The sequence below is a fragment of the Blautia sp. OF03-13 genome (assembly GCF_003460685.1).
Taxonomy (GTDB): domain Bacteria; phylum Bacillota; class Clostridia; order Lachnospirales; family Lachnospiraceae; genus Fusicatenibacter; species Fusicatenibacter saccharivorans.
Window position 1 is genome coordinate 1 of the sequence record NZ_QTVR01000001.1, and the last position, 115,343, is coordinate 115,343.

Sequence of the window (115,343 nt, forward strand, 5' to 3'; positions counted from 1 at the left end):
TCAAAAGTATATAAAAGAGCAAGCAGAAGAATCGAGACGAGAAGATTCGAGTAGTACCGCTTTATAGCGGGCCAGCAAAAGTGCTTGCGATACCGCCCTTTGGGGCGAGTAGTAACAATAGCCCTTTGGAGGGCTAATAATAAACCACCAGTTGAACTGGTGGTTGCTAACTAGAAAAAAAGAAAGAACATGAACGTGTAAAGGTGAGGGAATGTATCTGAAATAATTTAAGCTGGAAAACACAATTGTATTTTGATAGGACCTGTTTGAAACAGGTTATTTTGTGTACGCTTAAATTAGATACTCAGACGATTCGTTATGTTCCGACACCAGTGCCATGCACGCTGTGTCTGTTTAGGATGCGGGTCTGTTTTGCGTACGCAAAGCGGGCTCGCTTTTTAAATACTCTAGGCAGAATTTTTTATACGTGAGAAAAAGAAAAACAGGCAGAAGGGAGTTTTTATGGCACAGATCAATGTCAGTAATCTAACTTTTGGGTATGAAGGAAGTTATGATACAATCTTTGAAAATGTATCGTTTTCAATCGACACCAGCTGGAAGCTTGGTTTTGTGGGAAGAAACGGAAAGGGAAAGACAACGTTTCTTCAGTTACTCCTGGGAAAATACGAATACCAGGGAGCGATCACCCGCTCGGTTGTCTTCGATTATTTTCCGTATCCGGTGAAACAAAAAGATCTGGAACGGACAGCAGCGGAGCTGATGGAAGACTGGAAAGCGGGAGTAGAGAGCTGGAGAGTTCTTTGTGAATTGGAAAAACTGGATATGGACGCAGAACTTTTGTACAGACCATTTGGTACGTTAAGCTTTGGGGAGCGGACCAGGGTTATGCTTGCAGTCCTTTTTTCCGGTGAAAATGATTTTCTGCTGATCGATGAACCCACCAACCATTTGGATCAGGACGCCAGAGAGATTATCAAAAAATATCTGGCGTCAAAAAAAGGATTTATTCTGGTATCCCACGACAGGGATCTGCTGGATGCCTGCATCGATCATGTGCTGGTTTTAAACCGGGCCTCGATCGAAGTACAGAGCGGCAATTTTTCCAGCTGGTGGGAAAACAAGGAAAAAGCAGATCATTTTGCCAGAATGGAACATGAAAAACGTGTAAAAGAAATTGGAAAACTAAAGGCAGCCGCCGACTGTTCTTCGCGCTGGGCAGAAAAAAATGAAAATACCAAGATTGGATATGATCCAGCCAAAGAACATGACAGATCGATATCGACACGATCGTATATCGGAGCAAAGACGAAGAAAATGCAGTCGCGCGTCAAAGCGTACGAGGAGAGAATGGACCGGGAGATCGAGAAAAAGGAAGGGCTGTTAAAAGATATCGAAACGGTAAAAGATTTAAAGATTATGCCGCTTTCCCATTACAAAGAACGGCTGATCGAATGCAGGGATTTTTCCTTAAAATACCGGGATGGAAAAGAGAATGTGATCACCGGATTGAATTTTGAACTGAAACAAGGAGACCGTGTTTTTCTGAAAGGAAAAAATGGCTGTGGAAAATCCAGCCTGATCAAGTATATTCTGACGCAGAACCTGCAAAATTCTTCCAATGGCGGAATCGAAAAGCGGAAAATTACGATGTCCGGATGCGAAAATCTTTCCGGCGAAAATATAATGGCAACGGGTACCTGTTCGATTGCCTCAAATCTCGTTATTTCCTATATCAACCAGGATACCTCGCATCTGTCCGGAACGCTGAAAGAATTTGCCAAAAAGCAGGAAATTGATGAGCCAATGCTCCTTTCCATGTTGCGCAGCCTGGATCTGGACAGAGAACAGTTTGTAAAAAACATGGAGGAATTTTCCGAGGGACAGAAGAAAAAAGTATTGATTGCTGCCAGCCTTTTAACACCTGCGCATCTCTATCTGTGGGATGAACCGCTGAATTATATTGATGTATTTTCACGGATGCAGATTGAGAAACTGATTGCGCAGTTCCAGCCAACGATGCTGATCGTGGAGCATGATGCAAGGTTTGCCAAAAAGCTGGCAACGAAAGTGGTAGAGCTTTGACCAGAAGAATAAACGGAAAGGTTATGACTGAAAAAAAAACGAGACTTCTTATGGAGGTCTCGTTTTGCTATGATTAAAAATAGTAAAAAAAGGAGGAATTCACATTATGACAAAAAGAAAAATAATGCTGATTACGGTTTGCTTTGCTATTTTTGCTATATCGCTTCTGCTATCCAGACAGTTTTTTAAAAGCGCTGGAAAAAGGAATATGGATGTTCCGGCAGCGGGATCTGAACAGATAGAGGATTCAAAGGATACAGAAGAAAAAAGAAACACAGAAGAAATGACAGAGCTGGAAGAAACAGAAAGAACAGCAGCATCAGAAGGGGCAGCAGAACCGGAAAAAGTATATAGTAACGGCTATTCCGGCGGAGGAGAAACGCTGGCGCTGATCCTGGGAAAAAAGCCGGAACTGTTTACTGCAGCGCTCATGTGCAGCTCCAAATGGGATGGAGCATATGAACCGGTGACAGAGGCAAAAACACCGGTCTATTTTGTGATTGGCGAAAGTGATGAATATTATGGATCAGAACCGTTTAAAGAAGCGTATCAGATTTTATATGAGCTGTATGCAGAGCAGGGTTTAGCAAAATCCGAAATAGACAATTTGCTGGTACTGGATATAAAAGAGAAAAATTACTTTGCAGGAACGAAAGTGACTTATCAGCACGGAGGCGGTTATCTGTTCTGTCGGGATGAAAAAATTATGGGATGGCTGTTTGGACATTAAGAGTCATGGAAAAATATATTGCAAAATTCCAAAGAAGTCTATAGTATGATAGTAGAGCGCGTTTGAAAAATCATTTCCGCATTCTGTGCGTTCCATTTTGCGGTATGTTTCACTCTTTTGCCGGCATGATGGCAGCAAAAAGATAAAATAAAAAAGGAGTCGACATGGAAAGAAAAAATCGTGGCATCTTAAAAAACAAGTTATTTTTGTATCTGACAGAATTTTTTCCGGAATGTCTGTGATGGCGGTAGAACTTGGTGCGAGCAGGCTGCTTGCCCCGTATTTTAGTTCTTCACAGATTGTATGGACGATCATCATCGGAACCATCATGATTGCTATGGCACTGGGAAATATCTATGGAGGCAGAACGGCGGACAAGTCGCCCAATCCGGACAAGCTCTATGGACGTATCATCGTAGCTGCTTTATGGATTGCGTTAATTCCCGTGGTCGGAAAATATATCATTGTTGGCATTTCTGCGGTTCTGATTTTTTCCGTAAATAACAATTTTCTGATCCTGGCTGCGTTTGTGGCCTGTATGGTAATTTTTGTGTTCCCGTTATTTTTACTGGGTACGGTAACTCCGTCGCTGGTCAAATATTCGGTGAGCAATCTGGATGATAACGGAAAAACGGTGGGAACACTGGGAGCATTCAATACGATCGGCAGCATTATTGGTACCTTTGTGCCGACGTTTGTTACGATCCCTGCGGTTGGAACATCGATCACTTTTCTGATCTTTGCGGGAATTTTACTTGCGTTATCCATCGTGTATTTTGTGATGGAAAAAGCAGGGAAAAAGAAAGTGATTGCATCGGTACTTATTTTCGCGTTCTGCTGTGGAACAGGTTATTCCGATTCCTTCGCATTCTGGGAAAACAACCTGACATATGAGGGAGAGTCTGTATACAACTATCTTCAGGTGTACGAAAATGATGAGAGAGTAGCATTGTCTACCAATGTTCTGTTTGGCGTACAGTCTGTCTATATGAAGCAGGATGAACTGACCGGAATGTACTATGATTATGCGATGGCGGCGCCGTTTATGCTCAAAGACAAGCCGACAGATCAGATGGATGTGCTGATCCTTGGCATGGGTACGGGAACCTACGCCACACAGTGTAAGAAATATTTTGGGAACATGAACATTGAGGGTGTAGAGATTGATGAAAAGATCACGGATCTCTCGCGGAAATATTTTTCACTTTCCGAGGATATTCCGGTGACTACTTACGATGGAAGAGCGTTTTTAAATGCATCGCAGAAAACGTATGATGTGATTATGGTCGATGCATATCAGGATATCACAATTCCATTCCAGATGTCCTCCAAAGAGTTCTTTGAACTGGTCAAATCACATCTGAAGGACGATGGCGTTATGGTGGTAAACATGAATATGCGTGGAATGAAGGAAGGAAACATCAATCAGTACCTTTCGGATACGATTGGAAGTGTCTTTGATACAGCGGTTACAGTGGATGTGGCAGGATCGTCCAACCGGGAACTCTTTGCGTCGGACAATCCGGACATCGTAAAGAATCTGACGAAACATACGGGGGAACTTACAAACGTAAACCTGAAAAATATGATGCAGGAAGTTACGTCAAATCTTACAGAATATCAGAAAGGAAATTATATCCTCACAGATGACCAGGCGCCGGTGGAGCTGCTTGGCATGCAGGTGATCGATGAGCTGATCAAGGATGAAGTCCAATACTATAAAGATATCTATAAAGAGCAGGGAATCAAAGGACTGATCGAGTCTCTCTGAGCTCTGGAAAAAACATAAATCATGGGAATGAGAAAGAGGAACAGATACACCATCACAGTTTTTTAAAAAAGTTGTACGAAATAACATGGTTATGTTAGCAAATGATATACAGAAAAAATGGTTATAAAGGAGAACTAAAAATATGAAGTTAAAATCTATTTTTGACCAGACAGATTTTGTACATGCAAGCGGTACAAAAGAAGAATTGCAGGTTGCAAACTATTTAAAGGAGCAGTGTGAAGCATTAGGAGTCCCGGCAAAACTGGAAGGTTTCCGCGTTGCGATGGGCGAAATCGAAGAGGCACATTTGTATGCAGACGGGATGGAAATTTCATGCAAAGCTCTCACATGCTGCGGAAGCGGAAGTGTCGAAGGCGAACTCTACTATATGCCGGGAACCGATCCGGTTTCCGTTGCCGGTGCAAAAGATAAAATTGTGCTGATGGATACGCAGGGAATCGGATTTTTTGCGTACCAGGATTTGATGAAAGCAGGCGCGAAAGCGATTCTGTTCCAATATGGAAACAGCTATTACCCACATACAGACATTGATCAGAGAGATCTTCGGGAAGCCGTTGTCGGAGAGGAAAAGAAAGTGCTCTGCGCTATGATTCACTCCGCACAGGCAGTAGAACTTGTGAAAAATAAAGTAAAACAGATCCGTTTGGAAATCCGGCAGAAGGAATACGATGGAGAATCCCATAATGTGATTGCAGAATTGCCGGGAAAAAGAGAAGAATGGATCGTTTTAAGCGCGCATTATGATACGACATCGCTTTCGCATGGTGCATATGACAACATGAGCGGATGCGCAGGGCTTCTTGGAATCATGGAGCAGATGAAAGGGAAAGAGCTGAATTATGGTCTTCGGTTTGTATTCTGCGGAAGCGAAGAAAGAGGACTTTTAGGATCGAAGGCGTATGTCAGAGATCATGAGAAAGAGTTGAGACAGATCGTACTGAACATCAATCTGGACATGATCGGAACGTATATGGGAAAATTTATTGCCTGCGTATCGGCAGAAGAAAAGCTTACCCATTACATCAGCTATATGGCTGCAGAAGTTGGCTTTCCAATCGCAGCAGAAAACGGCGTCTATTCCAGTGATTCCACACCATTTGCCGATCATGGGGTTCCGGCTGTTTCGTTTGCGCGTATTGCCAACGGAAATGTCGCCCCGATTCACTGCCGCTACGATGTCAAAGATGTGATGTCGATGGAGCAGCTGCAAAAAGATATTGATTTCCTGACAGTATTTACCGGAAGATTCGCAAACGCAGCGGTCTGCCCGGTGGCAAGAGAAATACCGGAAACGATTCGGAAACAACTGGATGAATATCTGTTTCGCAAGAGAAAAGAAGCCTGATATACTTCGATCACGGATATGAGCAGCGAGACGAATTGCAAATAGGAAAAAGAACGACAGTGGCAGGAGAGAGAAACCATGAAAAAAATAGAACTGGTAGAAATCAGGCAGGTAAACGATGCCCTTGCAGAAATGGTTGCGCTGTTTCGAGTAGAACTGCGTTCCTATAAAGGAATTGCATCAAAACCGAACGTGGAAGACGGACGGGAAGAAATGAAGGAATACCTTTTAGCAGGATTTCCAGTGTTTGCCGCTACGGTGCATGGCGAATACGCAGGTTATGTTGTCTGTCGTATTGAGAGCGAGGTGGTGTGGGTGGAATCCATCTTTGTCAGAGAAGAGTACCGCCGGCAGGGAGTCGCTGCCGCACTGCATGGCAAGGCAGAAGAAATTGCAGCTTCTTATGGAAACGATACGGTTTACAACTATGTCCATCCCAATAACCACAGGATGATTGAATTTTTGAGAAAGCGTGGTTACACCGTTCTGAATCTAATTGAGATCCGTAAACCGTATCAGGATGAAAAACTGACGCAGACGATTACGGTTGGGGAACATGAATTTGATTATTGAGGGAGTCATTTTCATCCCACAATTCCAGAAAAGCCCGAAGTTCAGACGGAAGGCGCCCCTTGCGCCAGGCAAGCAGGATTTCGGTTGTAAGGTCTGCATCTGTGATGGTGCAGGCCTTTAATTTATGGGTAAGATTCAGCATGGAGGCCGGCAGAAGAGCGATGCCAAGGCCTTTTTCTGCCATTGTCATTGCCGTGCGGGCGTCCTCGCAGGTGAGATAGATATCGCAGAACAGACCTGCCTGCTCGAAAGCGGAGAGCATGTATTTCCGGTAGCGGTTCGACAGAATCAGCGGCTGCTCGGCAAGTTCTGTAAGCGAAAGGGTTTCACGCCCGGCAAAAAGCGGGTGAGAAGGGAGTGCCATGGCGGTGATGCTCTCTTTTAAAAGGGTCTTCGTCTCGCAGCCATTTAAAACGATTGGCGTGCGGAGCGTGGTGAGATCCACCATGTGATTTTCGAGCTGGTCTTTTAAAGCAAAGGTAGAACCCTCGTGGACATCGAAATGGATGTGCGGGTATTTCCAGGAAAATCGCAGGAGATAGTCGGCGAGCAGTGAAACGGTGGATGGCGTCATGCCGATGTGGAGTGTCGCAGACTGACTGGATTTTACGACTTCGCGCCTGGTGAGATCCGCAAACATCAGAAGCGTTCCTGCCTGTTCATACAGTGTTTTTCCTGCCTCGGTCAGAGTGATTTTCTTTGTGCCGCGGATGAGAAGAGGCACCTGAAGCTCTTCCTCCAGCATTTTGATCTGATAACTTAACGGCGGCTGTGTCATATGCAGCACCCGTGCCGCCCCGCTGATGGTTCCCGCGTCCACGATGGCGCGGAAGTATTCGAGTTGTCGAAGTTCCATAAAAATCCTCCTGAAAAAACTATATAAAAATTATTCAATTTCAATATAAAAACAATAATTTACATATAGAATACGCCATGCTATACTGAAAAGCAAGTGAAAAAGAAGGGAATGAGGGAACAAATGAAACGAATTGATTTCGAACATGGAACCGTAACCGGAAACATCCTCGGGGCAGCGCTCCCGATGCTGGTTGCTCAGATTTTGAGTCTGCTGTACAATATTGTAGACCGCGTCTACATCGCGCGGATCCCGGAGGTAGGAACGGCGGCACTCGGTGCAGTCGGTCTGTGCTTTCCGCTGATCGTTATCATCACAGCATTCAGCAACTTGTTTGGAAGCGGCGGCGCTCCGCTGTTTTCGATTGAGCGTGGAAAGAATGATCAAAAAAAGGCGGAACGTATTATGAATACGTCGTATTCCATGGTATGTGTCTGTGCTGTCATACTGATGGTGATCGGCTTTTTGTTTGCCCGTCCACTGCTGTCACTGTTCGGTGCATCGGCAGATGCGATGGTATACGCGTATCCTTATATGATGATTTATCTGATCGGAACTTTGCCGTCGATGGTGGCAACCGGCATGAACCCGTTCATCAACGCGCAGGGCTACTCGACCGTTGGTATGCTTTCCGTCACGATCGGAGCGGTCGCAAATCTGCTGCTTGACCCGCTGTTTATCTTTGTGTTTGGCTTTGGTGTGCAGGGGGCTGCGATTGCAACTGTGATTTCCCAGACACTTTCCGCAGTGTTCGTTCTGTATTTCTTGACCCGGAAATCGGAACTGAAAGTGCGCTTTGTGCGGAAAGATGAAATTTCTGAGTGTGCAGGCTATGCGAAAAATATTGTCAGCCTCGGTACCGCGGGATTTATCATGCAGCTGACCAACAGCCTTGTCACGATCTGCTGCAACAACGTACTCTCCGTGACCGGCGGTGATATTTACATCTCTGTTATGACGATCGTATCGAGCGTGCGTCAGCTCGTCGAGACACCGATCTATGCAATGAATGAGGGAACTTCTCCGATTTTGAGCTATAATTACGGTGCACGCCGTCCGGCCCGCGTGCGCAAGGCGATGTGTGTCATGAGTGCGATGATCCTCGGCTATACCGCAGTGATGTGGAGCGTGATTGTTCTGGCGCCGCATGCGCTGATCGGTATTTTCAGTTCGGATGCGGTACTGACAGCAGATGCGGTTCCGGCTCTGAAGCAGTACTTTGCAGCATTCATTTTCATGGATCTGCAGTACATTGGACAGACCGTATTCAAATCTCTGAATAAAAAGAAACAGGCGATCTTTTTCTCTCTGCTCCGAAAAGTCTTCATTGTTGTACCGCTCACCTATCTGATGCCGTACGTACTCCACATGGGAACGGACGGTGTCTTCCTTGCCGAACCGGTATCAAACGTAATCGGCGGAAGTCTCTGCTTTATCACCATGCTGATTCTGGTTCTGCCGGAATTGAAGCGAATGGAGCAGCAGAAGTAATAGTTTTGAAAAGTTTTTGAAAAAAGTACAGGAAGATATTTACCGAAACCGTTTCGGCAGATATCTTTCTGTTTTTGTTGCGATACATACGATCAAAAGGGTTAGATTCCCCTTTTTCGCTGCGCTGCATTCGAAGAGAGCTGCCGGTGGCAGTTTCTGCAGGTGAAAAAATTATAAAGTATAGCTAAAAACTATTTTGTTGTATCGAAGATAAGTATTTGATCTTTCCGGAAATTCACGCTACACTGGAAACAGAAAAAACAAAAGAATAGGAGAGGGTTTTTATGGAAGAAAACAAAATGGGAACGATCCCGGTCAGCCGTCTGGTGATTTCCATGGCGCTGCCGCTGATGCTGTCACTTCTGATTAATTCGCTTTACAACTTCGTAGATTCCGTGTTCGTTGCGCGGGTTTCTGAGGATGCACTGACGGCAATTTCCCTGGCGGCTCCGATGCAGCTCATTGTATCATCGCTCGGTCTTGGAAATGCGGTCGGCCTGAACGCCGTCATTTCCCGGGCACTTGGAGAAAAGAATCAGAAAAAGGTAAAAGATGCAGCGAGCGCCGCGCTTTTTCTTGCATTCTGCTCGTGGATTTTAAACAGTATTTTATGTATCGCATTTGCCCGGATCTATTTTGAAAGTCAGTCCGGCGGCAATGAAGCCATCGCAGCGTATGGCATCCAATACTTAAGTATCTGTATGATCGCGTCTCTCGGCCAGATGGGACAGTGGGTCTTTGACCGGTTTGTCATGGCAAGCGGAAAAGCGCACCTTTTTATTTTTACACTTTCCGCCGCATCGCTGACAAATCTGATTCTCGATCCGATCTTTATTTTCGGCTGGTTCGGCCTTCCGCGGATGGAGACGGCCGGAGCTGCGCTGGCAACCGTCATCGGCCAGTTTGTGGGCTGTCTTGCCGGAATGATGATTAATAAAAAGTGGAACCCGGAAATCCCGTTTGCTTTTACGCTGAAACCGGACTGGGTGAGTGTGCGTGAGATCATAAAAGTCGGTTTTCCGTCCACGCTGGTACAGATTCTGACCTCGGTTGTCAACATGGCGATGAATGCGATTATTATTACCTTTTCTTCGACGGCAGTTGCTGCTTTTGGTGTGTGCACAAAGATTCAGAATATTACAACCGTCGGTGTTCACGGTATCACAAACGGTCTGATTCCGATTGTAGCGTACAATTACGGCGCAAAGCAAAAAGAAAGAATCCGTCAGTCGATCCGGTACGGCATTCTTTACGGCGGCGGACTGTTTCTTATCTTTTTTGCCGTGCTGGAATTCTGTCCTGGCGTTGTACTGAAACTTTTTGATGCCTCGGACAATCTGATGCGCATCGGAGTTCCGGCGCTCCGCATTCTGGCAGTGGCCTATCTGCTTTCGATTCCAGGCCTGATCTATCAGGCGGCGTTGCAGGGACTTTCCCTTGGAAAAGAAAGTATGTACATATCCATGACACGCCAGGCGATTCTGCCGCTGATGTTTGCATTTCTTCTCAAAGGATTTGGAAACCTGAATCTGATATGGGGCGCCTTTGTCCTGGCTGAGCTCTGCGGCATCCCGCTTGCAGCAGCTCTCTGGAAACGGAAAGGGGAAAAGCAGATTTAGTTTTAAGTATAGAAAAGAAAAACAAAAAGGCTGTTCTTTGCGAAAGGCAGCCTTTTTTGCATACCATAAGATAAGAATACACAGGGGCTTATGGATGAAAGAGCAGGAAAATCTGACAGGAAAAGGAATTACAGCCGCCGTGCTGGATACAGGGATTTTTCCCCATATGGATTTTGACGGCCGGATTGTAGCCTTCCGGGATCTTGTGTACGGGCGGGAGACGCCTTACGATGACAATGGACACGGAACGCATGTCTGTGGTATCCTTGGCGGAAGTGGAAGAGCGTCCGGCGGAAAATACCAGGGTGCGGCACCGGGATGCCGGTTTGTCGTAGTGAAGATTCTGGACCGAAGGGGAAATGGAAGAAAGCAGGATATCCTCGCGGCGATTGACTGGGTGTGCAAAGAGCGAATAAGACTTAATATCCGCATTTTAAATATTTCAGTGGGAACAACAGAGCAGGAAAAAACGGTGGATGATCTGCTAGTACAGGCGGTGGAGCGCGCCTGGGATGACGGGATCACTGTTGTGACAGCGGCCGGAAATCTGGGGCCCGCTCCGGGCAGTATTACGGCGCCGGGGAGCAGCAGAAAAGTGATCACCGTGGGAGCGGGCGATCTGCTGGAGCCAAGAAGAGGAATCTCCGGATGCGGCCCGACACGGGACTGCGTCTGCAAACCGGATCTTGTCGCGCCTGGAAAACGTCTCATTTCCTGCGCGCCTGGAAGAAGCAGGAAGGAATATGTGGTGAAGAGCGGCACCTCGATGGCGGCACCGCGGGTGTCCGGAGCCGTGGCTTTGGCACTTGAACGGGTTCCGGATCTTACAAATGTCCAGGCGAAAATGCTGCTTTGCGAATCGGCGAGAGACCTTGGCCTTCCGCGCAACCGTCAGGGGCATGGGATGCTTCAAACAGACCGTTTTCTGTCTCTTCTGTGAGACACTGTGCGGCAGCATAAAAAAAGAAAAATGAAGGAAAACACCTCTCATCCTGCAAAAATTGTGTGAATTTATGGGAAAATGCCAAAAAATCAGGCGAATTTTGACTTGACAAGCTATAGGATACTTTATACAATAAACGGGAATAGAAAAAGGAGGCCTACTATGGAAAAAATTCAGATGACCACTCCTCTGGTAGAGATGGATGGAGATGAGATGACCAGAATTCTCTGGAAAATGATCAAAGATGAGCTGCTTCTCCCGTTTATTGACCTGAAAACGGAATATTACGATCTGGGACTGGAACACAGAAACGAGACGAACGATCAGGTAACCGTAGATTCCGCAAACGCTACCAAGAAATACGGTGTAGCAGTCAAATGTGCCACCATTACGCCGAATGCAGCGCGTATGACCGAGTACAATCTGAAAGAAATGTGGAAGAGCCCGAACGGAACGATCCGTGCCATGCTCGACGGAACCGTTTTCCGTACCCCGATTGTCGTAAAAGGCATCGAGCCGTGCGTGCGCAACTGGAAAAAACCGATCACGATTGCCCGTCATGCATACGGAGATGTCTATAAAAATGCAGAAATGCGCATTCCGGGACCGGGAAAAGCAGAGCTGGTTTATACGGCTGAGGACGGCACCGAGACAAGAGAGCTGATCCACAACTTCACCGGCGCCGGTGTCATTCAGGGCATGCACAATCTGGATAACTCCATAGAAAGCTTTGCGAGAAGCTGTTTCGAGTACGCACTGTCCACGAAACAGGATCTGTGGTTTGCAAGCAAGGATACGATTTCCAAGAAGTATGATCACCGCTTCAAGGATATCTTCCAGGAGATCTTCGATGCAGAGTACAAAGAGAAATTTGCAGAAGCAGGCATTACCTACTTCTACACTCTGATCGACGACGCCGTTGCCCGCATCATGAAAGCAGAGGGCGGCTTTATCTGGGCCTGCAAGAACTACGACGGCGATGTCATGAGCGACATGGTATCCTCCGCCTTCGGTTCCCTTGCGATGATGACTTCTGTTCTCGTATCCCCGCACGGATATTACGAGTACGAGGCTGCGCACGGAACCGTACAGCGCCACTATTACCGTCACTTAAAAGGTGAGGAGACATCCACCAACTCCGTGGCCACCATTTTTGCATGGACCGGCGCACTCAGAAAACGCGGGGAAATGGATGGAAACGCAGAACTTTCCGCATTTGCAGACCGTCTGGAAAAAGCAACGATCGCAACGATCGAGAGCGGAAAAATGACAAAAGACCTTGCGCTGATCACCACCATGGAAAATCCGACCGTATTAAACAGCCGTGATTTCATCCTGGCCATCCGCGAGGAGCTGGAGAAATAATTAAACGAAGCAAAAAAGAAAGCCGATCCGGCATTCCCGCAAAAAGGGATGCGCCGGACCGGCTTTTTCTGTTTTGAATTTTCCGGGGAAAACCAGGCCTATTCGGCAAGCTCTTCCCATTTTTCATACAGCTCTTCGAGTTCCGCGGCAATCTCTGCTTTCTCTTTGCTTAATTTCACACACTCTGCCACATTCGTTGCGACTTCCGGTTTCGACATTTCCTCATCAATTTCCGAATCGCGTGTCTCAAGCTCTTCAATTCGTTTCTCCGTCTTTTTCAGCTCGTTTTCTTTCTTGCGGAGACGTGCCTGTTCTTCTTTCTGCGCTTTCCAGTCCAGCTTTGTGGAGGAGGCTTCGGAAGGAGCCGCTGTTTCTTCCGGAGCGGCGGCATCGGCAGCAGGAGCATAGATGCGGGTCAGCTCTTCTTTTTTCTCCAGATAGTAATCGTAATTTCCGATATAGTTGACGAGTGTTTGTCCCGTCAGCTCCAGAATCCGGGTTGCAGTCTGATTGATAAAGTAACGGTCGTGGGAAACGTACAGTACCGTTCCAGTGTAATCCTTCAGCGCGTTTTCCAGAATCTCCTTTGATACGATATCGAGGTGGTTGGTCGGCTCGTCGAGGATCAGGAAGTTGGCGTTCGAGAGCATCAGCTTGGCAAGAGAAATTCGTCCGCGCTCACCGCCGCTCAAGGTATGAATCGGTTGGAAGACATCGTCGTTTGTAAACAGGAAGGCGGCCAGCACATTTCGGATTTCGGTGTTTGTCAGATACGGATACGCGTCGGAAATCTCCTGGAAAATGGTCTTTTCCATGTGGAGCACCTGATGCTCCTGATCGTAGTAACCGATCTGTACACGGCTTCCAAGTGTAAAAGAGCCGGCATCCGGGCGGATGACTTCGTTTAAGATCTTTAAGATCGTCGTTTTTCCCGTTCCGTTGTTTCCGATGATTGCGACGCGCTCCCCGCGCTTGATTTCGAAATTCAGATCCTGGAAAAGCGTCTGTCCCGGGAAGGCTTTGGAGAGGTGCTCGACGGTCAGCACATCGTTTCCGCTTGTGATGCGCGGTTCCAGACGGATCCGCATATCGGAGCGTACTTCGGTCGGCTTTTCCAGCACATCCATTTTGTCCAGCATTTTTTCACGGCTCTCGGCGCGTTTGATGGATTTCTCGCGGTTGAAAGATTTCAGCTTTGCAATGACTTCTTCCTGATGGTGGATTTCCTGCTGCTGGTTGACCCAGGCATGGTAAGCGGCTTCACGGAGCATTGCTTTTTTTTGACTGTAGGCGGTATAGTTTCCCTCAAAAGTTGTTACTTTTTTATTGTCCACTTCAACGACTTTTGTGACAACGCGGTCGAGAAAGTAACGGTCATGGGAGACGATCAGGACGGCTCCGCTGTAATTTAAAAGATACGTTTCGAGCCAGGAGATCGAGTCCATATCGAGGTGGTTGGTCGGCTCGTCGAGCAGAATGATGTCCGGTTTGGTGAGCAGCAGTTTACCAAGTGCCACGCGGGTCTTCTGACCGCCGGAGAGGGAGTCCACCTGTTTTTCAAAATCGCTCTCGGAAAAGCCAAGACCTTTTAAAACACCGACGACTTCACTGCGGTACGCGTATCCGTTTTCCAGTTCAAAGGTATGGGAGAGGCGGGTGTAGGTGGAAAGAAGTTCATCCAGCTCTGCACCGGATTTTGTATTCATATCACTTTCCATCTGACGGAGGCGTTCCTCCATATCGATCAGATTCTGTTTCGCGGTCAGCACTTCCTGGTAAATGGAAAGGTGTCCGGTCAGATCCTGATGCTGGGCGAGATAGCCCATCGTCTTTCCTTTGGAGAGGATGACCTCTCCCTCATCGGCCCTCATTTCGCCGATGATGATTTTTAACAGCGTCGATTTTCCGGCACCGTTGATGCCGACCAGTGCGGTTTTTTCGCGTTCTTCTATATGAAAAGATGCATTTTTGATAATTTCCGTTGTCCCGAATGCTTTCGAGATATTCTGACATGCAAGAATCATGTGGTTCCTCCAGATAACATATTTCTGTATTTTGACATAATACACCATCCTTATTATAGAGAGTAATACACAAAATTTCAAGAAATCTTTGACAATTTTCTATCAACCATATATAATATGAATATATGCAGGTGTAAATAAGGAGGAATTTATCTTGGAAGAAAAAGGAATTTCGCGGGCAGTTATCAAAAGACTTCCTAGATATTATCGTTACCTGGGCGAATTGCTGGAGGACGGAGTAGAACGGATCTCTTCCGGTGAGCTGAGCGAGCGGATGAAAGTGACAGCTTCCCAGATTCGCCAGGATTTAAATAATTTCGGCGGCTTCGGCCAGCAGGGGTATGGTTATAACGTGCGGTATCTGTACAGCGAGATTGGAAAAATTTTAGGTCTGGACAGAGTCCACAATATGATTTTTGTCGGAGCCGGAAATCTGGGACAGGCGCTTGCTAATTATGCGGCCTTTGAAAGAAGCGGATTCAAAACGGTCGGTATTTTTGACGTCAACCCGGTATTAAAAGGAATCTCCGTGCGCGGAATTGAAATCCGCATGGCGGACGAGCTTCCGGAATTTATCAAGGAACACCATGTAGAGATTGCGGCTTTGACACTGCCAAAAGCAAAAGCGGTAGAGATGGCAGAGATTCTCGTGGACAACGGTGTAAAAGCAATCTGGAATTTTGCACATACCGATCTAAACTTAAAACTTCCGAAAGATGTGATCGTCGAGAACGTCCATCTTTCCGAAAGTCTGATGCGTCTCTCCTACAATCTGACCAGATATGAGGCGGAGCATCCAAAGAACAATTAAGAAACCAAAACAAAAGCAGGAGAGTCTTCGGGAAACCGGAGACTTTTTCTGTTCACTTTCCGGATAAGGCAGGAAAAGGAGGAAAAGCGATGAAACGGATTCTTACAGCAGCACAGATGAAGCAGGCAGACCGCAATACGATCGAAACCATGGGGGTACCGTCCCTGGTACTGATGGAGCGCGCAGCGCTGTCCTGCGTGGAGGAGCTTCAAAATGGAACATGGGATACAGGAAAAGTCCTTGCTGTGTGCGGTCCCGGAAATAATGGAGGGGACGGTGCGGCAATTGCACGGATTTTAAAGACGAAAGGGGTGGATGCGGAACTGTTCTGTCTTGGAAATCCGGAAAAATACAGTGAAGGCATGAGAGCACAGAAGAAAATTGCGGAAAATTATGGGGTCCGTGAGGTTAAGAATCCGGATTTCCGGGAATATACTGTTATCATAGATGCCATCTTTGGAATTGGCGTATCCCGTCCGCTGGCAGGGGAGTACCGGAGGGCAGTGGAAGCAATCTGCGCAAGCGGTGTTCCTGTTCTTGCCGTGGACATCCCTTCGGGGATCCACACGGATACCGGAGAGGTCCTTGATGCGGCGGTGAAAGCCAGAGCCACGGTGACATTTGCCTGTGCAAAGCCAGGGCTTCTCTTTGATCCCGGAAAACGATATGCCGGAGAGGTCCTGGTCCGTGATATCGGAATCGGCTTTGATGCAGGAGAAGAGGAGACGCCCTGGTACGGTTCAGTGGAAAAAGAAGATCTGGACCGGTTTCTTACCCGCACGCCGATGGGAAATAAGGGAACCTTCGGAAAGGTGCTGGTACTTGCCGGTTCCGGTGCCATGTGCGGAGCCGCTGTTTTGTGTGCCAGGGCAGTCCTTGCATCCGGTGCCGGCATGGTAAAGGTTGTGACAGAGGAAAGAAACCGTACGCCGCTTTTCTGTGCCCTGCCGGAAGCAATGGCGGATTTCTGGAAGGAGGATGAGCCGCTTCCGGAAGAAGCCCTGCTGCAGGATCTCGCCTGGGCGGACGCTGTTGTTGCGGGACCGGGACTTTCCAAAAGCCGGACGGCAAAAGAACTGCTCGTTTTTACGGTGCAGCACACAGAAGTTCCTCTTGTTCTGGATGCAGATGCGCTGAACCTGATTGCAGAAGATGCAGAGATTCTTTCGGGCTGCCGGGCAGAAAAAATTTTAACGCCTCATGTAGGAGAGCTTGCACGGCTGCTGCACATGACCATTGCAGAATGCCAGCGTGACCCGGCAGGAAGCGCCGGAAGGGCAGCCGAAAAATACCAGGCCTGCTGTGTACGAAAGGATTCCGTAACCGTGACAGCAGAGGAAGGGCGTGAGCAGTATTACATAAACACAAGCGGAAGCAGTGCGCTTGCGACGGCGGGAAGCGGCGATGTGCTCGCGGGAATCACAGGCGCCTTTGCAGCAAAACGTCAGTGTGAAAAAAACGAGAAAAAAATCAGCCTTGCCAAAACAGCGGCACTGGCGGCATATGCGCATGGAAAGGCGGGAGAGGCTGCGGAAGAAAAAAGCAGTGCTTCCTATGTAACAGCATCCGAGATTATCAGAGGATTGCAGTCAATCTGAGCAAAGCAGATCAGAATCACGGGTTCCCAAAAGGACTCCGGGCGGACTTTTTTGAAGCGCCGGATGAAATTTGTGAATACCTCCGGAAAAACAGGCAATATTAAATACATGGAAACGATTTTAAAAGGCGTAAAACGCCGGATCGTTATCGTATGGGAAAGCAAAACGGAAAGAATCGGAGAGTGAGCACAAGTGGTAATCAAGCGTGGCGATGTATATTATGCCGACCTGCGGCCCGTTGTGGGAAGTGAGCAGGGCGGTGTCCGTCCGGTGCTGATCATTCAGAATGACATCGGCAACCGGCACAGTCCGACGGTGATCTGTGCGGCGATTACATCGAGGATGAATAAGGCGAAGCTGCCGACGCACATTGAGATCGAAGCGTCCGCCTATGGGATTGTACGGGATTCTGTTATTTTACTGGAACAGCTTCGGACGATCGATAAGAGAAGGCTGAAAGATAAAATCTGTCATCTGACGCCGGAACAGCTGGCCCTTGTGAACGAAGCACTGAAAATCAGCCTAGATCTGCCTACATAAGGGGTATTTTTGGCGCGGTTCACGGTTGACGAATGAGAAAGATCGTGCTATATTCTATATTATATGGGCTTCTGCCGTTTTTCGGGGAAACCTTTTTACAGAAAAGTAATACTTTAAATAAAGGAGACAAAAGAGGTATGTCAGGACATTCAAAATTTGCCAATATTAAGCATAAGAAAGAAAAAAACGACGCAAAAAAAGGTAAAATCTTTACCATCATCGGCCGTGAGATCGTAATCGCTGTCAAAGAGGGCGGACCGGATCCGGCAAACAACAGCAAGCTGCGTGACGTTATCGCAAAAGCAAAAGCAAACAACATGCCGAACGATACCATCGACCGCGGTATTAAAAAAGCTGCCGGAGATGCAAACGCAGACAACTACGAGCGTATCACCTACGAAGGTTATGGCCCGAATGGTATCGCGATCATCGTAGAGACTCTGACCGACAACAAGAACCGTACCGCAGCAAACGTAAGAAGCGCTTTCACCAAAGGAAACGGAAGCGTTGGAACACCGGGATGCGTATCCTACATGTTCGACAAAAAAGGCCAGATCATCATCGACAAAGAAGAGTGCGAAATGGATGCTGACGATCTGATGATGCTTGCTCTGGATGCAGGCGCAGAAGACTTCGCAGACGAAGAGGACAGCTACGAAATCATCACCGATCCGGATGACTTCTCCGCAGTACGTGAGGCTCTGGAGAAAGACGGTATCGCCATGGCAGAGGCAGACGTTACCATGATCCCACAGACCTACGTAGAGCTGACCGATCCGCAGGCATTAAAAGACCTGAACCGTACCCTGGATCTGCTGGATGACGACGACGACGTACAGTACGTATATACCAACCTGGACGAGTAATTTCACTGGAAATTACATAGAATCATAAGAATCTGCGCATACTGATGAAGCTATTTTGGAATAGCAGAAAAGAGGAAATCCGTATGGCAGAATCACAGAAAAACCAGACAGAAAAAGAAAATATTGTAGAACTGAAGACCAACATTTATCTGCTGTCCATCATCGGCGAGGTGGAGGGGCATGAATCACTCGGCGAGCGCACGAAAGCGACGCGCTATGAGCACATTCTCCCTGCTCTTGCCCGTGCCGAGGAGGACAAAAGTATTGATGGTCTTCTGATTCTCCTGAATACCGTAGGCGGAGATGTGGAGGCCGGTCTTGCAATTGCAGAGATGATTGCGTCCATGCGAAAGCCTGCGGTATCGCTCGTTTTAGGGGGTGGTCATTCGATCGGTGTCCCGCTCGCCGTTGCAGCAGACTATTCGCTGATCGTGCCGAGTGCCACCATGGTCATTCACCCGGTGCGTACAAACGGCATGTTCATCGGTGTTGCACAGACGTACCGTAATATGGAAAAGACGCAGGATCGGATCACAGGTTTTGTATCGGCCCATTCTAAAATCACCAAGGAACGGCTCGAGGAGCTGATGCTCGATACGAAAATGCTGGTCAAGGATGTCGGAACAATGCTGGACGGCCCGCAGGCAGTGGAAGAAGGCCTGATCGACGAGGTCGGCGGCATTGCCCGCGCGCTCGAAAAGCTGAATGAGCTGATGAAAAAGGCAGCAGGGACAGAAAATTGACTTCACGGCGCGGCTTGTGTTTCAGGGGATTTTGTGTTAGAATGAGTTCGCTGTGAAAATTCGAACGGAAGTTTTGTCCGGACTTTCACAAAAGAGAAAAATAAGGGAACAGGATAAAAAAATGACAGTAATAGAAGCTTTATTTCTGGGCCTGATCCAGGGAATCACGGAATTCCTGCCGATCAGCAGCTCCGCACATCTGATTATCTTCCGTCACTTTATGAAGATCGAAGATACGCAGACGGTGTTTTTCAATGTGCTTTTGCACTTTGGCTCCATGATTGCAATTCTGCTCACATTTTCGAAGGAATGGAAACGTCTCTTCCTCGCGCTGTGCGGAATCATAATCGATCTGTTTCATAATTTAAAGGAACACTTTTCCAGTCAGCATCAGGAGAGAAAGCAGTACCGGAAGGTACTCGGCAGCAACTACCGTATGCTTGCTTTCCTGCTGATTCTGACCACCATCCCGACTGCTGTAATCGGCGGCATGATTCAGAGCCTTGTCACACTGACCTCCTCGAATCTGCTGGCACCTGGCGTTGGTCTGTATCTGACGGCGATTCTGCTTGTGGTGGCAGATATGCTTCCGGAGGGAGAAAAAACGCAGAAAAATTTGAAGCCGAAAGATGCACTGATTGCCGGATTCTTCCAAGGCTTTTCCACGATTCCGGGTCTTTCCCGTCTTGGTTCGACTATTTCTGCGTGTGTGATCGGCGGCATGACCCGTTCGTACGCTGTGAAATACTCTCTGATTGTGAGTGTTCCGGCGATTATCGGGGCAACGATCGTTGAAATTGCGACCATGGGAAAAAATAAAATTGTTTTTCATCCGGTATATCTGGTCGGCGTTTTCATGGCGGCACTTGCCGGTTACTTTACGATCCGCATTCTGATGCGTGTGGTGAAAAAACGGAAACTGAAATATTTTGCTTTGTACTGTCTTCTTGTCGGGACATTCTCCATTGCAGGATATTTTCTGCTGTAATACGAGAAAGGGGAGAAGTTCTGCATGGCAAATACAACAAAGGGAAGCGGGAAGACAAAGAAAAAAACTTCTGATTCCGGAACAGCAAAAAAGAAACAGACCCAAACAACGGCCAGAAAAACAACGGCGAAAAAGAGCAGTACCGCAAAACGTACCTCCGGCACAAGGAAAAACACAGTCCGTGAGCCGATGGACGAGGGAGTGCGCGCAGAAATTATTCTGCTTTCCGTGCTTGCTGTTTCGATTCTGCTGATGCTCAGTAATTTCGGTATGGGCGGCGTGATCGGACAGGCTGTCTGCGACTTCTTTTTCGGCCTTTTCGGCGTGACAGAGTGGGCAGCACCGGTTCTGATCTTCTTTGGAACAGCATTTTACATAGCAAACAGACAGAACTTTTTAATTGTGCGGAAAACTGGGGGAGCGATCAGCTGTTTCGTCTTTTTCTGCGCTTTTATGCAGCTTCTGGCGTCCGGCTATACGAGAGATACGACATTTCTGGATTACTATTTTGACAGCGCCTACGATCATCTCGGCGGAGGAATCTTAGGAGGGTCTGTCGTGAAAATTCTCGGCATGGGATTCGGCCAGATCGGCGCGTGGGTGATTATTGTGATCGCCATCGTGATTTCCGTGATCGTGATGACGCAGAAGCCGATTCTCGCGCCGATCCATGAAAAGACGAATGACCACCGCCGGATGGCGGAGGAGCGCCGCCAGGAGCGTCTGGCGCGCCAAGCTGCGATGGAGGAAGAGGAAGGAAAAGAGCTGATTCTTGAGCCAGTGGAGGAACCGAAAAAAGCCGGGAAGAAAAAGAAATCCCGCCTTCTTTCTCATGTGGAATCGAGGCTGATTTAAACGAAAACGACGATACCCATCAGATGGAGATGCCGGAGCTTTCGATTCACCGTGGTTCTGTGCCGGCTGAAGAGTCGGAAAAGACAGGACCGGAGATGACACGGCAAGCTGCAGAAGAGGCGAAAAAAGAGAAAACGTCTGCGGATCATACGAGAAATCCGCGGTCTTCCTGTGAAGAGATCGAGGCGGATATAGACGGCATTCGTCAGGAAATCGGGAAAAAAGCAGAGGAAAAGCGGCCGGAGTACAAAACACCGCCGATGAATCTTCTGAAAAAAGGGATGCGCGGTGCCATGGGCGATTCCGATGCGCATTTGCGGGAAGTAGCGCGGAAACTGGAGGAGACGCTGGACAGCTTCGGTGTCAAAGTTACAGTCAATAACGTAAGCTGCGGACCGACCGTCACACGGTATGAGCTGATGCCGGAACAGGGCGTGAAAGTAAGCCGGATTGTCGGATTGACCGACGATATCAAGCTGAGTCTTGCAGCAGCAGATGTCCGCATTGAGGCACCGATCCCGGGAAAATCCGCAGTCGGAATCGAGGTTCCAAATAAGACGAACACGGCCGTGATGCTGCGTGATCTTCTTGAAACACCGGAGTTTAAGAACTTTTCTTCGAATCTGGCCTTTGCTGTCGGAAAAGACATCGCCGGTCAGCCGGTCATCGCAGATATCGCGAAAATGCCTCATCTTCTGATCGCCGGTGCGACCGGTTCCGGTAAATCGGTCTGCATCAACACACTGATTATGAGTATTATTTATAAGGCAAAACCGGAAGACGTCAAACTGATCATGATCGACCCGAGGTCGTTGAGCTTTCTGTTTATAACGGCATTCCGCACCTTTTTATTCCTGTTGTCACAGACCCGAAAAAGGCTTCCGGAGCTCTGAACTGGGCGGTTGCGGAGATGACAGACCGTTATAACAAATTTGCGGAATTCAACGTGCGCGATATGAAAGGCTACAATGCAAAAGTTGCCGAGCTGCCGCCGGATGAAAACGGCAAAAAACCGGAAAAACTGCCGCAGATCGTCATTATCGTGGATGAGCTTGCCGACCTGATGATGGTTGCGCCGGGAGAAGTGGAGGATGCGATCTGCCGTCTGGCACAGCTTGCCCGTGCGGCCGGCATCCATCTGATTATTGCAACACAGAGACCTTCCGTCAATGTCATCACTGGTCTTATCAAGGCAAATATGCCGTCCCGTATTGCATTCTCGGTTTCTTCCAGCGTAGATTCCCGTACGATCCTCGACATGGGAGGTGCGGAAAAACTGCTTGGAAAAGGCGATATGCTCTACAAGCCGCAGGATTACCAGAAACCGGCCCGTCTGCAGGGATCCTTTGTTTCGGATAAAGAGGTCAGTGATGTCGTTGCCTACTTAAAAGATCACTACGGCGAGAACGCTTATGATCCGGATATCGAAAAACGGATTCACACCGTAAGCCTGGATGGCGGTTCTGCCGCAGGCGGCGGAGATAACCGCGATAATTACTTCGTGGAAGCCGGAAAATTTATCATCGAAAAAGATAAGGCATCGATCGGCATGCTCCAGAGAGTGCTGAAAATCGGTTTCAACCGCGCGGCCAGAATCATGGACCAGCTCGCGGATGCCGGTGTCGTAGGACCGGAGGAAGGAACCAAGCCGAGAAAAGTTCTGATGTCCATGGAACAGTTCGAAAATTATCTGGAGGAACACGGATGATGGGAAAAGATGTTGTCCGTTGTTTACAAATAACCGGAAACGTGATAAAGTATTAACATAAAATGCGCGAAAATCCAAGTCGTGCTTTTGTTAAAATATTTCTAACAAGATTAGGAGGATATTATGTACAAGATTCAAGAAGCGGAAATGCTCGCGAATAATATCTACCGTATGGTAGTAGAAGCACCGCGAGTAGCACAGCACTGCCTCCCTGGACAGTTTGTTATTGTCAAGGCAGATGAAGAAGGAGAAAGAATTCCTCTGACCATTTGTGATTACGATAGAGAAGCAGGAACTATCACCATCGTATTCATGCCGATCGGAGAATCTACCAAAAAAATGAAAGATCTCAAAGCGGGAGATGCTTTCATGGATTTCGTAGGACCTCTGGGGCAGCCGTCCGAGTTCTGCAGCGAAGATATCGAAGAACTGAAGAAAAAACGGATCGTATTCGTAGCCGGCGGTGTTGGAACTGCACCGGTTTACCCGCAGTTAAAATGGCTGCATGAGCATGGAATCACTGCTGACGCCATTGTCGGAGCAAAGACAAAAGATCTCGTTATTCTCGAGAAAGAAATGTCTGCTGTCAGCAATCTGTACATAACCACAGACGATGGTTCTTACGTAAGAAAAGGTATGGGTACCGATGTACTCCGCGACCTTGTACAGAACCAGGGCAAACAGTATGATGTCTGTGTTGCCATCGGACCGATGATCATGATGAAATTCGTATGTCTTCTGACAAAAGAACTGAACATCCCGACCGTTGTAAGCATGAACCCGATCATGGTAGACGGAACCGGTATGTGCGGTGCCTGTCGTCTAATGGTAGGCAATGAAGTAAAATTTGCCTGCGTAGACGGACCGGAGTTTGACGGTCATCTGGTAGACTTCGACCTGGCTATGAAACGTCAGCAGATGTATAAGACAGAAGAGGGAAGAGCTCTCTTAAGATACCAGGAAGGCGCAACCCATCACGGTGGATGCGGCCAGTGCGGAGGTGACAAATAATGGCAAAGGGATTAAACAGAGTACCGGTACGTGAGCAGGAGCCGAAGGTACGTGCCACAAATTTTGACGAGGTATGTCTTGGATACAACAAAGACGAAGCAGTAGAAGAAGCACAGCGCTGCCTGGGCTGTAAAAATGCAAAATGTATCACAGGATGCCCGGTTAATATCAACATTCCGGCATTCATTGCACAGGTAAAAGAGGGAAACTTCGAGGAAGCATACAAAATTATCGGTGAGTCCAGTGCACTCCCGGCAGTCTGCGGCCGTGTATGTCCGCAGGAGAGCCAGTGCGAGGGCAAATGTGTCCGCGGAATCAAAGGCGACGCTGTTTCCATCGGCAAACTGGAGCGTTTCGTTGCTGACTGGGCAAAAGAAAACGGTATCAAACCGGTTCCGGCAGCAGAGAAAAACGGCCACAAGATCGCGGTTATCGGTTCCGGCCCTGCAGGTCTTACCTGCGCAGGAGACCTTGCAAAACTTGGCTACGATGTAACCATCTTCGAGGCACTTCACAAAGCCGGCGGTGTATTAAGTTACGGTATTCCGGAGTTCCGTCTTCCGAAAGACAAAGTAGTTGCCGCTGAAATCGAGAACGTAAAATCTCTCGGTGTTAAAATTGAGACCAACGTTATCATCGGAAAATCCGTTACCATCGACGAGCTGTTAAAAGACGAAGGATTTGAAGCAGTCTTCATCGGTTCCGGTGCAGGCCTTCCGATGTTCATGGGAATCCCGGGTGAGAACGCAAACGGCGTATTCTCCGCAAACGAGTTCCTGACCAGAAACAACCTGATGAAAGCATTCCGCGATGATTACGATACCCCGATCGCACACGGCAAGAAAGTTGCTGTAGTCGGCGGCGGCAACGTAGCTATGGACGCTGCAAGAACCGCACTTCGTCTCGGCGCAGAGGTACACGTTATTTACCGTCGTTCTGAGGCAGAGCTTCCGGCCCGTGCAGAGGAAGTTCATCATGCAAAAGAGGAAGGTATCATCTTCGACCTTCTGACCAACCCGGTAGAAATTCTGACCGACGACAAAGACTGGGTAACCGGTATCCGCTGCATCCGTATGGAACTTGGCGAGCCGGACGCTTCCGGAAGAAGAAGACCGGTTGAGATTCCAGGATCTGAGTTCGAAATTGAAGTAGACGAAGTTATCATGTCTCTTGGTACTTCCCCGAACCCGCTGATTTCTTCCACCACCTACGGTCTGGATGTCAACAGAAGAAAATGTATCGTAGCTGAGGAAGAAACCGGAAAGACCAGCAAAGAGGGCGTTTACGCCGGCGGTGACGCTGTAACAGGTGCAGCAACCGTTATCCTTGCTATGGGTGCCGGAAAAGCCGGAGCTAAAGGAATTGATGAGTATATCAAAAGCAAAAATGCATAAGGCATTGCTTTTCTAAACTAAAAGCCATATAGACGCGGACAAGAAGTGATCTATATGGCTTTTGGTGTTTTTGACAGATATCCGAAAGGGTTTTAAGATTACAGAATGAAAATTACAGTATTGACAGTAGGAAAAATCAAAGAAAAATATCTGCGGGATGCGATTGCCGAGTATTCGAAGCGCCTCAGCCGCTATGCAAAGCTGGAAATTATCGAGGTGGCGGATGAAAAGACACCGGACAACGCGAGTGAAACCGTAGAGACAAATATCAAAAACAAAGAAGCAGAGCGCCTTCTCAAATATATCCGGGATGACGCTTATCTGATTACATTGGAAATTAAGGGAAAACAGCTCACATCCGAGGAGCTGGCCCAGAAAATAGATACGCTCGGCGTGCAGGGAACGAGCCATATTATTTTTGTGATCGGTGGTTCCTTAGGGCTTGGCGAGGAAGTTCTGAAGCGTTCGAACTATGCGCTCAGTTTTTCGAAAATGACATTTCCGCATCAGTTGATGCGGGTTATTCTGCTGGAACAGATTTACCGGAGCTACCGCATTAACTGCGGGGAGCCATATCATAAATAGCTGCGAATAAGAGAGGTGTGATTGCGATGCGTGAAATGCGTTTAAAAAAGCGGGAGATTACAGATCCTGAAATTTTAAGAGAAATTCTGGAAAGCTGCGAGGTTGTGCGGATCGGGGCGATGGATGAGGAAGGCATGTTTATCGTGCCGATGAATTATGGATATGATGTCCGGGAAGAAGATGGAACTCTTCACGTCTGTCTGTACCTGCATGGGGCAAAAGAAGGGCGGAAGGCGGCTGCATTTGCAGCGGATCCGCGCGTGGCGGTGGAGATGGATTACAACCATGAAGTGATTACAGGTGACTATACGTGTGCGTATTCCTATGCGTACCGCAGTATCATGGGAAACGGAACCATCACGGAGGTGACAGATCCGGAGGTAAAGAAGAAAGGCCTGGAAAAAATCATGGCGCATATCGCACCGGAGGCGAAGATCGCTTTTCTGCCGGAGATGGTGGAGCGCGTTGCCGTATGGCGCATAGACATCGATATATTTACCGGCAAAGAGCGCAGACGAAAATAGAGTGTTCGAAGCTCCGCAGGCTGCAGACGGAAAAAGACAGCAGAAAGGACAGCAGAAATGATTAAAATTGATCTGATTACAGGCTTCCTTGGCTCAGGGAAGACGACTTTTTTGAAACAGTACGCAAAGTATCTGATGGCACAGGGAAAGAACATCGGCATCCTGGAGAATGATTTTGGGGCAGTCAATGTGGATATGCTGCTTCTGCAGGAACTGCGCGGCGATCAGTGCGAGCTGGAGATGATTTCCGGCGGATGCGACAAAGAGACACACCGCAGACGATTCCGCACGAAACTGATCTCGATGGGCATGAGCGGCTACGACCGCATTCTCGTGGAACCGTCGGGGATTTACGATGTGGATGAGTTCTTTGACACGCTGTATGACGAGCCGCTGAACCGCTGGTATGAGGCGGGAAGCGTCATCACGATTCTGGATGCCGGGCTCGATGAGAAGCTGTCGGAGGAAGAAGAGTATCTGCTGGCTTCCGAGGCGGCGAACGCTGGTAAAATCGTGCTGAGCAAAGTACAGAATGTTTCGGAGGAAAAGAAAGAAGAAACGATTGCCCATCTGAACCGCACGCTCGAGCAGGCAGGCTGCAGAAGACAGTTTTCTGATGCAGAAATTTTACAGAAAAACTGGGATGATCTGACAGAGGATGATTTCAAAATGCTCTCCGAATGCAATTACCGTTCGGAGGATTACCGGAAGCTGGATTTCGGCGAGCAGCAGACATTTGATTCGCTCTGCTTTCTGGAGCCGAAGATTACGGAAGAAGCGCTGAAAAAGGCAGCAGAAGCAATCTTTGCGGATTCATCATGCGGCAATGTATTCCGGATCAAAGGAATTGTAAAGACGGGCGAAACTGTGTGGAGCGAAATCAATGCGACGCGGGAACAGATGACATTCCAGGCAGTGCCGGAGAGCCAGGAAGTGCTGATTGTAATCGGCGCGGGGCTTTCGAAAGAGCGGATTAGTGGAATTCTCGGAATTAAGTAAAAAATGGAGCATGACGGAAAGGGGTATTTTCCATCATGCTCCTGCTGGTTTGGCTAAATAGCAGTTACTGTAAAATGCGCTGCCGTTCTGACAGTGTGGGGAACGGAATGATTTTGGAATCCCGTGCATCATCCGGTGTACAAAGAGCAGTCAACGGTTGCGGCTGATTTTCCATGGTCTGGAAGGAGAGAATGCCATCTTTCCATAAAACGACATCATCCGGTGAATGGACGGCAAAATAGCGGTGCAGCACATCGAAAAGAGAGGATGGAACTGCCGCAAGATCGTGCTCGGGATCGCTGGAATATAGAAAGATCCGGCTTCCCGGAAAACGACGGGAATGGATACCGGCAGAGGGAGCGGTAAAATCCGGGTTTTCGGTAAAATATAAGGATCTTTCTGCGGGTCCGGAAAACGGAATAGACAGCGTTGTGGAAACAACTGGCGCTTCTTCTGCAAGGGCTGGCTGCTTCTGAAATTTGCACAGGAATGGGATATTTTGAAAAAATGTATATTTCTTTCTCATAAGACTCACCTTTCAGCCGGAAAAGATCTGGCATTTGGCAGGGTGGATGTTATCGTTTACTTTAATTTTATCTTATCAGAAGTGCAGAAATAACAGGGTTAAACATTTGTAAAAAGCGTGTAAAACATCTTAAAGAGAAAGAAAAGAGAGGGGAAATCATATGGAACAGGAAGTAATGCAGGCCATTCGGGCAGAACTGGAAAGCAATATAGATGCAAAATACCGGGAATTTCACAGCTCTCTTGTTCCGGGACAGAACTGTCGGATTCTTGGTGTCCGCATTCCGGTTTCGCGACGGATTGCAAAAGCGACAGCAAGAGACCATTATGAAGTTTATACCGAACAGTTTAATCCGGAAGTCTACGAGGAGCTTCTGATCCGCGGAATGATGATCGGCTACGGAAAGCTGACCCGTGAAGAACAGACGGCAGAACTGGACCGCTTCGTGCCGATGATCAACAGCTGGGGAATCTGTGACAGCTCCTGTGCAACGTGCCATTTTATGAAGAAAGACCAGGAGTATTGGTATGGATATCTGCAGAAATGGCTGAAAAGCAGCCGGGAATATGAAATCCGGTTTGGTGTTGTGTGTCTGCTGGACTTTTTTATCAACGAAGCGTATATCGATGCTGTGCTGGAGGAGATGAAAAAGATTCATCACGATGGCTATTACGTAAAAATGGCCGTCGCCTGGGCAGTATCGATCTGTTATATTCATTTTCCGGAAAAAACACAGAAACTGCTGAAAGAAAACAGTCTCGATGACTGGACACATAACAAAACAATTCAGAAAATCAGAGAGTCGCTGCGGATCAGCAAAGAAGAAAAAGAGATGCTGAAAACCTGGAAGAGATAAAAAGAAAACCGTATCGCCGCGTTTTGAATATCGCAGCAATACGGTTTTCTTTCTCTTTTTTGAACTTATTCGTCCCATCCCTCAAAAAGCCGGATGTTGACGGCAATATTTCTTGCAATTTCACCTTCGCTTTTCCCGAGATCTGCCACATCCGATACCGGCGGAAAATCAGGTTCTTCTTCCGTCAGTTCCAGAGAGATCCAGTCATAGGCGGAGTGAATGGCATCTTCCAGCGCCTCGTCGAGGGTATCCCCTTTTGCATAGCAGCAGGCGAGATCTGGAAAATAACCTTCGTAGGTTCCCTGTTCGGTTTTATGAAAAACGGCTGGATAAGTAAATTTCATAGTGTTTCTTCCTTCTTCCTTTTCTTTTTCACGGAAATTCTTTTTTATCGTAGCACTTTTTCTCAAAAGATACAATGCCTAAAATACAATTGATCGTATTTGTAATCTATGCTAGAATGAAAAACAGATAATTGGAAAATACAAATGAAACCAAGGGAGGATTTCTCTTTGATAAAAGTAATTTTGTGGGACATCGACGGAACACTTCTGAATTTTAAGATGTCGGAACGATATGCAATTGAGTACTGTTTCAACAAGTTTCATATGGGAACCTGCACGGACGAAATGCTGCAGCGCTACAGCGTGATCAACCGCGGTTACTGGGAGCGGCTGGAGACGGGAGAGCTTACGAGAGAACAGGTGATGCTTGGACGATTCCATGAATTTTTTGAATCGGAAGGACTGCCGACGGATCAGGTAAAGGTATTCAATGATGAATATCAGATCCGCCTCGGCGATAAGGCTTTCTTCTGCGATCACGGAGATGAACTGGTAAAACGGCTGAAAGCTACCGTAAAACAGTATGCAGTAACAAATGGAACCACTGTTGCACAGGAGCGTAAACTCCGCTTTTCCGGGCTTGATCAGCTTCTGGACGGCGTTTTTATCTCGGAACAGGTCGGTGTGGACAAGCCGCAGAAGGCTTTTTTTGATGCGGTATGGAACGAAATCGGAAGTTATGCACCGGATGAGGTTGTGATCGTCGGCGACTCCCTCACAAGTGATATCCGCGGCGGAAAAAATGCAGGAATCCTGACCTGCTGGTACAACCCGGATCATCTTCCGAACAAAATTGAAGTTACACCGGACTGTACCATCGACAATCTTCAGGATATCCTTTCGTATCTGGATGAAAGCAGGTGATTTGCTAATGAGAACACGCGTATTACAGGAAAAAAATTACGCGGAGCGGATGCAGAATGGTGTGGAGCCGTACCTCGCCGCTCATGCAGAAGAATTTTACTGGGAAAGGGAGAGCGGTCATCCGATTCATGTTCTTCGTTACCGCGCATTCCGCCCGAGAGGTGTTGTTGTAATCTCACACGGTTTTACGGAAAATGCAGAGAAATATAAAGAGATCGTGTATTATTTTATCAAAGAGCATTTTCATGTTTATCTGCCGGAACACTGCGGCCACGGAAAGAGCTACCGTCTGGTGGATGATCCGTCGCTTGTTTATGTCGATTCCTACCATCGTTATGTAGAAGATCTGCTCTTTGTTGCACGAAAAGCAAAAGCAGAGGCATGCGGTCTTCCGCTCGTTCTCTATTCTCACTCGATGGGCGGCGGAATCGCAGCAGCAGCGGCCGCCAAAGCGCCGCATCTGTTCCGGAAAGTGGTCTTGAGTTCGCCGATGATCCGTCCGCTGACCGGAAAAGTGCCGTTCGCCGATGCAAAACGGATCGCAGCTTTTGCCTGTGCCACAGAACGAGGCACACAGTATGTGGTAGGACAGAAACCATACCAGGGAATCGAAAGCTTTAAACAAAGTTCGTCCCTCTCCCGTCCGCGCTTTCTCTATTACCAGCAGAAGCGGGAAAAAGAGCCGCTGTATCACCTAAATGCCGCTTCTTACGGATGGCTCCATGCCGCCGCACATCTGTACCGCGATCTGATGCGGAGCGGATGGAAACGGATCGAGGCTCCTGTCCTTTTATTTCAGGCGGAGAACGATCATCTTGTGTCCAACCGTGCCCAGGAGCGGATGATCCGGAAAATGGCAGAACGCCGTCCCGGCATGGCAAAAATGGTAAAAGTACCGGGCGCAAAGCATGAATTGTTTGGAACCAGAGGGCGCATGCTCCAGACGTACTGGAATATGGTATTTGCTTTTTTGGAAAAAGATCTGTAACAAAAGAGAAGGGATGACAAAATGACACAGACAGAAATCGAAGAATATATTACCCAGTTTCCTATCTATCAGTATGCATTTGTAAAACCGGAGGACATCGAATTCAATGACCGGGTCCGCCAGATCTGCAAAAAGGAGTGCTCCCGCTACGGAGCCTCCTGGTCCTGCCCGCCGGCGGTCGGCACTGTTGAAGTCTGTAAGGAGCGTTGCATGAACTACGATCACGTTCTGTTCTTCTCCAGCATCGCAGAAGTGGACAACATCATGGATATGGATGAGACATTAAAAACAAAATCGGAGCACGAAAAAATCACACGCGAAATCGAGCAGCATTTAAAAGACAAAACCCTGCTCACCTTCGCCCTTTCCTCCGATTCCTGCCAGCTCTGTGATAAATGTACCTACCCGAGAGGCGGCTGCCGCCATCTTGAACTGATGCATCCATGCATCGAGAGCCACGGCATCGTTGTTGCAAACCTGATTGAAAAAAACATGATGGATTATTACCTCGGCGAGCATATGGTCATATGGTTCAGCATGATTTTCTATAAAGAATCGTAATCTGTGATGTAATTTTCCATTCTTTCAAACGTATTTACAGTAGAGGATTTCGCTGTAAGAAATTCAGAAAATACACAAGAGGGGGAATGAAATATGCTGAGAAAGGCAGGAAATTTTCTCAGGTATCTGTTCGGTATTCTGATGATACTGGCGGGAGCCGGTTACTGGAAAGAGGAGAAGGCATATGCATTGTCACTGCTGCTGCTTGGAATCTTTTTGCTTCCGGTTACCTGGAATACGATAAAGAAACGGTTTCATGTGGCGAAAGCACTTCCTGTGCTGCTTCCTGTGTTGCTGCTGGTTTCCGCCTGTGCGCTGACACCTGTGACGTACAGCAGTAAGGAAACACAGAAGGCATCTGCAGAGTCTGTTTCCGTCAGCGTTACGGCAGCGCCGACGAAAAAAGCGACGCCGACCCCGACTGAAACATCAACACCAACGCCGACAGCAACACCGACCGAAACACCAACGCCGACTGCTACCCCAACTCCAACGGCTGACCCGACCGAGACGCCGACACCTGAGCCAACCATAGAAGCTGCGGCGGAAGAAACCGTTGAAACGCAGGCAGCGGAAGAAACGCAGCCGGCAGTGACTGCTGAAGAACCACAGGTAACGGAGCTCCGCAGGAATCGGATCCGTATGGAGGACAGCTCGTGTGGATTTCAGAGACCGGATCGAAGTACCATAACAAAAATAACTGCGGCAGAATGAATCCGGATCGGGCATATCAGATGACGAGAGAAAATGCAGAAGCCCAGGGGTATGAACCCTGCAAAAAATGTTTTTAAAAAGAGAAATGAAACCCCGCAGCCTGATCGGGCAGGAAACCCCAGCGGCTGTGGGGTATTTTTGTGCTTTTTTCTGCATAAAATAGCGATAGAACAAAAAGCAGACCCGCAAAGCGGAGGAGGTTTTGGATGCGAAAAAAGAAAAAGCAGAAAAAATTGCTCCATCCGCCGGGCGGGGAGCTGCTTTCGGCGATGCAGGTTCCGTCAGATCTTGCTTTTGGCGAGCCGGTTGTGACGTTTTACGGCGGGAGAGAAGTGCAGATTGAAAATTTCCGCAGGATTCTGGAATATAATGCGTGCCGCCTCTGTGTGCTTACACAATATGGCAGGCTGCTCCTTGTGGGAGAGGGAATCCGGATTGTTTCGTATTCCGGGGAGGAGATGCGGGTGGAAGGGAGAATCGATCAGGCGACGTTTCAATAAGTGTAATGATTCCAATCATTCCAATGCTGAAAAGGGGGTGTGCGTTTGCAGAGGGGAAAGGTTTTCTGGAAAGGCAGTGTGCGGATTCGTGTGACGGGCCGTGAACCGGAGCGTTTTTTCAATCTGTGCGGGCACCATAACATCACACTGTGGGACGTGACAGAACATCAGGGCTGCTTTGAGATGAGCCTTCTGCCGGAAGATTTTTTCCGCCTCCTGCCGATCCGCCGCAAGAGCGGTGTGCGCATCCGAATACAGAAAAAACAGGGACTGCCTTTCTTTTACCGGCGAAGTTTAAAAAGAAAGGCATTTTTTATTGGTATTTTTCTCTGCCTGGCGGGACTTTACACGCTGTCGCAGTTCATCTGGAATATTCATGTGGAAGGAAATTACGCGAACAGTACGCAGACGATCTTAAACAGCCTTGACGCGGCCGGGATTCATCATGGAAGCTGGAAAAAACGTGTGGACTGCAGCCAGACCGCATCGTATTTGCGGGAGCAGTTTCCGAATCTGACCTGGGTGTCCGCAAAAATAGAAGGGACGCAGCTTGTCCTTGCGGTAAAAGAAAACGTAGACGGCTATGTGATCGAAGAAAAAGCAGATGATCCGCAGAATCTTGTGGCGAAAAAAGAAGGGACGGTCGTGCGTATTATCACACGGAACGGCATTCCGCAGGTGCTCCCCGGTGATACATGTCAAGCGGGAGACATTCTTGTAAAGGGCGAGATTCCGCTTGTGAATGACAGTGGGGAAACGTATGATTATTCTTATGTTCACGCAGACGCGGATATTGACCTTGAGACGACGTGGTACTATTATGATACCTTTCCGCTTTCCCATACGGTACGGACATATCAGAAAGCAGAGAAAAAAACGCCGGTATTTCAGATTTCTGCTTACCGATTTTTCCTTGGAAATCTGCTGCCGGAGAATTTTGTGGAGAGTTTGCGGAGCATGACCGGAACGGCGGATCAGAAAACAGAGAAAAGGGAAAATGGAGCAGACGAGGAAGTGTCCCTTCAGCAGCTTTATCTGACAGAAAACTTTGCCCTTCCGTTTTATTTCGGCTACCGTCAGAAATTTCCTTTTGAAGTTCAGAAAGAAACCTACTCAGAACACGAGGCAAAAGAAAAAGCCTCGCAGAATTATCAGAAATTCCACAGAAATTTATCAGAAAAAGGACTTCAAATATCGGAGAATCATGTTACAATAGAACTTAACGATACGTCATGTATCACAAAAGGGACACTTCGCGTGATAGAACGGGCCGTAGAAGCACAGCCCTGCGAAATGCAGAAGATGTCGGATGGAAAGGAAACAATGGTAGATGAACAGCAATAACAACATGATAGAACTGCAGATGGAACTGCCCATCGAACATGAAAAGAAAGTATTCGGCCAGTTTGATGAACACATCAAAATCCTGGAGAGATCCCTGGCGGTTACGCTGATCTCCCGGGACGGCGTTTTAAAAATTGTGGGCCCGGCATCGAATGCAGCGCGCGCAAAGGAATGTCTGACACAGCTTCTGGAGCTCTCACGCCGCGGAAATGATATCAACACACAGAACGTCAATTATGCAATCTCACTTGTTATGGAGGACAGCGGAAGCAGCCTTGCTGAAATCGACAGTGACTGCATCTGCCACACGGTCGCAGGCCGTCCGGTCAAACCGAAAACACTCGGTCAGAAAGCGTACGTGGATGCGATTCGGGAAAAGATGGTCGTCTTCGGCGTCGGCCCTGCCGGAACCGGAAAAACATACCTTGCAATGGCGATGGCGATCACCGCGTTCCGAAACGATGAAGTAGGCCGTATTATCCTGACGCGTCCGGCGATTGAGGCGGGTGAAAAACTCGGTTTCCTGCCTGGCGACCTGCAGAGTAAAATTGACCCGTATCTGCGGCCGCTCTACGACGCGCTGTATCAGATCATGGGAGCAGAGAGCTTCCAGAAAAACATGGAAAAAGGCCTGATTGAGGTTGCGCCGCTCGCGTACATGCGAGGCCGTACGCTCGACAATGCGTTTATTATCCTTGATGAGGCACAGAATACGACACCGGCGCAGATGAAGATGTTCCTGACCCGTATCGGTTTCGGTTCCAAAGTCATTGTAACCGGAGATGCCTCTCAGAAGGACCTTCCTTCCGGTACACGCTCCGGCCTTGATGTGGCAATGCAGGTACTGAAAAAAGTAGACGGAATTTCCTTCTGCGAGCTGACGAGCAAGGACGTTGTCCGTCATCCGCTGGTGCAGAAGATTGTACAGGCTTACGATGAATATGAAAAGAAAGCAAAGCCGGAAAATCACAGCGGCAGAGCAAAAAGTACGACGAGAAAACGGAGGGAAAATAAATGACACTGACGTTTGAAAATGAACAGGATTTTGACCTTGGATTTGATCCGGAAGAGGTTGCAGCAGCGGTAATCAATGGTGTGCTGGATCAGGAAGCGTGCCCGTATGAGGCAGAAGTAGAACTGATTCTGACCGATCCGGAAAATATCCGCACCATGAACCGGGAACACAGAAACATTGACCGGGAGACAGACGTGCTTTCTTTCCCGATGGTAGATTATCCTTCTCCGGCTTCGTTCGATTTTCTGGAGACGGAAGAGGGAGATGACTGTTTTAACCCGGACAGCGGTGAGCTGATGCTGGGTGATATCGTAATTTCTGTTGCGCGCGCAAGAGCGCAGGCGGAGGAATACGGTCATTCTTTAAGACGCGAATTTGCTTTTCTTGTTGCACACAGTATGCTGCATCTTCTGGGTTATGATCATATGACACCGGAGGAAGCAGCCGTGATGGAGGCAAAGCAGGAAGAGGTGCTGCAGCGTCTCGGTATCACAAGAGACTGATTGAAAGCAGAAAAGGAGGGGTCTTTATCAAAAAGAGAGGGTTTTACACATTGGGGATTGCTCTGCTGGGAAGCATGATGCTGTTCGGATGCCGGAAAATTGGGGAAACGGCACCGGAAACTGCATCGGCAGGAACTTCTTATGTCTCAGAAGAGACAGCAGGGGAAAGCAAGACAGAAACGAAAGCTACGGAACCACCGGTCCCGACCGAAGATCCGGCACCGGAGCCGCTGGTTCCGGAAGCGATTGAGCCGACACCCGCGGAGGATGCGCTGCCGGAAGGTATGGTGAAAAGTTATCTGACAGGAGAACCTGTCGCCGAAGTACAGGGAAGAAGGCGCCCGGTGGCGGTTATGCTGAGCAATATCATCAGCGCCTGCCCGCAGAGCGGTATCAGCCGTGCGGGAGTGATCTATGAAGCGCCGGTCGAAGGCGGCATTACGCGCCTGATGGGGCTGTTTGAAAACTATGATGATCTCGAAAAGATCGGATCGGTGCGGAGCTGCCGTGAATATTATGTGTATCTGGCGGCTGGTTTTGATGCCCTGTATTATCATTACGGACAGGCGGCGTATGCGATTCCGCTGCTCGAATCGGATCACATAGACAATGTGAATGGCATGGAGTATTCGGAACAGGTGTATTACCGGACGTCGGATCGTCCGTCGCCGCACAATGCGTATTTGGATGCGGCCGGGATTGCAGCGGGAATCGATCTCTGCGGCTACCGGACATCTTACAAAGACGGTTATGACGGATTTTTCCAGTTTGCATCCGAGACAGAACCGGAAACGCTGGAACAGGGACGAAATGCCGCCTATGTGGCACCGGGCGGATATTTCCACAACAATCCGTGGTTTTCGTACGATGAGGCGAGCGGCACGTATTTGCGTTATCAGTTCGGGGAACCGCAGATCGATGAGATGACACAGGAACAGCTTGCGGTGAAGAACATTATCGTGCAGTACTGTTCCTGGAAAAAGTATGATGACAATGCGGAATATCTCGATATCGATGTGGTAAACGGCGGAACGGGAACGTATATCACAAGCGGAAAGGCCATCGACGTGACATGGAGCAAGGATGATCCGTGGGGCGTCACAAAATACCGGGATGGGAATGGCGATGAGATTAAGTTGAATCCTGGAAAAACATGGGTTCTGATTGTACTGGATAATTATACAGACGAGACTGAAATCCGGTGATTGAAAACCGGATTTCAGATTTTTCGCGGATCTGCTGGACAGATACCGTGTTTTGCGGTAAGATAAAGAGAAAATTCCGGTAATTTAAAGGAGCGAAATACAGAAAATGGAAATTAATATACAGAGAATTAACGAACTTGCCCGCAAGGCGAAAGCAGAGGGCTGACGCCGGCGGAGAAAGAAGAGCAGCAGAAGCTGCGGAGAGAATATATTGCAGCCGTGAAAATGAACCTCCGTACCCAGCTCGACAATATTGATATGCAGGAGAAAGACGGAACAATCGTAAATCTGGGGGAGCGCTATGGAAGCAAAAGGAAACATTAGAAAAGAAGTTTTTGCCCGAAGAAGAGCAGCCACACAGGAAGAAATTCAGGAAAAGAGCCGTATGATTTATGAAAAAATCACGGCTCTGCCGGAGTTTCTGGATGCGGACTGCTTTTTTGCGTATATGGACTTCAAAAAAGAAGTCATGACACGGGATCTGATCGAGAAGGCCCTGCAAATGGGAAAGACGGTCGCTGTGCCGCGCGTGGAAGACGATGATATGGTTTATTATGAGATCAAAGATTTCTCCACGCTGAAATCCGGCTATTTTGGCATTATGGAGCCGGACGGCGGAAAGGTCTGCACGCGGGAAGAGGGCTTTCTGCTGGTACCCGGTGTGGCCTTTGATCCGGCGCGCCACAGAGTCGGATATGGAAAAGGATTTTATGACCGCTTTCTTGCCGCACATCCAGGGTTTACAACGGTTGCAGCGGCGTTTGAGTTTCAGCTGTTTGATGCGGTGCCGTTTGAAGAGACGGATGTTCTGCCGCAGATGCTGGTGACAGAGCAGAAGATTTACCGTTAGCAGCCAATCACGATAAGACAACACGAGGAGGAGACGAATATGATAAGTCTGGAAGAAATCGGAACAAGAGCCCGTGGGGCGGAACCTGTGCTTCGCATCATGGGGACAGAGACGAAAAACCGTGTGCTGAAAAAAGCAGCGGAAAATCTTGTGGCGGATGCCGATGCGATTATCGCGGCAAATGCGCTGGATATGGAGCATGGAAGAGAAAAAGGAATGTCCAAAGGTCTTCTGGATCGGCTGTTTCTGGATCAGAGTCGCATCGAGGCGATGGCGGAAGGTCTCTGTCAGGTATCCGAGCTGGACGATCCGATCGGGGAAGTTCTCGGTATGAAAAAACGGCCGAACGGTCTTCTGATCGGGCAGAAACGTGTTCCGCTTGGTGTTGTCGGAATCATCTATGAAGCACGTCCGAATGTAACAGCGGATGCGTTTGCACTCTGCTTTAAGACGGGAAATGTCGTGATTTTGAAGGGCGGAAGTGATGCGATCCACTCAAATATGGCGATTGTTGCCTCACTGCGGAAAACACTGAAGGAGGAGCAGGTGCCGGAGGATGCGCTGCTTCTGATCGAAGATACTTCACGTGAGACAACGGCACAGTTTATGAAGATGAACCGCTATGTCGATGTTCTGATTCCGCGCGGCGGTGCCGGACTGATCCGCGCTGTCGTGGAAAACAGCACGATTCCTGTCATTGAGACGGGAACCGGAAACTGTCATATCTACGTGGATGAAACAGCCGATCTTTCCATGGCAGTGGATATTATTCTGAATGCAAAGACACAGCGTGTCGGCGTCTGCAATGCGTGTGAATCCATCGTAGTGCATGAAAACGTGCGTGAAAAACTGCTGCCGGTTCTCGCAGAACGATTGAAAGAGAAACAGGTGGAGATGCGCGCAGACGAGAAGGCAAGAGAATACATGCCGGGAGCAGAAGCAGCGACAGAAGAGGACTGGGGAAAAGAGTATCTCGACTATATCGTATCCATTAAAACGGTTTCCTCTATCGACGAAGCGATCGCGCACATCAACCGCTACAACACAAAACACTCCGAGGCGATCATCACCAACGACTACACCCACGCCCAGAAATTCCTGGACGAAATCGACGCAGCGGTGGTCTACGTCAACGCCTCCACCCGCTTCACCGACGGCTTCGAATTCGGCTACGGCGCCGAAATCGGAATCAGCACCCAAAAACTCCACGCCAGAGGCCCGATGGGACTGCTGGCGCTGACCTCGATTAAATTTGTGGTATATGGGAATGGACAGGTACGGTCATAGAAAGGAGACAAAAACATAATGACAGCAATGAGAGAAGAAGCATTTGAATTATTGGAAAAAATGCCAGAAGATAAACTAGTGTTTATTATTCAGATTATGCAGGGTGTAAACAGTCTTTATAATAGCGGTGCTGTTGAATCGAAAAAAGATGCTTTTTTACGAATGGAGCAAATAAGAAAAAAAGGAAATGTTCAGGATGACGATGCTGAATTGGCATCTTATAGAGAGGAAAAATAAATGCGTGCATTGCCGCACACTCTGTTTCTAATATGTTTTTTATTTTAAGAAAGACATATGACGTAAAAGAAAGAAGAGAACTTCTCCTTAGCTTATTTGAAATTTTTGATGTAGAAGGAATTGATTCAGAAAAACTAATGAAAGGTCTGAAAAATGAAACATTTTCAGATTTTGAAGACTGTTTGCAGATGGAATGTGCCGAATCATTTTGCGCACAATATATTGTTACAAGAAATACAGCAGATTATGTGACTTCAAACATACCTGCGGTTACTCCGACGGAATATTTGGAATCGGAACGGTAGCAGCTGCTTTTACGATGGGAAAAGGTATTGTGCTGATGGGAAAACTGCTGGATAAAAAGTTTGCGTTTGTCTCCGTTTTATCACCGGAAAGACCGTAAAATGCAGGGCTGATATTTGATCGTAAAAAATTAGAAAAAATGTAAATACCTCTTGAAACCAAGGGGATTTTACTATATAATGAGCAGGACAAAAACAACTGCAGAGTAAGTTCATATGCGTAAAGTGCTCCCGGGATAGAGAGTAGCCAGGGAGACGAAAAGAGAAAATCTTGCGGTATATGAATTGCATCTCGCTGCAACAGAAGATAGAGACAAGAGATTATCTCCTATTGTAGTCAGATATCTGTAAAGGAGGTAATTTTTTTATGCAGAAAAATGCAAATGAAACAGCAAAAGAAACAAAAAACATGTTTCTGCAGTCAGCAAAAGAGCTGAAAGCAGTCACAACCCTCGCAGCCTGTGCCATGTTCGCAGCGCTGGCGATGATTCTGAACCAGGTAGCATCGATTGATATCGGACCTTATGTCCGCATCGGATTTTCCGGAATCCCGAACCGCCTTGTCGATTACCTGTTCGGACCAGTGACAGGATGTCTTTTCTCCGGCATTCTTGATGTCGTAAAATACTTCCTGAAACCGAGCGGCCCGTTCTTCTTCGGATTCACCTTTAATGCGATGCTGGCATCTTTTATGTATGGATGCTTCTACTATCGCAAAAAACTGACCATCAAACGTGTGCTTGCAGCCAAGTTCATCGTTATGCTGACTGTCAACGTACTGCTGAACACCCTGTGGATCAGCATGCTGTATGGAAAAGGAATCATGGTGCTTCTTCCGGCACGTGCCTTAAAGAACCTGATTATGTGGCCGATCGATTCCATCATTTTCTACAGCCTGACGAAGTTGATCGAGCAGACCGGCGTCTTCCGCATGTTCCATGCAAGAACCGCTGCACAGGCACAGAGATAAAGAAAAATTCAGACACCATCAAAACGATACATTTACCAATCTGCAGAAAAGGTACTGTCCGCCAGAACAAAAAGGAAGCGGATGGGTTTTGTCGGAAAAGAAAAGCGAAAAAGAACTGCGGCAGGAACTTCCCCAAAAGGAAGCCTGCCGCAGTTCTTTTTGTATGAAAATCCCATCAGGCGGACAGCGATTTTACCGATATCCGTGATCTGACCAGTCATGGTTTTTGATCCGCTCGTAATCCTCCTCTGTAATCGGAAGAATCGTTCCATGCTTGTAGCCGTATGGGAACGAGAAGGAAGCATCAGAACGAACAAATTTTCCGGAAGCAAGGCTGTCTGCAACAAACGGCACATATCCCTGGCCGGCACCCGGAGCGCCGTCGTTGACAGCTTCCCAGTGGAAACCATCGCGCTGATGCCGAAATAAACCTGTTCGCCGTCCGGTGTTGTTTTTTCCCGAAAATGAACAAATAAATATGCCTGTGCCATAAAATAAAACTCCTTTATGCATATGTTTGGATGAAAAATTCAGATGTTCTGTTTTTCAGGCCATACCTTATACGGTTCCATTATTTTGTAAGACGGATCACATTCCAGCTGTGTTTTCCAAGAACGGTGTGCATTTTTCCATTCTCCAGTTTGGTGGCATCGGAATGGGTCGGAGTAACGTGGTTCGGATCTGCTTCGGTGTTGACCGCTTTCATATCGTCGTTTGTCAGCACGATGTGCTCAGCCAGACGGCATCCTTCGAACTGACGCAGATCGCAGGAAACCTCCATATCCTCATCCAGGCTCTTGTTGACTGCAAAAATGGTCAGTGCATCGTTTTCCTCATCCCAGATGCAGACAGAATCGAGATACGGAGCTTCGCCGTACGTTTTGCTCTCGTAAATCGGTGTCAAAACCTGTGTATTTAAGACGGTTCCGCGGCCGTATACGCTTGCATGCATGTATGGATAGAAGATCGTCTGACGCCATGCACCGGTATCGGATGTCATGATCGGAGCGATAACGTTGACAAGCTGTGCAAGGCAGGCGATTTTGACACGGTCTGCGTGACGCAGGAGTGTGATCAGCATGCTTCCGACGAGAAGTGCATCCTCAAAGTTGTAAACATCCTCAAGCTGATGCGGTGCACGTACCCATTTTTCCAGTTTCTGATCCTGTTCATTGCTGTGATACCATACGTTCCACTCATCGAAGGAAAGGTTAATCTGCTTTTTGCCGTGTTTTTTCGCTTTGACTGCATCACAGATCGCAACTACACCGGAGATGAAATCATCCATGCCCTTGGAGCTTGCCAGAAAATCGACAGTATCATTTGCATAATTTCCGTAATACTGGTGTAAAGAAAGGTAATCCACCTCATCATAGCATTCGTCCAGAACCGTATATTCCCAGGAACCGAAGGTTGGCATCGTAAGATTGGAGCTTCCGCAGGCAACGGTTTCGATCGTCGGATCCATGAATTTCATTAGACGGGAAGTCTCTGCCGCAATACGTCCGTACTCAGAAGCGGTCTTATGTCCCATCTGCCACGGTCCGTCCATCTCGTTGCCGAGGCACCAGAGTTTGATGTTGTGTGGATCTTTGTAACCGTGGGATTTTCTCAGATCACTGTAGTAGGTGCCGCCCTTGAAGTTGCAGTACTCCAGCACATTTTTTGCGTCTTCCGGTCCGCGGGTTCCGAGATTGACGGCCATCATGATGTCACTGCCGGCTTTTTTCGACCAGTCAGCAAACTCATTCAGACCGAATTCGTTTGTCTCAATCACGCCCCAGGCAAGATCTGGTTTTGCAGGCCGTTTGTCTTTCGGGCCTACGCTGTCTTCCCAGTGATAGCCCGAGACAAAGTTTCCGCCCGGGTAACGGATGATCGGTACCTGAAGCTCTTTGACAAGATCCAGGGTATCTTTTCGGAAGCCCTGCTCGTCGGAGAGAGCACTTCCTTCCTGATAGATGCCTTCGTAAACGGCGCGTCCAGGTGCTCGATAAAGGAACCGAAGATTCGTTTGTCAACTTTTCCGGTGAGAAAATATTTGTCAATGATAATCTCTGCTTTTTTCATACTTAAAAATCCTCCTGTTAAAAGAAATGTTCGTTTTCAGACACGATCCAGAAAAACAAAGGATCACCGGCGTGTCTATGATTTTATTCCACCGTTTCGCTTTCGCTTTGGATAGTTTCAATTTTAGCAGGAAGATAGAAAAAAACCAGAGATTTTTGTCCGGCAAATTTGACTTTTTTTCCGGTTTTGCGGTAAAATAGGGAGAAGAAAAGAAAAGGGGAAACGAGAAGAATGGAATTTTCAGTTCATATTTGTGAATATAATAGATCCAACGCCGATTATGAGACGATATATCGGCCGGAGGGCAGCGGGGACTATCTGTTTCTGTTGTTTAAAACGCCGATGAAGGTGTATGACAGAACTGCGTTTTTCATTGCACAGGAAAATGCCTGCCTTTTTTACACGCCGGATCACGAGCAGCATTATCAGGCTGTTCAGAAGTTTCGCAACAGCTATGTCCATTTCTGGTGCGGTGAGAATCTGGGTGAAACGTATGGAATTCCGCAGAATGCTGTTTTTTATCCACAGAACACGGAAGCAATTGATGAGCTGATTCGCCTTTTGCAGAGGGAATACATTGTGAAAGATCCATACGCAGTGGAATATGAGGAAGCACTGGTTCGTCAGATGATGATTACGGCATCGCGCGGTATGCGGCTGTACCAGAAAGCGGCAGAGGAGCCGGCCGGACTGTATCAGGAATTCCAGGAGCTGCGCCTTAAGATGTTGAGCCATTATGAGAAAGACTGGACGACAGAAAAGCTTTGCCAGATGGCCAATATGGAAAAAAGCCAGTTTTATTCTTATTATAAACAGTTTTTCAGCAGCACCCCGCACAGCGATCTGATTGAAGTACGGCTCGACAAGGCGAAAAATCTTTTGACAAATCAGGCACTTTCCATCGGACAGACCGCGGAAATCTGCGGTTTTTCCAATCTGTCTCATTTCAGCCGCTATTTCAAACGCCACTGCGGATGTTCTCCGCGGGAATGGCAGCAGCAAGGCGGAAAAAGCATAAAATATAAAGTGAAGTTGCAGGAAGATGAGAAATGCTATAGCTTTTCCCAATAGCTTATGCTAAAATATTCAGAAGATGTTGGAGTCAAAAGGTACTTTGGCCATGATATCTTCAGAAAAAGTAAGAAAAAGGGAGAGCAGTATGAAAAAGAGAGAGTCATTTAACAGTCGGTGGGGATTTATCCTGGCCTGCATCGGTTCTGCAGTTGGAATGGGCAACATCTGGATGTTCCCTACCCGGGTTTCCTTGTACGGAGGAGGTTCTTTTCTGATTCCGTATTTCCTGTTCGTTGCACTGATCGGCTTTACCGGTGTGAGCGGGGAGATGAGTTTTGGCCGTGCCACAAGATCCGGTCCGGTTGATGCGTTCGGTTTTGCATGTGAAACGAAAGGAAAACGAAAAGCCGGAGAGGCGCTTGGTCTGATTCCGGTGCTGGGTTCCCTGGCAATGGCGATCGGTTATACGGTTGTCATGGGGTGGATTTTCAGGTACATGATCGGAACCTTTACCGGAAAGACACTGTCAGCTGTGAGCGTAGAGGATTTTGCCGGAGCGTTTGAATCCATGGCATCTGCGTTTGGAAACAATTTCTGGCAGATCGTAGCTCTTGTGGTTGCGATGGTCATTCTGGCATTTGGTGTTGGTAAGGGAATTGAGAAGGTCAATAAGGTGCTGATGCCTGTTTTCTTTCTCCTGTTTGTTGCACTTGGTATCTATGTTGCCTTTCAGCCCGGTGCAGCGGATGGATACCGTTATATTTTCCGTGTGGAACCAAAAGCACTTGCAGATCCGAAGACCTGGATTTTTGCACTTGGTCAGGCATTCTTTTCCCTGTCTGTAGCCGGAAACGGAACACTGATCTATGGTTCCTATTTGTCAGATGGAGAAAATATTCCGGCCGCCGCCGGAAGAGTAGCATTTTTTGATACGCTCGCTGCTATGCTTGCTGCGCTGGTTATTATCCCGGCGATGGCAACTACGGGAGCACAGTTAAATACAGGAGGACCTGGACTTCTGTTCATTTTCCTTCCGAATTTGATAAAGTCTATGCCGGGTGGCGCGCTGATCGCAATCGTTTTCTTTGTCGCTGTCTTTTTTGCCGGCCTTACCTCTCTGATTAACCTGTACGAAGCACCGATTGCAACGGTACAGGAAAAATTTCATCTCGGAAGAGTAGCAGCCTGCGGTGTGATCGGGGTTATCGGTGTGGTCGTATCTCTTCTGATCCAGGGCATTGTATCCCAGTGGATGGATGTTCTGTCGATCTACATCTGTCCGCTCGGCGCCGGCCTTGCCGGAGTCATGTTCTTCTGGATCTGCGGAAAGAAGTATGTGCAGTCCCAGGTAGACAAGGGAAGAAGCAGCAAATTCACGGATCTGTATTATCCGATCTGCAAATATATCTACGTGCCGATCTGTGTGCTGGTTCTGATTCTCGGAATCGTGCTGGGCGGAATCGGCTGAAACAATGTTGATAGAAAACGCGCCTGTCGTGCGGAAAAAAAGATCCGTCGGCAGGTGCGTTTTTTGATAAAATTTTTCAAATATATAAATCCGATTGAAATACTCGGAAAAAAGGTCTACAATCGGAGGCGAAAATCCATTATCTGGAATGTACCAGTGAGGGCGAGCTGACCGATGAGGAGCTCCAAAAGGGCATTAATGAGAGAACACGTCTTGTGGCTGTTGCGCAGGTATCGAATGTGCTCGGCTGCGTGAATCCGCTCCAGAAAATCACGGAGATGGCGCACCGCGTGGGAGCCGTTGTCGTTGTGGACGGCGCCCAGAGCGTTCCGCATATGCCGGTCGACGTACAGGCGCTGGATGCAGATTTTCTCGCCTTTTCCGGCCATAAGCTGATGGGCCCGATGGGAATCGGCTGTCTGTATGGAAAACGGGAACTGCTGGAAAAAATGCCGCCGTTTTTAACCGGAGGCGAGATGATCGATTCCGTTCACCGCGACGGAGCCGTTTTTGCACCGGTTCCGCAGAAATTTGAGGCGGGAACGGTAAATGCAGCCGGTGCGGTGGGGCTGGCCGCAGCGATCCGGTATCTGCAGGAAAAAGGATTTGATTATATCCAGAAAAAAGAGCTGGAACTGACGCAACGTGCTATGGAAGGACTCGGCGCGCTGCCGTACGTTCATATCCTCGGTTCCAAAGATCCGGCCAACCATACGGGCATCGTTTCGTTTACGATTGACGGCGTGCATCCGCACGATGTGAGCGAAATTCTTTCTTCTGACGGCATCGATGTGCGGGCAGGCCACCACTGTGCACAGCCGCTTCTGGAATATCTTGGCGTCCGAAGTTCGACAAGAGCCAGCATGATGTTTTATAATACACCGGAAGAGATTGATGCACTGATCGAAAGTGTATCCACAATCAGAAGGAGAATGGGCTATGGAGAGTAGAGGATTTTATAACGAAATTTTGACGGAGCACAATCTGCGTCCGGAATTCAAGCATGATCTGCCGGATGCGGACATCGTACTCGAGGGCGTCAACCCAAGCTGCGGCGATGATATCTGGCTGAAATTAAAAGTCGACGGCGATGTGATCACGGACGGTGCGTTCGTGGGCGACGGCTGTGCGATTTCGCAGGCATCGGCGGACATTATGCTCGGCATGATCATCGGAAAGACGAAGGACGAGGCACTGCGCCTGGGAAATCTGTTTCTGCGCATGATCAAAGGAGAAGCATCCGACGAGGAGATTGACGAACTCGAGGAGGCTGGTGCACTGAAGGACATCTCCCACATGCCGGCAAGAGTGAAATGTGCAGTGCTTGGATGGCATACGCTGGAAGAGGCATTTAAACAGGAAAAATAAGAACAGAAAAACTTTTTGCATTTCTGAGAAAAAGTATCACTTTACCCACTTGCAATTTTTAAAAAATTAGTTATAATGAATTATAGTTAGTAAAGGCTAACCAAAGTGAATCAATCATTGTTATCTCCCGTCTGCGGATCCTGGACACTTCGCAGGCGGGAAACTCCAGAAACAAACGAGAAAGGAGCACACGAAAAGTGAAGAGCCTGAAAATTGAGGAAGTAAAAGGAAGAGAAATTCTGGATTCCAGAGGAAACCCAACCGTAGAAGCTGAGGTTGTTCTTGCAGGAGGCGTTGTAGGACGCGGCATGGCACCAAGCGGCGCATCTACCGGTGAGTTTGAGGCACTGGAATTACGAGATGGAGATAAAGCAAGATACCTTGGAAAAGGTGTGCAGAAAGCAGTAGAAAACATCAACACCGTCATCAACGATACCTTAAAAGGTATGGATGCATCCGATACCTACGCTGTAGATAAAGCTATGATCGATGCGGACGGAACAAAGGATAAATCCCGCCTGGGTGCAAATGCCATTCTGGCTGTATCCATTGCCTGCGCAAGAGCAGCAGCAAACGCACTTGAGATTCCGCTGTACCGCTTCTTCGGCGGCGTTTCCGGAAATCGTCTGCCGGTTCCGATGATGAACATCATCAACGGCGGATGCCACGCACTTTCTTCCGGCCTGGATGTACAGGAGTTCATGATCATGCCGGTTGGAGCATCTTCTTTCAAAGAGTGCTTAAGATGGTGCGCTGAGGTCTTCCATGCACTGGCTGCCATCTTAAAAGAGCGCGGACTGGCAACATCGGTTGGAGATGAAGGCGGTTTTGCACCGGCTCTGAAATCCGATGAAGAAGCCATCGAGACCATTCTTGAGGCAGTGAAAAAAGCAGGCTACGAGCCAGGCAGAGACTTCAAGATCGCGATGGATGCTGCTTCCTCCGAGTGGAAGACAGGAACCAAGGGTGAATACAAACTGCCGAAAGCCGGCACTGTATTTACTTCCAAAGAGCTGATCGCTCACTGGAAAGCACTGGTAGAGAAATATCCGATCATCTCCATCGAGGATGCTCTGGATGAAGAAGACTGGGAAGGCTGGAAAGAGCTGACCGCAGAGCTTGGCGGAAAAGTACAGCTTGTCGGTGACGACCTGTTTGTAACCAATACTGAGCGTCTGGCAAAAGGTATCTCCCTTGGCTGCGGAAATTCCATCCTGATCAAACTGAACCAGATCGGTTCTGTATCTGAGACCCTTGAGGCAATCAAAATGGCTCACAAAGCAGGCTACACCGCAATTTCCTCCCACCGTTCCGGTGAGACCGAGGATACCACCATCGCAGACCTGGCTGTTGCCCTGAACACCTGCCAGATCAAGACCGGTGCACCGAGCCGTACCGAGCGTGTTGCAAAATACAACCAGCTTCTCCGAATCGAAGAAGAACTTGGAACGGCCGCTGTATACCCTGGTGCAAGAGCATTTAATGTGACACAGGACTAAGCAGTAAATAACATAATACCATAAAAAAAGACAAGATCCTTCCTCTTAAAACCAACCATAAATAAGTGTCCCCGGGGCCGTTGAAAAACGTGTTTCCCGGGGATTCTTGCATGCGGGGGAGGGGTATATGAAAAAACACTTGACTTGAAGCGGACTTGAAGTGTTATCCTATCTAGGAAAATGTAAAAATAAGGGGGATATATCGAAATGAGCGAAAGATTATGGAATATTCTTCTGGATTCTTTCTGGAAAATCTTTCTGCCGGGCCTTAAGGTGACGATTCCGCTTACTGTAATCTCGTTTTCCATTGCACTTGTAATTGCGACGGCAATGGCTATGGTACAGTTTGCAAACATCAAAGGCCTTCGTCAGATTGCACGTTTCTATATCTGGATTTTCCGCGACCCCGCTTCTGGTCCAGCTTTTCGTTGTGTTTTACGGACTTCCGCGCGCCGGTATTCTGATCGATCCGTTTCCGGCGGCAGTTCTCGTCTTTTCCCTGAATGAGGGCGCCTACAGTGCCGAGACGATGCGTGCGGCCCTGGAAGCCGTTCCGGCAGGCCAGCTCGAAGCCGGCTACTGTGTCGGCATGTCGTATCTGCAGATCATGCGGAGAATTATCCTTCCGCAGGCGATGCGCACCGCTTTCCCGCCGCTTTCCAACTCTCTGATCGCCATGGTAAAGGATACTTCCCTTGCCGCAAATATCACCGTAACGGAGATGTTTATGGTAACGCAGCGGATTGTAGCGCGCACCCATGAGCCGCTGGCACTGTATATTGAAGTAGGACTGATCTACCTGCTGTTCTCCACTGTGCTCACGAAGCTGCAGGGAATCGGAGAGAAGAAACTGAGTACATATCAGAAAAAAGGGGAATAAGCCATGCTGGAAATTAAAGGATTAAAGAAAGCGTTCGGCAGCCTGGAAGTATTAAAAGGTGTAGATTTAAAAGTAAAACAGGGCGATGTTGTTGCAATCCTCGGTCCGAGTGGTTCGGGAAAAACGACGATGCTGCGCTGTGTCAACTTTCTGGAGCATGCGGACGGCGGCAGCCTGATCTTTGACGGGAAAGAATATCCGTTTCACAACATCAGCAAAAAAGATATCGCGGCGATCCGTCAGAAAACCGCATTTGTATTTCAGAACTATAACCTGTTCCTGAACAAAACAGCCCTTCATAACGTAACCGAGGGCCTGATTATCGGCAGAAAAATGCCAAAAGCCAGGGCGGAGGAAAAAGCGCGGGCAGCACTTGAAAAAGTAGGCATGCTGGACCGGGCGGACTACTATCCGCATCAGCTTTCCGGCGGACAGCAGCAGAGGGTGGCAATCGCCCGTGCACTGGCAACCGATCCGGAAATTATCTATTTTGATGAGCCGACCTCAGCACTCGACCCGGAGCTGACCGGCGAGGTGCTTGGTGTTATGCGCCAGCTTGCCAAAGAGGGAATGACGATGCTCGTTGTCACGCATGAGATGGGCTTTGCAAGAAACGTTTCGAACAAAGTTGTCTTTATGGAAAACGGCGTTGTCGTTGAGGAAGGTCCGTCGAAGGAATTTTTCGCAAATCCGCGGGAAGAGCGGACGAGAACATTTTTGCAGAATATTGAACAGCATTACGAGTAAGGTATCCTGCAAAGCGGCAAATCCTGCCCGGAGCACGGAATCCGGACAGTTTGCAATAAAGAAAACAGAAGAAGCAAAGGCAGCTTCTTCCAGAACAAAACAAAAAAGGAGTGGCGAATATTATGAAAAAGAAAATGGCAGCAGTATTTCTGGCAGGTATCCTGACATCATCCTTTTTACTGACCGGATGCGGAAACAGCACGGCAGATAACAGCAGTGCTTCTTCCTCTTCATCAGCATCTTCCGCAAGTGCGTCTGGGGATCTTTTAGAGCAGATCCAGAGCAAGGGTGAGATCGTTGTGGCAATGGAAGGAACCTGGGCACCGTGGACGTATCACGATGAGGACGACAACCTGGTCGGCTATGACGTAGAAGTGGCACAGCAGATCGCAGAGAAACTCGGCGTGAAAGCAACCTTTGTAGAGGGTGAGTGGGACGGCCTTCTTGCAGGAATCGATTCCGGCCGGTACGATATCATGATAAACGGCGTAGATATCACAGAGGAGCGCGCTGAGAAATACAGCTTTTCCGATCCATACGCATACAACCGCACCGCTGTTATCGTAAACTCTGCTAACGATGAAATCCAGTCCATGGAGGATCTCGACGGAAAGAGCACTGCGAACACCATTTCCAGTACGTATGCAGAAGTTGCCGAGAAATATGGCGCAGCCGTTACCGGTGTTGACGATCTGGAGCAGACTTTCGAGCTTCTCTTAAGCGGCCGTATCGATGCAACTCTGAACGCAGAGGTAACGTATTACGATTATATGAAAGCACACCCGGATGCAGAGATCAAAATTGCATGTCTCGATCCGGAATCCACAAAAGTCGGTATTCCGATGAAAAAAGGCGATGAGACCAAGACGCTGCTTGAGGCAGTCAACAAAGCACTTGGCGAGCTCGCAGAAGACGGAACACTGACAGAGCTTTCGGAAAAATATTTTGGAACGGATATCTCCAAAGAAGCAGCAGAATAAGATACAAAATAAAGAAGGTTACAGATCATGATTGCAAATTACCATACCCATACATGGCGATGCCGCCATGCGGACGGAACGGAGCGGGAGTATGTGGAGCGCGCGATTGAGGGCGGCCTTAAAATTCTCGGTTTTTCCGACCATTCGCCTTATCCGTTCCCGGACGGCTACGATTCCGGCATGCGGATGCGGCTCGATCAGGTGGAAGGCTATGTAGACACCGTGCTGGCATTGAAAAAAGAGTATGACAAGGATATTGAAATCCATCTCGGACTCGAAACAGAGTATTTCCCGAGATTCTGGGATCAGCTGATTGATTTTTTGTCGGACTATCCGTTTGAGTACTTTGTGCTTGGCCAGCACAGCCTGGGAAATGAGATCGAAAAGATTCTCTACAGCGGCCATGGAACAACAGACGGAAGCTACCTGAAACAGTATGTGGACCAGTGCCTGGCAGGCATTGATACCGGAAAATACCTGTATCTGGCACACCCGGATCTCTTTTTATTCAACGGCGACGAAGCAGTGTTCGACCGGGAATACCGGAGACTCTGCCGTGAGGTGAAAAAGAGAAACATTCCGCTGGAGATCAATTTCCTTGGTCTGATGGAAGAAAGATGGTATCCGAACGAGAAGTTCTGGAAGATCGCCGGCGAAGAAGGAAACACCGCCGTTTTCGGCTGTGATGCCCATACGCCGAAAGCCGTCTGGAATCCGGAGACGGAACAGAAGGCACTGCAGTTGGCAGCAAAATACGGTCTGAAAGTACAGGAAACCGTTCCGATGCCGAAGACATTTTAACAGAAGCAGAAAAAGCTGTTCTTTTCTGGTGAGAGTTTTGAAAACTCCGCGGAAAAGAACAGCTTTTTTGATATGAGATTTTTTATGCTTTTTTTGTGTGCATCAGCCGTACCGCCTCTTCCCGCTGTTTCAGAATCTTCTGAATCGAAGTCCAGTAAACGATCATTGAGACAACCGGCCCGATCAGGTCGGAAATAGGTTCCACGTAGAAGATGTTTTCCAGTGCAAAGAACCGCGGCAGAAGAAACAGAGCGGTAAAGTAGACGAATTTCCGGAAGAAGGAGAGTGCAAACGAATAGCGCACGCGGCCCATTGCAGTAAAGCCGTCTACAATCTCGTACTGAATGCCGAGCGGAATGACTGAGAGTGTCGAAATATGGATCGCGCGGACCACCATCGAGACGATCTGCGGATCGGAAGTAAAAAGCTGCGCAAACAGCGTTCCGGCGGCATTGGAGACGAGGAACATCAAGGTCGTAAATCCGGCACAGAGTGCGATGATGGTTTTCTGTGCCTCAAGAATACGTCTGGAATTTCCAGCTCCATAATTGTATGCGAGGATTGACTGCGTTCCGCCGCTGATTCCGCCGAGCGGCATCGTAATAATCAGCATAAAGCTCTGAACGATCGTTGCACAGGTGATGAAGCTGTCTCCATGTCCGGCGGGTGCATACCGCTGCAGGACGGCGTTCATCGCAATGATCATCACATTGTCGATGGCAATGATTAGAAACGGAGTAAAACCGACTGTCAGAATGCGTTTCATGATCGCAAATGAATACCCGCCGAAGGTGATGCGGATCGGAATCGTCTTTCCGAACAGAATATGCAGCACATACAGACAGCTTGCGATCTGGGAGAGCACGGTTGCAATTGCCGCGCCGCGCACGCCGAGATGCAGAACGAAGATAAACACAGGGTCCAGCAGCAGATTCAGGATGGCGCCTAGCAGAACAGATTTCATTCCCTCACTGGCAAAGCCCTGGCAGATCACAAACTGGTTCAGGCCGGTCGATAAAAGCGCAAACACAGAGCCGGAAACGTAGATCACAAAATAGGCTCTGGCGTAAGGATACGTAACGGTGCTGGCTCCGAATGCCATCAGCATCGGGCGGGTAAAAAAAAGCGCAGCGGCTGTCAGAACGAGGGACAGGGAAACAAGCATCAGAAACGCATTAGCCAGGATGCGGGATGCCTCTTTTTCATTTTTCTCTCCGAGCCGGATGCCGAGCAGCGGTGCGCCGCCGACCCCGATGAGGGAGGAGAACGCGCCGATCATGGTGAGAATGGGACCGCAGACGCCGACACCCGCGAGCGCCAGATCACCGACAGAGGCAATGTGGCCGATGTACATACGGTCTACAATGCTGTACAGAACACTCACGAACTGTGCCAGCATGCTCGGAAAAGCAATACGGGGAACCAGCTTTCCGATCGGGTCGGTTCCGAGATGGTTTACAGTTTTCATAGAAAAATACCTTGTCGTTTTTTAGGTTTGGGAACAGACAGCAAAAAACATGCCCGAAACAAAATCCGGAAGACTTTGTTTCGGACATGCCGCTTTTGGTCTGTTCTGATAGATCAGCTGACAGAAAAATTATTCAGCAAGAGTGGTCAGATCTACTTTGAAATCGTCAGATCCCTGTCCGTCTACGGTGTAGTAAGCGGCTCTCTGCTCTGCGTTCAGGTAGATTTTGATCTCGCCTTTTAATCCGTTTGCTTTTACTTCTTTTTTGATGACTGCTTCGAGGTCTTTCATAGATACTTTTGTCTCGAAGATCTCAAGAACGGTATCAGATACTTTTGTCATTTTACGTGGGGTTTTGGTTGCTTCTGCCATGGTTTCCGTGGTCTCCTTTTTTATTGTTTTTTTTATGGTTTCTTTTTTGGTTGCTTTTTTCGGCTCTTTTGCAGCTTCTGCTTTTCCTTCGGCTGCTTCTGTATGTAAGGTTTTTTCAGTCGTTGGTTTTACTTCTTTTGCCGGTGCCGCTGTCTTTACAACGGTTTCCGCTGTTTTTGCAGCTTCTGCAGCCTGCTGTTTCGCTTTGGCCATTTTTTTCATGGTTCTTTTATTCATTTTATTCACTCCTCTATGCGATATCTCTAATAAATTACCATGTTTTTTGCCTTCTGTCAAATTTAAATTCGAGAAAACAGCGGCTTTAGGATTGTACACGGCGGAGCACAGAAAAGATTTTTTCAGAATCCCAGATCTGCGGAACAGGGTAGGTGGGATTTGCTTCTTTTAAAGCACGGCGTGCTATTTCTGTGTAATCATTCGGCGAAAGGTGCGGCAGAGTGGATGGAATGTCAAACGAATCGCGCATAGCCTCGATAGCTGCAATCATCCGCTCAGCCTTTTCAGAAACGGTATCTCCGCCGAGAGAAAGCGCATCGGCGAGAACGGCAAGTTTAGGCGCAATGCAGGAACCGTATTCGCGCAGAACAGCAGGCAGCAGAACCGCGTTGGCTCTTCCGTGCGGAATGTGGTACAGTGCACCGACGGCGTGGGCAATGGCATGGACGTAGCCGACAAAGTTGTTGGTAAAAGCGAAACCGGCCAGATACGATGCATGAAGCATTTCCTGCCGTGCGGCAAGACGGGAGCCGTCACGCCAGGCTTCGGGCAGGGCATGGAAATTTTCGCAGACTGCCTCGATGGATGCATTCTGCACGCTGCGGGAGGCGAAGAGGTTCAGAAAAGCTTCCATGGCATGGGTCAGGGCATCCATACCGGTATCTGCTGTCATAGAGGACGGGAGGCTGATCGTAAGACGCGGATCGAGAACTGCCGTATCCGGGATCAGACAGAGGTCATTGACGGCGTATTTGTATGGTTTCCCGTCGATACAGTCTGTGATGACAGCTGCCGCCGTTGCCTCCGAACCGGTTCCGGCTGTCGTCGGCACGGCAAACAGCGGCGGAAGTTTCCGACGGACTTTCAGGAGGCCCCGCATCGCAGGAACCGTCTTTTTCGGACAGCAGACGCGGGCACCGATCAGCTTTGCTGTATCGAGAACGGATCCGCCGCCGATGGCGAGGATAGCCTGAGCCTGAATCTGCTGATAAAGACGGAAACCCTGTTCCACGCTCTCAATCTGCGGATCCGGGGCGATTTCGGAGAAAATGGTGACGGAAATGTTTTCTTTTTTACAGCCATCCAGCAGAGACGTCAGTGTTCCGCGGCGGACAAAGCCGGGGGTAGTCACCAGGAGAATCCGGGAGATCCGGCGTTTCCGGAATAACGCGGGGAGCAGCAGAACGGCATCCGGTGCTGCAAGGAGTGTCTGTTTCTTATGCTCTGTCAGATGAAGAACGCGGCTCAACACCCACTGCCGGGTGCGGAACCAGAAAATGGAATGCATCAATCAAGTACCTCCATAAAAAATCGTGAGAATCGTATATCTCTTATTGTAACAGTGCACGGCAGGTTTTTCAATTCGTATAGGAATTTTGAATCTTCCGTGAAAAGAATTGACAGTGTAAAAAATGCGTGTTATAGTACAAATAGAACAGATAAAGAGAGCCAGGAATTGTTCACCTGGGAAATCAGGAAAAGGCTTGACTGGAGGTGCCTGATGATGGAAACAAAGAGAGATTATTATGAAGTATTAGGCGTCAGCCGGAATGCAGACGAGAAAGAAATCAAGCGTGCATACCGGAAACTGGCGAAAAAATATCATCCCGATACGAATGCGGGAAACCCGGATGCGGAAAAGAAATTTAAGGAAGTGACAGAAGCGTATTCTGTCTTAAGCGATCCGGAAAAGAAGAAAATGTACGATCAGTTCGGATTCGCGGCGTTCGACCAGGGAGCCGGCGCGTACAGCCAGCAGGGCGGTGGAAATCCGTACGGCAGTGCGTATGGAAACCCGTTCGGCGGAAGCGGAAACAACGGCGGCTATCACGAATTTCACTTTGAAGGAAACGCGGACGATATGTTCGGCGATTTCTTTGATCAGATGTTTCATGGCAAAAGCCGTGGATTCGGAAGCGAGCGGTATACGCGTTCGGGAAGCAGCAGACATCCGTTTGAGGATGCATTTTCCGGCCGCGGTACGGCAGAGGATCTCGATCTGCACGCTGAGGTTTCGATCCGCCTGGAGGAAGCGGCATCGGGCTGTGAAAAACAGATTACCCTGCGGAACCCGGATGGAACGACCAATACGCTGCTGGTTAAAATCCCGGCCGGTATCGAGAACGGAAAGAGCATCCGTCTGCGCGGCAAAGGCCATACAGGATCAAACGGCCGCCGCGGCGATCTGCTTTTGAAGGTCAATGTAGAAGAAAAGAAAGGTTTTGAACGGCGCGGAATGGACATCTACACGACGATTCAGATTCCATACACAACGGCAGTCTTTGGCGGCGAAGCGCGTGTCGCGACACTGTACGGAGATGTGGTCTGCAAAATCAAGGAAGGAACACAGTCCGGCAGTAAGCTCCGTCTGCGCGGCAAGGGCATGGTATCGATGAAAGATGCGAACGTGCACGGTGATCATTATGCGACGATTGAGATTGCTGTACCGCGCAGTCTGAACCGCACAGCACGCCAGAAACTGATGGAATATAAGGAAGCGTGCTGAAAATGTGAAGAAACTGTGAAATCGGAAAATCCGGGTTGACAAATTGTGTTCGTGGTATTATATTACAACTAGAACAAAGAAAAGGAATCAACAAGAAACCAATTCTTCCTTGCATGTTCCCAAACATCCTGTTCCAAGAAACTTATTCATAGCCACAAGGCAAAGCAAACTTAACACCCTTCACAAGATAAGAAGCCTGCTAAGAATCAGATTTTTGGAGGAAAAGGTAAATGAATACTTTAAAAGCTGAAAAGAGAAGTTTGGATGTAAAAGCAAAAAGACTCAGAAGAGAAGGATACGTTGTCGGCAATGTATTCGGCAGAGAGATGAAAGAATCCATTCCAGTTAAGATGGTAAAAAGAGATGTCGAGAAACTGCTGAAGACAGACCACAAAGGCAGCCAGATTATGCTGGATGTCGACGGAACCGCATACGATGTCCTGATCAAAAATGTTGATTATAACCCGGTAGCCGGACAGATCGATTCGATCGAGTTCCAGGCACTGGTCAGCAACGAGAAAGTTCATTCCGTTGCAGAGATTGTCCTTGTAAACCATGAAAAGATCGCAGAAGGCGTTCTGCAGGAGGATCTGAACGAGGTTGCCTACATGGCATACCCGGCATCCCTGGTCGATCAGGTAATGGTCGATGTCGGAGAGATGAAGATCGGTGATGTCATCCGCGTCAAAGATCTGTCCCTGGCCGCTGACCCGGATATCACCATAAAGACCAATCCGGAATCCATTGTCGTAAGTCTGATGGCTTCCCACAACGTAGAAGCACCGGCAGAAGATACCGAAGCAGCAGAAGAGAAATAAACAGAATAAGCACATACAAAGAAATCCGAAGGCGTCAAAAACCTTCGGATTTTTTGCGTAAAAAATATGGTTTGAATCGATCAGACATAACTCATGAAGCCTTTTCCGATAATTTCGCTGCTCTTTGTGATCGCAATAAACGCGGTCGGCTCGGTATCATGAATAAACCGCTGAAGATAGACGGCCTGCTTGACATCCACAACCGTGAGAATGACTGTCCGCTGCTGGTCGGAGTAAGCGCCGACGGCGTCGTAAAGGGTTGCGCTGTGATTGAGATCCTTTGTGATGAAATCGCAGATCGGCTGCGGATTGTTGGAGATAATCGTAAAAAATTTATTCAGCTTCATCCGCTCAATCGTTTTGTCAATCAGCAGTGTTTTCGCCATCAGACCGAGAACCGAACAAAGTCCGGTTAAGGTATCGAAAATCAGGAAAGCAAGGATGACAACGATGAGGTCGGTCACCAGCAGGGCAGTGGAAATATTCATTGTAGAATATTTTTTAATAATCATGGCGATGATGTCTGTGCCGCCGCCGGAGGCATTCTCAAAAAACAGCAGTGCTGCCGCCAGTGCCGGAAGAATAATGGCAAAGCAGAGCTCCAGCATGATCTCATCGGTAAGCGGATGTGCCATCGGAAACAGCTTTTCAAAAATGTTCAGAAGAACCGAGGAAAGCACGGTCACGTAGGCTGTCTTGACGCCGAAGTTCCGCCCCAGCACAGCAAAACCAACCAGCAGAAGCAGCAGGTTGATAAAAAGGTTGATCTGTGAGGCAGTGAACGGAAGAAACCGGCAGATGACAACGGCCATACCGGATACACCGCCGAAAGAAAAATTATTAGGGAATTTAAAAACATAAATTCCAATGTCCATGATCAGAACAGCTGCGGTAATGACAGCATATTCTTTTAACGTTTGTAATGCAGGCTGCGATGCCTGTTCTTTTGTGTCCATTTTTTTGCTCCTTTATTTGAATTTGAGGCGACCTTTATTTTATTATAGAAGAAACTTTTTTGAATAACAGCTAATAATGTATCCCCCTCTTCAAACATAGCATGGCATAGGGTAGTTTGTCCAGTTACATTTTCCTTATTTCCATTTTTCCGTTTTCCGATGGTTGTATCCAATTTATTTCTGTGGTATGATGAAGGGCAGGATCTTTTTTCGGAAAGAAAAAAATCTGCAGTTTCTGTTTCAAAATGTTTCGAAAAAAGAAGAAAAAACAGAAACAAAAATGGAGGAAGAAACATGAAAAATACAAAGGTTTATGTTGATTTTATAACAGAGAAACTGAAAAAACTGCTCTCCATCGACAGCCCGACCGGCTACACGAAAGATGCCATTGCATGGCTGAAAGCAGAGTACGAAGCGATGGGCTATGCGCCGGTGATCACCACAAAGGGCGGCCTTCTGGTGCAGCTTGCCAAAGGCTGTGAAGGAAACGGCGGTGTCCTTGTGGAGACACATACCGATACGCTCGGCGGCATGGTAGCGGAAGTGAAAGGAAACGGCCGTCTTCGTCTCACCGCGCTCGGCGGTATGAATCCGAACAATGCGGAGACGGAAAACTGCGTTGTCATCACAAGAGACGGAAAACGGTACGAGGGCTGCTTCCAGATGAACAACCCGTCGATCCATGTCAACGGTTCCTACGACCAGCAGGACCGCACCTACGACAATATGGAGGTCGTTCTGGATGAGATGGTCTTCTCCAAAGAGGAGACAAAAGCGCTCGGCATCGAGACCGGTGATATCGTCTGCTTTGAGACGAGAACCCGCATCACCGAGAAGGGATACATCAAGAGCCGTTTTCTCGATGATAAACTGAGCGTTGCAATCCTGCTCGGCTATGCGAAGTATTTAAAAGAAGAAAATATCACACCGTCCCGTCCGGTTTATCAGCACATCACCGTGTACGAAGAAGTCGGCCACGGCGGATCTGCTTCCGTGCCGGAGGGTGTGACGGATATCCTTTCTGTTGATATGGGCTGTGTCGGCGACGGACTGGAGTGTAAAGAGCATCAGGTATCCATCTGCGTCAAAGACAGCGGCGGCCCTTACAGCTACGATTTTACCGGCGAGCTGATTGCGGCAGCAAAAGCAAACGGAATCGACTATGCGGCGGATGTTTACCCGCACTACGGCTCTGACGTGGAGGCAACGCTCCGCGGCGGCGCAGACGCACGCCATGCCCTGATCGGCGCCGGTGTGTACGCATCCCATGGATATGAGAGAAGCCATGTGGACGGCGTGAAGAATACGCTGGAACTGCTTGCGGCGTATCTGGACAAATAAAAATAAGAACAAGTGAGAGAATTGCATGAGAAAATTAGCATTGCCAGAAGAAGTGCTGCTCCAGCTTGAGCAGCCTGCGCGATACATTGGAAATGAATTCAACAGTGTCGTAAAAGACAAAGAGAAAGTAGCCTTACGCGGCGCTTTCCTGTTCCCGGATGTGTATGAGATCGGTATGTCGCACCTTGGCATCCAGATTCTGTACGATATGTTTAACAAACGTGAGGACATGTGGTGTGAGCGTGTCTATTCCCCATGGCCGGATCTGGACCGCGTGATGCGGGAACAGAACATTCCGCTGTTCGGCCTGGAATCCCAGGAGCCGGTGAAAAACGAGGATTTCCTGTTTATCACCCTGCAGTATGAGATGTGTTATACGAACGTTCTGCAGGCGCTCGACCTTGCCGGAATCCCGCTGCATGCGGTGGAGCGTACCGACGAGGACCCGATCGTCATCGGCGGCGGCCCGTGTACGTACAATCCGGAGCCAATCGCCCCATTCTTCGATCTGTTTTACATCGGAGAGGGCGAGGTTGTGTACGACAAGCTTTTTGACACGTATCTGGAAAATAAAAAGAACGGCGGAACCCGTCAGGATTTCCTGAAAAAGGCATGCCGAATCCCTGGTATTTACGTACCGCAGTTTTATGAAGTAACGTACCACGAGGACGGAACCGTTGCAGCCTTTACGCCGTCCATTCCGGAAGCACCGGAAAAGATCAAAAAACAGCTCGTCATGGATATGACCGAGGCAACGTATCCGGAGAAACCGGTCGTGCCGTTTATCAAGGCAACACAGGACCGTGTCGTTCTGGAGATCCAGCGCGGCTGTATCCGCGGCTGCCGTTTCTGCCAGGCGGGTATGGTGTACCGTCCGACAAGAGAGCGCGATGTGGAGAAGTTAAAAGAACTTGCGACCCATATGCTGCGCAATACCGGCCACGATGAGATCTCGTTGAGTTCTTTGAGCTCGAGTGATTACAGCCATCTTCCGGAGCTTGTCAACTATCTGATCGACAGCTGCCCGGAAAAAGGTGTCAATATTTCCCTTCCGTCTCTTCGAATCGACGCATTTTCCCTCGATGTCATGAGCAAGGTACAGGATATCAAAAAGAGCAGCCTGACCTTCGCACCGGAGGCGGGAAGCCAGCGGATGCGGAATGTTATTAATAAAGGTCTGACCGAGGAAGTCATTCTCGACGGAGCCGGAAAAGCGTTTGAGGGCGGCTGGAATAAAGTAAAACTGTATTTCATGCTGGGCCTTCCGACCGAGACCGAGGATGATATCAAAGGAATTGCGCATCTGGCGGAAAAGATCGCAGAGCGTTACTATGAGATTCCGAAAGACCAGAGAAACGGAAAATGCCAGATTACGGCAAGCTCCTCGTTCTTTATCCCGAAGCCGTTCACCCCGTTCCAGTGGGCACCGATGAACACGGAGAGGGAGTTTCTTGACAAAGCGGCGATTGTAAAGGCAGAGGTCCGCGCACAGCTGAATCAGAAGAGCATCCGTTACATTTATCATGAGGCAGATATTTCCCTTCTGGAGGGATTCCTTGCACGCGGTGACCGGAAATGTGCCGAAGTTATTGAAAAAGCGTACAGAAAAGGTGCTATTTTCGATGCCTGGTCCGAGTATTTCCGGAAAGATGCCTGGGAAGAAGCGTTTGCAGAGACCGGCATTGACGTTTCGTTCTATGCCTGCCGTGAGCGCAGCACCGATGAGATCCTTCCGTGGGATTTCCTTGATATCGGCGTGACGAAAAAATTCCTGATCCGCGAATGGGAGCGGGCACAGAAAGAAACCGTTACCCCGAACTGTAAGATGCAGTGTTCCGGCTGCGGAGCAAAATCATTCGGAGGAGGTGTCTGCTATGAAAATCAGAATTAAGTTTGCCAAAACAGGTGTGATGAAATTTGTGGGTCATCTGGATGTGATGCGTTACTTCCAGAAAGCAATCCGCCGTGCAGAACTTCCGATCGCTTATTCCGAGGGCTTCAGCCCGCACATGCTGCTGTCGTTTGCTTCTCCGCTCGGTGTCGGCATCAGCAGCACCGGTGAATATTTCGATATGGTGCTCGCGGAAGATATGAAAACCGACGAGATTGTAAAACGTCTGAATGCGACGATGGTTGAGGGAATGGAAGTGCTTTCCGCCCGCCATGTGCCGGATGGAAAAGCAAGCAAGGCAATGTCTCTCGTAGCAGGAGCCGATTATCTCGTGCAGTTCCGCGAGGGAAAAATGCCGGAGATTGATCTGGAAACGAAAGTACCGGTGTTTTTTGCACTTCCGCAGATTGAGATCATGCGAAAGACAAAACGAAGCGAAAAGCTGACCGATATCCGCCCATGGATTTACGATATGAAAGCAAAGAAAAGCGGTGTCTGGATGCAGCTCTCCACCGGAAGTGTTTCGAACCTGAAACCGGAGCTCGTGATGGAAGCGTTCTGCAAATGGTGCGGGGTTGAACTGCCGCCGTTTGCATACACGATTCTGCGCGAGGAAGTTTACGCAGACATCGGAACGGAAGAAGAGCGAAAGCTGGTTCCGCTGGAAGCATTAGGAGAAGAAGTTGAGTAAACGAGTTGTCATTGCCCATCTGCCGTGGGAGGGAAAAGATTACCTGGTACACACGCTGGTGGAAGGAGAAAGACCGGTCGAACTGACGGCCCTCTGCAGGGAGAAGGAAACGCTGCTTGGCAATATCTATGTCGGCCGGGTGGAAAAACTGGCGCCCGGGATCCGCGGGGCATTTGTCTCGTTTGCGGAGCAGCAGAGCTGTTTTCTTGATCTGTCCCGTGTAAAAGAAGGGTATCTTCTGAAAAAAGCACCGGGAACGGAACTGCATGTCGGAGATGAAATTGTCGTGCAGATCCAGCGGGAAGCGCAGAAAACGAAGCTTCCGTCGGCGACAGCAGAACTTTCTCTTTCGGGAAGTGCCCTGGCGCTCTATTATGGAAAGCCGGAAATCTCATGCTCGGGACGCCTTCTGCCGGAGCAGAAAAAACGGTTAAAAGAACTGGGAAGCCGGATGTTTCCAGAGCTTTCCGGCGGAAGCCTTCCGTTTGGCGTGATCTTCCGCACCGCATCCGCTGATGCTTCGGAAGAAGAGATCCGGCAGGAATATCTCGAGCTGTCCGAAAAACTCGCGCGGATTGTCCAGTATGGAACGATGCGGAGCCTGTACTCCTGCCTGTATCGGGCGTCAGATGCCGTGCCGGAGCTCGTCAAACGGTATGCACCGTCAGTTTCAGAACTTGTGACAGATGACAGAGAAACGTATGAGATCTGCAGAGAATATCTGGAGCGCCATGATTTTCACGACTGCCGCCTGACCTGGTATGAGGATCAGCTTACCACACTGACAAAGAAAGAAAATCTCGAAAATCACGTAAAACAGGCACTCGACAAACGTGTGGATCTGCCTTCCGGCGGATTCCTCGTGATCGAACCGACCGAAGCGCTGACCGCGATCGATGTGAACAGCGGAAAGCAGCTCGGCGGACGGAAAAATACGTTTCTGTACAGCGTAAACCAGGAGGCAGCCCGCGAAATCGCCCGCCAGATCCGCCTGCGCGGGATTTCCGGTCTGATCCTGGTTGACTTTATCAACATGCCGGAAAAAGAGCAGGAGGAGCGCCTTCTCGGCTTCCTGCAGGGTCTTGTGCGGGAAGATCCCGTTCCGACCAAAGTTGTGGATATGACGGCGCTTCATCTCGTGGAACTGACGAGAAAGAAAATCCGCCGGCCGCTGGCAGAACAGATGAAATGACAGTGACCTTACAAAGGAGGAATGAATATGGAACCACAAAAGAAACCGATTCACCTCAATGAAAATGATACCCCATATCTTTACGAACCCTTTCGAAACCAGATGCCGGCAAAACGACCGCATCCGGCGGAAAAAGAAAAGATACTGAAACCATGGCAGGGTCTGCTGGTGTTTGCCTTTCTGATGGTTCTTTTTAATCTCGCCGGAATCCCGCTGGTTCTTGCAGGCGGGATGTATGGAAATGCGCTGGACGAGATCATGGTATTCCTGATCGGATCCATTCTCGTCGTACGGGCACTTCATATTCCGTTAAAAGAAGTGTTCCCATTAAAAAAGCCGGATGGAGCCGGAATCCTCGGAACCATTCTGATGTGGTATGTGACGTACCGTGGTGTGCTTGCTCTTTTCCTTCTGATGGAATGGATTTTCCCGCAGGAATACGCAAGCCTCTCGGAATCCATGGACAGCAGTATGGCGGGCCTTTCCTATTTCGGCGAGCTGCTTGTCGTTGCGCTGACACCGGCCATCTGTGAAGAAGCACTGCACCGCGGTCTTCTGCAGTACAGCCTGCGCGGAATCAAAAAGAAATGGGTGATGCTGCTTCTGATGGGCGTTTATTTTGGCGCTTTCCACATGAGCATCGTCCGTTTTCTTCCGATGATGATGATGGGAATCGTTCTCTCGTATGTGCGGATGAAGACCGACAACATGTTTTACAGCTCGCTGTTTCATTTCGTCCATAACGCATCGACGATTGTGGCGAGCATTGCGGCAAGCTTCCTCTATATGTTCTCGCAGGGGAACGCAGCAGCAGGCAGCGGATACGCAACGGAAACGTACATCGGCATGTATCTGATCGAAGCGGCGCTGATGCCGATCGGTCTTTATATGGGAAGCCGTCTTCTGATGTACCAGCAGACAAAAAGCGAAGGATTTTTCCCGAAGGAGAGAAGAAAAAAGACCATTGCAAAAATCGTAATTCCGACCATTCTGCTGATCCTTGGCGGACTGTTTTTCTTTGGTATTGGTATGATGTAAAAAGAATCAAAAGCAGTTTGGGCAATTTTGCAGAAATGTCCAAGCCGGGTAGAAAACAGGTACGATTTATGATAGAATAACAGCAAATCAAGCGTTACACGATATTACAGAAAGGAAAAGCTGTTTCTCTAACAAGAGACAGCAGGAATAAGAACTATGGCAAGAACAGCTATTGCTACCGACAGCAACAGCGGTATTACACAGAGTCAGGCGAAAGAGCTGGGCGTTTTTGTCCTTCCGATGCCTTTCTTCATGCGCGGAAAAATCCAGTTTGAGGATATCGACCTGACACAGGAACAGTTTTACGAGATTCTGGCAGAGGATGCGGCTGTTTCCACATCTCAGCCGTCTCCGGGAGATCTGATGGATTTCTGGAACAAAATTCTCGAAGAGTACGATGACATTGTTTACATTCCGATGTCAAGCGGCCTTTCCACCTCCTGTGATACAGCGACCGTGCTGTCCGAGGACTACGAAGGAAAAGTGCAGGTTGTCAACAACCAGAGAATCTCCGTTACGCAGCAGCAGTCTGTTCTGGATGCAAAGAAAATGGCAAACCGCGGCGTGGCAGCAAAAGACATTAAAGCAATTCTGGAAGAGGATGCGCTGGATGCAAGTATCTATATTATGGTAGATACGTTAAAATACCTGAAAAAAGGCGGCCGCGTTACGCCGGCAGCAGCCATGATCGGAACCGTTTTAAATATCAAACCGGTGCTGACGATCCAGGGAGAGAAGCTTGACGCGTTTGAAAAAGCGCGCGGTGTGAAACAGGCAAAGAAAGCCATGATCAAGGCTATGAAAAAAGATATGGACAAACGCTTCGCAAAAGAGCGTGCAGCCGGCATCATGGGACTTCACATTGCCTATACCGCAAACGACAAAGAAGTAATCGATGGATGGATTGTCGAAGTAAAAGAAGCCTTCCCGGATTTTGAAGTCGATGCGCATCCGCTGTCCTTAAGCGTTGCCTGCCACATCGGACCTGGCGCACTGGCAATTGCATGTGAAAAAAAATCTGCAATTTCCTGAAAAATACTATTGACAAACAGCAGACGTGATGATATATTGTAGAAGTATGCCGCACAGAGAGGTAAAAGAGTCGAAAGACCACCAAATCTGGCGAGTAATTGATAGGGAGGTGCCATATGTACGCAATTATTGCAACAGGTGGTAAACAGTACAAGGTAGCTGAAGGCGATGTTATCCGAGTAGAGAAACTTGGCGTTGAAGCTGGAGAAACCGTAACTTTTGATCAGGTACTTGCAGTAAGCAATGACGGACTGAAAGTTGGCGAGGACGTTAAAAATGCATCCGTAACCGCATCTGTAGTTGGAAACGGTAAAGGCAAAAAAGTTATCGTTTACAAGTATAAGAGAAAAACTGGTTATCATAAGAAAAACGGTCACAGACAGCAGTACACTGAAGTGAAGATTGAAAAAATCAACGCTTAAGTCTTATGATTTGTATAACCGTAACAGAGTCTGACGGCGAGTACATCTCCGTGGAGTCAAACGGTCATGCAGGCTATGCAGAGGAAGGGCAGGATATTATCTGTGCCGCTGTCTCCGCACTGATTGTAAACACCGTAAATTCCGTGGAAACATTGACAGAGGATCTGATTATAAGTGAAGCTGGAGATGGATACGTGTATTTTTCATTCCCGAATGGGTATTCTGAAAGTACCGCACTTCTTGTAAAATCACTTTTGCTGGGCCTCGAAAGTATCCGCCGCGATTATGGAGCACAATACTTAGAGATCGCATTCAAGGAGGTGTAATACCATGTTAAATATGAACCTTCAGATTTTCGCTCATAAAAAAGGAGTTGGTTCTACCAAGAACGGTAGAGATTCCGAGTCCAAGAGATTAGGAGCAAAAAGAGCTGACGGACAGGTTGTAAAGGCTGGAAACATTCTTTACAGACAGCGTGGAACCAAGATTCATCCAGGCGTGAACGTAGGAATCGGAAAAGACGATACCTTATTCGCTATGGTTGACGGACGCGTAGCTTTCGAAAGAAAAGGACGTGACAAAAAACAGGTTTCCGTATATCCGGTAGCAACAGAAGAGTAAGACAAAGGTGCGGCTTCAAATCTTAAGAGGTTTGAAGCCGTTTTTGTTAATAATAATTAAAGGTCCAACAGACCGATTTGGATTTAGATAAAACAAGACAGGAGAATACCATGTTTGCAGACAGAGCAAAAATTCTGATCCGCTCCGGTAAGGGCGGAGACGGACATGTCAGTTTCCGCAGAGAGCTTTTTGTACCGAACGGCGGGCCGGACGGCGGCGATGGCGGCAAAGGCGGAGACGTTATTTTTGAAGTTGACGAAGGACTGAATACACTGGTTGATTACCGCCACAGAAGAAAGTTTTCTGCTACCGACGGCGAGCCGGGAGGAAAACGCAGATGCCATGGCGGAAACGGCGCAGATATTGTCCTGAAAGTACCGGAAGGAACCGTCATTATGGACGCTGCGAGCGGAAAAGTCATCGCAGATATGTCTGGTGAAAACCGCCGTCAGGTTGTATTAAAAGGCGGAAAAGGCGGAAACGGAAATATGCATTACGCAACCGCTACCATGCAGGTTCCGAAATACGCCCAGCCAGGCCAGCCGGCACAGGAGCTGGAAGTAAGAATGGAACTGAAAGTCATCGCGGACGTCGGACTCGTCGGCTTCCCGAACGTTGGAAAATCGACCCTGCTTTCCCGCGTGACAAATGCAGAACCGAAAATTGCAAATTATCACTTTACCACGCTTTCCCCGAACCTCGGTGTCGTAGACCTTGAGGGCTGCAGCGGATTTGTTATCGCAGATATCCCGGGACTGATCGAGGGTGCATCGGAAGGAGTCGGCCTCGGCCATGAATTCCTGCGCCACATCGAGAGAACCCGCGTGATGATCCATGTAGTAGACGTTGCATCGACCGAGGGAAGAGATCCGGTGGATGATATCAACAAGATCAACAAAGAGCTCGAAGCCTATAACCCGGAGATCGCAAAACGCCCGCAGATCATCGCGGCCAATAAGACCGATGCGATCTATGTAGAAGAGGGCGAAGAGGATCCGGTGGAACGTCTGAAAAAAGAGTTCGAGCCGAAAGGCATCCCGGTTTATCCGATTTCTGCCGTCAGCGGAAAAGGCTTAAAAGAGCTTTTATATGCCGTACAGAAAAAACTCGATGAGCTTCCGAAAGAGCGTATGGTCTTCGAGCAGGAATTCTTCCCGGAGGATATGCTTCTTGCCGAGAACCTGCCGTACACCGTCGAGCAGGACCCGGAGGACGAGCACCGTTTCATCATCGAGGGACCGAAGATCGAGAAGATGCTCGGCTACACTAATCTGGATTCCGAGAAAGGTTTTGCTTTCTTCCAGCGGTTCTTAAAAGATACCGGTATCTTAGACGAACTCGAGCAGGCCGGCATCCAGGAAGGCGATACCGTCAAGATGTATGGATTTGAATTTGATTATTATAAATAGAACGAATAAATAACGAAGGAGGAGACGTATGACCAGCAAGCAGAGAGCATACCTGAAAGGCCTTGCCATGACCATGGAACCGATCCTGCAGGTAGGAAAAAGCAGCATCACGCCGGAGCATACCGCTGCTGTAGCAGAGGCACTTGAGGCGAGAGAACTGATTAAAATCAATGTACTGCAGAACTGCCTCGATGATCCAAGAGAGATCGCAGAAGTTCTGGCAGAACGCACCAATTCCCAGGTCGTACAGGTGATCGGCAAAAAGATCGTGCTGTACAAAGAGGGCAAAAAAGAGAAAAAGAAAATTCAGCTTCCGAAATAATCCGCAGGAAAGAACCGCCGGGACCGGAGCATACCGCTGCAGTTCCGGCGCTTTTTGAGGAAAACGTATGGAAAAGACAAACAGAAAAATTGGCATTATGGGAGGCACATTCGATCCCATTCATATCGGTCATCTGATCCTTGGCGAGGCGGCGTACGAGCAGTTCGGGCTTGATGAAGTCTGGTTTCTTCCGGCCGGAAATCCGCCACATAAGCGGAACCGGGCGGGACAGGCAAAGGATGCACAGCGTGTCGAGATGGTGCGCCGTGCCATCGCATCCAATCCGCATTTTGTGCTCTGCACCAAAGAGATGAAAGATGAGGCTATACCTACAGTTATCGGACGCTTGAGGCGATGCGGAAGGAACATCCGGGCACGGAGTTTTACTTTATCATTGGAGCGGATTCCTGTTCTATTTTGATGAGTGGAAAAATCCAGAGCGGATCTGCGCCGCGGCAAAGATCCTTGTGGCGACCAGGGATCGGGCAAAAGAGAAAGAGCTTCTGGCCTGTATGGAACGAAATGCAAAAAAACTTCACGGTACCTTTCTGAAACTCGACACACCGAATCTGGATGTTTCTTCCCACGAACTGCGGGAATGGATCCGGGAAGGAAAATCCGTGAAATACTATCTGCCGGATTCTGTGATTTCCTACATTCAGGAGCAGAAAATCTATCAGGATTAGAGGAAGAGCAGGATGGAACAGTACGATTTATGGAAACTGGACAAAAAACTCCAGAAGGAAGTCGATGAAGACCGCTATCATCACACGCTCGGTGTGATGTTTACCGCAGCATCCATGGCGATGGTATGGGGCGAGGATCTCGAAAAAGCCCGTGTCGCGGGACTGCTTCACGACTGTGCAAAATGCATTCCGAATAAGAAAAAAATCACCATGTGTGAGAAAAATAAGATTGAAATCACTGAGTTTGAGCGGAACAATCCGTTTTTGATCCATGCCAAGCTCGGTGCATTTCTGGCGAAGGACAAGTATAAGGTGGAAGATCCGGAGATCTTAAGTGCCATCACCTGGCATACGACAGGAAAAGAAGATATGACATTGCTGGAGAAGATCATCTATATCGCAGATTATATCGAGCCGGCACGAAACAAGGCACCACACCTTACCCGCCTTCGGAAGCTGGCATTCACCGATATCGACGAATGCATGTATGAAATTTTAAAAGATAGTATGGCGTATCTGTCGGAAAACCCGAAGACGATGGACCCGATGACGGAGCAGGCGTATCAGTTCTATGAGGCACTGCACCGGGAACGGACGGCAAAGGAGGAAGCATAAATGAGCGAAGCAAAACAGACTGCAAAACTTGCACTGGAAGCACTGGAAGATAAAAAAGCAATGGATGTCCGCATTCTGGACATTACCCATGTTTCGACTCTGGCAGATTATTTCATGATCGCCAGCGGAAGCAACCGCAACCAGGTACAGGCGATGGCAGACAACGTGGAGGAGGTACTCGGAAAAGCCGGCGTACATCCAAAACAGATCGAAGGCTATCAGACCGCAAACTGGATTCTGATGGACTACGGCGATGTTGTCATCCACATCTTTGATGAGGAGAACCGCCTGTTCTACGATCTGGAGAGAATCTGGAGAGACGGTAAAGTCGTAGAAAAAGAAGAGATTATGTAAGTTGGGTGGAAAAAGGCGCAGAAAATCCGGAACCGTGCAGAGAAAGGCGGACGGGTTCTCTGCGCCTTTCTGGTGTTTGGAACGCATATGATAAAGAAAAAGGGGAATATCACACGATGAAAAAAATAGAAAGCGGATCGCTTGCTGTGATGCTCGATGAAGAGACGCTGGGACTTAGGATCGAAAAAGACGGCGTTGTCTGGAATACGGATCCGAAAAAGACACCGGAACTGATTTTTGCAGAGGGAACATACCGTTTCTTGGATGCAGAGGAGATTTCCCATGAGGTCTATTCCTTCGGCGTCGGATGCGGCATCCGGAGCCGTTATGCGGGATTTGCGGGAACACAGTATGCCTTCGAGACGATTATCTGGATCGAAGCTGTGGATGAAACATTTTGGATGGAGTGGATTCCGCTCTGCGATGAGGGACTGCATCCGGTAAAGGTGCTGTGGCCGACGGCAATGGAGTTTACAAACGGGCGCGATGACTGGTATACACTCCTTACCGAGGGACAGGGACTTCTGATTCCGAATACCTGGAAGACGGAACTTGGAAAGCTTTCGTTTGACGGCAGATTTGAGACCTCCGGCGGCTATATGCCGTGGTTTGGCCAGGTGAAGGAAAGATGCGGCTATACAGCGATCTGTACAACACCGTGGAACGCCGGTTATCAGGCAGAGCATCCGGCAGGCGGCCCGTATACCAGCGTGGGGGCATGGCTGGAGCCAAGCCTTGGAACAATGAATTACCGCCGCGTATTCCGTTATACGTTTTTAAATGACTGCGATTATAACGACCTCTGCAAAACATACCGTCAGTATGTACGGGAACAGGGCCATCTGCGCACTTTGAAAGAAAAGGCAGTACAGAATCCGTCCATTCACGATCTTGTGGGAACGTGTTTTGTTCATACGGGAATCAAGACGGTTGTGCAGCCGGAGTCCGGCTTTTTCGATCCGCAGAATCCGGAGAAAAATAACCGCGTAGTGCCGTTTTCCGTGCGCGAACAGCAGATCCGCGAAATTCATGATCTCGGCGTAGAGAAAGTCTATCTTCATCTGGACGGCTGGGCAGAACCGGGGTATGACAACCAGCATCCGGACTACACACCGGCATGCCAAGCGGCCGGCGGATGGGAAGACATGAAATCGCTTGTCGATACGATGCATGATTTCGGCTACAAATTCGGTATTCACGACCAGTACCGCGATTATTACCATGCAGCGCCGAGCTACGATGAAAATTATGCCTGCCGCCTTCCGGATAGAACGATACCGGGACACAGTTACTGGGCGGGCGGACCGCAGAGCTATCTCTGTGCAACGCAGGCACCGTTCTATGTGAAACGGAATTTTGCCGAGCTGAAGAAAAACGGAATCCGGCTTGACGGTGCATACCTCGATGTGTTTACGTGCAACGAGGGCGACGAGTGCGCAAATCCGGAGCATGTGATGACGAGAAGAGACTGCTATACGTACCGCGGAAACTGCTTCTCCTGGCTGCTATCACAGGGGATTCTCTCAAGCTCCGAGGAGGTCAGCGACTGGGCCGTTCCGTATCTGGTATTCTGCCATTATGCGCCGTACGACTTTATGCTGCGCCCGGCAGAGACACCGAAAAAAGGAATCCCGGTGCCGCTCTTTAATCTTGTGTATCATGACTGTGTGATCGAGCCGTGGATGATGGACCGTGTTTCAAAAGACGAGGACTATATGCTGTATGCGCTTCTTGCAGGCGGTGCACCGTATCTTGTACGGGACGGCGCATATCCGAATACAGATGGTGCATTTGACGGGGAGAAAATCAGTCTGGAAGAGATGACAGAAAGATGCCGCGTTGTAACGGAGCTGCATGAAAAAACGGCACTCTTGGAACTGGTACGCCACGAGTGTATGACGGTGGACGGAAGCGTACAGAAGAGTGAATTTTCCGATGGAACATATGTTATTTGTGACTTTGCAGAGCAGATATATGAAATCGGATACGGGGCATAAAAGAAAAGCGCCACATGTAGATTTTGTTCTTATAAAAATACAAGATTTTGTGGTTTTCCTTGTATTTTTTCAAGTGCATATCTTGCGCGGAAAGCAGAGATTTGTTATATTATGCATGCGGAGGTGTTCATGCCCGGTGCAAAGAAGATGCCGGAGCGTGACGAAACAAAATAACACCAGAAAGGAACAAAGCAAATGAGAGAATTTGAACAGTGGGATGGCTTTACCGGAAGACTCTGGAAAGAAGGCATCGACGTACGTGACTTTATTCAGAACAACTATACTCCATATGACGGAGATGAGAAATTCCTGGAGGGACCAACAGAGGCTACAGACCGTCTGTGGGGCAAATTACAGGAACTCCAGAAAGAAGAGCGTGCAAAAGGCGGCGTTCTGGATATGGAGACAGACGTTGTAAGCGGAATCACAGCTTACGGCGCAGCATATATCGATGACAGCATGAAAGATCTGGAGCAGGTAGTTGGTCTGCAGACAGACAAACCGCTGAAACGTGCATTTATGCCGTATGGTGGAATTAAAATGGCTGAGCAGTCCTGCGAGACTTACGGCTACAAACCAAGTGAGAAGCTTCATGAAATTTTCACTAAATATCACAAAACACATAACCAGGGTGTATTCGACATCTACACACCAGAGATGATGAAAGCCCGTCATAATAAAATCCTGACCGGTCTGCCGGATACCTATGGCCGTGGCCGTATCGTAGGCGACTACCGTCGTGTTGCTCTGTACGGTATTGATTACCTGATCGAGCGCAAAAAAGCAGACTTCGCTGCAACAAATCGTCAGGGAATGCGTCGTGGTGACTTCCAGTTAAGAGAAGAGATCGCTGACCAGGTCAGAGCACTGCAGGATATGAAAGTTATGGCACAGTCCTATGGCTATGACATTTCCGAGCCGGCTAAGAACGCAAGAGAAGCTGTTCAGTGGCTGTACTTCGGATACCTTGCAGCTATCAAAACTCAGAACGGTGCTGCAATGAGCGTTGGCCGTGTATCTACTTTCCTTGACATCTACATCGAAAGAGATATCGAAAAAGGAATCCTGACCGAGAAAGAGGCTCAGGAGCTGATCGACCATCTGGTAATGAAATTCCGTATGGTTAAATTCGCAAGAATTCCGTCTTACAATCAGCTGTTCTCCGGTGACCCGGTATGGGCTACTCTGGAAGTTGCCGGTATGGGAATCGACGGACGTTCTATCGTTACAAAGAACGATTTCCGTTTCCTGCATACACTGGAAAACATGGGACCGTCCCCAGAGCCGAACCTTACTGTTCTGTACTCTGAGAATCTTCCGGAAGCTTTCAAGAAATATGCAGCTCATATTTCTGTACAGACAAGCTCCATCCAGTATGAGAACGATGATGTAATGCGTCCGGTATGGGGCGATGATTACTCCATCTGCTGCTGTGTATCTGCTACCGAGACCGGTAAGGAGATCCAGTTCTTCGGCGCTCGTGCAAACCTTGCAAAATGCCTTCTGTACGCGATCAACGGCGGTAAAGACGAGAAGACAAAACAGCAGGTTGCTCCGGAATATCAGCCGATCACTGCTGAGTATCTGGACTATGATGAGGTTATGAAGAAATACGACGTTATGATGGACTGGCTGGCTCATCTGTACGTTGGAACTCTGAACATGATCCACTACATGCATGACAAATACTACTATGAGGCAGCAGAGATGGCTCTGATCGACACCGATGTAAGACGTACCTTTGCAACCGGTATCGCAGGATTCTCTCACGTAGTAGACTCCTTAAGCGCAATCAAATACGCTAAAGTTAAAGTTATCCGTGACGAAGAAGGAATGGCTGTTGACTTCGAGACAACCGGCGACTTCCCAAGATACGGCAACGACGATGACAGAGCAGACGAGATCGCTGTATGGCTGCTTCGTACCTTCATGGACAAACTGAAATACTGCCATACCTATCGTGATTCTGAGCCGACTACCTCTATCCTTACCATTACTTCCAACGTTGTATATGGTAAAGCAACTGGTTCTCTGCCGGACGGAAGAAAAGCCGGTGAGCCTCTGTCTCCGGGAGCTAACCCGTCTTACGGCGCAGAGAAGAGCGGACTTCTTGCTTCCCTGAACTCTGTAGCAAAACTGCCGTATGAGGACGCTTTGGACGGAATCTCCAACACCCAGACCATCAACCCGGGCGCACTTGGCCACAACGACGAAGAGCGTACCGAGAACCTGGTACACGTTCTGGACGGATACTTCGAGCAGGGTGCACATCACCTGAACGTAAACGTATTCGGAACCGAAAAACTGATCGACGCAATGGAGCACCCGGAGAAACCGGAGTATGCAAACTTCACAATCCGTGTATCCGGCTATGCAGTTAAATTCATCGACCTGACAAAAGAGCAGCAGATGGACGTAATTGCACGTACCTGCCATGATCATATGTAATTTCTGAAAATGTTATTTCTAAAAGCCCCCGCGGCCGCAGCAATGCGGCTGTGGGGGCTTTTTGTATATCGGTGCTTGAATTCCAGTAAAATCCACTTGATTTAGAGTACATAAAATGAGAAAATTTATCAGATGCAGAACGCTAATTGAAAAACTTTTATCAAGTAATTCATAGCGTAAGTTACGAGTTAATGTTATAATACCAAAGTTAGAATTTCCTAACATAAGAAAAAATGGAGTTTTATTTATGAAAAAGAAAATTGTTGCAGCATTTTGTCTTGCCATGGTGATGACGGTCGGCGGATGTTCCGGTGCGGGGACAGCAGCGCAGCCGGAGAGCAGTGAAAGTCAGACACAGCCGGCGTCTGTTTCGGAGTCTTCGAGCAGTTCTGACGCTTCGGAAGAGAATTCCACGCAGAAATCCGCATCATCCACAGCTTCTTCCGATGCCGCAGATGCATCGAGCAGCCGAGATATTTTTGCGATGGATACGTACATGACGGTCACTGCCTATGGTCCGAATGCAGAAACGGCGGTGGATCAGGCGCAGCAGGAGATTGAGCGGCTGGATGCACTTCTGTCGACCGGAGAGAAGACGAGTGAAGTAGCGCAGATCAATGCAAACGGCGGCGGAACCTTATCGGAGGATACCACCTATCTGCTGGAACGCTCGCTGGATCTGTATGACAGCACAAACGGCGTTTTCGACATCGCAATTTATCCGATCATGGACGCCTGGGGTTTTACAACCGGAAATTATACGATTCCTTCGGATGAGACGATCGAAAGCCTCCTTCCGCTGACCGATGCCAATGATATCCTATACGACAAGGACAGCGCATCCATCAGCTTTGCCAAGGACGGCATGAAAATTGACTTCGGCGGAATCGCAAAGGGCTATACCTCCGGCAGAATCGCCGATATTTACCGGGAATGCGGTGTGACGAGCGGGCTCATCAACCTCGGCGGAAACGTCAGGTTGTCGGCACGAAAACGGACGGCAGTAAATGGCGCGTTGCCGTGCAGAGTCCGGAAGCGGAGGATGATTATCTCGGCATTCTCTCGACGGCCGACCGGGCGGTTATTACTTCTGGCGGCTATGAGCGGTATTTCGAACAGGACGGCATGAAATATCATCACATCATCGACCCATCGACCGGTCATCCGGCAAATAACGGTCTGGTGTCGGTGACGATCGTAAGTGCTGACGGAACACTGGCGGATGGCCTTTCTACTTCTCTTTTCATCATGGGAAAGGACAAGGCAGCTGAATACTGGCGTGCACACAGCGATGAATTTGACACCATTCTGGAGGATGAGGACGGAGTTCTGTATGTAACCGAAGGAATTGCCGATGATTTCGCATCCGATCACGAGACAAACATTATCAGGAAAGACGGTGATACATAACCATGGGAAAATGGAAAAAACTGACAGCATTTGCACCGGCTCTCGCGGCAGTTATCGTAGCAGCCTGCGCCGGTATTTCGCTGAATGGCTACACTGCACCGGTTTACGCCGTAGAGCAGCCGGAGGCACTGGTGACACCGGAGCCGGAACAGGATACCGATGCAGCGGAAAAGAAAGATGATACAAAAAAGAAGGACGATACCAAAAAGACAACCGATACCGAAGCAGAACTTGTCGCAGCCGTCGGTTCCGGCAGCTTTGAGCTGGCGGACGGAACGTACGAAGGAAGCGGAACAGGTTTTGGCGGTACGATTACAGTCTCTGTCGTATTGAAAGACAAAACGATTCAGTCGATTTCGATTGTAAGCGCTCCCGGCGAGGACGCAGCTTTCCTGAACCGTGCAAAGGGAGTTATCGACCGTATCATCGCATCCCAGAGTGTGGATGTGGACACGGTTTCCGGTGCAACTTTCAGTTCAAAAGGTATCCTTGCAGCCGTGAAAAATGCACTGACCGGTCAGGAGGACACTTCAGAACCGGCATCCGCATCAGGAGCGGCAGGCGGCGGAACAGTTACGGTATCTAAAATTGAAGAGCCGGCTGCCTACCGGGATGGAACGTATTACGGAACTGGAACGGGATTTGGCGGCACAATGAAAGTCTGTGTTGTTGTCAGCGGCGGAAAAATTGCTTCGATTGATATTGTGGAAAACAGCGATACGCCAAGCTACCTTTCCAGCGCTTCCTCTCTGATTTCGACGATTATCTCAACACAGAGTACGAATGTGGATACGGTCTCCGGCGCGACATACAGCTCCCGCGGTATTATTGAAGCTGTGCGGAGTGCCTTAAGTCAGGCGGCAGTGAACGGGTCTTCCAGTACAAACGGAGGAAGCCAGAGCAATACAAACAACGGAAACAACAGCCAGAATAATAATCAGAACAATAACAACTCGTCTGCATCCAAGGGAAGTTTTCCTTATCAGGACGGAATTTATTACGGAACGGCCGCCGGTTTCCAGGGAGACATCAAAGTGGCGGTGGCCCTGCAGGATCAGACGATCAAAGCGGTACTGATTCTGGAAAACGAAGATGACGAGACATTCTTCAACCGTGCCAAAGTCGTAGCGGACCGCATCGTAGACGGACAGAAAACCGATGTGGATCTCGTATCCGGCGCAACGTACAGCTCCCGCGGCATCCAGAACGCAGTAAAACAAGCGCTGGAAAATGCGAAGAAAGCAACAAACGGCGAGACCGTTCCGGATAACGGAACGAGCAGCGGCGGAACCACAACGATTCCGGAAGGAAAATTCCCATACGAGGAAGGCATTTACTACGGAACCGGCGAGGGCTATCTGGGAGACATTACAACGGCAGTTGTCATTCAGGATGAGACGATCAAGGCAATTCTCGTGACCGAGAGTGAAGATGACGAAGCATTCTTAAAACGCGCAAAACAGACAGCAAAGGACGTTGTGAAAAACCAGACACTGGAAGTCGACACCGTTTCCGGCGCAACCTACAGCTCCAGGGGAATTCTTGCGGCAATCGAGGAAGCTTTAAAAGAGGCAGAACGCGTAACTGAGGAAAAGAAAAATCCAACCCCGACGCCAACGGTAACTCCGACACCGACGGAAACACCAACCCCGACCGAAACCCCGGAGCCAACTGAGGCGCCAACACCAACCCCGACGGAAACTCCGGAACAAAAGATCTATCAGGACGGCGAATACACAGCGATTGCCGTCTGCGAGCCGGATGAAGATGAAGATTTTACCGCTTATCAGCTTTCCGTGACGGTAACAATTGAAAACGATAAAATCGTAGCGTTAAGCAACATCACCGGTGACGGAGACAGTCAGAATGCCTCCTACATCCGCCGCGCATCCGAAGGAACCTCCAAAATCAAAGGCGTTTCCGCTCAGATTCTGGAAACCGGAACGCTTGAAAACATCGACACCGTTTCCCGTGCAACCTGCTCCTCAAAAGCCATTCTTGAGGCATGCCGGAATGCGCTGGATGCTGCGAAAGTAACGCAATAAAGGGGAAAACAGATGAGACAATTGATTGTTCGTTTTTTGAATGTCGCTGTCATTGCTGCTGTTCTGATCGGCTACAATACCGTACTCGATAAAAGAGACAAAGAGGATCAGATCGCGCGGCTCTCGGCAAAGCTTGAGACGACCCAGCTTCAGAAGGAAAATCTGCAGGCCGCAGCAGCTGCATCCAACACGGCGGATACGGCCGCAAGTGAAGCAGCAGAAGCAGAAGGGCAGTACGTGGACGGTACGTATGACGGTGAAGCTGACGGCTTCGGCGGCACCATTGCAGTTGAAGTAACCGTAGAGGGCGGCCAGATTACCGATCTTGCCATCACATCCGCCGACGGCGAGGACAGTGCGTATCTGTCAAACGCGGAGGCGATCATTCCAAAGATTATTGAGGCACAGTCCGCCGATGTTGATACGATCAGCGGAGCAACATTCAGCTCCACCGGTATCAGAAATGCGGCGCAGGAAGCAATAGAAAAGGCGGAGAAATAACATGAAAAATTTAGATCTATCCACATTACCGGCAAAGAAGAGAAAACAGATCGTTTCCTGCCTGCGTGCCGGAATCCAGCTTTTATATTTCCTGTTTCTTCCGTCAGTATTTACCGCTGCATTTAACGGAGTGAAATACATTTTTACACAGCTTGGACAGGGTGAAAAAATTGAGATGACCGCGTTTGTGTCGGCTCTGCTCCTTGTCTGTGCATTTACGATTGTTTTCGGCAGATTTTTCTGCGGTTTTGCATGCGCTTTTGGAAGTCTGGGGGATGCAATGCACGCAATTTATGGTATAATCTGTAAGAAACGTAAAAAGAAGCCCAGATGCATCAAACCGGAGCTGGCAAAAAAACTGGTACTGATCAAATACGGCATTCTGCTTCTGATTGCCCTTTGCTGCTTTGCAGGAGTTTATCAGAAAGCAAGAGGAACAAGCCCGTGGGATGTCTTTTCCATGCTGCATGCGGGAAATTTCCGACTTTCCTCTTATATTCCAGGCATTGTTCTTCTGGTGCTGATCCTGGTCGGCATGTTCTTTGAGGAGCGCTTTTTCTGCCGTTTCCTGTGCCCAATGGGAGCTGTCTTTTCTCTGCTTCCGATCCTGCCGTTCTTTACTCTGCACCGGAAACGCGAAAACTGCATCCGCGGCTGCAGCGCCTGCACGAGACAGTGCCCGTCAGCAGTGGAACTGCCATCCGATGGATCCGTGGAAATCTCCGGCAACTGTTTCCAGTGCCAGAAATGTATTGATACGTGTCCAAAAGGCAATATCCGCTGCGGGGTAAAGGAACTTCACGGAAATGAAATCCTCTTTACGCTGTTCCGTGCTGTATTTCTGCTGACACTGCTGTTATGGCTGGCATCTGATTCAGAATAAGGAAAACTATATGAAGAAAAAAGATCTGATTCTGGCAGGCGCCGTTCTGCTCCTGGCTGGAATCCTTGCCCTGGCGCTTCGGCTGCCGAAAACGGAAAATGGAAATACCATGAAAGTCACGGTGGACGGCGAGGTCTACGGAACGTATTCACTCGCAGAAAATCAGACCGTGAAAATTCAGACGGGTCACGGAACGAATGTCCTGGTGATTGAAAACGGAAGTGCCCATATGGAAGAAGCTGACTGCCCGGACGGCTACTGCAAAAGACAGGGTACGATTTCCCGGGTAAATGAGACGATCGTGTGCCTGCCGCATAAGCTGGTTGCGGAGGTAGAAAGTGACGGATCCACAACGGACGACGCCGACGATGCGCCGGATGTGATTGTAAAATAATACCAGCTTAGAAGAAAGGAATTGGAATTTATGAGAGACAGCCGCACTGCAAGCAGAAAAATTGCCTTATGCGCCATGCTGATGGCACTTGCCATGATCTTCAGTTATGTGGAGGTACTGATCCCGATCAACCTCGGTGTTCCTGGAATCAAACTCGGCATTGCCAATCTGGTTGTAGTCGTCGGCCTCTTTTTCCTTCCGGCAGGGGAAGTCCTGATGATTTCCGTCGCCCGCATTCTTCTGATGGGGTATCTGTTCGGAAATGGAATGTCCATCCTTTACAGCCTTGCCGGCGGGCTTTTGAGCTTTCTTGTGATGCTTCTGCTGAAACACATCAAGGGCTTTAGTATCACCGGCGTAAGTATTGCAGGAGGCGTGACGCACAATGTCGCGCAGATCTGCGTGGCGGCTCTCGTGGTGCAGAACCGCAAACTGTTCTATTATCTGCCGGCGCTTCTCGTGGCCGGAGTCATCACCGGAATGCTGATCGGAATCCTTTCGGACCGCATTCTTTCTGCGGTAAAACGCGATGGACGAAAGAGTTCTTCGCGGTGAAAACTCCATATCTACGGAATTTTTTCTGTGTGGGAACGAAAATCATCCCACAAACTTCACAGTATCGGATCATTAAATAGTAAAAATACTCAATAAGCAGAATCTGTGCCTCTTTTGAGAAAAAATAATCAGTTAAGAGTTAGACAAAACGATCAAAAATTAGTAGAATAATCTACGGTTAGTTAAAACAATTATTGATTAGTGAAAACTAATATAATAATGAAGGACAGTTTTGCCCCTGTTTTTCCTGCAAAACTGTGGAAAAGGAAAAAGGAGGAAGTTATGATCAAAAGAAAAGAACTTCAGAAAAAATCATTAGCAGCCGTAATGGCAGCTTCCATGACCATGAGCCTGCTCCCGGGAACTGTACTGGCGGATTCCACAAGCGGCGTGTTGGCAGATGGTACTTATGAGTCTACCGCTCATGTTACTAGAACAGTAGAAGATGATGAGGATGAGAATGCATGGGATGAATATGACGTTAATGTCAAAATTACAGTTGCAGATGGCAAATTCTCTGACATTGCAGTAACGCCTGGCTCTGGATACAATACAGAGAATGCCACATATTTCAAAAAAGCAGCTACAAACAGCAAAGGATTCAAAACGAAACTTCTTGGAAAAGATGCAACGATTGAAAACATTGAAGGATGGGATATTGTATCGGGTGCAACCAGAACTTCGAATGCAGTAAAAACCGCGGCTCTTGCAGCAACCCAAAAAGCAGCCCCGACTCCAGAAGCAGTAGACACCACAGCACTTGAAAAAGCAATCGCAGATGCCGAATCATTAAAGGAAGCTGACTACACCGCAGACTCCTGGAAAGCTGTCCAGACTGCTCTTACCGCAGCAAAATCTGCTCTTTCTGCAAAAGAATCCCAGAGCGCTGTTGATACCGCGAAAGATGCGCTGAATACTGCAGTAAAAGGTCTTGTTAAAGCACCGACTCCGACGGCGACCCCGACAGCAACGCCAACCGCAACCCCAACGGCGACCCCGACCGAGACTCCAACTGAGCAGGTGGCTTACGTTCTGATGAACATTCCGTATGATGAATTTTATGCTGCAGATGTAAACAACTCTGTTCCAGTGGATGTATTTTCTTCCGCAACGAAGAGCAAAACAAGAACAGCCACTCTTGCCGGTGGTTCTTATCATACCAATGCAGATGGAAGTGCAATCAATGGAATTACCTTCCCTGTTAAAGTAACAGGAGTGGATCTTTCCAAATTTAAGAAAGTAACAGATTCTGATTCTGTAAGTATTACAGTAACAAACCGTGGTCAGACATCTACACAGACATACACCGGAAAAGACGCCTTATTTGAAAACTCAGACTATGCATATTATGTATTAAGCGAAGCACCTTCTTACTACAAAGAAGCAACGGTAAATGCAGATGGCTCTCTTTCTTTTGGAAAAACAGTTGGAACTGCAATTGAACTGACCAATGTATCTCCGGAATTTATGACTGAATCAAGCTATGGAGATTATCAGCTGGATCTCGACGGACTGGAGAACACGATTGATGTTGGAACCGATCAGATCTATGGTGTTATTGTCAGCACAAAAGAAGGCAATGACTATGGTATGCGTCATGTGGAAAATATCTGGCGCGGAACAGAGCTGGCATGGTCAACTGGATTTACAACACAAGTACATGGATGCCCGACTTCTTCTGCACATTACAAGAGCATGATGGGACAGCATATCAATAAGGTTACTTATTATACCAGCAAAGGAATCTACACGATTCCAGTGAATGATATTTTTGTTCCAACAAAATTTGAATCAAGTGTATCCGTAGAAGACGCTTCTCTTTCCGCTGGAAAGACAACGATGACCGTAACCGGACTTCCGGCTGATTATGATGCAGAATATTCCGTAGATGGTCTGGATGGATTTACAGTAGACGGAAATACCATTTCTTATTCCGCAAATGCGAAAAAAGGAATGTATACTCTGACGATTCATGATAAAAAAGGTGTTTATGCAGATCTGACACAGAGCTTTACTCTGTATACAGATGCAATGCCGGCTGCTTACAACGAAAAAGGAAGTGCTCCGGCGCTTGTAAAAGCAGAGAATGCATCAGAAGATGACTTTGCTGATTATATCAAGAACATCACTTCGGTAAAAGTAAATGGAAAAGAATATGCAGCAACTGGAAAACGGAAAATAATTCTGATCAAAGAAGACGGTACGCTTGATCTGACAGCTGCCGCTTTTGCAGAAGGAAATAAATTTGAAATCGAAGTAACTGCAACAGGTTACAAGACGCTTTCCTTTACTTATGAGAAGAAAGAAACAACATATAAATATGTATATGCAGGTCTTACCTGGGCTGAGTATTGGGCAGCAGAAGGAGTTCAGGCGGCAGGAAGCGACGCTGGTTCGGATGAAACTGACAGTCGCAAAGAAAGTGATAAAGGCGCTTTTGATGTTGTAACCCGTGCGACCACAAACCATGGACTGCACAGAGGAAGCTTCCAGTGCGCAGCGACTATCTACATGAAAGATGGCACAACCTATGATGTGGCATATTATACCGCAGCAACCACGGCAGTTCTGACCAACGGCGAGACCGTAACTTACGACAAAAGCCAGATTGATCATTATGAAGTAAAAGGCCTGAAATATGTGCCTGTAAAAGTTTCGGAAGATGATTACGAAAATTTCTGCAAAAAGTATGTTGTGGTAGAAAACGGCGGAACACTTTCCGGTGGATTTTCTGAAAATAAACTGCAGAGCTATACAGGCCTGGTTGCAGATGTAACAGAAAACACAAACGGTCTGAAGATAGCAGTGAAAAATGTAGATGGAAGCTTCTCCTTCTCGGCAGGAACAACAGGAAGTGAATCCGGAATCAAAGATCAGGCGCTGAAGACAGCTCCGGATGCTGAGACCGTAGGACTGACCGTGAAAGAAGCCAATGGTTCTTATGGAGAATTCCTTCGCGTAGATTTAACGGGAGATTACGGCGATCTGGCTGCTAATCTGCAGACCGTAACCTGGACTTATTACGGTGATGATTCCACTTATACGAATGCAAAAGCAACGTATGGAACAAAATTCGCAGCAGATAACTGGATGCATAAAGTAATGGGAATCCAGCTTGGCCTTACCGATTCCCTGCGCTGCACTTTACCGGAGGGAACGGATGGAACCGGTTATTGGAAGATTACGATTCATGCACTTGGCTATGCAGATGCTTCCTACACTTTTGAAGCAACCAAAGCGAACATTGTAGGAGCTGATCCGGTAGAGAGCACAGCAGCACTGGAAGAGGCAATTGCAAAGGCAGATGCACTGAATAAAGAGCTTTACACGGAAACTTCCTGGAATAATATGCAGACAGAACTGGCAGAAGCAAAAGAAGCATTGGAGAAAAAACAGAGCCAGGGAACCGTAGATGAAGCAACCGAGCATCTGAATGCAGCCATCGAAGCTCTGCAGTCCCAGTATGTATTAATGAATATTCCGTATGCAGCGTTCTATCAGGCAGAGGTTCATAATGATGTTCCGGTAGATGCGTTTACTTCCGCAACAAAGAATAAAACAAGAACCGCGTCTCTTTCCGGCGGATCTTATCATGTAAATGCAGACGGAAGCGATATTACAGGTATCACCTTCCCGGTAAAAGTAACAGAGGGTATGGATCTGAGCAAATACACGAAAGTGACAGATGAGGATTCTGTAGAAATCACCGTTACCAACCGTGGACAGACATCCACCACAACGTATACCGGAAAAGATGCACTGTATGAGAATGCAAGCTATGCATATTACACTTTACATGAGGTTCCGTCTTATTACAAAGAAGCATCTGTAGATGCAGACGGCAATGTAACCTTTGGTGCTGTTCAGGGAACCGAGACAGCAAAGCTGGAAAATGTAACGGCAGAGCTCTCCACTAACAGCAAATACGGTGATTATCAGCTGGATCTGGATGGTCTTACTGATACTATCAAAGCAGGCGAAGATACCGTATATGGTGTTGTTGTCAGCACAAAAGAGGGCAACGATTACGGAATGCGTCATCTGGAGAATATCTGGAGAGTGTCTGAGCTGGCATGGAGCACTGGATTTACGACAAGCGTTCATAACTGCCCGACCTCCTCGGAACATTACAAGAGCATGATGGGACAGACCATCAACAAAATTACCTATTACACCAGCAAGGGAATTTACGAAGTCGACGCAGAGGTATATATACCGGTTAAGTTTGCATATGAATTTTCTGTAGAGAATGCGTCTGTCACATCTGGAAATACTTCTGTTAAACTGGAAGGCCTGCCGGATGATTACGATGCTGTCTATACAGTAGAAGGTCTGACGGGAACCGTGTCCGGTAATACTCTGTACTTCAAGAATGCAGAGAAAGGTTCTTATACATTGACTGTCAGCGATAAGAATGGTAAATATGCAGATCTTTCCGCAGACTTTATCCTTTACACGGAAGAGATGCCGGCAGCATTTAACGAAGATACGACAACACCGGGTCTGCTTAAGAACGGGGATGCAACAGATGAAGAGTTTGCAGATTATCTGAAGAACATTACCTCTGTTACTGTAAATGGAAAAGCATATGCAGCAAGCGGAAGAGGAGCTGTTGTACTGTTCAATGAGGATGGTTCCTTAAAGACAGATGCAGCACCGTTCGCAGAGGGCGATTCCTTTGAAATTACAGTTTCTTCACTGGGATATCAGGATCTTAGCTTCACCTGGAAGAAATCAGCAGAAGAGCCGACTCCTACTCCTACCGAGACCCCAACCGTAACCCCGACCGAGACTCCGACCGTAACCCCAACTGAGACTCCGACGGTTACACCTACAACAGTACCAACAACAACCCCGACGACTGCTCCTACCACAATACCTACGACGCAGCCGACGAAGACCCCGACAAGCACCCCGAAAGCAACATCTACTCCGCTTGCAAGTAATAAAATATCCAATACCTCTACTTCCAAGAAGAGCGATAATGCAAAGACCGGTGATGCTACCAACATCTGGGGATGGGTAAGCATGGCAGTTGCATCTCTTGGCGCTGGCGGACTTGGATTCAAACTCCGCGGCAGAAAGAAAAAAGACGACGAAGAGTAATTCAGAACGAAATGACTGAGAAATTCTTCTGACATAAGAAATCGCAGAAACCTCTGTTCCAGCTTTTCTGGCAGAGGTTTCTGCCGTTTCGAGGAGTAAAAAAAGTGATTCTTTTCTTTTTGTAAAAAACAAAAAATTAAGTGTTCACACAACACCCAATTCATGCGATAATAATACTGTATTTTTTGCACATGCAGCATAATGGAGGTGACTTAGAAAACATGACAGCAAAACTGTTGGAAAAACATATTACCGATACGATTCGGGAATGGCAGGTGAAGATCGGCTATGAGGGCGGTACGATGAAGCTCTACTACCCGGCGGAGTCCCTGCGCCGTTCCCTCTCTTTAGACGAAACAGAAGACCTGGATGCGGCACTTGCCGCGTTCTGTAAGGAAGTACAGCCGCGTCTTGGAACACTTGCGATTTCAGCGGTCAAGGACCGCTACTGCATGGAAATCCCGGAGGAGGGATGTTCTTATATCGAGCGGAAAATTCCTATTCCGGAGCTCCTGCAGAACCTTCTGCAGGTGATCACAACGCCTGGAAACACAATGGAACAGGTTCGAAACTGCTTTTCTTCCTATGCAGAGAAAATGCATACTACCGTGGAAGAAAACGCATCCGAGGAGCATGAGATGGGCCATGTATTTTCTTTTTCAGACCCGTCTGTAGATGAATACTGTTACTGTGTCGAAGAAAATGAATTCGGCCTGACGTATCACCGTTTTTCACGGGAAGATTACGAGGCTTTATAAATAAAAGGAGGATATACACCATGGAATTTACAAAACTGCTGGAAGAAAGAAGAAGCATCCGCGCGTTTGATCCGGAGAAACACGTAACCGCAGAGCAGATCCAGGAGATTGTACAGGCAGCGATTCAGGCACCATCCTGGAAAAACTCACAGACAACACGGTACTATGCCCTTGTAACACCGGAGAAAGTCGAAGAATTTTCCGCAAAATGCCTTCCAGAATTCAATCAGAAGAGTTCAAAGGGAGCCGCACTTGTCGTAACAACATTCGTAAAAGACCGCTCCGGATTTACGCAGGACGGCACACCAGACAACGAAGTTGGAAACGGCTGGGGCTATTACGATCTCGGCCTGCACGACGAAAACCTGATCCTGCGCGCAAGAGAACTTGGCCTTGATACTCTGATTATGGGAATCCGTGATGAGAAAGCTATCCGTGAAGCCCTCTCCATTCCGGAGAATGAGCTCCTTGGTGCTGTCATTGCTGTCGGCTACCGTGCCATCAACCCGGACAAGCCGAAACGTAAAACCGTGGATGATATCTTAAAACTGTTCTAAATCCGGCGCATCCGTGTGAAGACGTGCGCGGTACTTTCCAGGCGGGAATCCAAAGAACCGGGAAAACTGCTTGCTGAACGCATAGACATCGCCATATCCGACAAGACCGGCAATTTCCTTCATCGGTACGCCGCCCTCGAGAAGAATACGGGCCTGCTCCATTTTCTTCCTGGTGCGGTACCGTGCAGGAGAGACGCCGGTCTGTTTTTTAAATACTTTTCGAAATGTCTCATAACCGATCTGGAGTGACCGGGCAAGCTCTTCGAGAGAAATTTCTTCATCAAGATTCTGCGAGAGCATATCGCAGGCGGCCTCGATCGGATCCCGCTGCAGATTCACCCGGTGCGCATGGTAGCCGTACATTCGCAGAATCTCTTTTTCCATCTCCGGAATCCGCAAAGGCAGCAGACTGTCCGGTGTGGCCTTTAACGACTGCAGAAGCTTCTGATACCGCTCGAGATCGCCGGGAAGCAGCTCTGCCTTTAACACCGGCTCCCGGTTCAGAACCGAAAGCGAGCAGAAAGAATCAAAAAACGGTTTCCCAATCGAAATAAAAAATTCCAGCCATTTCCCATCGGGGTCTACGCGTGTGGAATGCGGCACACCCGGCAGACGCTGGACCAGACTTCCCGCCTGCAGCGGATAGGAGGTGCCGTCCTCGGCAATATATTCCCCGCTCCCGCGCAGCAGCACGAAACAGCTGTAATACTCGTTCGAAAAATGATACTGCGAGCGGTCCGCCGTCTCTTTCCGCATAAAACCGCACGCCAGAATCCCGTTCTTCATTTCATTTCCAATACAGCGATAGATAACATCGCTCTTTTCTATTTTTGCAAGCAGATATTCCGGTATCATACGACTTCTCCTTTGCTTTCCCATTTTGGATAAAAGAAACACCAGATCAACTATTTCTCATCCACGTGCAGTGTTTTATACTGAATCATAAGATAACTGCATGAATCTTCTGAAAATCCACAGATGTATTATATCACAGGAAAGCAAAAAAGGAACACCAATCTGGATAAAAAGAAGAGAGGCAGTCGGAAAATGCGAAAGCAAAGGCAAGGAGGGCTTCAAGAACATGAGACAGACAAGAGACTGGGAAAATCAGTATATAACGCAGAAAAATCGTTATCCGATGCATACGCCGTACGGTGCGTATGAGACAGTAGAGCAGGCGCTCGCCGGAAATCGGAACGCGTCCCGCTTTGTAATGGATCTGAACGGAGACTGGAAATTCAAAATGTATCCGTCACCGGAAGCGGTGGAAGCATTTTATGAAGAGAATTTCGATCACGCAGCATGGGATGCGATTCCGGTGCCGTCCAACTGGGAACTGCAGGGATATGGAAAGCCGGTTTACACCAATATGCTGTATCCGTTCAAACGGGAGGCAAACGGCGAAGCATTTGAGATCGAGATTACCGAAGGCACCTACGAGCTGAATGCGCCGTACGTACCGGAGAAAAATCTGACTGGCTGCTATTTCAGAACCTTTGAGGTTCCAACAGACTATATCGGCCGACAGCTTCTCATCGATTTCGGCGGTGTGGAGTCCTGCTTCTATCTCTGGGTCAACGGAAAACAGGTGGGGTATTCCCAGGACAGCAAAGTGAACGCGGAATTTGACATCACTGAATATGTGCAGGAGGGAACGAACACCCTCGCCGTACAGGTAATGCGCTACTGTGACGGTACTTACCTGGAAGATCAGGATTACTGGCATCTGTCCGGTATCTACCGCGATGTCCGCCTCGTATCGAAACCGGTGCAGCACATCCTGGACTATAAGGCAGAGACACTGTTCACACACCCGGATTACACGAAAGCTACCCTCTCTGTCACGATCTGGCCGGACAACTCCAAACCGCTGTACGGCGAGTATCATGCCAAAGTGACGCTGTATGATGCAGAACAGAACAAAGTAACCGAGATGGATTCGAGACCGTTTGCTGAGTGCGGCTTCTATCTGATGCCGAAATTCATCGCAACCGTTACTGCTCCGGTAGAGAACCCGGCACTCTGGACTGCAGAGACTCCGACACTTTACACCCTCGTTGTCGAGCTACAGAACAAAGAGAATGAGACGGTTGATATCGAGAGCTGCAAGGTCGGCTTCCGTCAGGTGGAAATCAACAGCCGCGGTGTTCTGACCCTGAATGGCAAACGCCTTGTGATCCGAGGTGTTGACCGCCACGATTTTTGCGCCGAGACGGGACGTACCGTTTCTGAGGAGCAGATGCGAAAAGAAATTGCTGTGATGAAACGCCTGAATTTCAACGCTGTTCGTACCAGCCATTATCCGAATTCCGTGAAATGGTATGATCTGTGTGACGAGCTTGGCATTTACCTTGTCGATGAGACAAATCTTGAGACGCACGGTTACGGCGGACAGCTCAGTGCATCCGCTGAGTGGACAGCCGCTTATCTGGAGCGTGCAACCCGTATGGTACTGCGTGATAAAAACCATCCTTCCATCGTCTTGTGGTCCCTTGGAAATGAATCCGGTGCCGGGGCGAATCATGCTGCGATGCACGGCTGGATCCGCGAATACGACAAGACAAGATACGTTCAGTATGAGTCCGGCAACCCAAAGAGTAATATTTCCGACGTCATCTGCCCGATGTATCCGACGATGAGCTGGCTTACGGATGTGATGGCAGACGATTCTGATCTCCGCCCGTTCATCATGTGCGAATATGCGTATGCAAAGAGCAACAGCAACGGAAACTTCAAGGAGTTCTGGGACTATGTCAATAAATACCCGCGTTTCCAGGGCGGCTTTATCTGGGATTTCGCGGACAAGGCGATTGCGATCCACGAGGAGGACGGAAATATCAAATACGGCTACGGCGGAGCGTTCGGAGAGGATGTGACCGATCCGGTTCCGGATATGTGTCTGAATGGTGTTGTCTTTGCCGATCTTTCCTATAAACCGGGCGCCTATGAGGTGAGAAACGGCCAGTCCCCGGTTACGATTGAGCAGGTGAAAAATCCATATACCGGCGAAACTATATGGGTGCTGGCAAACCGCTACCATACCCTCGATCTTTCTCATCTGCAGGTGCGTTATGAAATTGTGCAGAACGGCGAAACGCTTGCCAAAGGCAGCTATCCGACATTTTACACGGCAGCCGGAACAACAGAGACGCTTCCGGAGCTTCCGGCGAAACTGCATGGCGAGGCGTATGTAAATTATTACGTTGAGCTTGCCCAAGATACCTTCTATGCACCGGCGGGAACAGAACTATACCGCCGTCAGATTCCGGTTACTTCAGGTGTTTATCTGGCAGACGAGAAAACGATTGTCGGGAAACCACTGACCGTATCGGAGGATGAAAATCATGTTCGCATCACCGGCGAAGAGACCGAAATTATCTTTGATAAAAAGACAGGTGAATTTACCAGATATCAGGCAAAGAGCGTTTCTTTTATGACCGGCGGAAAAGATGAATTTTATCGTGCCCCAACCGGTATTGATGAGGGAACCCATGAAAGTGATTACGATGATATCTGGCGCGCGGAAGGTCTGGATCGTCTGAAAAAGGAAGTACAGTTAGTATCGGCTGTCAGTGCCGGAAATCAGGTGCTTCTTGAAGTGCAGGCTTCCTATACCGCGGAGCCGGACAACGCAGTACTCTTTACCGCTCATACTCTGTATCGCATCGGCAGTGAGGGAATGGAGCTGAAAAACGAAGTAACAAACAACAGCGGTCTTGAGACCATCGCAAGAGTCGGACAGTCGTTCCGCTTCCCTGCAGCGTTTGATACGCTCACCTGGTATGGAAAAGGTCCCTGGGAGACGTATGCAGACCGAAAGGACGCAGCTTTTACCGGATTTTACACATCTTCTGTAGCAGAACAGCACGTTCCGTTTGTAGTACCTTGCGAATGCGGTGGCCATGAGGATACGCGATTTGCCGTTCTTTCGGATGGAACACATACCGTTCAGATTGTGGGCAGTGATGATTTCCATTTCAGTGCACTTCCTTATTCTATAGCAGAATATCGAAAAGCCACATATGAGGAAGAACTTCCGGAGCAGACAACAGGAACCTGGCTGATCCTGGATGTAGCGCACGCAGGCCTTGGCGGAGATACCGGCTGGACGAAAAATATTCACCCGGAATATCGTGTATGCAAGGGAAGATACAGCTATACGTTCCGTTTCCATTTCGCATAAAAGAAAAAATCGGCCAACTGCCTATTGGATTCTTACGGAACAAATTACAGATTTCTCGTGAATGCTGCATATGATGAAATGAAGAAAGCTATGAGGAAGCAGGATATTTGCCTGCTTTTTCATAGTTTTTTAAGTTAATCTTAAATTTAGTAAAAAATAACTTAAATTAAGTTTACAGTTATTTGCTATCATATTAACGTAATCTTAGATGTTAATAACGTCATAGAGGAACTAATAGATAAGTGACAGAAGGTAGGAAAGAACGTGGGACGAAGAAAGAAGGTCCGTCTGGAACAGATTGCAGTGCAGTGGAGAAAAGAAAATTCATACGGTAGATATAACAATTCTTCCGGAAGAGGTAACGGATACAACTCCATTTTATCTGATGTCATTAATTATTGCATAAGATTTTTGAAGGAGAGGCTTCCGGAGATTGAGACAGCAGCACTTGGAAATGAAGCTGGAATGATCGGTGCAGCAAGTTTACTGTAAAATATGGAGGAGATAAGATGAGAATTAATCCTGATAATAAAAAAATACGTTATAGCGGAAGGATTGACTGGGCGAATCCAAAAGAACCAATCTGGGTTTATCCATGTACATCTGTGGAATTTAAATTTACAGGAAAATATTTGAAAATTTTCCTGAGAAACAAAAATGAATACTGGCAGAATTATCTTGGATGTATTTTAGATGGAGTGCAGTCGTGTTATTATCTGGATAACGAGAAAGAGAATGAAATAGAGATTCGTGTTCCTGAGAATGAAAACGGAGAACATCATGTTCTTTTCTTTAAACGTCAGGATTCCTGCCATGAGATGCACATCCTTGGATTTGAAATTGAAGACGGAGCAAAATTATTGGAACTTCCGGATGCACCGACAAGAAAAATTGAAGTTTACGGAGATTCTGTATCAGCAGGAGAAGTGACAGAAGCAGTGGATTATACAGGAAAGACGGACCCTGAACATCAGGGAGGTTATTCTAACAGCTGGTATTCCTATGCATGGATGACAGCACGTATGCTGAATGCACAGATCCATGATATCGCACAGGGCGGAATTGCATTGCTGGATGGACAAGGCTGGTTCCATGAGCCGAATCAGATTGGAATGGAAAGTGCCTGGAATAAAATCCGCTTCAATAAAACATTTGGTGAACTGACAGAATGGGATTTTAATCAGTATACACCGCAGGTTGTTGTCGTGGCAATTGGCCAGAATGATAATCATCCGTTTGATTACATGTCAGAAGACTATATGTGTGAGAAAGCAATTCTTTGGAGAGAACACTATACAGAATTTTTAAAAAAACTGCGTCAGGTATATCCGAGGCATCGGTCATCTGCTGTACGACATTGCTTGAGCATGACAGTTCTTGGGACAAAGCAATTGACGATGTAGTGGTTTCTATGGGAGACAGTAAGATTTCCCATTGTATCTTTAAAAGAAACGGAGCAGCGACTCCAGGACATCTCAGAATTCCAGAAACCTATGAGATGGCGAGAGAACTTGCTGATTATATAGAGAATCTGGGAATCGAGGAATGGAAATAATTAGAATAGTAGAGTAATAAGAGGAAGATATCCTGGTGGTCTGATCCGGTTTTATTAGGACATTATCCGGATGAGGGATTGGTGCGTTATGAAAAATATCTTCCGAAAATCACAGAAGAAGATATGCGTCTGATCTCAGAACCGATCGATATCTATGGACAGAATATTTATAATGGAAGATGCGTCCGTATGGGGGAAGACGGAAAGCCACAGGAGGTTTGCCGATATGAAGGATTTCCTAAAACTGCGATCCAATGGCCGGTAACACCGGAATGTCTGCAGTGGGGACCGAAGTTTTTATATGAAAGATATCATAAGCCAATTTACATCACAGAGAACGGATTATCCTGCCATGATGTGATCTCATTAGATGGAAAAGTGCATGATCCAAACAGAATTGATTTTCTTGCAAGATATTTGCGAGAACTGAGAAAAGCAGCAGAGGAAGCGGATATCAGAGGATATTTCCAGTGGTCTTTGATGGATAATTTTGAATGGGCCAAAGGTTACTCATATCGATTTGGACTCGTATATGTGGACTACAGAAATCAGGAGAGAATTATGAAAGATTCCGCATTCCGGTATAAACACGTGATAGAAACAAACGGAGCAGAATTATAAATGGAAATAAAAGATCCCTTTTGGGGTTTATTTAGTAGCGTTAATAATAAATACTTGACAATTTATAAGGAGTGGTGTAGGGTAAAGGTGTCAAAGGAATTTCACCGGATTGGGTGTAATTCCGTTCACTATCCTATACGAAAAGAAGAGGTATTCATGATGAAAGAATTAAAGCCAATCAAAGAGGGTAAGGTACGCGAGATTTATGATAACGGCGACAGCCTGATCATGGTAGCAACCGACCGTATTAGCTGTTTTGATGTCATTCTGAACAATGTGGTAACAAAAAAAGGTACCGTTCTGACCCAGATGTCCAAATTCTGGTTCGATCTGACAGAAGACATCCTTCCGAATCATATGATCTCTGTAGACGTAAAAGACATGCCGGAATTTTTCCAGCAGGAGAAATTTGACGGAAACAGCATGATGTGCCGTAAGCTGGAAATGCTTCCTATCGAGTGCATTGTCCGCGGCTACATTACCGGAAGCGGCTGGGCAAGCTATCAGAAAACAGGAAAAGTATGTGGCATCGAGCTTCCGGAAGGATTAAAAGAATCTGACAAGCTTCCTGAGCCAATCTACACTCCGTCCACAAAGGCTGAAATCGGAGATCATGACGAAAATATCTCTTATGAGCAGAGCATCGCCCATCTGGAAAAATACTTCCCGGGAAAAGGAGCCGAGTATGCAGAGAAGCTTCGCGACTACACCATCGCTCTGTATAAAAAATGTGCCGATTATGCTTTAAGCAAAGGCATTATCATTGCAGACACAAAATTTGAGTTTGGTCTTGATGAAAACGGAAATATCGTAATCGGCGACGAGATGCTGACTCCGGACAGCTCCCGCTTCTGGCCTGCAGATGGTTATGAACCAGGCCATGGTCAGCCATCTTTTGACAAACAGTTCGCGCGCGACTGGCTCAAAGCCAACGATGGAAACCACGACTGGACTCTGCCGCAGGAAATCGTAGACAAGACGATCGAGAAATATCTTCAGGCATATGAGATGCTGACAGGAAAACCGCTGGCATAAAGAACATCATAGTGTTAAAAAGCTACAGGAGGCAGGTTCTGCCTCCTGTTTTTGCATATTTTGTGATAAGATCAGATGATAATCTGATACTCAAATGCGTGAAACATGTGATATAATGGGAAGAAAGACAGGATGCGAAGGAGGAAACACGATATGAAAATTGCTGCTGCAATTGAAAAAATGACAGATTTTTATAAGGGAAATATTCATGATATTTATCATTTTCTGAAGGTATGGGCCTTTGCAAAGAACATCGGCGAGGCGGAAGGACTGGATCCAAAAACACAGGAAACGCTGGAGATGGCAGCTGTTGTCCATGATATTGCCTGCCCGCTGTGTCGGGAAAAATACGGAAATACCAGCGGAAAGCATCAGGAAGAGGAAAGTGCGCCGCTCGTTGCAGAATTTTTCAAAGATGTACCGGCAGGAGAACTGGATGTCGAACGCATCACATGGCTGGTTACGCATCATCATACCTATACAAATGTAGAGGGAATGGATTACCAGATCCTGCTGGAAGCCGATTTTCTGGTCAATGCCGGCGAGAGCGAATATTCAAAACAGGCGATTGAAAATTTCTGCAGAAAAGTATTTCGGACGGAAGCGGGAACGCATCTGTTGAAGAGTATGTTTCCGGAGAAGGAATAAGGTCATGAAGTGTGACATCCTCCACCACCTCTACAGGTGGTGGAGGATGTCACTTTTACAGCAGGACAGCCGGGGGCATTTAACCTTTATGGCGGTCAACCGGGAGATCCCGAAGTATCTGGATGCTACCTTATGGAACAGGGGATTTGTGGATACAAACGGCAAATACTATGAGCTTTGGAATGCGCAGGCACAGTATTATACGGAGTAAAATTTTGGCAATCTGTCGGCAGAAGCCATTCACAGAGAGATTGACGGTACACTGAAACGGCTGGGAACAGATTATCTGGATCTGTATATCATTCACCGTTTTGACTACGAAACTCCGATTGAGGAAACAATGGAAGCCCTGAATGTATGACCGCACTGGCATGGCAATGGGCGAAGGGAGTCAGCTCCCCGATTATCGGTGCGACCAAGGCGGCAATTGTTTCGTAAAAAACTATGGCATGTAAAACGCCGTCAGACTTGTTGTAGTCTGACGCGTTTTACGTTAGGAAGCTCTTTGAAGAAACATCTATATTATTTCGTTTCCTGTCCCGCTTTCTTCCGGAACAGTTCTTTTCCACAGCTGATGACAATGATGACACCAAGAACCATCAGCAGAATGGCGATGATGAGCTGCAGTCCCTCAACGAGGAAGACAGCGGTTCCTGCTCCATACGCTTTTACAAGTGCAATGACACGCTCTACCAGTGCGGTAAAGGTGACACAGAGCATGATGATGAGCGGCGGGAACAGGGTTCTGTTTTCACGGCCGGTGACTTTCAGGAAGACACAGAGCGTGATCAGAACGAGTGCACTCAGCATCTGGTTTGCACTTCCGAACAGCGGCCAGATATTGGCATATCCGATCTGGGTCAGGATGTAGCCGCAGAGCAGAGTAACAATGGTAGAGAAATATTTATTGCAGAGCAGCTTTCTCCATCCGGCAGCATGTTCCATATCATCGACAGTGAACAGTTCCTGGAAGGACATACGGCCGATTCGTGCAACGGAGTCAAGACTGGTAAGTGCCAGCGCCGATACACACATCGTCATGAAGCACTGTGCTCCGTATACCGGGATGCCGAACATTTCCAGAAATCCGGCAACACCGGAAGAAAAGATCGCAAATGGCGTTCCGACAGCAGCCGTACCGTCTGCAGAAGCAGCAGCACCGGCAACGCAGAGGGCGAGGACGGCAAGCAGGCTCTCCAGAACCATAGCTCCGTATCCGACTTTCTGCATATCTTTTTCATTCGCAATGGTTTTCGAAGAGGTTCCAGACGATACCAGGCTGTGGAATCCGGAAACAGCACCACAGGCAACGGTGACAAACAGGATCGGGAACAGATCTCCGGATGCCGCATTGTGGAAACCGGTGTACATTGGAAGATTCATTTTCGGGTGTGCAACAACAAGTCCGACAACAGCGCCAAGGATCATGCCGGCAAACATAAAGGTTGTCATAAAGTCACGCGGCTGCATCAGAAGCCACATCGGAAGGACAGCGGCAAGAAAGATGTAGGCAAATACCAGATAAGTCCAGGTTGCTTTGCTTGTTACAAGCGGTACATTCATGCCGATTGCAAAAGCTGCAACGGTGCATGCAAGGCCGAGTACCATTTCTTTCCAGCCTTTCCACTGCAGTTTTTTCTGGAGCAGTCCGAAGACAACAGCAAAAGCGATAAACAGAAGGGAGATGCTTCCGGCAGCGCCGTTTACAGTTGCCTGGGCAGAAAGCTTTGTGACGCCGTCAACCGTTTCGTAAGCATTAAATGTTCCGGCAACCATATCGGCAAAGGCGGCGATAACGATCAGTGTAAAGAGCCAGCAGAAGAGAAGAAACAGTTTTTTTCCTGTTTTGCCGATGTATTTCTCAATGAGAAGTCCCATGGATTTTCCTTCGTTTTTGACACTCGCATACAGCGCACCGAAATCGGTAACAGCACCAAAGAAGATACCGCCGATCAGGATCCATAAAAGGACGGGAACCCATCCAAAGACAGCGGCCTGAATGGCACCGGTGACAGGGCCTGCACCTGCGATTGAAGAAAACTGATGGGCGAATACGGTCCATCCATCGGTAGGGACGTAATCCTGACCGTCATTTTTTGCAACGGCAGGTGTTTTTGCTTTGGGATCGATGCCCCATTTCTTTGCCAGCCAGCTTCCGTAGAAGGTATAACCTGCTATCAGACATACAGCGGCGATCAGTACAATAACCAACGTGTTCATAATAAAATTCCTCCTCGTTCAAAAATGATATTTCCAGTTTACATGGATTTCAAATGGAAAAAGAAAAGGGAAAAGGCAATTGTGTTGGTATGCTTGGAAACAAAAAAAGCTTCGTCTCCCTGACTTATGCAAGAAGACGAAGCTTTCAAAAAACGCTCCGCGTTACCACTTCTAATTATCGGCTGTTTCTTTTGGTCGATCACTCAGACAAGATCCCCGAAACCATTTGATACACTTTCCGGTGAATCTCTTCTCTGCTAACGGTGAGAGGCCGGTCCGGACTACTTTCCATTTCTGGTTTCGTCTGTACAGCTCACAGGGGATTGTTCTTTGGGATACCTGCCATCTCGCACCAGCCGATGGTTCTCTGCAAAGGCTCACCCGAAAAATGTTGTCCTGCTCATTGCTTTTTTCTGATCCCTTTTTTCTTTTGAACACTTTGCATTATAGTCTCATTTTTCGGTTTGTCAAGCAATTTTTTAAAAAATATCATGTTTTTTCCCTGAAAATAGTAAAAATTTATTTCTTGACACAGAAAACCAGAATTTTTATAATAGAAGAAAAAGCGCAGAACCAGAAGGCTTCTGCGGAAAGGTGGTATTTTTGTATGGGGTATTATGACAAAGAACGTGTAAGGGGATTTTTGCACAATCAGGACGGTATTATGGCGAATGATTTCGGATGTTTCTTCTGACGGAAGAGTTTATGAGAAGATACAAAGACCGCTGGATCATCGGCGCATATGACTGTATCAACGAGCCGATCTCCATGACGCCGCGCCGCGAGGAGCTGACACCGAAGCCGGTCTATTTCTACGAGGAAATGATCCGCCGCTGCAGAAAGATCGACCAGAAACACTTATTTTTGCTGAATGGTACACAGTTTTCCTCTCTTACATATTTCTTTGATCATGAGTTTGACCCGGAATACCACAACTGGGGCATCAGTCTTCATGCGTATGAGATGGTTGTTCCGGAGGTAGCTTCTCTTGCCAGCGTTCTCCGTACCTGCCGGGAACAGAAGATCTGCCTGTGGATGGGCGAGACAGGAGGAAGAAATGAGCACGCATGGCAGACAACGATGTATGAGATTCTTGCCGAGTACCACGCCGGTTATAATCTGTGGTGCTGGAAAACAGTAGAGGGAGCAGGAGAGTATGCTTCCTATACAATCCGTGAAAAAGAAACCTATACAGTTTCTGTAACTTACTGTGCAGACAAAGAGGTTAAGGTACAGGCAGCTATTCAGGGAGAGACTCTTTTTGAAGGGGTAATGCCTCCTGCCGGTGAGAAAGTAACTTCGGATGTTCATCCATATTTTGCATATGAAATAGCACCGAACACACTCGAACAGTTCACACTCGGTACCGTTACAGGAGAAGGCATTCTGAAAATAGAGGTTCTGGACGGATGTGCACGGTTCGGACAGATTGTGATTCGGAAAAGTGAAAAATAGCAGAACATAACGTTTCTTTATGAGAAATAAATAACAGATCTATCTGCCCGCAGGAATCAAAAAAATCCGACGGGCAGATTTTTTGATTTTTTTCAGTTTTCCATTGACAATTGCATCACTGGTGCTATAATAAAAACAAACATATGAATAAATGTTCATATGAACAGTGAAAATGAAAAAGGAGATCAAAAGCGATGAAGAAAACGTATAAGATCGATGTTGACTGCGCAAACTGTGCAAACAAAATGGAAGAGGCTGCAAAAAACACAGCAGGTGTAAAGGATGCTACCGTAAACTTTATGATGCTCAAAATGATCGTTGAGTTCGAAGACGGACAGGATCCAAAGAGCGTTATGCAGGATGTTCTGAAAAACTGCAAAAAAGTTGAGGATGACTGCGAGATCTTCCTCTAAAATAAAAAACTTTCATCGGCGGATGGAAGAAAAAGCTGGAGCAGAATAGATTCTAAAACCTGTCTGCGGTTCAGCTCGAGAAAAATCCAGTATTTTCTCTCTGGAGCAGCGGATTTGGATCTGTAAATCTCTGGGATGAAATGCTGGATTTTTTCATCCGGCGGTAAGAACAAAGGAGGCATATGTATGAATAAGAAACAGAAAAAGGTTCTCATCCGCGTCATCGTTGCATCGGTTCTTCTGATTCTCTGCGCGGTACTGCCGACAACCGGCTATGTGCGATTTGCAACCTTTATGGTTCCTTATCTGGTCATCGGATACGATATCCTGAAAAAGGCCTGGAAGGGAATCCTGAACAAACAGGTATTTGATGAAAACTTTCTGATGGCTGTTGCAACGGTCGGTGCCATTCTGCTTGGCGAGTATCCGGAGGGCGTAGCCGTTATGCTGTTTTATCAGATCGGCGAACTGTTCCAGAGCTATGCTGTCGGAAAGAGCCGCCGGAACATCAGCGAACTGATGGATATCCGCCCGGATTATGCAAATATCGAGGTAGACGGAAAACTCGAGCAGGTTGATCCGGATGAAGTTGAGGTTGGCACAATCATCGTTGTACAGCCTGGTGAAAAGATTCCGATCGATGGTGTGATCAAAGAAGGAAACACCACACTGAATACCAGTGCCCTGACCGGAGAGAGTGTTCCGCGTGACGCCCGGGATGGAGACGAAGTCATCAGCGGATGTATCAATATGTCCGGTCTGATTAAAGTAAAAACAACGAAAGAGTTTGGAGAGTCCACCGTATCCAAAATTCTGGACCTTGTGGAAAACTCCAGCTCCAAGAAATCAAGATCCGAGAACTTTATTTCCAAATTTGCGAAATACTATACACCGGCCGTCTGCTACGGTGCGCTGGCGCTGGCAATCCTGCCGCCGCTGGCACGGATGCTGTTTTAAGTGCCGCTCCTGAGTGGAGCGTATGGATTTACCGTGCGCTGACCTTCCTGGTTATCAGCTGCCCTTGTGCACTGGTCATCAGTATTCCGCTCAGCTTCTTCGCCGGTATCGGCGGCGCAAGCCATGAAGGTGTCCTGGTGAAAGGTTCCAACTATCTGGAAACACTTTCCCAGACCAAATACGTTGTATTCGATAAAACCGGTACCATGACACAGGGTGTCTTTGAAGTAGCCGGTATTCACCACAATACGATCAGTCAGGAAGATGTTCTGGAATACGCAGCACTTGCTGAGTGTGCTTCGAGCCATCCGATCAGCAAGAGTCTGCAGAGAGCATATGGAAAACTGATCGACCGAAGCCGTGTCACGGACATCGAAGAGATCAGCGGAAACGGTGTAACAGCAAAGGTAGACGGTAAAAATGTCGCTGCCGGAAATGCAAAACTGATGGAGCGCCTTGGCGTTGATTATATCGACTGCCACAGCGTCGGCACCATCGTCCATGTTGCTGTAGACGGCAAGTATGCCGGACATATCCTGATCTGTGATATGATCAAACCGCATGCGAAAGAGGCGATTCAGGCGCTGCGGAAATCCGGTATTAAAAAGACGATTATGCTGACCGGAGACTCCAAGCGGATAGCCGATCAGGTAGCTGCAGATCTTGGAATTGATGAAGTTTACAGCGAACTGCTTCCTGGTGACAAAGTAAGTAAAGTGGAAGAGCTGCTTGCCGCAAAGACAGAAAAAGAAAAACTTGCCTTCGTAGGTGACGGCATCAACGATGCACCGGTACTGTCCCGTGCCGATATCGGTATTGCGATGGGAGCACTTGGTTCCGACGCAGCAATTGAAGCAGCTGATATCGTTCTGATGGACGACGATCCGCTCAAGATTTCCAAAGCAATTCACATTTCCAGAAAATGTATTCACATTGTTTATGAGAATATTTATTTTGCAATTGGTATCAAAGTATTGTTCCTGCTTCTGGGAGCCATCGGTATCGCTAACATGTGGATGGCAATTTTCGCAGATGTCGGAGTTATGATTCTGGCGGTTCTGAATGCAATTCGTGCTCTGTTTGTGAAAAATCTATAGAAAGACGAGGACACAAAATGGCAAAAATCAATCCGGATGAAGCTGATCTGTGCTGTGACTCCTGTGAGGTTCATGAAAATCTGGTAAAGATTGTCAATGAGACCATGCCGGATGAAACAGAGCTTTACGATCTGGCAGAGCTTTTCAAGGTATTTGGTGATTCCACGCGGATCCAGATCCTGTTTGTCCTGTTTGAGGCAGAGGTATGCGTCTGCGACCTGGCAGAAGCACTGCACATGACACAGTCCGCAATTTCCCACCAGCTTCGCATTCTGAAGCAGAATAAGCTGGTAAAGAGCAGACGAGAAGGAAAATCGGTGTTCTACTCTCTTGCAGATGGTCATGTACGGACAATCATCGCACAGGGACAGGAGCATATTGAAGAGGATTAAAAAAGCATAAGATAGCAGAAACGTCCCGCAAATGAAATTTCTCATCTGCGGGACGTTTCTGCTTTTCATATTCATTCTTTATTTGGTAAACCATGCTTCCCGAACATGCTGTTTTAGAAGGTTCCGTGCATTTTGGAAGCTGTTTTTTTACTTTATTTACATAACCAAATTATGTAAAGCATTTCTTGAATTTCATGATTTATACTCCTCGGAGTAATACGGAATGCAGAGATACATACCGTCCGTGATCTGGTTGGAACTCAGGTGATTGATCTCACGGACCTCAGCAATGTAACTGGAAATATCGGAGTATTCTTCTGTACGGTATTCTTTGGCGATATCCCACAGTGTATCGCCGGAAGAAACGCGGATACTGGTGTAGTATTTGTAGGTTGGAGCTTTCGGCTCACTGTCTGCCTGCGTATTCTGCGGCGTGAAGTGGAAGATTAAAAGAAATGTGACGGCAACCAGAGACAGGAGAGCGGCGGCTGCGCGGATCTGCAGTTTTCTTCTCTGGATTTTTCGTCTTTCTCTCAGTGATTTTCTTTTCTTTGCATTGGTACTCATGTAAAATTCCCCCTTGATTTGTGATAGAAGAGTAGTTGTGCTACGTGAACATTTGTTCTTTCGAATATATGTTCATTATAATAAAAGAACGTATGTTTGTCAATACGAAATACGAACAAATTTTCGAAACTTTTGTTTGCGTTCCGGTTGGATTTATGGTAAAATTTATTTGGTATATTTTAAGCAAATATCGTATAGAAAGAGGGGACTACCCTAATTCATATAAAAAACGAAACGACAGGAGGAACATACGATGGCTGGAGACAAAAATAAACTGACAGAGAAACAGAGACAGATTCTCGAATATTTAAAACAGGAAATTTTGCAGAGAGGATTCCCGCCGTCTGTGCGTGAGATCTGCGAAGCGGTTTCCCTTCGTTCTACATCCTCGGTACATGCACATCTGGAAACACTGGAGCGGAAAGGCTATATCAAACGAGATGCAACAAAACCGAGAGCCATTGAAATCTGCGATGAAGGATTCCATACCGGCCGCCTTGGTGCAATCCAGGGAATTGCATCGGAAGACACCGCATCCCAGAGCGAGGTTGCACAGATTCCGCTGATCGGCAAAGTAGCTGCCGGAGAACCGATTCTTGCGGTAGAGAATATTGAAGGATATTTTCCGATGCCGGTAGACCGTCTGCCAAACGCAGAAACGTTCCTTTTAAAGGTACAGGGCGAAAGCATGGTAAATGCAGGTATTTTAGACGGTGACCTTGTTCTTGTGGAACAACAGGCAACTGCGGAAAATGGAGAAAAAATTGTCGCTCTGGTCAATGATTCCGCTACAGTAAAAACATTCTACAAGGAAGACGGTTATTTCCGCCTGCAGCCGGAAAACGATGAGATGGATCCGATCCTTGTGAATGATCTGCAGATCGTAGGAAAGGTAATCGGAGTATTAAGATTTTTATCCTGAAAAATAAAAGAAGAAAATAAAAAATGTTGTGAAAAAACGAACAAGAAATCGGCCTGTAAAATTCGGCGGTTTCAGAGGAAAAACCGGTGATTTCTGAAAGTAACTCTTCAACTATTCGAAAAACCTGCGTTTCCCGAATAGTTATATAGAAGAAATACTTCTTTCATTTTCCCGGTTTTCTGTTTAGAAAGGCTCATTTGCAGTTATGAAATCAAAAATTACGTATCACGAACAAACCGATATGGAAAATACACTGAAGCTCCGCGAGGTTCTGAAGACGCTTCCCTCTTTTACTTCCGAATTTTTCCGCGGCATCAGCACAACGACATCGACCAGCACACGGATCAAATATGCATATGACCTTCGGATCTTTTTTCAGTATCTGCAGAAAGAAAATCCGGAACTTGCCAAAATTCCCATGGATCAGATGTCCGTTGATGTGCTTGACCAGGTCACTGCACTTGATCTTGAGGAATACACAGAATATTTAAAGGCTTATATCGGTTCCCAGGAATCTTATACCACCAACGGGGAAAAAGGCCTGAAACGAAAATTGTCGGCACTTCGGACGTTCTATTCCTATTATTTCAAAAAGGAACTGATTGAGACAAATCCTACGCTGCTTATCGATATGCCGAAGCTCCATGAAAAAGAAATTATCCGTCTGGAGCCAAATGAGGTTGCGGAGCTTCTCGATTTTATTGAATCCTGCGGCGACGGGCTGAGCAATCATCAGCGGGCCTACTATGAAAAAACAAAGGAACGTGATTTTGCAATCATTACTCTTCTGCTTGGCACGGGAATCCGTGTGTCGGAATGTGTCGGGTTAGATATTGAGGATGTCGATTTTAAAAACAATGGCATCAAAGTGCTTCGAAAAGGTGGAAATGAAATGTTTGTCTACTTTGGAGATGAAGTTGCCGAGGCACTGAAAAAGTATATCGAAGTCCGCGCAGGTATTACGCCTGTGGCAGGACACGAACACGCACTCTTCTATTCAGCGCAGAGAAAACGGATCAACGTCAAGACGGTGGAAAATCTGGTGAAGAAATATGCGTCCCAGGTGACGACAACGAAGAAAATTACGCCGCATAAACTGCGTAGTACGTACGGTACGACGCTGTATCAGGAAACAGGCGATATTTATCTTGTTGCGGATGTCCTCGGCCATAAGGATGTCAATACGACGAAGAAACATTATGCTGCCATGGACGATGCAAGGCGCCGTCAGGCTGCCACAGCGGTACGGCTGCGGGAGTCCATGCCGGAGCATGAGGAATAAAAACATATCAGAAACCAAAAGAGGAATCAACAGGGATTATATCCCATTCGTTGATTCCTCTTTTTTATGGAGACGACTTCTCTCCTGCTTTTTTTAAGTTACTCCGCCTTAATTGCCCAGCGCATTTTCGTTGAACTTGCACGGCTGTTGCGGATGCATTCTTCTTTGGAAGGACGAATGACTTCTTTTGAATATTCGGAATAAATACCGATCTGATACAGTCCCTTCATGGACTTTTTCACAAGCCGGTCTTCGCCGGAATGGAACGTCAGAATTGCCGCTCTGCCGCCCGGAGCAAGAGCATCCGGAAGTTTTTCCATGAATGCTTCCAGAACCTCATATTCGTTGTTTACATCGATCCGCAGTGCCTGGAAGGTGCGGGCGCAGGATTTTTTGATGGCTTCTTTTTTCTCGTCTTTCGGAAGAAAATCCAGTGCTTCAGCGATCAGATCACGCAGTGCAAACGTAGTGTCAATTTTCTTTCCTTTCCGAAGTGCCCGCGTAACAGCCTGGGAAATTTCTTTTGCATACGGTTCATCGGCGTTTTCAATGAGCATGCCTTCCAGTTCATCGCGTGCAACCGTGCGCAGACGCTCGGCCGCGGAAATTCCTGCCTCCGGATTCAGGCGAAGATCCAGCGGTCCATCATATTTGTAGGAAAAGCCGCGCTCCGGATTATCAATCTGCATGGAGGAAACACCAAGATCCGCCAGAATGAAGTCAAAGGGGCCGTATTTGGCAGCAACCTGATCAATATTGGCAAAATTCTGATGAAGAATCGTTAAAATCTCAGGGCCGTACCCCTGCGCGGCCAGTCGTTCTTTTGTTTTTGCCATCTCGATCGGATCGACATCCAGCGCACAGAGATGCCCTTTTCCCTGCAGGCATGCAAGCATACGGGAGCTGTGGCCGCCGTATCCGAGTGTTGCATCAAGTCCGTTCTGTCCCGGCTCGATCTTGAGAAAATCGAGGATTTCATCTACGAGAATTGGGATATGCATGCCGGCCGGTGTGCTTCCCTTTTGGATCACATGCTCAATGGTCCCCTGATATTTCTCCGGATTCAGTTCTTTGTATTTCTCATTGTAATTCCGCGGATGTGTGCCTTTGTAGCGGACGCGGCGTTTGTGTTCTTTCTGTTCTTCCATAAAATGTTCTCCTTATACTTCAAATACATTTAATCGAACATGTGCGTTCGAATATTTTCCAGATCAATTGGTTCTCCTGTCATCGGCTGCAGAAAGTGCAGTTTCCAGGCATGGAGCGCGGCACGGGTACCGCCGTCGCGGACTCCGTAGAGCGGATCTCCGAAAAGTGGATGTCCAATAGATGCCATGTGAAGGCGGATCTGATGCGTGCGGCCGGTTTCCAGACGGCAGCACACGACGGCCCAGAAAGGATCCTGAAGGACAGCCTCGTAGTGTGTAATAGCCCACAGGCCGTTCCCTTCTTTACAGATACGCATTTTAGTGATACGTTTCCCAGACGGATCGAAAGAATCAGGGTCATCTCCTGGAATTTGCTCCATGGAAAGACGAATGGTTTCTTTTTGCGTTTCTTCGGAAAAGGGATGGTGTACCAGAGCCAGGTATTCTTTTTTCAGCGCGCCGCTCTCCCGCTGCCGGGACAGTCTGGCAGCAGCCAGCTGATTCTTTGCAAATAGTACCAGACCCGATGTATCTTTGTCAAGACGGCCGATGCAGCGGAGTTCAGAAGGCGCTGTCGGTGTTTTTAACAGGGATGCGGCAGCATGTGTCAGGGAATCGAAATAATGGCCGTGGGAAGCGTGGCAGACCATACCGGATGGCTTGTCTGCGACACAGAGATCACTGTCCTCATAGAGAATCCGTACGCCGGCAGAATCACCTGATACCGGCAGAACCTGATCTTCGGAAAGGTGGGGACACTTCTGCTCATATCGAAAAGTGATCGTATCTCCAGTCTGGACGACTGCATTTGTGCGGCAGGAAACACCGTTTTTCTGAATTCCATCCGGAATATATTTGGCATGGCGGATTTCACGTGGTGTCAGGTGCAGAAAACGTTTTAGAATTGTTTCCACCGACAGTCCCCCCTGTTCCGGAAGGACAAAGTGACACAGCTGCTGATAGTCAAATTGCGGCATAAAAGATTTTCTCCTCTTCACAAGTTCACATAATCATTTTATGTAAACTATATAAATACAAACAATTCAGTACGATGATGGTACACTATCTCTAGACAAAAACAGGTTTCACAGATCCTCTAAGATCACCGTAAACGGCCCATCATTCACCAGTGATACTTCCATCTCAGCCCCGAACACTCCCGTTTCGACAACAGGAACCTGTTCCCGTGCTTTCGCGACCATATATTCATACAGTTCTTCTGCTCTGTGCGGCTCGCCTGCTTCCGTGAAGCTTGGACGGTTTCCCTTTTTACAGTTGGCATACAGGGTAAACTGTGAAACCATCAGAAGCTGTCCATCCACATCTGCCAGGGACTTGTTCGTCTTTCCATTTTCATCTTCAAAAATACGCAGTCCCAGCAGTTTTTTCATATACTTGTCTGCTGTTGCTTCATCGTCCCCCTGGCCGACACCGATCAGAACCAGAAAACCTTTCTGAATCGATCCGACAACCTTCTCTTCCACCGAAACACTTGCTCTTTTTACACGTTGTATAACAATTTTCATCTTTAAAATCCTTTCATAAAATGACCCTCCTCTTATTTTTAAGAGGAGGGTCGTTTCTCCTATGTTCTGTTTTGATCAGGTGCTGAAAATCTTGCGGATTCCCGCTTCTTTAACTTCAATTGCCTGTTTGATCATATCTACGGTTCCATCGATACCGAATACACTGCTGTTCAGGCAAAGATCGTAGCTGTCTACCTCGCCCCAGCGTTTGCTGGTGTAGTAATTGTAATAGCTTGCACGCTGTTTGTCGATCTTTGTGATCTTGTCTTTTGCTTTTGCATCGGAAAGATCATACAGCTTTGCGATACGGCGGATACGATCCTGCATATCTGCTTTGATAAAGATACTCAGTACGTTTGGATTTTCCTCCAGTGCATAGTCTGCACAGCGGCCTACGATGACGCACGGGCCATCCTGAGCAATCTTCTTGATGGCATCAAACTGTGCCAGAAATACCTTCTGGTTCAGCGGCATATCCATCATGGTAGATCCATAGCCGAAGGAGTAACTGTCCATAACCAGAGAGTATAAAAAGCTGTTGGTTGGTTTTTCATCGTGGTTTTCGAACAATTCCTGGCATAATCCGCTGTCCTTTGCTGCTCTCTCCAGCAGCTCTTTGTCATAGTACTTGATTCCCAGGTCATCCGCTAAAATCTTACCAATGGAATGTCCGGCGCTTCCGTACTGACGTCCAATCGTTATGATAGTTTTCATATAATCCGCTCCTTTCCATTCCGTCACAATAATCTGCTTTCACAGATGTAGTAACTCGCGTTTTTTCGTTACATCCAGTATACTACAGAATTCACAGAAAGTACAGAACATTTTGATAAAACTTATACAAATTAACTATATACTTTTTGAAATATCATTCTTTTTAAGCAGTTTCAGACATTTTTTCGAAACTGCAGCAACAGATTGGAAAAATATTCCGGAATCGGCGCCTCAAACTCCATATAGGCACCGGTCCGTGGATGGATAAATCCAAGTACCATCGCATGCAGCGTCTGTCCCTGCAGGTTTTTCACCGGGCATTTCTTCGGGCCATAAACCGCATCGCCAAGCAGCGGATGCCCGATACTTGCCATATGGACACGGATCTGATGCGTCCGGCCGGTTTCCAGCTGGCATTCAATATACGTATAATTTCCAAAGCGTTCCAGCACACGGTAATGTGTGACCGCCGGTTTTCCGTTCCGTTCATTAATCGCCATCTTTTTCCGGTCTGTCGGATGGCGGCCGATTGCACCGCGCACGGTTCCCTCGTCCTCTTTCAGATTCCCATGGACAATTGCCCGGTACTTTCGGGTAATGGAATGTACAGAGAGCTGTTCTGCGAGGCTCTGGTGGGCGAAATCGCTCTTACAGATAACCAGGGCACCCGTTGTGTCCATATCGATTCTGTGGACGATTCCGGGGCGCAGAACGCCGTTGATGCCGGAGAGATTTCCGCGGCAGTGATACAGAACCGCATTGACCAGTGTTCCGCTGCTGTGTCCTGCCGCCGGATGTACGACCATCCCCTTGGGCTTATTGACGACCAGAAGATCATCATCCTCGTACAGAATATCAAGCGGAATGTTTTCTGGATCCACGTTCAGTTCTTCCGGTTCCGGCAGAAGCACCAGAACGGCATCACCGGCGGCAACCTTACTGCTTGCTTTCTGCGTTTTTCCGTTGATCGAAACCTTTCCGTCTTTTAAAAGCTTCTGCAGAAAAGAACGGGAACAGTCCGAAAAAGATGCGGCCAGGCACTGATCAATCCGTTTTCCGTCAAAATCCGGTGTAACTTCCAAAATCCGTTCTTCTTCAGCCATCGGACTCCTCCTTTTTGGCGTTTTTATGCAGAAATGCGAAGTCTTCGTCCTTGTAGTACAACAGATACAGCAGTAAAAAGACAGCGACCGATACGGTGACATAAATATCAGCTACGTTAAAAACCGGAAAGTTGATCAGCGAAACGTAGATGAAATCAACGACATAGTGATTCAGAAAACGATCGTAAAAATTTCCGACCGCACCAGCCGTCAGAACAGTCAGCACGGCAAAAAGCGGTAAAAAGCGGCGTGTCTTTGGAAGCTTGTAAAAGACGATCACCATAACGATCAGAAACAATACCGTCATCATAGCAAACAGCCAGTACTGATCCTGCAGAAGTCCGAATGCCATACCGCGGTTTTCCAGATAAAACAGCTCCAAAACCCCTGGAATGAGCTCGATCGACGGCTGGTCCTTCAGATACTGCACTGCCAGTGATTTTGTATACTGATCTGCTGCAAGCAGAAGGACAATCGCTGCCGCGCAAACCAGATAAACGGCCAGCGGAGAAAGTTTTTTACTCTTCATCGATCAGATCTCCATTAATAGAATTGATAGCTTCCAGCATTTCTTCATCTGTAACCGTGCGGTCCACCACAGCATGGCCGACAGACTCCAGAAGGATGAATTTGATCGTACCCTGTTCCATTTTCTTGTCCGATTTTGTTGCAGCCAGAATATCTTCCGATTTCAGGCCGTCCACGGTGATTGGCAGATAGAAACCGACGTTCATATCACGAATCTCGTAAAACTCTTCATCGGAGAGATAACTTCTCTTGTAGGAAATATAGGCAGCAGCAACGGTTCCAAGTGCAACGCACTGGCCATGGAGCAGTTCGAAGTTTTTGAGCTTTTCAATGGCATGACCGATCGTATGGCCAAGATTTAAAACGGCACGCTCTCCCTGTTCTGTTGGGTCATTTTCTACAACCTGGCGTTTGATATCGCAGCATTTCTGGATCATTTTCGTTAATACCGGCTCAATCCGCTCTTCGATCTCAGACATGTGATTGATGGTCCAGATGTAGAATTTTTCATCGCGGATCAGACCTGTTTTCAGGACTTCTCCCATACCGCAGGCAAACTGTTCGCCGTTCAGGGATTTTAAGGTTGCCATATTCATATAGACAAGACGTGGATGATGAAATGCACCGACCATATTTTTGTACTGGTCGAAATCGACGCCCGTTTTTCCTCCAACGCTGGAATCTACTTGTGCAAGCAGTGTCGTCGGAAGCTGGATGAAATCAATGCCGCGCAGATACGTTGCCGCCGCATAGCCGGTCAGATCCCCAACGACACCGCCGCCGAGTGCGAATAAAATGTCTTTTCTCTCAAAGTGGTTTTCAATCAGATGCGTGTACAGATCTTTGACGGTATCCAGATTTTTGCTTGCTTCACCAGCCGGGAAAACAAATGCGGTTACGGTCTCAAACAGCGGGGACAGTACATTTTTTACCTCTTCCAGATACAGTTCTGAAACCGTGCTGTCTGTGACAATGCAGGCCTTTTTTGCAGGGAGTTTTAAGTTCTCCACACAGCCGGCGAGGCGTTCGTAGCTGCCGTCCCAGACAATTTCATAAGAAAATTCAGTAGATGTGCCTTCTCTTTTAACGGTAAGTGTTTTCATAATTTATGCCTCCTGTATGTTCTTTCATGAAAAAAGCATCAGAATCCTGCATCTGATGCTTTTCCTTTGTTACTAAGTAAATCAATAATTGATCCAGTGGATCCATTTTAATTTACTGCAAAGATAATTTTCTTTAATAATCGGTACGGATATTTGGAAGATCAAAAGCTCCGCTTAAGATATCCTGGATGTCGCCGGAAATTTCTACACTGGACGGTGTCAGGATGAAAATATAGCTGGAAACTTTCTGCAGACTTCCGCTCATGCAGTAGCATGCACCACAGCAGAAATCAATGATTCTCTGGGCAATATCCACATCAATGCCTTCTAAATTAAGGACAACGGTACATCCGGCCAGAAGCGTATCCGCGATTTCACGGGTATCCTCCATGGAAGCCGGTTTGATGACGCATACTTCCATATTTAATGCACCTGCTTTCTTTCTCATTGGAGTAACTTTCGAGGAAACCGGGGCAGCTGGCTTTGGAGCTCGTGCAGCAGCAGCCTGGCTTGAAGCGGTGGTCTTTGGCGCCGGCTGTTTACGCGGTGCAGTGTGAACCGGTTTCGCCTGCAGCTCTTCCTCTTCGTCCTCATCCTCGTTCTCCAGTTTACGGAAGAAACGTTTCTTTGGTTTTTCTTCTATATCATCGTCTTCTTCATCGAAGAAGCTATCCGAATCAGCATCCTCTTCCTCGTAATCGTCGTTCAGCCGGATGGCATCCAGAAATTTGTCTAAAACACTCATTCTTATACTCTCCTATTTTTAGTCCTGTGGCATTTGGCCAGACAGCCGTGCAGAATGCGCGGGGTCACTCTTCTTGGAAAGGCTTCCTGTTATCTTTTACTGTAATCCCGTTCGCCAAAGACTCCGGTTCCAACCCGTACTAAAGTGGCGCCTTCTTCTACTGCTACTTCGTAATCGCCGGTCATGCCCATGCTCAAAATGGCCATACGTACATTATTAATGTTTTTGGCGGCAATGTCAACACTTAATTCCTTTAATTTGCGAAAAACCGGACGATTTTCTTCTGGATCTTCCACATACGGTGCAATGGTCATAAGTCCCTCCACATGAATTGCCGGAAGTTTTGCGATTTCTTCAATCAATGGAAGGGTTTCCTCTACGGAGACACCAAACTTGCTTTCCTCGCCGGCAACGTTTACCTCGATCAGGATCGGGATTTCGCAGTTGTGCTTTACCGCTTCCTCACTGATTGTTTTTGCCAGACGAAGAGAATCGACAGAATGAATCAGGGCAACTTTTCCTGCAATGTATTTTACTTTATTCCGCTGCAGATGACCGATCATGTGCCAGTGGATATCCTTTGGCAGCACTTCCTCTTTTTCTGTCAGCTCCTGCACTTTGTTTTCACCGAAATTGCGTTCGCCAAGATCATAGATTTCGGAAAGCATTTCGACCGGTTTTGTCTTGCTGACCGCAATCAGGGTAACTTCCTCCCGGTTCCGTCCGGCTCTTTTGCAGGCTTCTGTAATTTTCTTCTGGACTTCTTCATAGTTCTCTTTCAGCATATCTTTCTAACCTCCAGTATTTAATGCACAATATCTTCTTCACTGACGGTGGATGCATTTTCCACAATATAATCATACTGCGAAATGCCGTATTGCGTTTGTTTTTTTATGATAGAATACTCCGCATTCTGATCGACGATCTGAATTTTGCGGAATACAGCATATCCTTTGTTGATGCAGTAAACACCCTGCAGCGGAACCGTTTCTCCAATCTGATACGTTGTGGCGGAATCCTGTGCACAAAGTATATCTCCATCATTAAAAGCGGCCATGTCGACGTAATATTCGACCGGATTATCATTTTCATCATTGACCTGCTCATAGATCGTGGCGTTTACAAATTCTGTCACCGGCTGTCCGTTATCATCCAGCATGACATTTCCTTTTTTATCGGTCTTTTCCCGCAGGAAACCGGAAGAATTGCTGTCTCCGCCCTGTACGAGCATCTGCGCCGGGATTTTATAGAAATCTTTTTTCGTGATGGCAGTATTTGGAATTTTCAGTCCGCTTCCAGTGTTTGTGACCAGCTCTACTGAAAGAAAACGGTCTTCCGCATAACGGATCATCCCGCTTGTAAACGAAATGACAGCATAGTTCTGATCGTTAATGGACTTTAGATTCAGTGTTCCCGTCTGTGTTTTTCCGTCTTTCAGAAATTTAACTTTTATCGTACTGAAATTGGAAAGTGTAACGACCTGCTTATTCGTCACCGGAACGGCAATTTCCCACTGCTCATCTGTCACCAGACGGTATACTGCATTTCCAGGCTCCGTCTGCGCGCCGGAATCAAAGGAAACCACAGAGGCTTTCGTAGAGAAAAGCTCCGGCGTAAGGCTGTCCTCCGTATAGCTTTCATATCCATCACTGCCGTAGACGACAACACCGTCCTGATCTGCATAAAATATCGTCTGTGATGAGGAGTCTCCGTTTTCAGCGGCAGCGGCAAGCAGCTTTGCGGAAAGTTCTGTTTTCAGCTGATAAATGCCGGAAAAGGAACTGGAATCATAATCAGAAGAAAAACGTGCGAGCGAGGAACGAAGCGACGTTCTCGTTGCCGCATCTGCCGAAATACCAGAGGTATCGGCATTTTCTGTTGCGGAAATCCCGTAAACAGCGCTTCCGCGGCTGATTTTCGATGCATTTGGGGTATAGAACTGAACATATCCGCTGCCGGAGGAAAGCTGCACACTCTCTGTCCGCATGGCGAATGCGGTATAGGTATCATTCCGGGATAAAGTTCCCTGCACAACCTGAAAAGATTTGATATGATCGGCGGTCAGGTAAAAGAAAAGTGAAACTGCCATATAGAAAAAAAGGCTCCAAAGATGATATTTCCAATATTCAACGCCGGAAAAGGGAAACGGATTCTCGAATGCCGGCGGCTGTTCTTTTTCTGCTTAGACAAAATGTATGCTCCTTTTATTGTTTAATCCATGCGCTAAAAGGACGGTGCCGTAAGCGCCGTCCTTTGGTTTTGTCGCTATGCAATTATTATAATACAGTTTTGGTTACAGTGCAACGATAATCTTATCCTGCATGCCTTCCGGAAGCTCTTCTTTATCCATGGAGACACTTAATACGAAGGTAATGTTATACTGCTTGCCAATGCCTTCCAGCTGTTCAACACAATCTGTGATGTCCTCTCCTTCCAGTTTTGCTACTTTCAGGAAGCTGTCGAGATAAACGCTTGCGAGATCGTGGTCCTGAGAAACGATACCGCAGATAAATCCGATAAATTCATCACTGTTTTTCAGAGGATAGTCGGTTGCGGAAATCAGACGTACTTTGTTGTTTAATTCAAACATGTGCTTTGTGCTCTTGTCAATATACACGATATTTCCGTTTGCGGTTTTTACCTCTGCATTTACTTTGTCTAACAGCTGTTTTGTTTTGCCTTTTCCCTTCTTGCCTACAATTAATTGAACCATAGCAGTTTCCTCCTTAGATTAGAATAAGATATTTTCACCAAAAACCTTTAAGTTCATGGTTTGATTATAGTACAATTCACCAACGTTTTCAATGGTAAAATGAAAAAATTCTGAAAAATCTTCTAATTCGCAGGGAAAGGAACTCTGTTTTTCTGAACGGATACGACAATCTCCCGGATAGGCAGAAAAAACGCCGTCCGGGGGATTGCAAAAAGATTACGTCAGGAGTTGATATTGGAAAGAAGAGTGTTCATGTCCTCGTACAGTTCCACTTTTGTTGATGCATGAAGAATGACAGAGATAAACGGTTCTCCGTATGCATTCTGGGATACCAGTGCCAGGCAGGAACCGGCCTCATCGGTCGTTCCGGTTTTTCCGCCGAGCACCGTCACATTTTCCGGTGCGTTTTTCTCTCCGGTCAGATATTTGTCCGTGGAGCTTAAATAGATCGTTCCCGCCGTACCGTCCGCATGCGTCATGTTCAGCGTGTAGGAAGACATTGACATCGTATTCTGGAATTCCGTATGCTGATAGGCAGCATACAGCATCAGATAAACATCATATGCAGTAGTGTAATGATTCTCATTGTGAAGACCGTGCGGGTTTGCAAAATGCGTACCGGTCATGGCAAGGGAAGCTGCCTTATCGTTCATCATCTGAACGAAATTCTCTACACTTCCGCCTACCTGGCGGGCAATCGCCATAGCAGCATCGTTGGCAGAATAAATCAACAATGCATGGAAAAGCTGATCCATCGTTACCGTATCGCCCACGGCCAGTCCACTCATCTGGGATCCATCTTCCAGCGCAAGATCCTCTTCTGTGATCGTTACCTGCGTATCCGGCTGGTTGTATTCCATGGCAAGGAGAGCCGTCATGATCTTCGTGATGCTGGCTGGGTAGACCTGATCATACATATTCTGCGCGAACAATACTTTTTTGTGATCCAGATCAAACAGTCCGGCCTTTACCTGTGAAGAAAACGAGATATCATTCAGCGGTACGCTCGTCTCACCGACACAGAGATCGGCAGAGAGCGTTTCAGCCTGAAACCGTTTTTCTGCCGAAAGCGGATCGGAGGCGAGCACCATACTTCGCGCAAACGGCTCTGTAATGTCCATCTGGCGGTCCTGACGGTACAGTTTCACACCGATCAGAACTGCAATAACAGCAACACAGACACCCGCGCCGATGATCAGGCGGTTTAAAATATGTTCGGTTTTTTCCGGAGCAGTCCCGTTTTTCTCCGTTACAGGCAGTTTCTGTTCTTTTTCTGTAGTATTAGTCGTTTCTCCGGTAGATTTCACGCCAGTCCATTTCTCCTCTGTCTAATGATTTGATCAGCATTTCTGCCGTTGCAAGATTGGTGGCAAGCGGAATGCTGTGTACGTCGCAGAGACGGATAATCCGATGGACATCCGGCTCATGCTGTTTCGGCTGTTCCGGATCCCGCAGGAAAATCACAAGATCCAGATCATTCTGTTCAATCTGAGAACCCATCTGCTGAACGCCTCCAACGTGTCCAGCCAGATATTTGCGGACGTTAAGTCCGGTTGCCTCTTCTACCAGACGGCCGGAAGTTCCGGTTGCGTAAAGAGTATGCTTGGCAAGTACCGAGCGGTAGGCGATACACAAGTTCTGAAGCAGCGTTTTTTTTGCATCATGCGCGATCAATCCGATGTTCATTGATGGTTTTCCTCCTTAGTAATTCATAGTTTCTGGTTACAAAATCCCGGTTCTGCAGTCCGACATTCAGGACAAGCCCCATTCCGATGTAAAGTGTTACAAGGGATGTCAGTCCATAGCTGACGAACGGAAGCGGTGTACCGGTGTTCGGCAGGATTCCGGTTGCAACACTGATATTCAGAAAGCTCTGAAAGGCAATGAGTCCTGCCATACCGCAGCAGATCAACGTTCCTGACAGATCTTTTGCTTTCCGGGAAGTCCGGATGCATTCGACGAGAATCAGGAACAGGAGCAGGATGATTCCGCAGCATCCAAAGAAACCAAGTTCCTCTCCTGCCACTGCAAAAATAAAGTCATTATGGTTCTGGGAAACGAAATTTCCCTTATTTGCGGAAGAAACTTTATTGTTGTTGAGTCCTTTTCCGGTCAGCTTTCCGGAACCGATGGCTGTAATGGAATTCTGCTGCTGGAGACGGCCGTCGGCGTTGTCGGCATCATCGCTTAACCAGTCCTGAATTCGCCCAAGCTGATAACCAATCGTCTTGTCAAGAGCCGCCGGAAGCTGGAAATTCACCTGCGTAATGACAAGCAGAAGCGCAAGTACCAGTGCTGAACCGGAAACCAGAACAACGGCGATAACTTTGTAGCTTAAGCCCGCCACATACATCATAAAGCAGAACAGAACCATGACCGTAATCGTATTTTTCAAATCCGGCTGACGGTAAATCATAACGAGCGGCGGAATCAGAAGCCCGATCGCGGTAAAAATGGTTTTCGCCGTATTCAGATCTTCTTCATGCTTCATCAGA

112 protein-coding genes, 7 pseudogenes and 1 riboswitch (1 of these 120 running past the window's edge) are annotated in these 115,343 nt (G+C 47.8%); of the genes and pseudogenes, 91 read left to right on the forward strand and 28 right to left on the reverse strand.

Annotated features, from left to right (window positions below):
* Window positions 1-462: 462 nt before the first annotated feature.
* Together DXA55_RS00005 and DXA55_RS17430 are read left to right on the forward strand one after the other, a co-directional pair.
* Window positions 463-2,043 carry an ATP-binding cassette domain-containing protein gene (locus DXA55_RS00005; RefSeq protein ID WP_117812755.1) on the forward strand — a complete coding sequence of 527 codons (1,581 nt, stop codon included), beginning with the start codon at window positions 463-465 and terminating at the stop codon, window positions 2,041-2,043.
* Window positions 2,044-2,149: 106 nt separating this feature from the next.
* The gene (locus DXA55_RS17430; RefSeq protein WP_117812756.1) at window positions 2,150-2,773 is read left to right on the forward strand and encodes a prolyl oligopeptidase family serine peptidase; all 624 of its coding nucleotides are present in this window, start codon (window positions 2,150-2,152) and stop codon (window positions 2,771-2,773) included.
* A gap of 38 nt (window positions 2,774-2,811) precedes the next feature.
* Here the strand turns inward: DXA55_RS17430 and DXA55_RS19465 are convergent, their stop codons facing one another.
* Window positions 2,812-2,886, reverse strand: a complete 75-nt coding sequence (locus DXA55_RS19465) for a DUF6783 domain-containing protein (RefSeq protein ID WP_373141018.1) — start codon at window positions 2,884-2,886, stop codon at window positions 2,812-2,814.
* 128 nt (window positions 2,887-3,014) lie between these two features.
* On the opposite strand from DXA55_RS19465, the gene DXA55_RS00015 reads away from it, so the two are divergent.
* The 3 genes from DXA55_RS00015 to DXA55_RS00025 all read left to right on the forward strand — a co-directional run bounded on the left by DXA55_RS00015 (window position 3,015) and on the right by DXA55_RS00025 (window position 6,483).
* Window positions 3,015-4,544: a spermidine synthase gene (locus DXA55_RS00015; protein WP_117812757.1), complete on the forward strand. Its 1,530-nt coding sequence runs from the start codon at window positions 3,015-3,017 to the stop codon at window positions 4,542-4,544.
* Between the two features lie 142 nt (window positions 4,545-4,686).
* Complete coding sequence (locus DXA55_RS00020) at window positions 4,687-5,910, forward strand: M28 family metallopeptidase (RefSeq protein ID WP_117812758.1); 1,224 nt, start codon at window positions 4,687-4,689, stop codon at window positions 5,908-5,910.
* Window positions 5,911-5,988: 78 nt separating this feature from the next.
* The gene (locus DXA55_RS00025; protein ID WP_117812759.1) at window positions 5,989-6,483 is read left to right on the forward strand and encodes a GNAT family N-acetyltransferase; all 495 of its coding nucleotides are present in this window, start codon (window positions 5,989-5,991) and stop codon (window positions 6,481-6,483) included.
* Here DXA55_RS00025 and DXA55_RS00030 read toward each other — a convergent pair.
* On the reverse strand, window positions 6,452-7,339 hold the full coding sequence (locus DXA55_RS00030; protein WP_117812760.1) for a LysR family transcriptional regulator: 888 nt from the start codon (window positions 7,337-7,339) through the stop codon (window positions 6,452-6,454). The genes DXA55_RS00025 and DXA55_RS00030 overlap by 32 nt on opposite strands.
* Window positions 7,340-7,462: 123 nt before the next feature.
* Between DXA55_RS00030 and DXA55_RS00035 the strand changes: the two genes are divergently transcribed.
* From DXA55_RS00035 to DXA55_RS00050, 4 genes are all read left to right on the forward strand, one after another.
* Entirely contained in the window at window positions 7,463-8,830 is a 1,368-nt protein-coding gene (locus DXA55_RS00035; RefSeq protein ID WP_055227883.1) for an MATE family efflux transporter, read from the forward strand.
* A 284-nt stretch (window positions 8,831-9,114) separates the two neighbouring features.
* On the forward strand, window positions 9,115-10,449 hold the full coding sequence (locus DXA55_RS00040; protein WP_117812761.1) for an MATE family efflux transporter: 1,335 nt from the start codon (window positions 9,115-9,117) through the stop codon (window positions 10,447-10,449).
* 94 nt (window positions 10,450-10,543) lie between these two features.
* Window positions 10,544-11,389 carry a S8 family peptidase gene (locus DXA55_RS00045; RefSeq protein WP_055227885.1) on the forward strand — a complete coding sequence of 282 codons (846 nt, stop codon included), beginning with the start codon at window positions 10,544-10,546 and terminating at the stop codon, window positions 11,387-11,389.
* 165 nt (window positions 11,390-11,554) lie between these two features.
* Window positions 11,555-12,757: an NADP-dependent isocitrate dehydrogenase gene (locus tag DXA55_RS00050; RefSeq protein WP_055217983.1), complete on the forward strand. Its 1,203-nt coding sequence runs from the start codon at window positions 11,555-11,557 to the stop codon at window positions 12,755-12,757.
* 98 nt (window positions 12,758-12,855) lie between these two features.
* Here DXA55_RS00050 and DXA55_RS00055 read toward each other — a convergent pair whose 3' ends face one another.
* Window positions 12,856-14,781, reverse strand: a complete 1,926-nt coding sequence (locus DXA55_RS00055; RefSeq protein ID WP_117812762.1) for an ABC-F family ATP-binding cassette domain-containing protein — start codon at window positions 14,779-14,781, stop codon at window positions 12,856-12,858.
* 154 nt (window positions 14,782-14,935) lie between these two features.
* On the opposite strand from DXA55_RS00055, the gene DXA55_RS00060 reads away from it, so the two are divergent.
* The 14 genes and pseudogenes from DXA55_RS00060 to DXA55_RS00120 all read left to right on the forward strand — a co-directional run bounded on the left by DXA55_RS00060 (window position 14,936) and on the right by DXA55_RS00120 (window position 27,403).
* Window positions 14,936-15,592: a redox-sensing transcriptional repressor Rex gene (locus DXA55_RS00060; RefSeq protein WP_022462574.1), complete on the forward strand. Its 657-nt coding sequence runs from the start codon at window positions 14,936-14,938 to the stop codon at window positions 15,590-15,592.
* An 89-nt stretch (window positions 15,593-15,681) separates the two neighbouring features.
* The gene (locus DXA55_RS00065; RefSeq protein ID WP_022462573.1) at window positions 15,682-17,190 is read left to right on the forward strand and encodes a bifunctional ADP-dependent NAD(P)H-hydrate dehydratase/NAD(P)H-hydrate epimerase; all 1,509 of its coding nucleotides are present in this window, start codon (window positions 15,682-15,684) and stop codon (window positions 17,188-17,190) included.
* A 63-nt stretch (window positions 17,191-17,253) separates the two neighbouring features.
* Complete coding sequence (locus DXA55_RS18015; protein WP_256372849.1) at window positions 17,254-17,376, forward strand: hypothetical protein; 123 nt, start codon at window positions 17,254-17,256, stop codon at window positions 17,374-17,376.
* A 6-nt stretch (window positions 17,377-17,382) separates the two neighbouring features.
* Window positions 17,383-17,730 carry a type II toxin-antitoxin system PemK/MazF family toxin gene (locus DXA55_RS00070; RefSeq protein ID WP_022462572.1) on the forward strand — a complete coding sequence of 116 codons (348 nt, stop codon included), beginning with the start codon at window positions 17,383-17,385 and terminating at the stop codon, window positions 17,728-17,730.
* Between the two features lie 137 nt (window positions 17,731-17,867).
* Window positions 17,868-18,596, forward strand: coding sequence for a YebC/PmpR family DNA-binding transcriptional regulator (locus DXA55_RS00075; protein WP_022462571.1), 729 nt, complete (start codon window positions 17,868-17,870; stop codon window positions 18,594-18,596).
* Between the two features lie 83 nt (window positions 18,597-18,679).
* Entirely contained in the window at window positions 18,680-19,339 is a 660-nt protein-coding gene (locus DXA55_RS00080; protein ID WP_022462570.1) for a ClpP family protease, read from the forward strand.
* Window positions 19,340-19,460: 121 nt separating this feature from the next.
* Window positions 19,461-20,327, forward strand: coding sequence for an undecaprenyl-diphosphate phosphatase (locus DXA55_RS00085; protein WP_022462569.1), 867 nt, complete (start codon window positions 19,461-19,463; stop codon window positions 20,325-20,327).
* A gap of 24 nt (window positions 20,328-20,351) precedes the next feature.
* Window positions 20,352-21,182 (forward strand): DNA translocase FtsK 4TM domain-containing protein, encoded by an 831-nt coding sequence (locus DXA55_RS18180; protein ID WP_117812763.1) that lies wholly within the window; start codon window positions 20,352-20,354, stop codon window positions 21,180-21,182.
* Window positions 21,183-21,427: 245 nt separating this feature from the next.
* Window positions 21,428-22,890: pseudogene (locus DXA55_RS19060) on the forward strand (DNA translocase FtsK); the annotation flags it as partial.
* A gap of 123 nt (window positions 22,891-23,013) precedes the next feature.
* On the forward strand, window positions 23,014-23,901 hold the full coding sequence (locus DXA55_RS00100) for a sulfide/dihydroorotate dehydrogenase-like FAD/NAD-binding protein (protein ID WP_055217977.1): 888 nt from the start codon (window positions 23,014-23,016) through the stop codon (window positions 23,899-23,901).
* Window positions 23,901-25,295: an NADPH-dependent glutamate synthase gene (gene gltA / locus DXA55_RS00105; RefSeq protein ID WP_022462566.1), complete on the forward strand. Its 1,395-nt coding sequence runs from the start codon at window positions 23,901-23,903 to the stop codon at window positions 25,293-25,295. Before DXA55_RS00100 ends, gltA begins: the two co-directional genes overlap by 1 nt.
* A gap of 105 nt (window positions 25,296-25,400) precedes the next feature.
* Window positions 25,401-25,880, forward strand: coding sequence for a 23S rRNA (pseudouridine(1915)-N(3))-methyltransferase RlmH (rlmH, locus tag DXA55_RS00110; protein WP_117508974.1), 480 nt, complete (start codon window positions 25,401-25,403; stop codon window positions 25,878-25,880).
* A gap of 26 nt (window positions 25,881-25,906) precedes the next feature.
* Window positions 25,907-26,404 (forward strand): pyridoxamine 5'-phosphate oxidase family protein, encoded by a 498-nt coding sequence (locus DXA55_RS00115; protein ID WP_117812764.1) that lies wholly within the window; start codon window positions 25,907-25,909, stop codon window positions 26,402-26,404.
* A 57-nt stretch (window positions 26,405-26,461) separates the two neighbouring features.
* Window positions 26,462-27,403, forward strand: coding sequence for a GTP-binding protein (locus DXA55_RS00120; RefSeq protein ID WP_117812765.1), 942 nt, complete (start codon window positions 26,462-26,464; stop codon window positions 27,401-27,403).
* 64 nt (window positions 27,404-27,467) lie between these two features.
* Here DXA55_RS00120 and DXA55_RS00125 read toward each other — a convergent pair whose 3' ends face one another.
* A complete protein-coding gene (locus tag DXA55_RS00125; RefSeq protein ID WP_117812766.1) occupies window positions 27,468-27,929 on the reverse strand; it encodes a hypothetical protein in 462 nt (153 codons plus the stop codon).
* Between the two features lie 160 nt (window positions 27,930-28,089).
* Here DXA55_RS00125 and DXA55_RS00130 point away from each other — a divergent pair, with 160 nt between their 5' ends.
* Window positions 28,090-28,785: a DNA alkylation repair protein gene (locus DXA55_RS00130; protein ID WP_022462562.1), complete on the forward strand. Its 696-nt coding sequence runs from the start codon at window positions 28,090-28,092 to the stop codon at window positions 28,783-28,785.
* A 65-nt stretch (window positions 28,786-28,850) separates the two neighbouring features.
* On the opposite strand, the gene DXA55_RS00135 is transcribed toward DXA55_RS00130, so the two are convergent.
* On the reverse strand, window positions 28,851-29,129 hold the full coding sequence (locus tag DXA55_RS00135) for a type II toxin-antitoxin system HicB family antitoxin (RefSeq protein WP_055228190.1): 279 nt from the start codon (window positions 29,127-29,129) through the stop codon (window positions 28,851-28,853).
* A gap of 168 nt (window positions 29,130-29,297) precedes the next feature.
* On the opposite strand from DXA55_RS00135, the gene DXA55_RS00140 reads away from it, so the two are divergent.
* From DXA55_RS00140 to DXA55_RS00210, 16 genes and pseudogenes are all read left to right on the forward strand, one after another.
* Window positions 29,298-29,993: a YjjG family noncanonical pyrimidine nucleotidase gene (locus tag DXA55_RS00140; protein WP_158564995.1), complete on the forward strand. Its 696-nt coding sequence runs from the start codon at window positions 29,298-29,300 to the stop codon at window positions 29,991-29,993.
* A gap of 7 nt (window positions 29,994-30,000) precedes the next feature.
* On the forward strand, window positions 30,001-30,981 hold the full coding sequence (locus DXA55_RS00145; protein ID WP_055267855.1) for an alpha/beta fold hydrolase: 981 nt from the start codon (window positions 30,001-30,003) through the stop codon (window positions 30,979-30,981).
* 21 nt (window positions 30,982-31,002) lie between these two features.
* On the forward strand, window positions 31,003-31,542 hold the full coding sequence (locus DXA55_RS00150; protein WP_055217961.1) for a DUF2284 domain-containing protein: 540 nt from the start codon (window positions 31,003-31,005) through the stop codon (window positions 31,540-31,542).
* A 93-nt stretch (window positions 31,543-31,635) separates the two neighbouring features.
* On the forward strand, window positions 31,636-32,256 hold the full coding sequence (locus tag DXA55_RS17195; RefSeq protein WP_199605728.1) for a hypothetical protein: 621 nt from the start codon (window positions 31,636-31,638) through the stop codon (window positions 32,254-32,256).
* A 206-nt stretch (window positions 32,257-32,462) separates the two neighbouring features.
* Window positions 32,463-32,756, forward strand: coding sequence for a YabP/YqfC family sporulation protein (locus DXA55_RS00160; RefSeq protein ID WP_117812768.1), 294 nt, complete (start codon window positions 32,463-32,465; stop codon window positions 32,754-32,756).
* Between the two features lie 45 nt (window positions 32,757-32,801).
* The gene (locus DXA55_RS00165; RefSeq protein ID WP_055267859.1) at window positions 32,802-34,100 is read left to right on the forward strand and encodes a sporulation protein YqfD; all 1,299 of its coding nucleotides are present in this window, start codon (window positions 32,802-32,804) and stop codon (window positions 34,098-34,100) included.
* Window positions 34,087-35,118 (forward strand): PhoH family protein, encoded by a 1,032-nt coding sequence (locus tag DXA55_RS00170; protein ID WP_117508970.1) that lies wholly within the window; start codon window positions 34,087-34,089, stop codon window positions 35,116-35,118. The genes DXA55_RS00165 and DXA55_RS00170 overlap by 14 nt, the downstream gene beginning before the upstream one ends.
* The gene (gene ybeY, locus DXA55_RS00175; RefSeq protein WP_055228185.1) at window positions 35,115-35,618 is read left to right on the forward strand and encodes an rRNA maturation RNase YbeY; all 504 of its coding nucleotides are present in this window, start codon (window positions 35,115-35,117) and stop codon (window positions 35,616-35,618) included. The genes DXA55_RS00170 and ybeY overlap by 4 nt, the downstream gene beginning before the upstream one ends.
* 50 nt (window positions 35,619-35,668) lie before the next feature.
* Entirely contained in the window at window positions 35,669-36,823 is a 1,155-nt protein-coding gene (locus DXA55_RS00180) for a DUF3048 domain-containing protein (RefSeq protein ID WP_117812769.1), read from the forward strand.
* Between the two features lie 106 nt (window positions 36,824-36,929).
* Window positions 36,930-37,147, forward strand: a pseudogene (locus DXA55_RS19065) (DUF896 domain-containing protein).
* Window positions 37,125-37,673 (forward strand): 5-formyltetrahydrofolate cyclo-ligase, encoded by a 549-nt coding sequence (locus tag DXA55_RS00190; protein ID WP_117508969.1) that lies wholly within the window; start codon window positions 37,125-37,127, stop codon window positions 37,671-37,673. Before DXA55_RS19065 ends, DXA55_RS00190 begins: the two are co-directional and overlap by 23 nt.
* Before the next feature lie 42 nt (window positions 37,674-37,715).
* The gene (locus tag DXA55_RS00195; RefSeq protein WP_416388257.1) at window positions 37,716-38,960 is read left to right on the forward strand and encodes a glutamate-5-semialdehyde dehydrogenase; all 1,245 of its coding nucleotides are present in this window, start codon (window positions 37,716-37,718) and stop codon (window positions 38,958-38,960) included.
* Between the two features lie 18 nt (window positions 38,961-38,978).
* Window positions 38,979-39,197, forward strand: a complete 219-nt coding sequence (locus DXA55_RS00200; RefSeq protein WP_117508967.1) for a UDP-N-acetylenolpyruvoylglucosamine reductase — start codon at window positions 38,979-38,981, stop codon at window positions 39,195-39,197.
* A gap of 32 nt (window positions 39,198-39,229) precedes the next feature.
* The gene (locus DXA55_RS19070; protein WP_118594420.1) at window positions 39,230-39,502 is read left to right on the forward strand and encodes a PIN domain-containing protein; all 273 of its coding nucleotides are present in this window, start codon (window positions 39,230-39,232) and stop codon (window positions 39,500-39,502) included.
* Complete coding sequence (locus tag DXA55_RS00205; protein ID WP_334294721.1) at window positions 39,415-39,600, forward strand: DUF6198 family protein; 186 nt, start codon at window positions 39,415-39,417, stop codon at window positions 39,598-39,600. Before DXA55_RS19070 ends, DXA55_RS00205 begins: the two co-directional genes overlap by 88 nt.
* A 99-nt stretch (window positions 39,601-39,699) precedes the next feature.
* Window positions 39,700-39,799, forward strand: a riboswitch (THF riboswitch).
* Window positions 39,800-39,866: 67 nt separating this feature from the next.
* The gene (locus DXA55_RS00210) at window positions 39,867-40,469 is read left to right on the forward strand and encodes a folate family ECF transporter S component (RefSeq protein WP_022461732.1); all 603 of its coding nucleotides are present in this window, start codon (window positions 39,867-39,869) and stop codon (window positions 40,467-40,469) included.
* A 192-nt stretch (window positions 40,470-40,661) separates the two neighbouring features.
* Here DXA55_RS00210 and DXA55_RS17200 read toward each other — a convergent pair whose 3' ends face one another.
* Both DXA55_RS17200 and arfA read right to left on the reverse strand, forming a co-directional pair.
* Complete coding sequence (locus tag DXA55_RS17200) at window positions 40,662-40,823, reverse strand: hypothetical protein (protein WP_242998321.1); 162 nt, start codon at window positions 40,821-40,823, stop codon at window positions 40,662-40,664.
* Window positions 40,824-41,040: 217 nt separating this feature from the next.
* Window positions 41,041-42,539 (reverse strand): annotated as a pseudogene (arfA, locus tag DXA55_RS00225) (arabinosylfuranosidase ArfA).
* A gap of 231 nt (window positions 42,540-42,770) precedes the next feature.
* On the opposite strand from arfA, the gene DXA55_RS00230 reads away from it, so the two are divergent.
* From DXA55_RS00230 to DXA55_RS00270, 9 genes and pseudogenes are all read left to right on the forward strand, one after another.
* On the forward strand, window positions 42,771-43,610 hold the full coding sequence (locus DXA55_RS00230; protein ID WP_055228178.1) for a helix-turn-helix domain-containing protein: 840 nt from the start codon (window positions 42,771-42,773) through the stop codon (window positions 43,608-43,610).
* A gap of 88 nt (window positions 43,611-43,698) precedes the next feature.
* The gene (locus DXA55_RS00235) at window positions 43,699-45,021 is read left to right on the forward strand and encodes a sodium-dependent transporter (protein ID WP_055217929.1); all 1,323 of its coding nucleotides are present in this window, start codon (window positions 43,699-43,701) and stop codon (window positions 45,019-45,021) included.
* A 128-nt stretch (window positions 45,022-45,149) separates the two neighbouring features.
* Window positions 45,150-45,971 (forward strand): annotated as a pseudogene (locus DXA55_RS00240) (aminotransferase class V-fold PLP-dependent enzyme); the annotation flags it as partial.
* A complete protein-coding gene (gene sufU, locus DXA55_RS00245) occupies window positions 45,961-46,389 on the forward strand; it encodes a Fe-S cluster assembly sulfur transfer protein SufU (protein WP_055217922.1) in 429 nt (142 codons plus the stop codon). The pseudogene DXA55_RS00240 and the gene sufU, both read left to right, overlap by 11 nt.
* Before the next feature lie 197 nt (window positions 46,390-46,586).
* Complete coding sequence (eno, locus tag DXA55_RS00250) at window positions 46,587-47,888, forward strand: phosphopyruvate hydratase (protein WP_055217920.1); 1,302 nt, start codon at window positions 46,587-46,589, stop codon at window positions 47,886-47,888.
* A 373-nt stretch (window positions 47,889-48,261) separates the two neighbouring features.
* Window positions 48,262-48,768 (forward strand): amino acid ABC transporter permease, encoded by a 507-nt coding sequence (locus tag DXA55_RS00255; RefSeq protein ID WP_330414995.1) that lies wholly within the window; start codon window positions 48,262-48,264, stop codon window positions 48,766-48,768.
* Between the two features lie 3 nt (window positions 48,769-48,771).
* Complete coding sequence (locus tag DXA55_RS00260; protein ID WP_117812771.1) at window positions 48,772-49,515, forward strand: amino acid ABC transporter ATP-binding protein; 744 nt, start codon at window positions 48,772-48,774, stop codon at window positions 49,513-49,515.
* Window positions 49,516-49,637: 122 nt separating this feature from the next.
* The gene (locus tag DXA55_RS00265; protein ID WP_117812772.1) at window positions 49,638-50,495 is read left to right on the forward strand and encodes a transporter substrate-binding domain-containing protein; all 858 of its coding nucleotides are present in this window, start codon (window positions 49,638-49,640) and stop codon (window positions 50,493-50,495) included.
* Window positions 50,496-50,522: 27 nt separating this feature from the next.
* On the forward strand, window positions 50,523-51,296 hold the full coding sequence (locus tag DXA55_RS00270) for a histidinol-phosphatase (protein WP_055217914.1): 774 nt from the start codon (window positions 50,523-50,525) through the stop codon (window positions 51,294-51,296).
* Window positions 51,297-51,378: 82 nt separating this feature from the next.
* On the opposite strand, the gene DXA55_RS00275 is transcribed toward DXA55_RS00270, so the two are convergent.
* From DXA55_RS00275 to DXA55_RS00285, 3 genes are all read right to left on the reverse strand, one after another.
* A complete protein-coding gene (locus DXA55_RS00275) occupies window positions 51,379-52,764 on the reverse strand; it encodes an MATE family efflux transporter (protein WP_117812773.1) in 1,386 nt (461 codons plus the stop codon).
* A 129-nt stretch (window positions 52,765-52,893) separates the two neighbouring features.
* Complete coding sequence (locus DXA55_RS00280; protein ID WP_117812774.1) at window positions 52,894-53,373, reverse strand: DUF6465 family protein; 480 nt, start codon at window positions 53,371-53,373, stop codon at window positions 52,894-52,896.
* 85 nt (window positions 53,374-53,458) lie between these two features.
* Window positions 53,459-54,661 (reverse strand): iron-containing alcohol dehydrogenase, encoded by a 1,203-nt coding sequence (locus DXA55_RS00285; RefSeq protein WP_117761487.1) that lies wholly within the window; start codon window positions 54,659-54,661, stop codon window positions 53,459-53,461.
* A 216-nt stretch (window positions 54,662-54,877) separates the two neighbouring features.
* Here DXA55_RS00285 and DXA55_RS00290 point away from each other — a divergent pair, with 216 nt between their 5' ends.
* Both DXA55_RS00290 and DXA55_RS00295 read left to right on the forward strand, forming a co-directional pair.
* On the forward strand, window positions 54,878-55,879 hold the full coding sequence (locus DXA55_RS00290; RefSeq protein WP_117812844.1) for a DnaJ C-terminal domain-containing protein: 1,002 nt from the start codon (window positions 54,878-54,880) through the stop codon (window positions 55,877-55,879).
* Window positions 55,880-56,109: 230 nt separating this feature from the next.
* Complete coding sequence (locus tag DXA55_RS00295; protein WP_117508954.1) at window positions 56,110-56,697, forward strand: 50S ribosomal protein L25; 588 nt, start codon at window positions 56,110-56,112, stop codon at window positions 56,695-56,697.
* An 80-nt stretch (window positions 56,698-56,777) separates the two neighbouring features.
* Here DXA55_RS00295 and DXA55_RS00300 read toward each other — a convergent pair whose 3' ends face one another.
* Window positions 56,778-57,653: a YitT family protein gene (locus DXA55_RS00300; RefSeq protein WP_117508953.1), complete on the reverse strand. Its 876-nt coding sequence runs from the start codon at window positions 57,651-57,653 to the stop codon at window positions 56,778-56,780.
* Between the two features lie 294 nt (window positions 57,654-57,947).
* Between DXA55_RS00300 and DXA55_RS00305 the strand changes: the two genes are divergently transcribed.
* The 26 genes and pseudogenes from DXA55_RS00305 to DXA55_RS00430 all read left to right on the forward strand — a co-directional run bounded on the left by DXA55_RS00305 (window position 57,948) and on the right by DXA55_RS00430 (window position 85,921).
* Window positions 57,948-58,994 carry a M42 family metallopeptidase gene (locus DXA55_RS00305; RefSeq protein ID WP_117509152.1) on the forward strand — a complete coding sequence of 349 codons (1,047 nt, stop codon included), beginning with the start codon at window positions 57,948-57,950 and terminating at the stop codon, window positions 58,992-58,994.
* 25 nt (window positions 58,995-59,019) lie between these two features.
* Window positions 59,020-60,885 carry a TIGR03960 family B12-binding radical SAM protein gene (locus tag DXA55_RS00310; protein ID WP_117812775.1) on the forward strand — a complete coding sequence of 622 codons (1,866 nt, stop codon included), beginning with the start codon at window positions 59,020-59,022 and terminating at the stop codon, window positions 60,883-60,885.
* A complete protein-coding gene (locus tag DXA55_RS00315; protein ID WP_117508951.1) occupies window positions 60,869-61,576 on the forward strand; it encodes a TIGR03936 family radical SAM-associated protein in 708 nt (235 codons plus the stop codon). Before DXA55_RS00310 ends, DXA55_RS00315 begins: the two co-directional genes overlap by 17 nt.
* Window positions 61,569-62,768, forward strand: a complete 1,200-nt coding sequence (locus tag DXA55_RS00320; protein WP_117812776.1) for a ribonuclease E/G — start codon at window positions 61,569-61,571, stop codon at window positions 62,766-62,768. The genes DXA55_RS00315 and DXA55_RS00320 overlap by 8 nt, the downstream gene beginning before the upstream one ends.
* A 27-nt stretch (window positions 62,769-62,795) precedes the next feature.
* Window positions 62,796-63,806, forward strand: a complete 1,011-nt coding sequence (locus DXA55_RS00325) for a type II CAAX endopeptidase family protein (RefSeq protein ID WP_158564996.1) — start codon at window positions 62,796-62,798, stop codon at window positions 63,804-63,806.
* A gap of 156 nt (window positions 63,807-63,962) precedes the next feature.
* Entirely contained in the window at window positions 63,963-64,838 is an 876-nt protein-coding gene (locus DXA55_RS00330) for a DegV family protein (protein WP_055267903.1), read from the forward strand.
* A gap of 116 nt (window positions 64,839-64,954) precedes the next feature.
* Window positions 64,955-65,260 (forward strand): 50S ribosomal protein L21, encoded by a 306-nt coding sequence (gene rplU / locus DXA55_RS00335; protein WP_022462906.1) that lies wholly within the window; start codon window positions 64,955-64,957, stop codon window positions 65,258-65,260.
* Between the two features lie 5 nt (window positions 65,261-65,265).
* The gene (locus DXA55_RS00340; protein ID WP_055228163.1) at window positions 65,266-65,586 is read left to right on the forward strand and encodes a ribosomal-processing cysteine protease Prp; all 321 of its coding nucleotides are present in this window, start codon (window positions 65,266-65,268) and stop codon (window positions 65,584-65,586) included.
* Window positions 65,587-65,590: 4 nt separating this feature from the next.
* Window positions 65,591-65,881 carry a 50S ribosomal protein L27 gene (gene rpmA, locus DXA55_RS00345; RefSeq protein ID WP_022462904.1) on the forward strand — a complete coding sequence of 97 codons (291 nt, stop codon included), beginning with the start codon at window positions 65,591-65,593 and terminating at the stop codon, window positions 65,879-65,881.
* 110 nt (window positions 65,882-65,991) lie between these two features.
* Window positions 65,992-67,290, forward strand: a complete 1,299-nt coding sequence (gene obgE / locus DXA55_RS00350) for a GTPase ObgE (protein WP_022462903.1) — start codon at window positions 65,992-65,994, stop codon at window positions 67,288-67,290.
* 28 nt (window positions 67,291-67,318) lie between these two features.
* On the forward strand, window positions 67,319-67,612 hold the full coding sequence (yhbY, locus tag DXA55_RS00355) for a ribosome assembly RNA-binding protein YhbY (protein WP_022462902.1): 294 nt from the start codon (window positions 67,319-67,321) through the stop codon (window positions 67,610-67,612).
* Between the two features lie 67 nt (window positions 67,613-67,679).
* Window positions 67,680-68,033, forward strand: coding sequence for a nicotinate-nicotinamide nucleotide adenylyltransferase (locus DXA55_RS18200; protein WP_330414997.1), 354 nt, complete (start codon window positions 67,680-67,682; stop codon window positions 68,031-68,033).
* A 91-nt stretch (window positions 68,034-68,124) separates the two neighbouring features.
* Window positions 68,125-68,298, forward strand: coding sequence for a hypothetical protein (locus DXA55_RS18205; RefSeq protein ID WP_330414998.1), 174 nt, complete (start codon window positions 68,125-68,127; stop codon window positions 68,296-68,298).
* 12 nt (window positions 68,299-68,310) lie between these two features.
* The gene (yqeK, locus tag DXA55_RS00365) at window positions 68,311-68,913 is read left to right on the forward strand and encodes a bis(5'-nucleosyl)-tetraphosphatase (symmetrical) YqeK (protein ID WP_055217892.1); all 603 of its coding nucleotides are present in this window, start codon (window positions 68,311-68,313) and stop codon (window positions 68,911-68,913) included.
* A complete protein-coding gene (gene rsfS, locus DXA55_RS00370) occupies window positions 68,914-69,267 on the forward strand; it encodes a ribosome silencing factor (RefSeq protein WP_022462899.1) in 354 nt (117 codons plus the stop codon).
* A 116-nt stretch (window positions 69,268-69,383) separates the two neighbouring features.
* Window positions 69,384-71,264 (forward strand): DUF5696 domain-containing protein, encoded by a 1,881-nt coding sequence (locus DXA55_RS00375; protein ID WP_117812845.1) that lies wholly within the window; start codon window positions 69,384-69,386, stop codon window positions 71,262-71,264.
* Window positions 71,265-71,459: 195 nt separating this feature from the next.
* A complete protein-coding gene (pflB, locus tag DXA55_RS00380) occupies window positions 71,460-73,712 on the forward strand; it encodes a formate C-acetyltransferase (RefSeq protein WP_117508947.1) in 2,253 nt (750 codons plus the stop codon).
* Between the two features lie 496 nt (window positions 73,713-74,208).
* A pseudogene (locus tag DXA55_RS00385) lies at window positions 74,209-75,122 on the forward strand (FAD:protein FMN transferase).
* 2 nt (window positions 75,123-75,124) lie between these two features.
* Window positions 75,125-77,167 carry an FMN-binding protein gene (locus tag DXA55_RS00390; protein ID WP_117812778.1) on the forward strand — a complete coding sequence of 681 codons (2,043 nt, stop codon included), beginning with the start codon at window positions 75,125-75,127 and terminating at the stop codon, window positions 77,165-77,167.
* Window positions 77,168-77,179: 12 nt separating this feature from the next.
* The gene (locus DXA55_RS00395; RefSeq protein ID WP_117812779.1) at window positions 77,180-77,668 is read left to right on the forward strand and encodes an FMN-binding protein; all 489 of its coding nucleotides are present in this window, start codon (window positions 77,180-77,182) and stop codon (window positions 77,666-77,668) included.
* Between the two features lies 1 nt (window position 77,669).
* Window positions 77,670-78,551, forward strand: coding sequence for a 4Fe-4S binding protein (locus tag DXA55_RS00400; protein WP_117812780.1), 882 nt, complete (start codon window positions 77,670-77,672; stop codon window positions 78,549-78,551).
* A gap of 10 nt (window positions 78,552-78,561) precedes the next feature.
* Window positions 78,562-78,945: a NusG domain II-containing protein gene (locus DXA55_RS00405; RefSeq protein ID WP_055217882.1), complete on the forward strand. Its 384-nt coding sequence runs from the start codon at window positions 78,562-78,564 to the stop codon at window positions 78,943-78,945.
* Between the two features lie 30 nt (window positions 78,946-78,975).
* Window positions 78,976-79,500, forward strand: a complete 525-nt coding sequence (locus tag DXA55_RS00410; RefSeq protein WP_055266099.1) for a Gx transporter family protein — start codon at window positions 78,976-78,978, stop codon at window positions 79,498-79,500.
* Between the two features lie 282 nt (window positions 79,501-79,782).
* Complete coding sequence (locus DXA55_RS00415) at window positions 79,783-84,606, forward strand: penicillin-binding Tp47 domain C-containing protein (RefSeq protein ID WP_158564997.1); 4,824 nt, start codon at window positions 79,783-79,785, stop codon at window positions 84,604-84,606.
* Window positions 84,607-84,827: 221 nt separating this feature from the next.
* Entirely contained in the window at window positions 84,828-85,364 is a 537-nt protein-coding gene (locus DXA55_RS00425) for a DUF3877 family protein (protein ID WP_158564998.1), read from the forward strand.
* Between the two features lie 20 nt (window positions 85,365-85,384).
* Window positions 85,385-85,921, forward strand: coding sequence for a nitroreductase family protein (locus DXA55_RS00430; RefSeq protein ID WP_117812782.1), 537 nt, complete (start codon window positions 85,385-85,387; stop codon window positions 85,919-85,921).
* On the opposite strand, the gene DXA55_RS00435 is transcribed toward DXA55_RS00430, so the two are convergent.
* Window positions 85,907-86,776: a helix-turn-helix domain-containing protein gene (locus DXA55_RS00435; RefSeq protein WP_055266091.1), complete on the reverse strand. Its 870-nt coding sequence runs from the start codon at window positions 86,774-86,776 to the stop codon at window positions 85,907-85,909. The two genes, DXA55_RS00430 and DXA55_RS00435, sit on opposite strands and share 15 nt — an antisense overlap.
* Before the next feature lie 226 nt (window positions 86,777-87,002).
* On the opposite strand from DXA55_RS00435, the gene DXA55_RS00440 reads away from it, so the two are divergent.
* The 8 genes and pseudogenes from DXA55_RS00440 to DXA55_RS00470 all read left to right on the forward strand — a co-directional run.
* On the forward strand, window positions 87,003-90,104 hold the full coding sequence (locus DXA55_RS00440) for a glycoside hydrolase family 2 TIM barrel-domain containing protein (RefSeq protein ID WP_158564999.1): 3,102 nt from the start codon (window positions 87,003-87,005) through the stop codon (window positions 90,102-90,104).
* Between the two features lie 264 nt (window positions 90,105-90,368).
* Complete coding sequence (locus tag DXA55_RS00445) at window positions 90,369-90,596, forward strand: hypothetical protein (protein ID WP_117812784.1); 228 nt, start codon at window positions 90,369-90,371, stop codon at window positions 90,594-90,596.
* Window positions 90,597-90,613: 17 nt separating this feature from the next.
* Complete coding sequence (locus tag DXA55_RS00450) at window positions 90,614-91,507, forward strand: hypothetical protein (protein WP_330415001.1); 894 nt, start codon at window positions 90,614-90,616, stop codon at window positions 91,505-91,507.
* A 179-nt stretch (window positions 91,508-91,686) separates the two neighbouring features.
* On the forward strand, window positions 91,687-92,280 hold the full coding sequence (locus DXA55_RS00455; RefSeq protein WP_117804971.1) for a family 1 glycosylhydrolase: 594 nt from the start codon (window positions 91,687-91,689) through the stop codon (window positions 92,278-92,280).
* Between the two features lie 159 nt (window positions 92,281-92,439).
* On the forward strand, window positions 92,440-93,315 hold the full coding sequence (locus tag DXA55_RS00460; RefSeq protein WP_055217859.1) for a phosphoribosylaminoimidazolesuccinocarboxamide synthase: 876 nt from the start codon (window positions 92,440-92,442) through the stop codon (window positions 93,313-93,315).
* A gap of 153 nt (window positions 93,316-93,468) precedes the next feature.
* Window positions 93,469-93,963: an HD domain-containing protein gene (locus DXA55_RS00465; protein WP_117508936.1), complete on the forward strand. Its 495-nt coding sequence runs from the start codon at window positions 93,469-93,471 to the stop codon at window positions 93,961-93,963.
* A gap of 4 nt (window positions 93,964-93,967) precedes the next feature.
* Window positions 93,968-94,174 (forward strand): hypothetical protein, encoded by a 207-nt coding sequence (locus tag DXA55_RS16945; RefSeq protein WP_147341976.1) that lies wholly within the window; start codon window positions 93,968-93,970, stop codon window positions 94,172-94,174.
* Window positions 94,175-94,318, forward strand: a pseudogene (locus DXA55_RS00470) (aldo/keto reductase); the annotation flags it as partial.
* A gap of 167 nt (window positions 94,319-94,485) precedes the next feature.
* On the opposite strand, the gene DXA55_RS00475 reads toward DXA55_RS00470, so the two are convergent.
* A complete protein-coding gene (locus DXA55_RS00475) occupies window positions 94,486-96,183 on the reverse strand; it encodes a carbon starvation CstA family protein (RefSeq protein ID WP_022462875.1) in 1,698 nt (565 codons plus the stop codon).
* A gap of 705 nt (window positions 96,184-96,888) precedes the next feature.
* On the opposite strand from DXA55_RS00475, the gene DXA55_RS00485 reads away from it, so the two are divergent.
* The 4 genes and pseudogenes from DXA55_RS00485 to DXA55_RS00505 all read left to right on the forward strand — a co-directional run bounded on the left by DXA55_RS00485 (window position 96,889) and on the right by DXA55_RS00505 (window position 100,497).
* Entirely contained in the window at window positions 96,889-97,638 is a 750-nt protein-coding gene (locus DXA55_RS00485) for a cellulase family glycosylhydrolase (RefSeq protein WP_158565000.1), read from the forward strand.
* 194 nt (window positions 97,639-97,832) lie between these two features.
* Window positions 97,833-98,051, forward strand: coding sequence for a cation transporter (locus DXA55_RS00490; RefSeq protein WP_055266075.1), 219 nt, complete (start codon window positions 97,833-97,835; stop codon window positions 98,049-98,051).
* Window positions 98,052-98,237: 186 nt separating this feature from the next.
* Window positions 98,238-100,105: pseudogene (locus tag DXA55_RS19075) on the forward strand (heavy metal translocating P-type ATPase).
* A gap of 17 nt (window positions 100,106-100,122) precedes the next feature.
* Window positions 100,123-100,497, forward strand: a complete 375-nt coding sequence (locus tag DXA55_RS00505; RefSeq protein WP_022462871.1) for an ArsR/SmtB family transcription factor — start codon at window positions 100,123-100,125, stop codon at window positions 100,495-100,497.
* A gap of 192 nt (window positions 100,498-100,689) precedes the next feature.
* Here the strand turns inward: DXA55_RS00505 and DXA55_RS00510 are convergent, their stop codons facing one another.
* On the reverse strand, window positions 100,690-101,064 hold the full coding sequence (locus DXA55_RS00510) for a LysM peptidoglycan-binding domain-containing protein (RefSeq protein ID WP_022462870.1): 375 nt from the start codon (window positions 101,062-101,064) through the stop codon (window positions 100,690-100,692).
* A 253-nt stretch (window positions 101,065-101,317) separates the two neighbouring features.
* Between DXA55_RS00510 and lexA the strand changes: the two genes are divergently transcribed.
* Together lexA and DXA55_RS00520 are read left to right on the forward strand one after the other, a co-directional pair.
* Window positions 101,318-101,986: a transcriptional repressor LexA gene (lexA, locus tag DXA55_RS00515; RefSeq protein ID WP_055217843.1), complete on the forward strand. Its 669-nt coding sequence runs from the start codon at window positions 101,318-101,320 to the stop codon at window positions 101,984-101,986.
* A 205-nt stretch (window positions 101,987-102,191) separates the two neighbouring features.
* Window positions 102,192-103,268: a tyrosine-type recombinase/integrase gene (locus DXA55_RS00520; protein WP_022462868.1), complete on the forward strand. Its 1,077-nt coding sequence runs from the start codon at window positions 102,192-102,194 to the stop codon at window positions 103,266-103,268.
* A 98-nt stretch (window positions 103,269-103,366) separates the two neighbouring features.
* Here the strand turns inward: DXA55_RS00520 and rsmH are convergent, their stop codons facing one another.
* The 14 genes from rsmH to DXA55_RS00590 all read right to left on the reverse strand — a co-directional run.
* On the reverse strand, window positions 103,367-104,416 hold the full coding sequence (gene rsmH / locus DXA55_RS00525; protein WP_117508932.1) for a 16S rRNA (cytosine(1402)-N(4))-methyltransferase RsmH: 1,050 nt from the start codon (window positions 104,414-104,416) through the stop codon (window positions 103,367-103,369).
* Window positions 104,417-104,445: 29 nt separating this feature from the next.
* Window positions 104,446-105,393, reverse strand: a complete 948-nt coding sequence (locus DXA55_RS00530) for an RluA family pseudouridine synthase (protein WP_117812787.1) — start codon at window positions 105,391-105,393, stop codon at window positions 104,446-104,448.
* Window positions 105,394-105,501: 108 nt separating this feature from the next.
* On the reverse strand, window positions 105,502-105,942 hold the full coding sequence (dtd, locus tag DXA55_RS00535; protein WP_117812788.1) for a D-aminoacyl-tRNA deacylase: 441 nt from the start codon (window positions 105,940-105,942) through the stop codon (window positions 105,502-105,504).
* A gap of 75 nt (window positions 105,943-106,017) precedes the next feature.
* Window positions 106,018-106,656 (reverse strand): cytidylate kinase-like family protein, encoded by a 639-nt coding sequence (locus tag DXA55_RS00540; protein ID WP_117812846.1) that lies wholly within the window; start codon window positions 106,654-106,656, stop codon window positions 106,018-106,020.
* A gap of 173 nt (window positions 106,657-106,829) precedes the next feature.
* Window positions 106,830-107,759 (reverse strand): RluA family pseudouridine synthase, encoded by a 930-nt coding sequence (locus DXA55_RS00545; protein ID WP_117812789.1) that lies wholly within the window; start codon window positions 107,757-107,759, stop codon window positions 106,830-106,832.
* Entirely contained in the window at window positions 107,752-108,288 is a 537-nt protein-coding gene (gene lspA, locus DXA55_RS00550; RefSeq protein ID WP_022462862.1) for a signal peptidase II, read from the reverse strand. The genes DXA55_RS00545 and lspA overlap by 8 nt, the downstream gene beginning before the upstream one ends.
* On the reverse strand, window positions 108,278-109,390 hold the full coding sequence (aroB, locus tag DXA55_RS00555) for a 3-dehydroquinate synthase (protein WP_055217839.1): 1,113 nt from the start codon (window positions 109,388-109,390) through the stop codon (window positions 108,278-108,280). Before aroB ends, lspA begins: the two co-directional genes overlap by 11 nt.
* A 133-nt stretch (window positions 109,391-109,523) precedes the next feature.
* A complete protein-coding gene (locus DXA55_RS00560) occupies window positions 109,524-110,135 on the reverse strand; it encodes a cell division protein SepF (protein ID WP_117508927.1) in 612 nt (203 codons plus the stop codon).
* A gap of 89 nt (window positions 110,136-110,224) precedes the next feature.
* Window positions 110,225-110,920, reverse strand: coding sequence for a YggS family pyridoxal phosphate-dependent enzyme (locus tag DXA55_RS00565; protein ID WP_022462859.1), 696 nt, complete (start codon window positions 110,918-110,920; stop codon window positions 110,225-110,227).
* Window positions 110,921-110,940: 20 nt separating this feature from the next.
* Window positions 110,941-112,224, reverse strand: a complete 1,284-nt coding sequence (locus DXA55_RS00570) for an HlyD family efflux transporter periplasmic adaptor subunit (protein ID WP_117812790.1) — start codon at window positions 112,222-112,224, stop codon at window positions 110,941-110,943.
* A gap of 204 nt (window positions 112,225-112,428) precedes the next feature.
* Window positions 112,429-112,848 (reverse strand): hypothetical protein, encoded by a 420-nt coding sequence (locus DXA55_RS00575; RefSeq protein WP_022462857.1) that lies wholly within the window; start codon window positions 112,846-112,848, stop codon window positions 112,429-112,431.
* Between the two features lie 221 nt (window positions 112,849-113,069).
* Entirely contained in the window at window positions 113,070-114,155 is a 1,086-nt protein-coding gene (locus DXA55_RS00580; RefSeq protein WP_242998322.1) for a D-alanyl-D-alanine carboxypeptidase family protein, read from the reverse strand.
* Complete coding sequence (mgsA, locus tag DXA55_RS00585) at window positions 114,130-114,534, reverse strand: methylglyoxal synthase (RefSeq protein ID WP_022462855.1); 405 nt, start codon at window positions 114,532-114,534, stop codon at window positions 114,130-114,132. Before mgsA ends, DXA55_RS00580 begins: the two co-directional genes overlap by 26 nt.
* Window positions 114,509-115,343, reverse strand: the 3' portion of a protein-coding gene (locus DXA55_RS00590) for an FtsW/RodA/SpoVE family cell cycle protein (RefSeq protein WP_022462854.1). It continues 362 nt past the right edge of the window; only the last 835 of its 1,197 coding nucleotides appear in the window; its start codon lies beyond the right edge, outside the window; it ends in the stop codon at window positions 114,509-114,511. Before DXA55_RS00590 ends, mgsA begins: the two co-directional genes overlap by 26 nt.

Bases quoted from the DNA above. Each gene is read 5' to 3' on its own strand.
- DXA55_RS00460 (WP_055217859.1), top strand. From the start codon at position 92,440: ATGAAAGAATTAAAGCCAATCAAAGAGGGTAAGGTACGCGAGATTTAT.
- yhbY (WP_022462902.1), top strand. From the start codon at position 67,319: ATGACCAGCAAGCAGAGAGCATACCTGAAAGGCCTTGCCATGACCATG.
- rlmH (WP_117508974.1), top strand. From the start codon at position 25,401: ATGAAAATTACAGTATTGACAGTAGGAAAAATCAAAGAAAAATATCTG.
- DXA55_RS00440 (WP_158564999.1), top strand. From the start codon at position 87,003: ATGAGACAGACAAGAGACTGGGAAAATCAGTATATAACGCAGAAAAAT.
- DXA55_RS00290 (WP_117812844.1), top strand. From the start codon at position 54,878: ATGGAAACAAAGAGAGATTATTATGAAGTATTAGGCGTCAGCCGGAAT.
- DXA55_RS00430 (WP_117812782.1), top strand. From the start codon at position 85,385: ATGGAATTTACAAAACTGCTGGAAGAAAGAAGAAGCATCCGCGCGTTT.
- rsfS (WP_022462899.1), top strand. From the start codon at position 68,914: ATGAGCGAAGCAAAACAGACTGCAAAACTTGCACTGGAAGCACTGGAA.
- DXA55_RS00260 (WP_117812771.1), top strand. From the start codon at position 48,772: ATGCTGGAAATTAAAGGATTAAAGAAAGCGTTCGGCAGCCTGGAAGTA.
- DXA55_RS00190 (WP_117508969.1), top strand. From the start codon at position 37,125: ATGGAAGCAAAAGGAAACATTAGAAAAGAAGTTTTTGCCCGAAGAAGA.
- DXA55_RS00575 (WP_022462857.1), bottom strand. From the start codon at position 112,848: ATGGTTCAATTAATTGTAGGCAAGAAGGGAAAAGGCAAAACAAAACAG.
- ybeY (WP_055228185.1), top strand. From the start codon at position 35,115: ATGACACTGACGTTTGAAAATGAACAGGATTTTGACCTTGGATTTGAT.
- DXA55_RS00475 (WP_022462875.1), bottom strand. From the start codon at position 96,183: ATGAACACGTTGGTTATTGTACTGATCGCCGCTGTATGTCTGATAGCA.
- DXA55_RS00435 (WP_055266091.1), bottom strand. From the start codon at position 86,776: ATGATACCGGAATATCTGCTTGCAAAAATAGAAAAGAGCGATGTTATC.
- DXA55_RS18180 (WP_117812763.1), top strand. From the start codon at position 20,352: ATGGCAAATACAACAAAGGGAAGCGGGAAGACAAAGAAAAAAACTTCT.
- DXA55_RS00570 (WP_117812790.1), bottom strand. From the start codon at position 112,224: ATGGCAGTTTCACTTTTCTTTTACCTGACCGCCGATCATATCAAATCT.
- DXA55_RS00285 (WP_117761487.1), bottom strand. From the start codon at position 54,661: ATGCATTCCATTTTCTGGTTCCGCACCCGGCAGTGGGTGTTGAGCCGC.
- DXA55_RS00200 (WP_117508967.1), top strand. From the start codon at position 38,979: ATGACAGCAATGAGAGAAGAAGCATTTGAATTATTGGAAAAAATGCCA.
- DXA55_RS00520 (WP_022462868.1), top strand. From the start codon at position 102,192: ATGAAATCAAAAATTACGTATCACGAACAAACCGATATGGAAAATACA.
- DXA55_RS00040 (WP_117812761.1), top strand. From the start codon at position 9,115: ATGGAAGAAAACAAAATGGGAACGATCCCGGTCAGCCGTCTGGTGATT.
- DXA55_RS00150 (WP_055217961.1), top strand. From the start codon at position 31,003: ATGACACAGACAGAAATCGAAGAATATATTACCCAGTTTCCTATCTAT.
- DXA55_RS00395 (WP_117812779.1), top strand. From the start codon at position 77,180: ATGAGACAATTGATTGTTCGTTTTTTGAATGTCGCTGTCATTGCTGCT.
- DXA55_RS00100 (WP_055217977.1), top strand. From the start codon at position 23,014: ATGTACAAGATTCAAGAAGCGGAAATGCTCGCGAATAATATCTACCGT.
- pflB (WP_117508947.1), top strand. From the start codon at position 71,460: ATGAGAGAATTTGAACAGTGGGATGGCTTTACCGGAAGACTCTGGAAA.
- DXA55_RS00115 (WP_117812764.1), top strand. From the start codon at position 25,907: ATGCGTGAAATGCGTTTAAAAAAGCGGGAGATTACAGATCCTGAAATT.
- rsmH (WP_117508932.1), bottom strand. From the start codon at position 104,416: ATGGAAGAACAGAAAGAACACAAACGCCGCGTCCGCTACAAAGGCACA.
- DXA55_RS00400 (WP_117812780.1), top strand. From the start codon at position 77,670: ATGAAAAATTTAGATCTATCCACATTACCGGCAAAGAAGAGAAAACAG.
- obgE (WP_022462903.1), top strand. From the start codon at position 65,992: ATGTTTGCAGACAGAGCAAAAATTCTGATCCGCTCCGGTAAGGGCGGA.
- DXA55_RS00050 (WP_055217983.1), top strand. From the start codon at position 11,555: ATGGAAAAAATTCAGATGACCACTCCTCTGGTAGAGATGGATGGAGAT.
- DXA55_RS00325 (WP_158564996.1), top strand. From the start codon at position 62,796: ATGGAACCACAAAAGAAACCGATTCACCTCAATGAAAATGATACCCCA.
- DXA55_RS00020 (WP_117812758.1), top strand. From the start codon at position 4,687: ATGAAGTTAAAATCTATTTTTGACCAGACAGATTTTGTACATGCAAGC.
- DXA55_RS00300 (WP_117508953.1), bottom strand. From the start codon at position 57,653: ATGGACACAAAAGAACAGGCATCGCAGCCTGCATTACAAACGTTAAAA.
- DXA55_RS00120 (WP_117812765.1), top strand. From the start codon at position 26,462: ATGATTAAAATTGATCTGATTACAGGCTTCCTTGGCTCAGGGAAGACG.
- DXA55_RS00075 (WP_022462571.1), top strand. From the start codon at position 17,868: ATGTCAGGACATTCAAAATTTGCCAATATTAAGCATAAGAAAGAAAAA.
- DXA55_RS18205 (WP_330414998.1), top strand. From the start codon at position 68,125: ATGGAACGAAATGCAAAAAAACTTCACGGTACCTTTCTGAAACTCGAC.
- DXA55_RS00375 (WP_117812845.1), top strand. From the start codon at position 69,384: ATGAAAAAAATAGAAAGCGGATCGCTTGCTGTGATGCTCGATGAAGAG.
- DXA55_RS00055 (WP_117812762.1), bottom strand. From the start codon at position 14,781: ATGATTCTTGCATGTCAGAATATCTCGAAAGCATTCGGGACAACGGAA.
- DXA55_RS00485 (WP_158565000.1), top strand. From the start codon at position 96,889: ATGAGAAGATACAAAGACCGCTGGATCATCGGCGCATATGACTGTATC.
- rplU (WP_022462906.1), top strand. From the start codon at position 64,955: ATGTACGCAATTATTGCAACAGGTGGTAAACAGTACAAGGTAGCTGAA.
- DXA55_RS00340 (WP_055228163.1), top strand. From the start codon at position 65,266: ATGATTTGTATAACCGTAACAGAGTCTGACGGCGAGTACATCTCCGTG.
- DXA55_RS00545 (WP_117812789.1), bottom strand. From the start codon at position 107,759: ATGGCTGAAGAAGAACGGATTTTGGAAGTTACACCGGATTTTGACGGA.
- lexA (WP_055217843.1), top strand. From the start codon at position 101,318: ATGGCTGGAGACAAAAATAAACTGACAGAGAAACAGAGACAGATTCTC.
- DXA55_RS00505 (WP_022462871.1), top strand. From the start codon at position 100,123: ATGGCAAAAATCAATCCGGATGAAGCTGATCTGTGCTGTGACTCCTGT.
- DXA55_RS00410 (WP_055266099.1), top strand. From the start codon at position 78,976: ATGAGAGACAGCCGCACTGCAAGCAGAAAAATTGCCTTATGCGCCATG.
- DXA55_RS00170 (WP_117508970.1), top strand. From the start codon at position 34,087: ATGAACAGCAATAACAACATGATAGAACTGCAGATGGAACTGCCCATC.
- DXA55_RS00080 (WP_022462570.1), top strand. From the start codon at position 18,680: ATGGCAGAATCACAGAAAAACCAGACAGAAAAAGAAAATATTGTAGAA.
- DXA55_RS00510 (WP_022462870.1), bottom strand. From the start codon at position 101,064: ATGAGTACCAATGCAAAGAAAAGAAAATCACTGAGAGAAAGACGAAAA.
- gltA (WP_022462566.1), top strand. From the start codon at position 23,901: ATGGCAAAGGGATTAAACAGAGTACCGGTACGTGAGCAGGAGCCGAAG.
- DXA55_RS00450 (WP_330415001.1), top strand. From the start codon at position 90,614: ATGAGAATTAATCCTGATAATAAAAAAATACGTTATAGCGGAAGGATT.
- DXA55_RS00145 (WP_055267855.1), top strand. From the start codon at position 30,001: ATGAGAACACGCGTATTACAGGAAAAAAATTACGCGGAGCGGATGCAG.
- DXA55_RS00230 (WP_055228178.1), top strand. From the start codon at position 42,771: ATGGAATTTTCAGTTCATATTTGTGAATATAATAGATCCAACGCCGAT.
- DXA55_RS00490 (WP_055266075.1), top strand. From the start codon at position 97,833: ATGAAGAAAACGTATAAGATCGATGTTGACTGCGCAAACTGTGCAAAC.
- mgsA (WP_022462855.1), bottom strand. From the start codon at position 114,534: ATGAACATCGGATTGATCGCGCATGATGCAAAAAAAACGCTGCTTCAG.
- DXA55_RS00130 (WP_022462562.1), top strand. From the start codon at position 28,090: ATGGAACAGGAAGTAATGCAGGCCATTCGGGCAGAACTGGAAAGCAAT.
- DXA55_RS00275 (WP_117812773.1), bottom strand. From the start codon at position 52,764: ATGAAAACTGTAAACCATCTCGGAACCGACCCGATCGGAAAGCTGGTT.
- DXA55_RS00045 (WP_055227885.1), top strand. From the start codon at position 10,544: ATGAAAGAGCAGGAAAATCTGACAGGAAAAGGAATTACAGCCGCCGTG.
- DXA55_RS00330 (WP_055267903.1), top strand. From the start codon at position 63,963: ATGGCAAGAACAGCTATTGCTACCGACAGCAACAGCGGTATTACACAG.
- DXA55_RS00065 (WP_022462573.1), top strand. From the start codon at position 15,682: ATGAAACGGATTCTTACAGCAGCACAGATGAAGCAGGCAGACCGCAAT.
- DXA55_RS00015 (WP_117812757.1), top strand. From the start codon at position 3,015: ATGGCGGTAGAACTTGGTGCGAGCAGGCTGCTTGCCCCGTATTTTAGT.
- rpmA (WP_022462904.1), top strand. From the start codon at position 65,591: ATGTTAAATATGAACCTTCAGATTTTCGCTCATAAAAAAGGAGTTGGT.
- DXA55_RS00210 (WP_022461732.1), top strand. From the start codon at position 39,867: ATGCAGAAAAATGCAAATGAAACAGCAAAAGAAACAAAAAACATGTTT.
- DXA55_RS00315 (WP_117508951.1), top strand. From the start codon at position 60,869: ATGAAAATCAGAATTAAGTTTGCCAAAACAGGTGTGATGAAATTTGTG.
- DXA55_RS00160 (WP_117812768.1), top strand. From the start codon at position 32,463: ATGCGAAAAAAGAAAAAGCAGAAAAAATTGCTCCATCCGCCGGGCGGG.
- DXA55_RS00310 (WP_117812775.1), top strand. From the start codon at position 59,020: ATGAGAAAATTAGCATTGCCAGAAGAAGTGCTGCTCCAGCTTGAGCAG.
- DXA55_RS00390 (WP_117812778.1), top strand. From the start codon at position 75,125: ATGGGAAAATGGAAAAAACTGACAGCATTTGCACCGGCTCTCGCGGCA.
- DXA55_RS00235 (WP_055217929.1), top strand. From the start codon at position 43,699: ATGAAAAAGAGAGAGTCATTTAACAGTCGGTGGGGATTTATCCTGGCC.
- DXA55_RS00560 (WP_117508927.1), bottom strand. From the start codon at position 110,135: ATGAGTGTTTTAGACAAATTTCTGGATGCCATCCGGCTGAACGACGAT.
- yqeK (WP_055217892.1), top strand. From the start codon at position 68,311: ATGGAACAGTACGATTTATGGAAACTGGACAAAAAACTCCAGAAGGAA.
- aroB (WP_055217839.1), bottom strand. From the start codon at position 109,390: ATGAAAACACTTACCGTTAAAAGAGAAGGCACATCTACTGAATTTTCT.
- DXA55_RS00415 (WP_158564997.1), top strand. From the start codon at position 79,783: ATGATCAAAAGAAAAGAACTTCAGAAAAAATCATTAGCAGCCGTAATG.
- DXA55_RS18200 (WP_330414997.1), top strand. From the start codon at position 67,680: ATGGAAAAGACAAACAGAAAAATTGGCATTATGGGAGGCACATTCGAT.
- DXA55_RS00425 (WP_158564998.1), top strand. From the start codon at position 84,828: ATGACAGCAAAACTGTTGGAAAAACATATTACCGATACGATTCGGGAA.
- DXA55_RS00030 (WP_117812760.1), bottom strand. From the start codon at position 7,339: ATGGAACTTCGACAACTCGAATACTTCCGCGCCATCGTGGACGCGGGA.
- DXA55_RS00465 (WP_117508936.1), top strand. From the start codon at position 93,469: ATGAAAATTGCTGCTGCAATTGAAAAAATGACAGATTTTTATAAGGGA.
- DXA55_RS00295 (WP_117508954.1), top strand. From the start codon at position 56,110: ATGAATACTTTAAAAGCTGAAAAGAGAAGTTTGGATGTAAAAGCAAAA.
- DXA55_RS00025 (WP_117812759.1), top strand. From the start codon at position 5,989: ATGAAAAAAATAGAACTGGTAGAAATCAGGCAGGTAAACGATGCCCTT.
- DXA55_RS00565 (WP_022462859.1), bottom strand. From the start codon at position 110,920: ATGCTGAAAGAGAACTATGAAGAAGTCCAGAAGAAAATTACAGAAGCC.
- DXA55_RS00085 (WP_022462569.1), top strand. From the start codon at position 19,461: ATGACAGTAATAGAAGCTTTATTTCTGGGCCTGATCCAGGGAATCACG.
- DXA55_RS16945 (WP_147341976.1), top strand. From the start codon at position 93,968: ATGAAGTGTGACATCCTCCACCACCTCTACAGGTGGTGGAGGATGTCA.
- DXA55_RS00530 (WP_117812787.1), bottom strand. From the start codon at position 105,393: ATGCCGCAATTTGACTATCAGCAGCTGTGTCACTTTGTCCTTCCGGAA.
- dtd (WP_117812788.1), bottom strand. From the start codon at position 105,942: ATGAAAATTGTTATACAACGTGTAAAAAGAGCAAGTGTTTCGGTGGAA.
- DXA55_RS00405 (WP_055217882.1), top strand. From the start codon at position 78,562: ATGAAGAAAAAAGATCTGATTCTGGCAGGCGCCGTTCTGCTCCTGGCT.
- DXA55_RS00265 (WP_117812772.1), top strand. From the start codon at position 49,638: ATGAAAAAGAAAATGGCAGCAGTATTTCTGGCAGGTATCCTGACATCA.
- DXA55_RS00005 (WP_117812755.1), top strand. From the start codon at position 463: ATGGCACAGATCAATGTCAGTAATCTAACTTTTGGGTATGAAGGAAGT.
- DXA55_RS00280 (WP_117812774.1), bottom strand. From the start codon at position 53,373: ATGAATAAAAGAACCATGAAAAAAATGGCCAAAGCGAAACAGCAGGCT.
- DXA55_RS00135 (WP_055228190.1), bottom strand. From the start codon at position 29,129: ATGAAATTTACTTATCCAGCCGTTTTTCATAAAACCGAACAGGGAACC.
- DXA55_RS00125 (WP_117812766.1), bottom strand. From the start codon at position 27,929: ATGAGAAAGAAATATACATTTTTTCAAAATATCCCATTCCTGTGCAAA.
- sufU (WP_055217922.1), top strand. From the start codon at position 45,961: ATGGAGAGTAGAGGATTTTATAACGAAATTTTGACGGAGCACAATCTG.
- DXA55_RS17195 (WP_199605728.1), top strand. From the start codon at position 31,636: ATGCTGAGAAAGGCAGGAAATTTTCTCAGGTATCTGTTCGGTATTCTG.
- DXA55_RS00540 (WP_117812846.1), bottom strand. From the start codon at position 106,656: ATGAAAACTATCATAACGATTGGACGTCAGTACGGAAGCGCCGGACAT.
- DXA55_RS18015 (WP_256372849.1), top strand. From the start codon at position 17,254: ATGAAATTTGTGAATACCTCCGGAAAAACAGGCAATATTAAATACATG.
- lspA (WP_022462862.1), bottom strand. From the start codon at position 108,288: ATGAAGAGTAAAAAACTTTCTCCGCTGGCCGTTTATCTGGTTTGCGCG.
- DXA55_RS17430 (WP_117812756.1), top strand. From the start codon at position 2,150: ATGACAAAAAGAAAAATAATGCTGATTACGGTTTGCTTTGCTATTTTT.
- DXA55_RS19070 (WP_118594420.1), top strand. From the start codon at position 39,230: ATGTTTTTTATTTTAAGAAAGACATATGACGTAAAAGAAAGAAGAGAA.
- DXA55_RS00035 (WP_055227883.1), top strand. From the start codon at position 7,463: ATGAAACGAATTGATTTCGAACATGGAACCGTAACCGGAAACATCCTC.
- DXA55_RS00270 (WP_055217914.1), top strand. From the start codon at position 50,523: ATGATTGCAAATTACCATACCCATACATGGCGATGCCGCCATGCGGAC.
- DXA55_RS00305 (WP_117509152.1), top strand. From the start codon at position 57,948: ATGAAAAATACAAAGGTTTATGTTGATTTTATAACAGAGAAACTGAAA.